This window comes from Aestuariivirga sp. (assembly GCF_020252395.1).
Lineage (GTDB): Bacteria > Pseudomonadota > Alphaproteobacteria > Rhizobiales > Aestuariivirgaceae > Aestuariivirga.
Genome location: NZ_JADCDB010000009.1, coordinates 1 through 110,674 on the forward strand (window position 1 = coordinate 1; position 110,674 = coordinate 110,674).

General features: G+C 64.0%; 112 protein-coding genes, 1 tRNA gene and 2 pseudogenes. 62 read left to right on the plus strand and 53 right to left on the minus strand.

Going from position 1 to position 110,674, the window contains the following annotated elements; translation table 11 throughout:
• Window positions 1–279: 279 nt before the first annotated feature.
• Complete coding sequence (gene hemB / locus IOC82_RS05995; protein ID WP_290545275.1) at window positions 280–1,290, plus strand: porphobilinogen synthase; 1,011 nt, start codon at window positions 280–282, stop codon at window positions 1,288–1,290.
• 239 nt (window positions 1,291–1,529) lie between these two features.
• Window positions 1,530–1,853, plus strand: a complete 324-nt coding sequence (locus IOC82_RS06000) for a hypothetical protein (RefSeq protein ID WP_290545276.1) — start codon at window positions 1,530–1,532, stop codon at window positions 1,851–1,853.
• A gap of 24 nt (window positions 1,854–1,877) precedes the next feature.
• Here IOC82_RS06000 and IOC82_RS06005 read toward each other — a convergent pair whose 3' ends face one another.
• Both IOC82_RS06005 and IOC82_RS06010 read right to left on the minus strand, forming a co-directional pair.
• Window positions 1,878–2,819: a helix-turn-helix transcriptional regulator gene (locus IOC82_RS06005; RefSeq protein WP_290545277.1), complete on the minus strand. Its 942-nt coding sequence runs from the start codon at window positions 2,817–2,819 to the stop codon at window positions 1,878–1,880.
• Window positions 2,820–3,052: 233 nt separating this feature from the next.
• The gene (locus tag IOC82_RS06010) at window positions 3,053–3,934 is read right to left on the minus strand and encodes an NAD(P)-dependent oxidoreductase (RefSeq protein ID WP_290545278.1); all 882 of its coding nucleotides are present in this window, start codon (window positions 3,932–3,934) and stop codon (window positions 3,053–3,055) included.
• A gap of 147 nt (window positions 3,935–4,081) precedes the next feature.
• Between IOC82_RS06010 and IOC82_RS06015 the strand changes: the two genes are divergently transcribed.
• From IOC82_RS06015 to IOC82_RS06025, 3 genes are all read left to right on the plus strand, one after another.
• A complete protein-coding gene (locus tag IOC82_RS06015; protein ID WP_290545279.1) occupies window positions 4,082–4,825 on the plus strand; it encodes an arginyltransferase in 744 nt (247 codons plus the stop codon).
• A 77-nt stretch (window positions 4,826–4,902) separates the two neighbouring features.
• Window positions 4,903–5,832: a DMT family transporter gene (locus tag IOC82_RS06020; protein ID WP_290545280.1), complete on the plus strand. Its 930-nt coding sequence runs from the start codon at window positions 4,903–4,905 to the stop codon at window positions 5,830–5,832.
• Between the two features lie 174 nt (window positions 5,833–6,006).
• A complete protein-coding gene (locus IOC82_RS06025) occupies window positions 6,007–6,777 on the plus strand; it encodes a hypothetical protein (RefSeq protein WP_290545281.1) in 771 nt (256 codons plus the stop codon).
• Here the strand turns inward: IOC82_RS06025 and IOC82_RS06030 are convergent.
• Window positions 6,740–7,504 carry a hypothetical protein gene (locus IOC82_RS06030; RefSeq protein ID WP_290545282.1) on the minus strand — a complete coding sequence of 255 codons (765 nt, stop codon included), beginning with the start codon at window positions 7,502–7,504 and terminating at the stop codon, window positions 6,740–6,742. The genes IOC82_RS06025 and IOC82_RS06030 overlap by 38 nt on opposite strands.
• Before the next feature lie 457 nt (window positions 7,505–7,961).
• On the opposite strand from IOC82_RS06030, the gene IOC82_RS06035 reads away from it, so the two are divergent.
• Entirely contained in the window at window positions 7,962–8,612 is a 651-nt protein-coding gene (locus tag IOC82_RS06035; RefSeq protein ID WP_290545283.1) for a hypothetical protein, read from the plus strand.
• A 53-nt stretch (window positions 8,613–8,665) separates the two neighbouring features.
• Here IOC82_RS06035 and IOC82_RS06040 read toward each other — a convergent pair.
• Window positions 8,666–8,750 (minus strand) — tRNA-Leu (locus tag IOC82_RS06040).
• A 191-nt stretch (window positions 8,751–8,941) separates the two neighbouring features.
• On the opposite strand from IOC82_RS06040, the gene IOC82_RS06045 reads away from it, so the two are divergent.
• Together IOC82_RS06045 and IOC82_RS06050 are read left to right on the plus strand one after the other, a co-directional pair.
• Window positions 8,942–9,586 (plus strand): transglutaminase-like cysteine peptidase, encoded by a 645-nt coding sequence (locus tag IOC82_RS06045; protein WP_290545284.1) that lies wholly within the window; start codon window positions 8,942–8,944, stop codon window positions 9,584–9,586.
• A gap of 236 nt (window positions 9,587–9,822) precedes the next feature.
• The gene (locus IOC82_RS06050; RefSeq protein WP_290545285.1) at window positions 9,823–10,575 is read left to right on the plus strand and encodes a FadR/GntR family transcriptional regulator; all 753 of its coding nucleotides are present in this window, start codon (window positions 9,823–9,825) and stop codon (window positions 10,573–10,575) included.
• On the opposite strand, the gene IOC82_RS06055 is transcribed toward IOC82_RS06050, so the two are convergent.
• The 3 genes from IOC82_RS06055 to cysE are packed head-to-tail and all read right to left on the minus strand — an operon-like array spanning window position 10,572 to window position 12,181.
• Entirely contained in the window at window positions 10,572–11,099 is a 528-nt protein-coding gene (locus tag IOC82_RS06055) for a gamma carbonic anhydrase family protein (RefSeq protein ID WP_290545286.1), read from the minus strand. The genes IOC82_RS06050 and IOC82_RS06055 overlap by 4 nt on opposite strands.
• A 2-nt stretch (window positions 11,100–11,101) precedes the next feature.
• Complete coding sequence (locus tag IOC82_RS06060) at window positions 11,102–11,314, minus strand: DUF3126 family protein (RefSeq protein ID WP_290545287.1); 213 nt, start codon at window positions 11,312–11,314, stop codon at window positions 11,102–11,104.
• A 39-nt stretch (window positions 11,315–11,353) separates the two neighbouring features.
• A complete protein-coding gene (gene cysE / locus IOC82_RS06065) occupies window positions 11,354–12,181 on the minus strand; it encodes a serine O-acetyltransferase (protein WP_290545288.1) in 828 nt (275 codons plus the stop codon).
• 103 nt (window positions 12,182–12,284) lie between these two features.
• Between cysE and IOC82_RS06070 the strand changes: the two genes are divergently transcribed.
• Together IOC82_RS06070 and mgtA are read left to right on the plus strand one after the other, a co-directional pair.
• Window positions 12,285–13,082: an enoyl-CoA hydratase gene (locus tag IOC82_RS06070; RefSeq protein ID WP_290545289.1), complete on the plus strand. Its 798-nt coding sequence runs from the start codon at window positions 12,285–12,287 to the stop codon at window positions 13,080–13,082.
• Between the two features lie 108 nt (window positions 13,083–13,190).
• The gene (mgtA, locus tag IOC82_RS06075; RefSeq protein ID WP_290545290.1) at window positions 13,191–15,758 is read left to right on the plus strand and encodes a magnesium-translocating P-type ATPase; all 2,568 of its coding nucleotides are present in this window, start codon (window positions 13,191–13,193) and stop codon (window positions 15,756–15,758) included.
• Here mgtA and IOC82_RS06080 read toward each other — a convergent pair.
• Entirely contained in the window at window positions 15,755–16,498 is a 744-nt protein-coding gene (locus IOC82_RS06080; protein ID WP_290545291.1) for an alpha/beta hydrolase, read from the minus strand. The two genes, mgtA and IOC82_RS06080, sit on opposite strands and share 4 nt — an antisense overlap.
• Window positions 16,499–16,550: 52 nt before the next feature.
• Between IOC82_RS06080 and IOC82_RS06085 the strand changes: the two genes are divergently transcribed.
• From IOC82_RS06085 to IOC82_RS06100, 4 genes are read left to right on the plus strand one after another with little or no spacing between them, the layout of a single operon-like run.
• Window positions 16,551–16,796 carry a zinc-finger domain-containing protein gene (locus IOC82_RS06085; protein ID WP_290545427.1) on the plus strand — a complete coding sequence of 82 codons (246 nt, stop codon included), beginning with the start codon at window positions 16,551–16,553 and terminating at the stop codon, window positions 16,794–16,796.
• A gap of 52 nt (window positions 16,797–16,848) precedes the next feature.
• Complete coding sequence (locus IOC82_RS06090) at window positions 16,849–17,274, plus strand: GNAT family N-acetyltransferase (RefSeq protein ID WP_290545292.1); 426 nt, start codon at window positions 16,849–16,851, stop codon at window positions 17,272–17,274.
• The gene (locus IOC82_RS06095; protein WP_290545293.1) at window positions 17,274–18,479 is read left to right on the plus strand and encodes a winged helix-turn-helix domain-containing protein; all 1,206 of its coding nucleotides are present in this window, start codon (window positions 17,274–17,276) and stop codon (window positions 18,477–18,479) included. Before IOC82_RS06090 ends, IOC82_RS06095 begins: the two co-directional genes overlap by 1 nt.
• Before the next feature lie 45 nt (window positions 18,480–18,524).
• Entirely contained in the window at window positions 18,525–19,043 is a 519-nt protein-coding gene (locus IOC82_RS06100) for a CIA30 family protein (RefSeq protein WP_290545294.1), read from the plus strand.
• Window positions 19,044–19,123: 80 nt separating this feature from the next.
• Here IOC82_RS06100 and IOC82_RS06105 read toward each other — a convergent pair whose 3' ends face one another.
• From IOC82_RS06105 to IOC82_RS06120, 4 genes are all read right to left on the minus strand, one after another.
• Complete coding sequence (locus IOC82_RS06105) at window positions 19,124–20,524, minus strand: aminotransferase (protein WP_290545295.1); 1,401 nt, start codon at window positions 20,522–20,524, stop codon at window positions 19,124–19,126.
• A gap of 222 nt (window positions 20,525–20,746) precedes the next feature.
• Window positions 20,747–22,036: an aminotransferase class III-fold pyridoxal phosphate-dependent enzyme gene (locus IOC82_RS06110; protein ID WP_290545296.1), complete on the minus strand. Its 1,290-nt coding sequence runs from the start codon at window positions 22,034–22,036 to the stop codon at window positions 20,747–20,749.
• A complete protein-coding gene (gpt, locus tag IOC82_RS06115) occupies window positions 22,036–22,548 on the minus strand; it encodes a xanthine phosphoribosyltransferase (RefSeq protein WP_290545297.1) in 513 nt (170 codons plus the stop codon). The genes IOC82_RS06110 and gpt overlap by 1 nt, the downstream gene beginning before the upstream one ends.
• Before the next feature lie 47 nt (window positions 22,549–22,595).
• The gene (locus tag IOC82_RS06120; RefSeq protein ID WP_290545298.1) at window positions 22,596–23,357 is read right to left on the minus strand and encodes a competence/damage-inducible protein A; all 762 of its coding nucleotides are present in this window, start codon (window positions 23,355–23,357) and stop codon (window positions 22,596–22,598) included.
• Window positions 23,358–23,553: 196 nt separating this feature from the next.
• On the opposite strand from IOC82_RS06120, the gene map reads away from it, so the two are divergent.
• On the plus strand, window positions 23,554–24,372 hold the full coding sequence (gene map, locus IOC82_RS06125; RefSeq protein WP_290545299.1) for a type I methionyl aminopeptidase: 819 nt from the start codon (window positions 23,554–23,556) through the stop codon (window positions 24,370–24,372).
• 5 nt (window positions 24,373–24,377) lie between these two features.
• Complete coding sequence (gene radC, locus IOC82_RS06130) at window positions 24,378–25,082, plus strand: DNA repair protein RadC (protein ID WP_290545300.1); 705 nt, start codon at window positions 24,378–24,380, stop codon at window positions 25,080–25,082.
• On the opposite strand, the gene IOC82_RS06135 is transcribed toward radC, so the two are convergent.
• The 8 genes from IOC82_RS06135 to IOC82_RS06170 form a co-directional block, all read right to left on the minus strand.
• On the minus strand, window positions 25,060–26,700 hold the full coding sequence (locus IOC82_RS06135; protein ID WP_290545301.1) for a molybdopterin-binding/glycosyltransferase family 2 protein: 1,641 nt from the start codon (window positions 26,698–26,700) through the stop codon (window positions 25,060–25,062). The genes radC and IOC82_RS06135 overlap by 23 nt on opposite strands.
• The gene (locus tag IOC82_RS06140; protein ID WP_290545302.1) at window positions 26,701–27,369 is read right to left on the minus strand and encodes an XdhC family protein; all 669 of its coding nucleotides are present in this window, start codon (window positions 27,367–27,369) and stop codon (window positions 26,701–26,703) included.
• Entirely contained in the window at window positions 27,366–27,689 is a 324-nt protein-coding gene (locus IOC82_RS06145) for an XdhC family protein (RefSeq protein ID WP_290545303.1), read from the minus strand. Before IOC82_RS06145 ends, IOC82_RS06140 begins: the two co-directional genes overlap by 4 nt.
• 48 nt (window positions 27,690–27,737) lie before the next feature.
• A complete protein-coding gene (locus IOC82_RS06150; protein WP_290545304.1) occupies window positions 27,738–28,988 on the minus strand; it encodes a VWA domain-containing protein in 1,251 nt (416 codons plus the stop codon).
• A 5-nt stretch (window positions 28,989–28,993) separates the two neighbouring features.
• On the minus strand, window positions 28,994–29,914 hold the full coding sequence (locus tag IOC82_RS06155; protein WP_290545305.1) for a MoxR family ATPase: 921 nt from the start codon (window positions 29,912–29,914) through the stop codon (window positions 28,994–28,996).
• Between the two features lie 108 nt (window positions 29,915–30,022).
• On the minus strand, window positions 30,023–30,811 hold the full coding sequence (locus IOC82_RS06160; protein ID WP_290545306.1) for a xanthine dehydrogenase family protein subunit M: 789 nt from the start codon (window positions 30,809–30,811) through the stop codon (window positions 30,023–30,025).
• 18 nt (window positions 30,812–30,829) lie between these two features.
• Complete coding sequence (locus IOC82_RS06165; RefSeq protein WP_290545307.1) at window positions 30,830–33,196, minus strand: xanthine dehydrogenase family protein molybdopterin-binding subunit; 2,367 nt, start codon at window positions 33,194–33,196, stop codon at window positions 30,830–30,832.
• Between the two features lie 19 nt (window positions 33,197–33,215).
• A complete protein-coding gene (locus tag IOC82_RS06170) occupies window positions 33,216–33,680 on the minus strand; it encodes a (2Fe-2S)-binding protein (RefSeq protein WP_290545308.1) in 465 nt (154 codons plus the stop codon).
• Window positions 33,681–33,934: 254 nt separating this feature from the next.
• Here IOC82_RS06170 and IOC82_RS06175 point away from each other — a divergent pair, with 254 nt between their 5' ends.
• Together IOC82_RS06175 and IOC82_RS06180 are read left to right on the plus strand one after the other, a co-directional pair.
• Window positions 33,935–34,360: a DUF4864 domain-containing protein gene (locus IOC82_RS06175; RefSeq protein WP_290545309.1), complete on the plus strand. Its 426-nt coding sequence runs from the start codon at window positions 33,935–33,937 to the stop codon at window positions 34,358–34,360.
• Between the two features lie 146 nt (window positions 34,361–34,506).
• A complete protein-coding gene (locus IOC82_RS06180) occupies window positions 34,507–35,088 on the plus strand; it encodes a DUF2585 domain-containing protein (RefSeq protein ID WP_290545310.1) in 582 nt (193 codons plus the stop codon).
• A gap of 87 nt (window positions 35,089–35,175) precedes the next feature.
• Here the strand turns inward: IOC82_RS06180 and IOC82_RS06185 are convergent, their stop codons facing one another.
• On the minus strand, window positions 35,176–36,111 hold the full coding sequence (locus IOC82_RS06185) for a GlxA family transcriptional regulator (RefSeq protein WP_290545311.1): 936 nt from the start codon (window positions 36,109–36,111) through the stop codon (window positions 35,176–35,178).
• A 134-nt stretch (window positions 36,112–36,245) separates the two neighbouring features.
• Between IOC82_RS06185 and IOC82_RS06190 the strand changes: the two genes are divergently transcribed.
• The 7 genes and pseudogenes from IOC82_RS06190 to IOC82_RS06220 all read left to right on the plus strand — a co-directional run bounded on the left by IOC82_RS06190 (window position 36,246) and on the right by IOC82_RS06220 (window position 43,187).
• Complete coding sequence (locus IOC82_RS06190; protein ID WP_290545312.1) at window positions 36,246–37,136, plus strand: 3-keto-5-aminohexanoate cleavage protein; 891 nt, start codon at window positions 36,246–36,248, stop codon at window positions 37,134–37,136.
• 61 nt (window positions 37,137–37,197) lie between these two features.
• Window positions 37,198–37,767: pseudogene (locus IOC82_RS06195) on the plus strand (3-hydroxyacyl-CoA dehydrogenase NAD-binding domain-containing protein); the annotation flags it as partial.
• Between the two features lie 21 nt (window positions 37,768–37,788).
• Entirely contained in the window at window positions 37,789–38,223 is a 435-nt protein-coding gene (locus IOC82_RS06200; RefSeq protein ID WP_290545428.1) for a 3-hydroxyacyl-CoA dehydrogenase family protein, read from the plus strand.
• 26 nt (window positions 38,224–38,249) lie between these two features.
• Window positions 38,250–39,020, plus strand: coding sequence for an SDR family oxidoreductase (locus tag IOC82_RS06205; protein WP_290545313.1), 771 nt, complete (start codon window positions 38,250–38,252; stop codon window positions 39,018–39,020).
• Between the two features lie 10 nt (window positions 39,021–39,030).
• Window positions 39,031–40,194, plus strand: a complete 1,164-nt coding sequence (locus tag IOC82_RS06210; RefSeq protein WP_290545314.1) for an acyl-CoA dehydrogenase family protein — start codon at window positions 39,031–39,033, stop codon at window positions 40,192–40,194.
• 159 nt (window positions 40,195–40,353) lie between these two features.
• Window positions 40,354–42,390 carry an acetate--CoA ligase family protein gene (locus IOC82_RS06215; RefSeq protein ID WP_290545315.1) on the plus strand — a complete coding sequence of 679 codons (2,037 nt, stop codon included), beginning with the start codon at window positions 40,354–40,356 and terminating at the stop codon, window positions 42,388–42,390.
• Window positions 42,387–43,187, plus strand: a complete 801-nt coding sequence (locus IOC82_RS06220) for a carnitinyl-CoA dehydratase (RefSeq protein WP_290545316.1) — start codon at window positions 42,387–42,389, stop codon at window positions 43,185–43,187. The genes IOC82_RS06215 and IOC82_RS06220 overlap by 4 nt, the downstream gene beginning before the upstream one ends.
• A 154-nt stretch (window positions 43,188–43,341) precedes the next feature.
• Here IOC82_RS06220 and IOC82_RS06225 read toward each other — a convergent pair whose 3' ends face one another.
• The 3 genes from IOC82_RS06225 to IOC82_RS06235 form a co-directional block, all read right to left on the minus strand.
• Window positions 43,342–44,133, minus strand: coding sequence for an oxidoreductase (locus IOC82_RS06225; RefSeq protein ID WP_290545317.1), 792 nt, complete (start codon window positions 44,131–44,133; stop codon window positions 43,342–43,344).
• 92 nt (window positions 44,134–44,225) lie between these two features.
• A complete protein-coding gene (locus IOC82_RS06230) occupies window positions 44,226–44,573 on the minus strand; it encodes a hypothetical protein (RefSeq protein WP_290545318.1) in 348 nt (115 codons plus the stop codon).
• A gap of 84 nt (window positions 44,574–44,657) precedes the next feature.
• Window positions 44,658–45,197, minus strand: coding sequence for an SRPBCC family protein (locus IOC82_RS06235; protein ID WP_290545319.1), 540 nt, complete (start codon window positions 45,195–45,197; stop codon window positions 44,658–44,660).
• 96 nt (window positions 45,198–45,293) lie between these two features.
• Between IOC82_RS06235 and IOC82_RS06240 the strand changes: the two genes are divergently transcribed.
• Window positions 45,294–46,601 carry an FAD-binding oxidoreductase gene (locus tag IOC82_RS06240; RefSeq protein ID WP_290545320.1) on the plus strand — a complete coding sequence of 436 codons (1,308 nt, stop codon included), beginning with the start codon at window positions 45,294–45,296 and terminating at the stop codon, window positions 46,599–46,601.
• 88 nt (window positions 46,602–46,689) lie between these two features.
• Here IOC82_RS06240 and IOC82_RS06245 read toward each other — a convergent pair whose 3' ends face one another.
• Window positions 46,690–47,046 (minus strand): hypothetical protein, encoded by a 357-nt coding sequence (locus tag IOC82_RS06245; protein ID WP_290545321.1) that lies wholly within the window; start codon window positions 47,044–47,046, stop codon window positions 46,690–46,692.
• Window positions 47,047–47,104: 58 nt separating this feature from the next.
• Here IOC82_RS06245 and IOC82_RS06250 point away from each other — a divergent pair, with 58 nt between their 5' ends.
• Window positions 47,105–48,316, plus strand: coding sequence for a pyridoxal phosphate-dependent aminotransferase (locus IOC82_RS06250; RefSeq protein ID WP_290545322.1), 1,212 nt, complete (start codon window positions 47,105–47,107; stop codon window positions 48,314–48,316).
• A 97-nt stretch (window positions 48,317–48,413) separates the two neighbouring features.
• Here IOC82_RS06250 and IOC82_RS06255 read toward each other — a convergent pair whose 3' ends face one another.
• From IOC82_RS06255 to IOC82_RS06270, 4 genes are all read right to left on the minus strand, one after another.
• Entirely contained in the window at window positions 48,414–49,394 is a 981-nt protein-coding gene (locus IOC82_RS06255) for an IS110 family transposase (protein WP_290545323.1), read from the minus strand.
• 259 nt (window positions 49,395–49,653) lie between these two features.
• Window positions 49,654–52,824 (minus strand): efflux RND transporter permease subunit, encoded by a 3,171-nt coding sequence (locus IOC82_RS06260; RefSeq protein ID WP_290545324.1) that lies wholly within the window; start codon window positions 52,822–52,824, stop codon window positions 49,654–49,656.
• Between the two features lie 10 nt (window positions 52,825–52,834).
• Window positions 52,835–53,980: an efflux RND transporter periplasmic adaptor subunit gene (locus IOC82_RS06265; protein WP_290545325.1), complete on the minus strand. Its 1,146-nt coding sequence runs from the start codon at window positions 53,978–53,980 to the stop codon at window positions 52,835–52,837.
• Window positions 53,981–54,000: 20 nt separating this feature from the next.
• Window positions 54,001–54,537, minus strand: coding sequence for a PadR family transcriptional regulator (locus IOC82_RS06270; protein ID WP_290545326.1), 537 nt, complete (start codon window positions 54,535–54,537; stop codon window positions 54,001–54,003).
• A 201-nt stretch (window positions 54,538–54,738) separates the two neighbouring features.
• On the opposite strand from IOC82_RS06270, the gene IOC82_RS06275 reads away from it, so the two are divergent.
• The 11 genes from IOC82_RS06275 (at window position 54,739) to purB (ending at window position 65,766) form a co-directional block, all read left to right on the plus strand.
• Window positions 54,739–55,674 (plus strand): branched-chain amino acid ABC transporter permease LivH, encoded by a 936-nt coding sequence (locus IOC82_RS06275; RefSeq protein ID WP_290545327.1) that lies wholly within the window; start codon window positions 54,739–54,741, stop codon window positions 55,672–55,674.
• Between the two features lie 2 nt (window positions 55,675–55,676).
• A complete protein-coding gene (livM, locus tag IOC82_RS06280; protein WP_290545328.1) occupies window positions 55,677–57,071 on the plus strand; it encodes a high-affinity branched-chain amino acid ABC transporter permease LivM in 1,395 nt (464 codons plus the stop codon).
• A 1-nt stretch (window position 57,072) separates the two neighbouring features.
• Window positions 57,073–57,945 carry an ABC transporter ATP-binding protein gene (locus tag IOC82_RS06285; protein ID WP_290545329.1) on the plus strand — a complete coding sequence of 291 codons (873 nt, stop codon included), beginning with the start codon at window positions 57,073–57,075 and terminating at the stop codon, window positions 57,943–57,945.
• The gene (locus IOC82_RS06290) at window positions 57,942–58,664 is read left to right on the plus strand and encodes an ABC transporter ATP-binding protein (protein WP_290545330.1); all 723 of its coding nucleotides are present in this window, start codon (window positions 57,942–57,944) and stop codon (window positions 58,662–58,664) included. The genes IOC82_RS06285 and IOC82_RS06290 overlap by 4 nt, the downstream gene beginning before the upstream one ends.
• A gap of 3 nt (window positions 58,665–58,667) precedes the next feature.
• Complete coding sequence (locus IOC82_RS06295) at window positions 58,668–59,009, plus strand: DUF6867 family protein (protein WP_290545331.1); 342 nt, start codon at window positions 58,668–58,670, stop codon at window positions 59,007–59,009.
• 132 nt (window positions 59,010–59,141) lie between these two features.
• Window positions 59,142–60,257, plus strand: a complete 1,116-nt coding sequence (locus IOC82_RS06300) for a branched-chain amino acid ABC transporter substrate-binding protein (protein WP_290545332.1) — start codon at window positions 59,142–59,144, stop codon at window positions 60,255–60,257.
• Between the two features lie 131 nt (window positions 60,258–60,388).
• The gene (locus IOC82_RS06305; RefSeq protein ID WP_290545333.1) at window positions 60,389–61,531 is read left to right on the plus strand and encodes a branched-chain amino acid ABC transporter substrate-binding protein; all 1,143 of its coding nucleotides are present in this window, start codon (window positions 60,389–60,391) and stop codon (window positions 61,529–61,531) included.
• A 12-nt stretch (window positions 61,532–61,543) separates the two neighbouring features.
• On the plus strand, window positions 61,544–61,783 hold the full coding sequence (locus IOC82_RS06310) for an Lrp/AsnC ligand binding domain-containing protein (RefSeq protein WP_290545334.1): 240 nt from the start codon (window positions 61,544–61,546) through the stop codon (window positions 61,781–61,783).
• A gap of 45 nt (window positions 61,784–61,828) precedes the next feature.
• A complete protein-coding gene (locus IOC82_RS06315) occupies window positions 61,829–63,451 on the plus strand; it encodes an AAA family ATPase (RefSeq protein ID WP_290545335.1) in 1,623 nt (540 codons plus the stop codon).
• Window positions 63,445–64,224, plus strand: a complete 780-nt coding sequence (locus IOC82_RS06320; protein WP_290545336.1) for a DUF2259 domain-containing protein — start codon at window positions 63,445–63,447, stop codon at window positions 64,222–64,224. Before IOC82_RS06315 ends, IOC82_RS06320 begins: the two co-directional genes overlap by 7 nt.
• 234 nt (window positions 64,225–64,458) lie before the next feature.
• A complete protein-coding gene (gene purB, locus IOC82_RS06325) occupies window positions 64,459–65,766 on the plus strand; it encodes an adenylosuccinate lyase (RefSeq protein WP_290545337.1) in 1,308 nt (435 codons plus the stop codon).
• 55 nt (window positions 65,767–65,821) lie between these two features.
• On the opposite strand, the pseudogene IOC82_RS17145 reads toward purB, so the two are convergent.
• Window positions 65,822–66,217: pseudogene (locus tag IOC82_RS17145) on the minus strand (L,D-transpeptidase); the annotation flags it as partial.
• Between the two features lie 179 nt (window positions 66,218–66,396).
• Here IOC82_RS17145 and IOC82_RS06330 point away from each other — a divergent pair.
• The 3 genes from IOC82_RS06330 to IOC82_RS06340 are packed head-to-tail and all read left to right on the plus strand — an operon-like array spanning window position 66,397 to window position 69,425.
• Window positions 66,397–67,410, plus strand: a complete 1,014-nt coding sequence (locus IOC82_RS06330) for a hypothetical protein (RefSeq protein ID WP_290545338.1) — start codon at window positions 66,397–66,399, stop codon at window positions 67,408–67,410.
• 42 nt (window positions 67,411–67,452) lie between these two features.
• Complete coding sequence (locus IOC82_RS06335) at window positions 67,453–68,148, plus strand: response regulator transcription factor (protein ID WP_290545339.1); 696 nt, start codon at window positions 67,453–67,455, stop codon at window positions 68,146–68,148.
• The gene (locus IOC82_RS06340; protein ID WP_290545340.1) at window positions 68,145–69,425 is read left to right on the plus strand and encodes a HAMP domain-containing sensor histidine kinase; all 1,281 of its coding nucleotides are present in this window, start codon (window positions 68,145–68,147) and stop codon (window positions 69,423–69,425) included. The genes IOC82_RS06335 and IOC82_RS06340 overlap by 4 nt, the downstream gene beginning before the upstream one ends.
• Before the next feature lie 14 nt (window positions 69,426–69,439).
• On the opposite strand, the gene IOC82_RS06345 is transcribed toward IOC82_RS06340, so the two are convergent.
• Together IOC82_RS06345 and IOC82_RS06350 are read right to left on the minus strand one after the other, a co-directional pair.
• A complete protein-coding gene (locus tag IOC82_RS06345) occupies window positions 69,440–70,684 on the minus strand; it encodes a hypothetical protein (protein WP_290545341.1) in 1,245 nt (414 codons plus the stop codon).
• A 147-nt stretch (window positions 70,685–70,831) separates the two neighbouring features.
• Complete coding sequence (locus tag IOC82_RS06350) at window positions 70,832–73,270, minus strand: DUF4238 domain-containing protein (RefSeq protein WP_290545342.1); 2,439 nt, start codon at window positions 73,268–73,270, stop codon at window positions 70,832–70,834.
• Window positions 73,271–73,380: 110 nt separating this feature from the next.
• Here IOC82_RS06350 and IOC82_RS06355 point away from each other — a divergent pair, with 110 nt between their 5' ends.
• Entirely contained in the window at window positions 73,381–73,710 is a 330-nt protein-coding gene (locus IOC82_RS06355) for a hypothetical protein (RefSeq protein ID WP_290545343.1), read from the plus strand.
• Here IOC82_RS06355 and IOC82_RS06360 read toward each other — a convergent pair.
• Both IOC82_RS06360 and IOC82_RS06365 read right to left on the minus strand, forming a co-directional pair.
• Complete coding sequence (locus tag IOC82_RS06360) at window positions 73,707–74,480, minus strand: aldolase/citrate lyase family protein (RefSeq protein WP_290545344.1); 774 nt, start codon at window positions 74,478–74,480, stop codon at window positions 73,707–73,709. The genes IOC82_RS06355 and IOC82_RS06360 overlap by 4 nt on opposite strands.
• Window positions 74,481–74,804, minus strand: coding sequence for a DUF1476 domain-containing protein (locus IOC82_RS06365; protein ID WP_290545345.1), 324 nt, complete (start codon window positions 74,802–74,804; stop codon window positions 74,481–74,483). It lies immediately after the preceding gene.
• 230 nt (window positions 74,805–75,034) lie between these two features.
• Between IOC82_RS06365 and purC the strand changes: the two genes are divergently transcribed.
• From purC to grxD, 6 genes are all read left to right on the plus strand, one after another.
• Window positions 75,035–75,814: a phosphoribosylaminoimidazolesuccinocarboxamide synthase gene (purC, locus tag IOC82_RS06370; protein WP_290545346.1), complete on the plus strand. Its 780-nt coding sequence runs from the start codon at window positions 75,035–75,037 to the stop codon at window positions 75,812–75,814.
• The gene (gene purS, locus IOC82_RS06375; RefSeq protein ID WP_290545429.1) at window positions 75,811–76,053 is read left to right on the plus strand and encodes a phosphoribosylformylglycinamidine synthase subunit PurS; all 243 of its coding nucleotides are present in this window, start codon (window positions 75,811–75,813) and stop codon (window positions 76,051–76,053) included. The genes purC and purS overlap by 4 nt, the downstream gene beginning before the upstream one ends.
• 1 nt (window position 76,054) lies before the next feature.
• A complete protein-coding gene (gene purQ / locus IOC82_RS06380) occupies window positions 76,055–76,717 on the plus strand; it encodes a phosphoribosylformylglycinamidine synthase subunit PurQ (RefSeq protein ID WP_290545347.1) in 663 nt (220 codons plus the stop codon).
• A 140-nt stretch (window positions 76,718–76,857) separates the two neighbouring features.
• Entirely contained in the window at window positions 76,858–79,050 is a 2,193-nt protein-coding gene (gene purL, locus IOC82_RS06385) for a phosphoribosylformylglycinamidine synthase subunit PurL (RefSeq protein ID WP_290545348.1), read from the plus strand.
• 12 nt (window positions 79,051–79,062) lie between these two features.
• Window positions 79,063–79,299, plus strand: a complete 237-nt coding sequence (locus IOC82_RS06390; protein ID WP_290545349.1) for a BolA family protein — start codon at window positions 79,063–79,065, stop codon at window positions 79,297–79,299.
• A gap of 3 nt (window positions 79,300–79,302) precedes the next feature.
• Window positions 79,303–79,623 (plus strand): Grx4 family monothiol glutaredoxin, encoded by a 321-nt coding sequence (grxD, locus tag IOC82_RS06395; RefSeq protein WP_290545350.1) that lies wholly within the window; start codon window positions 79,303–79,305, stop codon window positions 79,621–79,623.
• A 39-nt stretch (window positions 79,624–79,662) separates the two neighbouring features.
• Here grxD and IOC82_RS06400 read toward each other — a convergent pair whose 3' ends face one another.
• The 3 genes from IOC82_RS06400 to folK all read right to left on the minus strand — a co-directional run bounded on the left by IOC82_RS06400 (window position 79,663) and on the right by folK (window position 82,439).
• The gene (locus IOC82_RS06400; protein ID WP_290545351.1) at window positions 79,663–80,328 is read right to left on the minus strand and encodes a glutathione S-transferase family protein; all 666 of its coding nucleotides are present in this window, start codon (window positions 80,326–80,328) and stop codon (window positions 79,663–79,665) included.
• Window positions 80,329–80,430: 102 nt separating this feature from the next.
• Entirely contained in the window at window positions 80,431–81,840 is a 1,410-nt protein-coding gene (locus tag IOC82_RS06405; RefSeq protein WP_290545352.1) for a peptidoglycan DD-metalloendopeptidase family protein, read from the minus strand.
• A 113-nt stretch (window positions 81,841–81,953) separates the two neighbouring features.
• Window positions 81,954–82,439, minus strand: a complete 486-nt coding sequence (gene folK / locus IOC82_RS06410; RefSeq protein WP_290545353.1) for a 2-amino-4-hydroxy-6-hydroxymethyldihydropteridine diphosphokinase — start codon at window positions 82,437–82,439, stop codon at window positions 81,954–81,956.
• 76 nt (window positions 82,440–82,515) lie between these two features.
• On the opposite strand from folK, the gene IOC82_RS06415 reads away from it, so the two are divergent.
• Both IOC82_RS06415 and IOC82_RS06420 read left to right on the plus strand, forming a co-directional pair.
• A complete protein-coding gene (locus IOC82_RS06415; RefSeq protein ID WP_290545354.1) occupies window positions 82,516–83,112 on the plus strand; it encodes an NYN domain-containing protein in 597 nt (198 codons plus the stop codon).
• On the plus strand, window positions 83,099–83,752 hold the full coding sequence (locus tag IOC82_RS06420) for a uracil-DNA glycosylase (RefSeq protein ID WP_290545355.1): 654 nt from the start codon (window positions 83,099–83,101) through the stop codon (window positions 83,750–83,752). The genes IOC82_RS06415 and IOC82_RS06420 overlap by 14 nt, the downstream gene beginning before the upstream one ends.
• Window positions 83,753–83,901: 149 nt before the next feature.
• Here IOC82_RS06420 and IOC82_RS06425 read toward each other — a convergent pair whose 3' ends face one another.
• From IOC82_RS06425 to dapA, 3 genes are read right to left on the minus strand one after another with little or no spacing between them, the layout of a single operon-like run.
• Complete coding sequence (locus IOC82_RS06425) at window positions 83,902–84,369, minus strand: redoxin domain-containing protein (protein ID WP_290545356.1); 468 nt, start codon at window positions 84,367–84,369, stop codon at window positions 83,902–83,904.
• Window positions 84,370–84,413: 44 nt separating this feature from the next.
• Window positions 84,414–84,911, minus strand: coding sequence for an SsrA-binding protein SmpB (gene smpB, locus IOC82_RS06430; protein WP_290545357.1), 498 nt, complete (start codon window positions 84,909–84,911; stop codon window positions 84,414–84,416).
• Between the two features lies 1 nt (window position 84,912).
• Complete coding sequence (gene dapA, locus IOC82_RS06435; protein WP_290545358.1) at window positions 84,913–85,839, minus strand: 4-hydroxy-tetrahydrodipicolinate synthase; 927 nt, start codon at window positions 85,837–85,839, stop codon at window positions 84,913–84,915.
• A gap of 170 nt (window positions 85,840–86,009) precedes the next feature.
• Here dapA and IOC82_RS06440 point away from each other — a divergent pair, with 170 nt between their 5' ends.
• Complete coding sequence (locus tag IOC82_RS06440; protein WP_290545359.1) at window positions 86,010–88,160, plus strand: lytic transglycosylase domain-containing protein; 2,151 nt, start codon at window positions 86,010–86,012, stop codon at window positions 88,158–88,160.
• Between the two features lie 3 nt (window positions 88,161–88,163).
• Window positions 88,164–89,039 carry an alpha/beta hydrolase gene (locus IOC82_RS06445; RefSeq protein WP_290545360.1) on the plus strand — a complete coding sequence of 292 codons (876 nt, stop codon included), beginning with the start codon at window positions 88,164–88,166 and terminating at the stop codon, window positions 89,037–89,039.
• A 58-nt stretch (window positions 89,040–89,097) separates the two neighbouring features.
• Here IOC82_RS06445 and IOC82_RS06450 read toward each other — a convergent pair whose 3' ends face one another.
• From IOC82_RS06450 to IOC82_RS06460, 3 genes are read right to left on the minus strand one after another with little or no spacing between them, the layout of a single operon-like run.
• Window positions 89,098–89,223, minus strand: coding sequence for a hypothetical protein (locus IOC82_RS06450; RefSeq protein ID WP_290545361.1), 126 nt, complete (start codon window positions 89,221–89,223; stop codon window positions 89,098–89,100).
• The gene (locus IOC82_RS06455) at window positions 89,220–89,390 is read right to left on the minus strand and encodes a hypothetical protein (RefSeq protein ID WP_290545362.1); all 171 of its coding nucleotides are present in this window, start codon (window positions 89,388–89,390) and stop codon (window positions 89,220–89,222) included. Before IOC82_RS06455 ends, IOC82_RS06450 begins: the two co-directional genes overlap by 4 nt.
• Window positions 89,387–89,692 (minus strand): BON domain-containing protein, encoded by a 306-nt coding sequence (locus IOC82_RS06460; protein ID WP_290545363.1) that lies wholly within the window; start codon window positions 89,690–89,692, stop codon window positions 89,387–89,389. The genes IOC82_RS06455 and IOC82_RS06460 overlap by 4 nt, the downstream gene beginning before the upstream one ends.
• 315 nt (window positions 89,693–90,007) lie before the next feature.
• On the opposite strand from IOC82_RS06460, the gene IOC82_RS06465 reads away from it, so the two are divergent.
• Both IOC82_RS06465 and IOC82_RS06470 read left to right on the plus strand, forming a co-directional pair.
• Window positions 90,008–91,498, plus strand: a complete 1,491-nt coding sequence (locus tag IOC82_RS06465; protein WP_290545364.1) for a hypothetical protein — start codon at window positions 90,008–90,010, stop codon at window positions 91,496–91,498.
• 165 nt (window positions 91,499–91,663) lie between these two features.
• Entirely contained in the window at window positions 91,664–92,512 is an 849-nt protein-coding gene (locus tag IOC82_RS06470; protein WP_290545365.1) for a serine protease, read from the plus strand.
• Here IOC82_RS06470 and IOC82_RS06475 read toward each other — a convergent pair.
• The gene (locus IOC82_RS06475) at window positions 92,509–94,050 is read right to left on the minus strand and encodes a sulfotransferase (RefSeq protein ID WP_290545366.1); all 1,542 of its coding nucleotides are present in this window, start codon (window positions 94,048–94,050) and stop codon (window positions 92,509–92,511) included. The genes IOC82_RS06470 and IOC82_RS06475 overlap by 4 nt on opposite strands.
• Before the next feature lie 20 nt (window positions 94,051–94,070).
• Complete coding sequence (locus tag IOC82_RS06480; protein ID WP_290545367.1) at window positions 94,071–95,042, minus strand: quinone oxidoreductase; 972 nt, start codon at window positions 95,040–95,042, stop codon at window positions 94,071–94,073.
• A 70-nt stretch (window positions 95,043–95,112) separates the two neighbouring features.
• On the opposite strand from IOC82_RS06480, the gene IOC82_RS06485 reads away from it, so the two are divergent.
• On the plus strand, window positions 95,113–96,276 hold the full coding sequence (locus IOC82_RS06485) for an aminotransferase (RefSeq protein WP_290545368.1): 1,164 nt from the start codon (window positions 95,113–95,115) through the stop codon (window positions 96,274–96,276).
• Between the two features lie 242 nt (window positions 96,277–96,518).
• On the opposite strand, the gene IOC82_RS06490 is transcribed toward IOC82_RS06485, so the two are convergent.
• Window positions 96,519–97,622, minus strand: a complete 1,104-nt coding sequence (locus IOC82_RS06490; RefSeq protein WP_290545369.1) for a DUF2279 domain-containing protein — start codon at window positions 97,620–97,622, stop codon at window positions 96,519–96,521.
• Window positions 97,623–98,005: 383 nt separating this feature from the next.
• Between IOC82_RS06490 and IOC82_RS06495 the strand changes: the two genes are divergently transcribed.
• The 3 genes from IOC82_RS06495 to IOC82_RS06505 all read left to right on the plus strand — a co-directional run bounded on the left by IOC82_RS06495 (window position 98,006) and on the right by IOC82_RS06505 (window position 101,406).
• Window positions 98,006–98,368, plus strand: coding sequence for a PilZ domain-containing protein (locus IOC82_RS06495; protein WP_290545370.1), 363 nt, complete (start codon window positions 98,006–98,008; stop codon window positions 98,366–98,368).
• Between the two features lie 40 nt (window positions 98,369–98,408).
• The gene (locus IOC82_RS06500) at window positions 98,409–100,280 is read left to right on the plus strand and encodes a methyl-accepting chemotaxis protein (protein ID WP_290545371.1); all 1,872 of its coding nucleotides are present in this window, start codon (window positions 98,409–98,411) and stop codon (window positions 100,278–100,280) included.
• A gap of 73 nt (window positions 100,281–100,353) precedes the next feature.
• Window positions 100,354–101,406: a Gfo/Idh/MocA family oxidoreductase gene (locus IOC82_RS06505; protein ID WP_290545372.1), complete on the plus strand. Its 1,053-nt coding sequence runs from the start codon at window positions 100,354–100,356 to the stop codon at window positions 101,404–101,406.
• Between the two features lie 48 nt (window positions 101,407–101,454).
• Here IOC82_RS06505 and IOC82_RS06510 read toward each other — a convergent pair whose 3' ends face one another.
• The 5 genes from IOC82_RS06510 to IOC82_RS06530 form a co-directional block, all read right to left on the minus strand.
• Window positions 101,455–102,240 carry a DUF3108 domain-containing protein gene (locus IOC82_RS06510; protein ID WP_290545373.1) on the minus strand — a complete coding sequence of 262 codons (786 nt, stop codon included), beginning with the start codon at window positions 102,238–102,240 and terminating at the stop codon, window positions 101,455–101,457.
• Between the two features lie 126 nt (window positions 102,241–102,366).
• Entirely contained in the window at window positions 102,367–103,170 is an 804-nt protein-coding gene (locus IOC82_RS06515; protein WP_290545374.1) for a 3-methyl-2-oxobutanoate hydroxymethyltransferase, read from the minus strand.
• Window positions 103,171–103,203: 33 nt separating this feature from the next.
• Window positions 103,204–103,974 (minus strand): ATP-binding cassette domain-containing protein, encoded by a 771-nt coding sequence (locus IOC82_RS06520; RefSeq protein WP_290545375.1) that lies wholly within the window; start codon window positions 103,972–103,974, stop codon window positions 103,204–103,206.
• Window positions 103,975–103,977: 3 nt separating this feature from the next.
• Complete coding sequence (locus IOC82_RS06525; RefSeq protein WP_290545376.1) at window positions 103,978–105,054, minus strand: ABC transporter permease; 1,077 nt, start codon at window positions 105,052–105,054, stop codon at window positions 103,978–103,980.
• A 126-nt stretch (window positions 105,055–105,180) separates the two neighbouring features.
• Window positions 105,181–106,128 carry a sugar ABC transporter substrate-binding protein gene (locus IOC82_RS06530; RefSeq protein ID WP_290545377.1) on the minus strand — a complete coding sequence of 316 codons (948 nt, stop codon included), beginning with the start codon at window positions 106,126–106,128 and terminating at the stop codon, window positions 105,181–105,183.
• A gap of 635 nt (window positions 106,129–106,763) precedes the next feature.
• On the opposite strand from IOC82_RS06530, the gene IOC82_RS06535 reads away from it, so the two are divergent.
• The 4 genes from IOC82_RS06535 (at window position 106,764) to IOC82_RS06550 (ending at window position 109,027) form a co-directional block, all read left to right on the plus strand.
• Window positions 106,764–107,834: a fatty acid desaturase family protein gene (locus tag IOC82_RS06535; RefSeq protein WP_290545378.1), complete on the plus strand. Its 1,071-nt coding sequence runs from the start codon at window positions 106,764–106,766 to the stop codon at window positions 107,832–107,834.
• 15 nt (window positions 107,835–107,849) lie between these two features.
• Complete coding sequence (locus IOC82_RS06540) at window positions 107,850–108,164, plus strand: MocE family 2Fe-2S type ferredoxin (RefSeq protein ID WP_290545379.1); 315 nt, start codon at window positions 107,850–107,852, stop codon at window positions 108,162–108,164.
• A gap of 372 nt (window positions 108,165–108,536) precedes the next feature.
• Window positions 108,537–108,746, plus strand: coding sequence for a cold-shock protein (locus IOC82_RS06545; protein ID WP_111199114.1), 210 nt, complete (start codon window positions 108,537–108,539; stop codon window positions 108,744–108,746).
• 11 nt (window positions 108,747–108,757) lie between these two features.
• Window positions 108,758–109,027, plus strand: coding sequence for a hypothetical protein (locus IOC82_RS06550; RefSeq protein WP_290545380.1), 270 nt, complete (start codon window positions 108,758–108,760; stop codon window positions 109,025–109,027).
• A gap of 83 nt (window positions 109,028–109,110) precedes the next feature.
• Here IOC82_RS06550 and IOC82_RS06555 read toward each other — a convergent pair whose 3' ends face one another.
• Both IOC82_RS06555 and IOC82_RS06560 read right to left on the minus strand, forming a co-directional pair.
• Complete coding sequence (locus IOC82_RS06555; protein ID WP_290545430.1) at window positions 109,111–109,431, minus strand: YnfA family protein; 321 nt, start codon at window positions 109,429–109,431, stop codon at window positions 109,111–109,113.
• A gap of 50 nt (window positions 109,432–109,481) precedes the next feature.
• On the minus strand, window positions 109,482–110,459 hold the full coding sequence (locus IOC82_RS06560; RefSeq protein ID WP_290545381.1) for an alkaline phosphatase family protein: 978 nt from the start codon (window positions 110,457–110,459) through the stop codon (window positions 109,482–109,484).
• Window positions 110,460–110,674 lie beyond the last annotated feature (215 nt).

Genomic DNA, 110,674 nt, shown 5'->3' on the forward strand with positions numbered 1-110,674 from the left:
GGCCAAAAACGCTCATGAACTTCATCATTCGCACAACCCTTCGGGCTTCCGTCCGGCTCATGCTGACCCCCAAAAAAGGGCCAGCCTACCGGACAGATCGTGTGCTACTTAAACCGGTCATATCGTGTGCTACCGACACAGACCACACGGCGCCCTTGCGGGCCTAACCCCAAAGCAGTATCCTGAAAAGAACCGCGAATAGAAAACCTCCCCTTCTCATTTCCCGTGATCCCAGACAGCCGGTTGCGCGGGCGCGCGCACTGTTGTTAATGATCGGGGATGACACACCGCCCGCATACCGCCTCGTCCGCTTTTCCTGCCCTCCGCATGCGCCGCAACCGCCGCACCGCCTGGTCGCGGGCACTGGTGCGCGAGAACACGCTCACCGCGCATGACTTGATCTGGCCCGTCTTCGTGATCGAGGGCGAAAACCGCACCGAGGACGTCTCCTCGATGCCGGGGGTTACCCGCTATTCGGTGGATCTGATCGTCGACAAGGTGAAGGAAGCGGCCGGCCTCGGCATCCCGGCCATTGCGTTGTTTCCCAACACTGCGCGCGAGCGCCGCACAGAGGATGCCCGCGAGGCCTTCAACGCGGACAATATTGTCTGCCGCGCCGTGCGGGCGATCCGCAAGGCGGTGCCGGGGATCGGCATCATGTGCGACGTGGCGCTCGACCCCTATACCAGCCACGGCCATGACGGGCTGATGGAGGGCGACCACATCCTCAACGACGCGACCCTTGAGGCGCTGGTGAAGCAGGCTGTGGTGCAGGCGGAATCGGGCTGCGACATCATCGCTCCCTCGGACATGATGGACGGCCGCATCGGCCGCATCCGCGCGGCCCTTGAGACACAGGGCCACGAGCATGTGCAGATCATGGCCTACAGCGCCAAATATGCGAGTGGCTTCTATGGCCCGTTCCGCGATGCGGTGGGCTCGTCCGGCACGCTGAAAGGCGACAAGCGCACCTACCAGATGGATCCCGCCAACACCGACGAGGCGATCCGCGAGGTGGCCCTCGACATCGCCGAGGGCGCGGACATGGTGATGGTGAAGCCCGGCATGCCCTATCTCGACATCGTGCGGCGCGTGAAGGAGCACTTCATGATGCCAACCTTCGCCTATCAGGTGTCGGGCGAATACGCGATGATCATGGCCGCCTGCAACAATGGCTGGCTCGACCCGGGGAAGGTGATCCCCGAAGCGCTGATGAGTTTCAAGCGCGCCGGCGCCGACGGCATTCTCACCTATTTTGCCCTCGAGGTGGCGAAGGGTCTGAAGGGCTGAGGACGGCCTCACCGCCAGTCACGCCAACAGGCGGCTCGAGCGGGGCGTCAGTATTCGCAGTTGCGCACAAGATTGCGCATATCTGCGCAATACATAGATGCGCTACTTAGCGAAATGCGCTCATTAGAGAATTTACAACAAGCTGATATTGAAGGACTTTCTGCGTAATCTCGTGAGCGTTTCCCTAACGGAACGTGTACGCGTGACAGAGACGTCTACAATGAATGGGAGAACGACCTATGGTTGCATTTGATAGTGAAACGACAAGGAACGGCGATCACCGAATCCTCGACGCTGAGGCAACGCGCGAAGAGTTGGATCATCTTCTGGAGCGGGGCTTCAATCCGGAGGCTTTGAGGCGGGAACCGCTGCATCCCATCGAGACTGCGAGGTTCATTGCCGAACAAGCCAGAAAGCTTCGCCTTGCCGCTCTCAGGTCAGGAAGCCACCGGCTCATCTGGATGATCGAGAACCTCTACTACGAGGCCTACAGCGTCGGTTGCGCCTCGGAACATTCGGCTTACTCAAAAAAGATGGCGGACAGTCCGCGAGGCCGCAGATAGTTAAGGAGGATCACGCAATCTGGACTAACGAATATCGCGGCCCCAAGTTTTCGATGCAGGCCTCGAGTCTGCCAACAGGTCGTCCACCGACCATGAATGGATGTGGCCCATCCCGCCGTTGCGGGACGGATCCATAATCAGGGCCACGAGGGAATCGAGCGTTGGGTCAGAGAGGCTGATGGAACCAATCGCCCTCAGATGTTCACGCCAACGCTTGCTCTTTCCCAAGAACTGCAGCGCGCACGTCGTGGCGATGTGCTTTTGACCGTTTCTGGTCAGCGAAAGTCCGGCAAAATACTTGCCGTCCAGTATCGACATTGTCTGCAGGGTAAGAAAGCTCAGTTGCCTCGGCGGAAGCCGGTTGACGCCGACGAAATAGACCTCGGGACCGTTGGTCAAGACGATTCCGGTGTGCTTACCGCGGAAGTTCAGATGTCTTCCGCCATCATTCATGGTGAAATACGTGCGCCTGCTGAAATACATCGTGCCGGCCCTCTCCTGTATGGAGACAAGAGATCGCTGGAGCGCCGTCGACGACTGGTGCAGCGGAAAGTAGCAGTAGTATAATCCGGTCGGAAGGACACCGACAGCTGTGCCTACGCTTCCGCCGCTGATGGCCTTCAGCCTTTCGCTCGCGAAGGCAGACAGCATATCTGTGCTGCCGATATACTCAGTATCCGAAAAGCGGGGAAGCGACTGCCGGGGCGAACCTCCCGCCGAAGCGGAACTCGACATCAGCTCCTCTTCGCTGACCCCGAGAACCTCACAAATCTTGCGAAGCGAGCGGGCGCTCGGGAGCATTTTGCCGGACAGGTATTTCCCGAATTGCTGACGGTTGATCCCCGTGTCTCTGCAAACCGACGATATGGAGGGAAAGCGGTTGCAGTGCTTCCTCAATTCCTTGGCAAACAACTCAGAACCCATGACATACTCACCACAACGAGTTGCATTTTTCATATATTTCATGTGTTAACACTTCTTCGCAATGCAACGTTTGATCCTTAATGGATGGCGAGATCGTTAATAATTTCCCATTGTCCAGGGGTGTCCTTAATTGATTATTTGCCAATGCAATGCTTTGCAGCCGGCTCTGACGTCAAAGTTTGGTTAATCGGGGGTAACCGTCGCGTGGTTTGAGACAGACCGGTTCGTTGACCATGGAGACCCTGGCCGTTACGCGCGCCAGACGGTCCGCCGGCTCAGCGGGTGCGATCCAGGTTCTGGAACCGTGCAATCAGGCTCGAGGTGTCCCATCTGCCGCCGCCCAGCCTCTGTACTTCGGCGTAGAACTGGTCGACGAGGGCGGTGACGGGAAGCGGCGCACCGTTGCGGCGGGACTCGGCAAGGCAGATGCCAAGGTCCTTGCGCATCCAGTCGGCGGCGAAGCCGAAGTCGAACTTGCCGGCGATCATGGTCTTGTGACGGTTTTCCATCTGCCAGGAGCCTGCCGCACCCTTGGAGACCACCTCGATCACCTCCTCCATCGGCAGGCCTGCCTTCATGCCGAAGTTGATCGCCTCTGCAAGGCCCTGGACGAGACCTGCGATGGCGATCTGGTTCACCATCTTGGCGAGTTGGCCCGAGCCCGGGGGGCCCAGCAGCTTGCACATACGCGAGAAATGCCCGATCAGCGGCTTTGCCCTTGCATAATCTTCCGGGTCGCCGCCGCACATCACGGTGAGCACGCCATTCTCCGCGCCGGCCTGGCCTCCCGAGACGGGCGCATCTACGAAGCCCAAACCCCGGGCCTTGGCGGCGCCATGAAGCTCGCGCGCAACCAGGGCGGAGGCAGTCGTGTGATCGACGAAAACCGCGCCTCTCTTCATCGTGAGGAAGGCGCCCTCGGGGCCGGCCGTCACCTGGCGAAGGTCGTCGTCGTTGCCGACGCAGGCGAAGACCACGTCGGCGTCCTGTGCCGCCGCCGCGGGCGTGGCTGCGGCGGGACCCCTGAAGGCGTCCGACCATCTTCCGGCTTTGGACGCGGTCCGGTTATAGACGGTGACCTCCAGCCCGCCGCGTGTGACGAGATGCCCCGCCATCGGATAGCCCATCACGCCAAGACCGATCCACGCCACGCGCATTTCGCACCTCTCCCTCGCTGTTGCCAGCTTCGTAGGCCATCGCCCGATGGGAATCAACGCACGAGCCCCGCGTGAGTCTTGCATGGCAGGCTGCGCGTGGCATTATACGGCAATAGTCGGTTGACGCATGCACCGGAGCAGGCTGACGTGAGCATCGAGCGGCGGAATTTCCCGCAGTTCTTCATTACCGCACCCTCGCCCTGCCCCTACCTCACGGGACGGGTGGAGCGGAAGGTTTTCACCCATCTTGTGGGCCATGACGCGCGCAGCCTCAACACGCAACTGAGCCAGGGTGGCTTCCGCCGCAGCCAGAACATCGCCTACCGCCCGGCCTGCGACGGTTGCGCGGCCTGCGTTTCGGTGCGCGTGCCGGTCAACACCTTCGAACTGACACGCGGTTTCCGCCGGGCGCTGAAAAGCAACGCGGACGTCACCGCGGCGGTCGTGAAAAGCCACGCGACATCCGAGCATTTCGCCCTGTTTCGCGGCTATATCGACAGCCGCCACAGCGATGGCGGCATGGCAGACATGACGGTGCTCGATTTTTCGGCCATGGTGGATGACAATTTCGTCGACAGCCGCCTTGTGGAATACCGCGTGCGCGATGCGCTCGATCCCGCAGGCCGTCTGGTGGGAGCGGTGCTCATCGACATTCTCGGCGACGGCATATCGATGATCTATAGCTTCTACGATCCAGGAGAGGCGGCCCGCAGCCTCGGCACATTCATGATCCTCGACAACATCGCCCGGGTGCGCCGCTTGGGGCTGCCCTATCTCTATCTCGGCTACTGGGTGCGCGGTTCGCGCAAGATGGATTACAAGGCGCGATTCCTGCCGCAGGAAAGGCTCACAGCGGAAGGCTGGACGCTGCACCGCAGCGAAAACGTCTAGCCATTTGGATGTTATTGACCTTACGTTAGAATTAAGTTTGAGTGGCGAGGTTCTTAGCGTCTAGCCTGAGAGCCTGTATGTCTATTGATTCGCTGTCATCTGGCCGCCAGACCGGCGCCGCGTTCGTCCTCACCGCTCTGGGCGGCCTGCTGTTCACTTTCGACCTTCCCCTTCTTCGCCTGTCCATGGCGGATCAGTGGACCATGGTGTTTGTGCGCGGGCTGCTGTTGTTCGCCACCCTGTCTCTCGGCTGGGCCGTGGCGCGGTGGATGGGAGACCGTACGCCATATCTTGCCGGCGCCGCGGGCATTGCGGTGGCCTGCGCCAGTACGCTCGGCAACATCTCTTACATTGGCGCCGTGGTGCATGCACCTGCCGCAAATGTCGTGTTCCTCATCGCGCTTACGCCCGTCATTGCAGCGTCGCTGTCGCATGTGGTGCTCGGCGAAAAGGTGCATGCCTACACCTGGGCGGCCACCCTGCTGGCGCTTTGCGGCGCGGCGCTGATCGCCTCGCAAGGCATAGAAAGCGGCCACTGGGTTGGCGATGGACTGGCCATGATATCGGCCTTCTGCTCGGCGGCGATTCTCACCATCATCCGCGCCACCGGAGGCAGGGTGGCCACCAGCCTGGCGCTCGGCAGCCTGGCCTCCTCAATGATTGCCCTCGCCTGTTTTGACATCGCCCCATCCACCCTGTTGGGGGCCGGCGCCTTCGGCGTGCCCACGCTCGTCTGGCTGGGTCTCAACGGCCTCGTCGTAATGCCGCTGGCGACCGTCCTGCTGGCGCGCGGGCCGAGGATGTTGCCTTCGGCCGATGTCAGCATGTTCTTCATGCTGGAAACAATTCTCACCCCCATCTGGACCTGGCTGCTGTTCGCCGAAATCCCCTCTCCGCGCGTCATGCTCGGGGGTCTGCTGCTCGTCGCGACGCTTATGGTCCACAGCTGGTGGCGCTTCGCCGTTTCGATGCGGCAGACAGTGCGCCCGCCGGCGGATGGTCAATGAATGTGCCGCTCTTCCTGCAAACGTTTAGAATTGAGATACGATATGCACCATATAATTGAGTTGACGCTGCGTATGGTTTGGTTGATCATTCTTGAAGTCTGACCTGCAAAGCTGTCCCAGGCAGCCAATCCCAGTCCACCGGGCCGTTCGTTTTGACATGTCGAGGTAACTTGTATGTATGCGTTGAATGTGGGCCTTCAGGGCGTTCAGCCCCTCGGCGCTGAAACCGGACTGGCAGATCCGCTGCGCACCGTGACGGCGATTTACACTCTGCTTGAGGCCGGGGCGGAACAGGGCCTCAGCTTCCACATCTCCTCCGACTTTGCCGCTCTGGCGCGCGAGCGCCGCCGCCTGCGCAATTCCGAAATCTCGCCGCTGTTCGACCCGTCCGCCTGCCGCAGCCTCTCCGAGCGTGGCTTCTGGATGTCGCTGGCCGACCGGGACGGGAATACGGTGGGCCTGCAGGCCTTCCGCCTCGACGACGCCGACCCGAACCTCGCCGAATGGGTTCTGGGCTGGATGATGGGACTTTATGCCCGCCGCCGGGAAATGATTGTGCCGCGCGCCGTCATGCCGCCGGAACATTCGCTGACGCACCTGATCCGCGGGCGCATCGCATATCACGGCGAATTGTGGATCGACAAGCACTGCAAGGCGGGCTTTCCAGTTTTCCCGCGCATCGGCATGCTGCTTGCGATGGTGAAGTGGCAGCCGGAAGCCATCTGGGCGCTCACCGGCCAGTCCATGGCGACCCGCGGCCACATGGTGCGCATGGGTTATGGCCACCTCGAACAGAGCTTCTTGACCTGGGAATGGGAACCCGATGGCGCCGAGCAGGCCGAGTGGATCGGCATGGCGCTGCGCCGCCACCTCGAGTTCTCGATCGCCGAACTTTCCTCCGGCGCTTCTACAGAGGCGAAATATCAACCTCTGCAAGCTCCGTAACGACGCGCACTCCCTTTTTGTTGCGTCCCTGGACGAGCGGCAGCACCACGCGCTGGTAGGGAACCCAGACGACATCTCCCCTGGCTGAGGCCATGGCCGCATAGATGTGGTCGTAATGCGGTTCGCCCGTGCGGGTGACCTTTGGATAGGCTTGGCTCACAGCCTCGTCGTAGGAGTGCCCGATCAGGCAGGGGTAGGACACTGGGTTCAGACCCCAAAGCTTGGCAATGGTCGACTGCGGCCCGACGCGCGCCACGCGGTAACGCTGCGACGAAGGATCATAGGCGCAGTCGATCGACACATCCTCGCTCGCGGCATTGTCGCGGATCGCCTTCTGCAGCAGCGGCGGCGTCCGGCATCCGCAGCCCGCCGCCTTGTGAATATAAACCGTTTTCGAGAGATGAACGTCGCTCTTGTGGATCAGGTGGTGGATGCGGCCGGCGGCTGACCACGGCTGCTCGTGACGTTCGTTGAACCAGCCGGCGGAATAGTATTGCAACTGGTAGGGCCCGAAAGCGCCCTGCAGCCATTCGGCCGCAAAATAGAGCGAGGCCCAGTTGCGCGAAAACATGCTCCAGCGGATCGACGTGCCCTGCTCGCTCCCGGTCATTTTCACGAATCCGGTACGCTGCAGAAGGTCGCGTTCGTCGATAACCGGGTCACCTTCCGCCTGCGGCGGCGGGGGCACGATGCGCCCATCCAGCACCCAATGAACGCACGTCGCCATGGCCTCGCCCCGCAGTCCTCACCTAATTTGACGTGTGGACAATACAACATAAGAGCTTAACTCAACCTTAGCGCGCGCAAGCGCTTGCAACCCCAGCCGAGGGTGATCCAAGGTTTGGGAGCGGTGCAAGAGGCCGAAAACTCCAGCCTCAGGCGATCCAGGGAATGGGGGCAGAGCAGCCGAAAACCGCAGCGGCGGCCCGCCATGGCGCCGCCATGGCCTCCGGCACACGCGGTTCCAACCCGTTCTTTCCGTCCATGCTACACTTCCATTTATGCGACCGGTAGCGCAGCAGACTGTCCTAGGAAACCGTGCCCCGGCCCAGACGCTGCACCCGTCATCTTCTTTGCTTTGCCAAGATGTGGCGGCGGCCGACAGATTTTCTCCTTATCGGGACCATGCTGGAGCCGCTTTTCTGCTGTTCCCTTCTCTGCAATCGAGCAAGGAGCTGGAGCCGATGAAACTGGTGGAGATTGTGATGCTCATGGGGGCTCATTGCGTGAGCCCGGTCGAGCACGGCGCAATGATGACGGAAGCCGCCAAGGTACAGTGCGCCGTGATGATCGAGAAGGACGCCGACCGCGGCACGCTCGTGGTGACGCCGCCGGATGCGGCGAGCGTGCCGCAGGTGGCGGCCGCCATGGCGCGCATCGGCGCGGCCACCGCCGGTCCGCAGAGCAGCGGCAGCACCAAGATCGTTCCGGCCTCGGCGCCAGCTGGCGCGCCGGCAAGCGAAATCAAGCTGCCGCCACCGAAAGCGCCGCCTGCCGAAGCACCCCCGGCGGCGATCACGGCGCCAGCCGCAGGGACCGGCGCAGCAGCGGAGCTTCCGGCCCCAGTGCCGAACGGAGCAACATCGCCGCCCTCTGCCACGAAGGCCGCGCCGATGCTGGACTCCAAGGTGGCCACACTTGTACCGCCGCCGCCGAAGCGCCCGGCCGTGACGGCGGCAGGCACGCCGAAGCGGAAAGTGCAGCCCGCCGCTGCCCAGCAGCCGGTTCAGTGCAAGAGCGGCACCCTTCTCAGATGGACCCGAACGGCTGACGGAAAGAGACTATACCGCTGCGTGAAACCCGGCCGCGACAGCGCGCTGAACCAAATCTACTGACCGCCGCAATGTGGGGCGGACAGCCTTCGGCTATCGAGTCTGACGGGGGACGATGGTGCGGCCAAGAGGACTCGAACCTCCACGGTGTTACCCGCTAGCACCTCAAGCTAGTGCGTCTACCAATTCCGCCATGGCCGCACGCCACATCGTCGATGACGCGCTGTCTAACAGCGCAGTCTCCATTAATCAACCCCCTTCGGGACGCCTGCGAACAGCCCGTCGTGGTGAATGTTTTACTACCGCAGCACGCTGCATTTGCCCGCCCGTCTGAACGCGATCTCAAAGGCTTGCCGTCTAGTCTCTGCGGCATGAGCAGAGCGATGGGGAGCATGATGAGGAGGATTACCGGAGCCGCGGCGGCTGTCCTGCTGTTGGCCCTCGCGGCGCCAGCCGGTGCGGCCACCGGCAGCGCCGCAACGCGCGGCGAGAGGGCCCCCGGCGCAACACCGACCTTTGGCCGCACCCTGCCGCCCGTGGGCTTCGTGCGCTTCTGCGGCCGCAGGCCCGAGGCCTGCGCGGCACGCCCGGCGGGTGCCGTGCGCCCCGTGCTCACCGCCCGGCAGTGGGAACTGGTGACCCGGATCAACGATTACGTGAATGCCGACGTCACGCCGGCCAGCGACGAAGATGTCTATGGCGAAGCCGAGCGCTGGGACTATCCCCTCCGGCGCGGAGACTGCGAGGACTATGCCCTATTGAAGCAGCGCTATCTTGAGGCGCTGGGCCTGCCACGCTCGGCCCTGCTGCTGACAGTGGTGCTCGACGACAAGCAGGAGGGTCACGCCGTCCTCACCCTCGCCACCTCCGAAGGCGATTTCATCCTCGATAACCGGCGCGATGGCGTCCGGCGCTGGTCGGACAGCGACTATACCTTCCTGAAGCGCCAGTCGCAGGCCGACCCGCGCGAATGGATGGCGCTGGCGCCAGACCCGCCGATGCGCGGCGGCACGGTGGCGGTGCGCGCCGCCCGCTAGAACATACATCGAATACGCGCCCGGTCGCCGTCCCCACCCATTCCCAGACCGGGACCGCGGGAGCCGGCACAGCCCCACCCTGTGCCGGCTCCACCCATTTCCGGCCTGCCCAGCCAGCGGAGTTGCGCGGCGCGGCGCCCGCATCGCCGGGCCGGCGGCAGGCCCTTCCGCGCCATTGCCAAGCCGCAGCGCCGCCGCTAAATTTGTAGGACAAAAGCCGGAGGGGACGGGTTGCAATGGGTCACACGGGCCAGCGCCGGAGGAAGCCCGCCCGGGGGCCGCAGCGCAAGCCGGGAAGCCGGGTCCACTCCGAACTGGCGGCCGGCATCGGCCGGCGCATCCTCGACGGCACCTATCAGCCGGGGTCGCTGCTGCCGAATGAGGCCGAATGGGGCGAGATCTTCGGCGCTTCGCGCACCGCGGTGCGCGAAGCGATCAAGACGCTCAACGGCAAGGGGCTGCTCGTGTCGCGGCCCAAGATCGGCTCGCGCGTCGAACCGCGCGAGCGCTGGAACCTGCTCGACCGCGACGTGATGGCCTGGCACCGCGCGGCGCTGGACGAGCGCACCTTCCTGCTTTCGCTGCAGGAAATCCGCCGCATTCTCGAACCCGGCGCGGCCGTGCTGGCCGCGCAGCGCCGTTCGCCGCAGCAGCTCGCCGCGCTGGAGAAGGCGCTGGCGGACATGCAGTCCGCCGTAGCCCGCTCCGAAGCCATGGTGGCGGCCGACGTGCGCTTCCACCTCGCCCTCCTCGCCGCCGCCAACAACGAGCTGCTGGCGCCCTTCGGCATCGTCATCGAGCAGGCGCTGGCCAGCATGTTCGCCTATACGACAAGCCATGCAGTGCACCCCGAGCAGATGCTGCCGCTCCACGCGCGGGTGGTGAAGGCCATTGCCGCCCGCGCTCCCGAGGCCGCCCGGAAGGCGATGACGGAGTTGCTCGACGATACGGATGAGACGCTGGGGGCGGCGGCCGGAGCACAGGCCTAAGTGGCCTTGAGCCCCTTCGCGAAACGCTGCCAGTTCTTGACATAAGTCTCCGCTGAGCGCCTGAGCCTGGCGATAGCGTCCTCGTTGAGTTCGCCGGCGATCTTGCCGGGCTGGCCCATCACAAGCGAATTGTCGGGAATCGCCTTGCCCTCGGTGATCAGCGCGTTGGCGCCGATGAGGCAGTTGTTTCCGATCTTCGCGCGGTTGAGGATGACGGCGCCCATGCCGATCAGCGTGTTGTCGCCAATAAGGCAGCCGTGGAGTATGGCCTTGTGGCCGATGGTACAGTTGCGGCCCACGGTGAGCGGCAGGCCCGGGTCGGTGTGCATCACCGCGCCATCCTGCACGTTGGAATTCTCGCCGATGGTAATGAGCTCATTGTCGCCGCGGATCACCGCGCCGAACCACACCGAAGCGAAGCGCCCCAATTTCACTTTGCCAACGACGGCGGCTGACGGCGCGATCCAGCAGGCGCCCTCTTCCGGCAGCTCGGGCAAAACGCCTTCGAGCGCATAGACCGTCACGATCAGTCCTCGAGGTCGAAGTCTAGAATGGCCATGGAGAAGTTGTAGGAGAGCTCGCCATCCTCATCGTCGCGGAAGATGACGCCCACGAACTCCTCGCCGATATAGACTTCCGCCGAGTCGTCCTTCTGCGGGCGCTTCCTGACGCTGATTGCTGGAAGTTCGAACTTGGCGCGCAGGAACTTCGTCAGCTTGGCGATTTCATCGGGTTTCAAGGGCGGCCTCTCAACAAGGGGACTGCCGCCCGATTAGCCCTATTCCGGCTGTGCCGCAACCTGCTCCACATTATGGTCCATGGCGCGGGCGGGCTCGGTGCAACCGGCATAGCCCACCACCTTGGCGGGCACCCCCGCCACCGTGGTATTGGCCGGCACGTCATGCAGCACCACCGAGCAGGCAGCGACGCGCGAGCAATGCCCGATCTCGATATTGCCGAGGATCTTGGCGCCGGCCCCCACAAGGACGCCATGGCGGATCTTGGGGTGGCGGTCGCCCGCCTCCTTGCCGGTGCCGCCCAGCGTGACCCCCTGCATGATCGAGACATTGTCCTCAATGACGCAGGTTTCGCCGATGACGATGTCATGGCCGTGGTCGACCATGATGCCCTTGCCGATGCGCGCGGCCGGGTGGATATCGATGGACGTCAGCACCGACAGGCGGCTCTGCAGGTAATAGGCGAAGTCCTTGCGGCCGAGGTTCCACAGCGCATGCGCCATGCGGTGCGTCTGAATGGCCTGGCAGCCCTTGAAGTAGAGCAGCGGATCGATATAGCGGTGGCAGGCCGGGTCACGGTCGAAAGTGGCGATAATGTCGGCGCGCGCGGCGTGGCCAATTTCCGGCTGGGCGTCGATGGCGTTGCGGAAGGCGTGGACGATGAGGTCCGCGCCGATGTCGGCATTTCCGAGGCGCTGCGCGAGCCGGTGCGCCAGCGCCTCCTCGAAACTGTCATGATTGAGCACGAGCGAGAAGATGAAGCCGCCCAGTGCCGGTTCCTTGCGGGCGATCTCCTCGGCCTCGTCACGGATGCGGCTCCAGACGGGGTCGAGCTTCCCGACGGACTGGGTCTTGGCGGCCTGACGCATCGTTGCAACTCCTCGACTGGGCGGAGACTATACCGCAGCACATGGGATATGGGTATCCCTTCAGCGCATTGTGAAGGTGTCAGCTTGGGCCTAGGCTCAGATTATGACTCCGCTCCCCTCCCCCAGCCCGCTCGTTCAGTCTTTCATTTACGGTTCAACGGGTTGGATCGTGCTCAACCGCGCCGAACGGCGCAATTCCCTCAATGCCGAGATGTGGGCGGCGATCCCGCCATTGATGAAATTGCTTGATGAGCACGCTGATGTGCGGTCGATCGTCATCCGCGGTGCGGGGGCGGAGGCCTTCGCCTCGGGCGCCGATATCTCCGAGTTCGGCGAGGCCCGCAATGATGCCGCGGCGGCGGCCCGCTACGAGCAGCTCAACGGCGAGGCCTTCGCGGCGATCCGCGGCGCGTCGAAGCCGGTGATCGCGCGCATTCAGGGCTACTGCATCGGCGGCGGCCTGGCGATTGCGCTTGCCTGCGACCTGCGCGTGGCTGATGGCTCCGCCGTCTTCGGGCTGCCGCCCGCCCGGCTCGGCCTCGCCTATCCGCTGGATGGGTTGCGCGACCTCGCCGCCGCCATCGGGCCATCGGCCGCCAAGGAGATGATCTACACCGCCCGCCGCCTGACGGCGCAGGACGCGCTGCGCATCGGTCTGATCGGCCGCGTGGCGCAGGACATCGATGCCGAAATCGAGGCTCTGTGCGCCGAAATCGCCGAAGGCGCGCCCCTGACCATCACCCACGCCAAGCGGGCCCTCGACCACGTCACGGGCCGCCCCGGCCACGGGGACGAAGCCGAGATCGCCCGGCTCAGCCAGCGCTGCTTCGACAGCGCGGATTACATCGAGGGCCGGAAGGCCTTTGCCGAAAAACGCAAGCCGAGGTTCCTGGGCGCGTGAGTCGGCAGCCTGCCGGGCCATGCGCCGCGGCAGCATATTCGACATAATGTTGGAAGAAGCTGCCGCTGACCCGGAATTGAAAGGCCAAGCCACCGGCGTGGACTGCAAATGAACGACGGCCCCACCATCATCCAGCAGTCCTCTCTGCCCGCCGCAGCGCTGCTGGAGCAGCTGCGGAGCTCGCCGGAGGGTCTCAGTGCGGCGGAAGCCGCCGGACGGCTCACCAGTTGCGGCCCCAACCGCATTGCCCAGCAAGCGCAATCCGGGGTTCTGCAGGAACTCTATGGGCGGCTGAAGAACCCGCTCAACGGCCTGCTGCTGGTGCTGGCTGGCGTGTCCTGGGCGACTGGCGACCTGCGCGCCGCCATCCTCATATTCGCCATGGTCGTGCTGAGCGTCGGGCTCGCTTTCCTGCAGGAGCACCGGTCCGGCAAGGCAGCGGAAAAGCTGCGCGCCATGGTGCGCACCCGCGCGACGGTGCTGCGCCGTGGCAGCGGCTGGACGGAGGCCGGCATCGAAGACCTCGTTCCGGGCGACATCGTGAAGCTGGCGGCAGGCGACCTGATCCCCGCCGACCTGCGCATCCTCAGCGCCAAAACATTGCATGTGAACCAGTCGGCGCTGACGGGCGAATCCCTGCCCGTCGACAAGTCCGACGCCGTGCCGGACGGCGCCACGCAGGAACCCCTGGCGCTCTCCAACATCTGTTTCATGGGCTCGAGCGTGATCAGCGGGGCTGCCACCGGCGTGGTTCTGCGCACCGGACGGAACACCCTCTTTGGCGGCATTGCCGGCCGGATCGCCGCGAACCCGCCGCAGCAGACAAGCTTCGACCGCGGCATCGCGGGCTTCACCGGCCTGATGATCGCATTCATCGTGGCGATGGCGCCGCTGGTCTTCCTCATCAACGGCCTCACCAAGGGGAATTGGCTGGAGGCCATGCTGTTTGCGCTCGCCGTGGCGGTAGGCCTGACGCCCGAGATGCTGCCCATGATCGTGACCGTGAACCTCGCCAAGGGCGCCCTCGCCATGGCGGGCAAGCGCGCCATCGTGAAGCGGCTCAGCTCAATCCAGAACTTCGGGGCCATGGATGTGCTGTGCACGGACAAGACCGGCACGCTCACCCAGAACAAGGTGATCCTGCAATACCACCTCGACTTCGAGGGCGAGGAAAGCGACCGCGTGCTCGAATACGCCTATCTCAACAGTTACCACCAGTCGGGCCTGCGGAACCTGATGGACGAGGCGATCCTCTCGCATGCGCGCAAGCCCGAGCACGTGGGCCACATCGCGGCCTTCAGCAAGGTTGACGAAATCCCCTTCGACTTCGAGCGGCGGCGCATGTCGGTGGTGCTGCGCACGCCGGAAGGCGGGCTGCTGATGATCACCAAGGGTGCGGTCGAGGAGGTGCTCGCGGCCTGCACCAACTACAGGATCGGCGAGGAGACCGGCACGCTCGACCCGCACCACCTCGAAGATGCCCAGCGCGAGATGGCAAAGCTCAACAGCGAGGGCTTCCGCGTGCTGGCCATCGCCTTCAAGGAGCTTGCGAGCCCGCTGCCCGTCTATGACGAATCGACCGAAACCGGCCTCACGCTGCTGGGCTATGCCGCCTTCCTTGACCCGCCGAAGGACACCGCGCGCGACGCCATCGCGCAGCTCCGGGCCGCGGGCGTCGCCGTCAAGATCCTCACCGGCGACAATGACCTCGTCACCCGTGCGGTGTGCAAGCAGGTGGGGGTCGATGCCGATGACATCCTGCTGGGGCGCGACATTGCGGCGTTGTCTCCGGAAGCGCTCGGCGCGGCGGCGGAGAAATGCGCGGTCTTCGCCAAGCTGGCGCCCGAGCAGAAATCCGCCGTCATTGACGCCCTGCGTGGCCGCGGGCATGTGGTGGGTTTCCTCGGCGACGGCATCAACGACGGCCCGGCGCTGAAGGCGGCGGACGTCGGCATCTCGGTTGACACCGCCGTCGACATCGCGAAGGAGTCGGCCGACATCATCCTTCTGGAAAAAAGTCTCACTGTGCTTTGCGACGGCGCCATCGAGGGCCGCAAGGTGTTCGGCAACATCGTCAAGTACATCAAGATGGGCGCGAGCTCCAATTTCGGCAACATGTTCAGCGTTCTGGGCGCCAGCCTGTTCCTGCCCTTCCTGCCCATGCTGCCGATCCAGGTGCTGACCAACAACCTGCTCTACGACCTTTCGCAGACCGCCATCCCGACTGACAATGTCGATGCCGAATACCTGACGGCGCCGCGGCGCTGGGACCTGAGCAACCTCACGCGATTCGTGCTGACGATCGGACCGATCAGCTCGATCTTCGACTACGTCACCTTTTTCGTGATGCTCCACGTGTTCAACGCCTGGACAGAGCCCGGCCTGTTCCAGGCTGGCTGGTTCGTCGAGTCCATCGTCACCCAGACGCTGATCATCCACATCATCCGCACGGCGCGCATTCCGTTCTTTGAAAGCCGGGCCAGCAACCGGCTGATCCTCGCCACGCTTGCCACCACCTGCATCGGCGCGATCATTCCCTACACGCCGCTCGGCCGCACGCTCGGCTTCCAGCCGCTGCCTGCCCTCTACTGGCCGATCCTGCTGGCCATGGGACTGGGCTACGCGGTGCTGACCCATATCGTGAAGACGTGGTTCATCCGGCGCTATGGCGTCTAGGCGAGGAAGGCCAGAACCGCGTCCTTGTAGCCGCGGTCGCCCACCGCATTCATGTGGTTGCGGTTGGGAAGCACCACGCCCCTCGCACCCGGGATGGCCTTGACGAGCGTCTCGACATCGCCCGCCACATCGTCCTTTTCGCCCGCCACCACCAGCACCGGCACGCGGATTGTTGCAAGCTCCTCCACCGTGATCTTCTCGCGCGAGGAGCGGATGCAGGCGGCGAGGGCCTTGAGATCGCTCTTCGTCTGTTCGGCGAAGATGCGGAAGGCCCTGGCGCCGATGTCGGAAACATCATTGCGCGACGGTGCTTCCAGCGCCTTGGCAATCGCCTCCGCCCCGCCGACGCCGGTGATCATGCGCGACGCCAGCCCGGCGAAGACGGCGCGTCGCACGCGATTGGGGTGCGCGATGGTGAGGAAGGCCGAGACGCGGGCCCCCATCGAATAGCCCATCACGTCGGCCTCAGCGATGCCCAGATGGTCGAGAAGGCGGCGCGCGTCCTCCGCCATCTCTGCGGCGGGATAGCGGGCGCTGTCGTAGAGCTTCTCGCTTGCCCCGTGGCCGCGGTGGTCGAAACTGACGACGCGGCGGCCGGCCTCGGTGAGCGTCCGAACCCAGGAGGTGTCCCACCAGTTGACGCGGGCGTTCGATGCAAAGCCGTGGATCAGCAGGATGGGCGGGCCTTCGCCAGCCTCCTGGTAGGCGATCTCCACGCCGCCCGAATTGAATTTGTGCATGCCCGCGAGAATATGCTACTTGGCCCTCAAGACAAGCATTTCGAGGATCATGATGGCCGCGGGCGCGACACCCCATTTCCAGAACCAGCAGGGCCTCGCCGTCATCGAGATCGGCGCGAAGGAATTCATGTGCATCGGTGCACTCCCGCCGTTCGACCACCCGCACGTCTTCATCGACATGGGAGGGGACTCGGAGGCGATCTGCCCCTATTGCTCGACCCTCTATAGGTTCAACGCGATACTGGGCCAGACTGAGTCGGTTCCCCCCAACGCTCACTGGAACGACCAGGCTGCGTGAGCGGCTGACCATCCGCAATTACCGCGACGGCGACGAAGCGGCCGTCCTTGCCGTGCTGCGTGACCTGCAGGCGCATGAGTTCCGGATCTACGACCGCACCCGCCCGCCGGAAACGATGGGCCCCTGGTACATCGACAGGCTGAAACAAACCACCGGCGAAGGCCGTGGCCATATTCTCGTGGCCGAGGGTGACACCGGCATTCTCGGCTACGCCTCAATGCTGACCAGGGTTTCGGCGGAGGATGAGAGAGACGAGATTCCCTATACCTATGCCTATGTCGACGACCTGGGCGTGCTGGCCTCCGCCCGCAGCCGCGGCGTGGGCGCCGCCCTGCTCGACGCCTGCGAGGCGATCGCGCGCGAGGCGGAGCAGCGCTGGATCAGGCTCGGCGTGCTGGCCGGCAATGAGCGCGCCCGCAGCTTCTATGCGCGCCAGGGCTATGGCGAGGTCCTGCTGACGCTAGAAAAGAGGCTCTGATGGCGGAGAGCCTGTCGCTCGCCCAGGCCCGCCGCGTGGCTCTGGCGGCGCAAGGCTTCTCCTTCCCCGACCGGACGAAGAAGGTGACCTGGGCTCACATGGCCCCGATGATCCGGCGGCTGAACCTGCTCCAGATCGACAGCGTCAACGTCGTCACCCGCTCGCATTACCTGCCGCTCTATTCCCGCCTTGGCGCCTATGCCCAGGCGACCTTGGACGAGCGCGCCTTCGGCCGGAAGAAGCGCGCCCTGTTCGAATGCTGGGCGCATGAGGCGAGCCTTCTGCCGCTGGAGCTTCACCCCCTCACGCGCTGGCGCATGGCCAGGGCCCGGGCGGGCCAAGGCACCTACAAGGCGATGGACCAGTTCGGACGCGACGAGCGCGGCTATCTCCGTGCGGTGCTCGACTTCGTCACCCGCAAGGGCCCCACCGTCGCGAGCGAGGTGCCGGGCGGCGGCAAGGCCGAGGGCGGCTGGTGGGGCTGGTCAAAGGGCAAGCTGGCGCTTGAGACGCTGTTCGACCAGGGCCTCGTCACCACCGCGACGCGCGATGGCTTCGAGCGGCTTTATGACATCCCCGAGCGGGTGATACCGGCGGAGGTGCTGGCGCTGCCCACACCGTCCGAGGCCAATGCGATCCGCCAGCTTCTGGACCTTTCTGGCCAGGCGCTGGGGGTGGCGAGCGAGATCGACCTCCGCGACTATTTCCGCCTGCCCATTGCGGAAACCAAGCGGGCCATCGCCGAGCTGGTTGAAGAGGGCGTGCTGCTCCCCGTTAAGGTGGAGGGCTGGAAGCCTCAGGCCTACCTGCACCGCGATGCTGGGCTTCCCCGCAAGGCCGGCGGAACAGCGTTGCTCTCGCCCTTCGACCCCATTGTGTGGGAGCGCTCACGGGCTGAGCGCCTCTTCAACTTTCACTACAGGATCGAGATTTATACCCCTGCCCCACAACGGAAATTCGGCTACTACGTTCTGCCCCTTCTGCATCATGACAGGATCATGGGCCGCGTCTGCCTCAAGGCCGACCGGCAAGCCGGCGTTCTGCGCGCCAATGCCAGCCACCATGAAGCCGATGCCAACCCGGCAGAGACGGCGAAAGCTCTGGCGGGGGAACTGCAACTGATGGCAGGCTGGCTGGGGCTTGGGGATGTCGCGGCAGGCCCCTCCGGCAATCTCGCCCGCGCACTGCGGAACGCGCTTCGATAAGAAGCAGGTCAGGCGTAAGACATCATCTCCCTGATGGATGATTTGATGACCACTGCGCCCGGCACCATCGACGATCTGACACGACACTTTCCGGAGACGACCGCCGGAACGCAGTGGCAGATGTTGTCTGACGCGGTCATGGGCGGCGTATCGGCGGGGCGCATGTCGCGCACCGTCCTTGCGGGGCGTCCTGCCATCCGGATGGAGGGCGACGTCAGCCTCGAGAACAATGGCGGCTTCATCCAGATCGCGGTCGATCTGGCGCCAAACGGCGCCACCTTCAACGCAGCAGGGTTCTCAGGCATTGCCATCGACGTTCTGGGCAACGATGAGGATTATGGTTTGCACCTCAGAACTTCGGAGCTGTCCCGCCCCTGGCAATCCTACCGGTCGAGCTTCATTGCCAAGCCTGTGTGGCAGGAGATCAAATTCCCGTTCTCCAGCTTCGCGCCTCACCGTACCGAGATACCGCTGAACGTGCACTTGCTGCGCAGGCTCGGCATCGTGGCGATTGGCCGAATCTTCTCGGCCGATGTCGCGATTGGCGGCATCCGCCTCTATTGAACGAAAGAAGCCGGGGCCTTGCGGCCGCCGGCTGTCTGTTCTCAGTCCCGGGCGGTCCTCTCGGTCCGCCCGGACTATCCTCAGATGACGCCTTCGGCCTTCAACTCGGCCGTGACCTTGACGATGGCCCGCTTCAGCGTGCCGGCCACGAAATCCGCCTGCTCCTTCGTGATGGTGAGCGGCGGCGACAGCACGTCGAGGTGACCGATGGGCCGCACCAGCAAGCCGTCGGCCTCGCAGGCGTTGGAAATGCGCTTCGAGATGTTGCAACTGTCGGGCAGCCGCTCGCGCGTCTTCTTGTCCCGCACGTACTCGACGCACATCATCAGCCTGCGGCCGCGCACGTCACCCACGATGTCGAAGCCGCGCAGCTCGCCCAGCCGCTCCTCGAGATAGTCGCCCACCCGCGCGGCATTGCCGCAGAGGTCTTCGCGCTCGATGATCTCGATGTTCTTCAAGGCCACCGCGCAGGCCACCGGATGGCCCGCGTAGGTGTAGCCATGGGTGAACCACACATCCGGGTCCGCGGCCGAAATCACCTCATGCACCTTGTCGGAATAGATCACCGCGGAGAGCGGGATATAACCCGAGGTGAGACCCTTGGCGGTGAGGATCATGTCCGGCACGATGCCGAACTCGGCTTCCGACGCGAAGAAATGGCCGAGCCGCCCGAAGGCCGTGACGATCTCGTCCGCGATGAACAGGATGCCGTGCCTGGTGCAGAGATCGCGCATGCGCGGCAGGTAGTTCGGCGGTGGCAGGGTGACGCCGCCCGAGGCCTGGGCGGGCTCCGCGATGAAGCAGGCGATGTTCTCCGCTCCCAGCTCCGCGATCTTGGCTTCAAACTCGCTGACGAGGTGATCGCTGAAAGCCTCGAGGCTCATGCCGTCGGGCCGGCGATAGGGATAGGGGGCCGAAAGATGGTGCACGAGGTCGGGCACATATTTGAAATGCTCCGACTGGTCGCCGTCGCGCAGGCCCACCGTCATGCCGAGATAGGTCGAGCCGTGATAGGAATTCTTGCGCGAGATGACATAGCGGCGCGTGCCCTGCCCGCGGCGCGACTGATAGAAATGGGCGAGCCGGATGGCGGTGTCGACCGCGCAAGAGCCCGACGTGGCATAGGCCACGTGATTGAGGTCACCGGGCGCGAGTTCCGCGAGCTTGGCGGCAAGCCGCGAAGCGGGCGCATTGGTGACGTCGACGAAGGTCGTCGTGTAGCAAAGCTGCAGGGCCTGCTCGGCCATGGCCTCGGCGATTTCCTTGCGGCCGTAGCCGGCATTGACGCACCACATGCCGCCAATGCCATCGAAATAGCGCCGCCCGTTGGCGTCCGTGACATAGCAGCCGTCGCCCTCCACGAGGACGAGCGAGCCTTCCTTCTTGAAACTGTCGAAATGCGTATAGGGGTGCAGGACATGGTCATGGTCCTGTTGCCAGAGTTCCTGGGCGTTGAAGCGGTTGCCAGCCTGATGCAGCAAGATGGGCTCTCCTTATCCAAGTTGAATGGCTATTCAGTATCACAGATCGGGGGATGTTGCCAGAGACGGAAAATCACCCGGCGTGTGACAATAAATTACTTGTCGCGGGCCGCTTTCTCCCGCTCATCATCGCCGGGCGCGTCCCGGCGATCCTTCTTGCGGACGCAAAGAAGTTGCCCGGGACGGAGCCCGGGCATGATGAACTCGGGAGTGAGCGAGCCCTTAAACCAGCAATTCCCGCCGGCGGTTCACGTAATCCTCAACCGCCCCCACGACGCGGCCGCAGTCAGCGTCCGTCACCATCAACGACAGGGCCATGAAGCCGCGCTCGGCCATGTAGATGCCCTGGTCGAGGAGGTCGAGGAACAGGAGCTGGCGGAGGCGCTTGTCGGTGTGCTCGATGTCATGCGGCGAGTTGATTGTGCTCGCAGTGGGGTGGATGACGATCATCGAGCCCTGCCCCATGGCCTTCATCTTCACCTGGTAGCGCATGAAGAGGTCGTTGAGCGCCTCCCGCAGCCGGTCGCCGCGGGCATTGAGCTCGTCGCAGGCGGCGGGCGTGTAAATCTCCGTCATCGCCACATGGCCCACATTCATGGTGAGCGTGTTGTTGTTGAAAGTGCCGGCATGCGGCAGCGCCGTGGGGCTCGCCGGGTCGAACAGCGCCATGATGTCCGCCCGGCCGCCGAACGCGCCGAAGCTCATGCCGCCGCCCACATATTTGCCCAGCGTCTTCAGGTCCGGCTCGATGCCGAGCTTGGCCGAAAGGCCGCCGGGGTGCAGCCGCGAGGTCATCACCTCGTCGAAGATCAGAACGATGCCGCGCTTCTGCGTTTCCTCGCGCAGCATGGCGAGGAAGTCATGGCTGGCCGAAATGCCGCCACCGCCGCCGAGCATGGGTTCGAGGATCACCGCGGCGAGGTCGTCGGCGTTCTCGATGATGCGCTCCCGCGTAATCTCGACGTCATTGTATTCGCCCATAACGCAGTCGAAGGGCGCATTCACCGGCGAGGCGCCGTGGCTGAAATAGAGCGTGCCGCCGTGATAGCCGCCATCCATCGGCATGATCTTGCTTCGCCCTGTGAAGCAGCGCGCCGCCGAGAGCGCCATCATGTTAGCCTCGGTGCCGGAATTGGTGAAGCGCACGAGGTCCATGTTGAAGCGCTTGGTCACCACCTCGGCGAGTTTCACCTCGCCCTCGTGGTGCGCGCCATAGTTCAGGCCCTTGTCGAGGGCCGCACGCGCGGCCTCGAGAATGCGCGGGTGCGAATGGCCGTAGATGCCGGCGGAATATTCGCCGAGGAGGTCGAGATAGCTGTGGCCGTCGATGTCGGTGATGGTGGAGCCCGAAGCCGTCTCCACCCGCAGCGGGAAGGGAGCGGTGAACAATACGGTACGCGTGTTGCCGCCCGGCATGACATGCGCTGCGCGCTCATGCAACGCGCGGGTCTTGGGGCGCTTCGCAGCGAACTGCGCCTTGGCGTGGTCCAGCGTGGCCTCGACGTCAGCCATCACGCCGTTGCCTTGTCGCCGATGGGCGGCGCGAAGGTGAGGTGCATGTCCCACGGCAAGTAAATCCACGTGTCCTGTGAGACCTCGGTGATGAAAGTGTCGACCAGCGGCCGGCCTGCGGGCTTGGCATAGACGGTGGCGAAATGCGCCTGGGGCAGCATCTCGCGCACCACGCGCGCCGTGGCGCCGGTGTCGACGAGATCGTCGACGATCAGCACGCCCTTGCCGCCATCCTTGCCCGCGATTGACTCCGAAATGGGTTTGAGGACCTGGATCTCGCCCTGCTTGTCATATTCATAAGAGGCAACACAGACCGACTCGATCACCCGGATGCCGAGTTCGCGCGCCACCACCGCGGCGGGCACAAGCCCGCCGCGCGTCACCGCCACCACGGCATGGAAGGGCCCCGCCGCGGAGAGCCGCCAGGCGAGTGCGCGCGCATCGCGGTGGAACTGGTCCCACGACACCGGGAAACTCTTCTGCCACTTCTCGTCCATTGGCCCTGCCCTCATTCGTCCTGTCCCGGTTTATGCCCCTCGCGGGAGGGCAGCGCAACGCCTCACGCCCAACCGCGCGCCTTGCCTTCCGCTGTCAGCGCCTGGGCCATGCGGCAGACTGCCTGATAGGCCTCCTCCAGCGCTTGGCCATCGCGCGAGCGCAGCACCAGGTTGGTGGCGAAACCATCAGGCGCCTGGAACGGGTAGGAGCCGATCACCACGCCTGGATAGAGCCGCTGGATCTGGCCCAGAGGCTGCGCCGCATCGCCCTCGCCGCCGCGGAACTCGACATTGCGCGACTGCATGGGAATGCCGCGGGTGAGCCGCTTGGCCACATCCTCCATCATCGCGTTCATGATCTTAGGCACGCCCGCCATCACGAAAACATTGCCCATCTGGAAGCCCGGCGCCCTGGAGACCGGATTATCGATCAGCAAGGCCCCCTTCGGGATGCGCGCCATGCGCATGCGCGCCTCGTTGGGCTCGCGGCCCGTTTCCTTGAAATAGGAAAGCAGAATCTCCACCGCCTGTGGATCATGATCGATTTCGACGCCGAAGGCCTTGGCAACGGCATCCCCCGTAATGTCGTCATGGGTGGGGCCGATGCCGCCGGTGGTGAAGACATAGCTGTAGCGGTGGCGCAGCGCATTGAGCGCCGCCACGATCTCCTCCTCCACATCCGGCACGAGGCGGGCCTCTTTCAGGTCGATGCCCAGGGCCGTCATGTAATCGGCGATGAAGCCCAGGTTCTTGTCCTTGGTGCGGCCGGAGAGGATTTCATCGCCGATCAGCAGGACGGCGGCGGTGGGTTGTGCGCTGGTCATTCGAAGCCCCTGTTCAACCCTTGCAGTGCCAGCCGGAGGCCCAGCCTGTCAATGCGGCAGGCTCCGCCCTTGCGTGGGGCCTCCAAGCCCATTATCTGCACGCCACGCGGCGGAAAGCGGCTGTTGTGGCGGCCCCCCGATCCTGTAAACTCGCCGCACTTGACCTTTATGCCCGCTTGGGCCGGATTTATTGCGAATGACCTACGCCGCAGACGAAGCCCCCTCCCGCTCGACCCGCATCGAGCTCCATGGCCCCGCCGATTTCGAAGCCATGCGCAAGGCCGGGCAGCTGACGGCCGGGGCCCTCGACCTGCTGGTGCCGCTGGTGAAGCCTGGCGTCACGACGGATGAGCTCGACCGGGTGATCGTGGAGTTCGCCAGGGACCACAAAGCCATCCCCGCCCCCTATAATTACCGCGGTTATCCAAAGTCGATCTGCACCTCGGTCAACCACGTGGTCTGCCACGGTATCCCCAATGACAAGCCGCTGCGCGAGGGCGACATCGTCAACATCGATGTGACGCTCATCGTCGACGGCTGGCATGGCGACAGCTCGCGCATGTATATGGTGGGCGAGGTGAACCGCAAGGCCGAGCGCCTTGTCGAGGTCACCTATGAGAGCCTGATGCGCGGCATCGCCATGGTGAAGCCCGGGGCGCATCTGGGCGACGTCGGCTATGCCATCCAGAGCTATGCCGAGGCCGAGCGCTGCTCGGTGGTGCGCGACTTCTGCGGCCATGGCCTGGGCCGCACCTTCCACGACCACCCCAACGTGCTGCATTACGGCCGCATGGGCGAAGGCGTCGAACTCAAGCCCGGCATGTTCTTCACCATCGAGCCGATGATCAATCTGGGCAGACCGCACGTGAAGATCCTTGGCGATGGCTGGACGGCGGTGACGCGGGACCGTTCGCTCTCCGCCCAGTTCGAGCACACGGTGGCCGTGACCGAGACGGGGGTGGAAATCTTCACCCTCTCGCCCAAGGGCTTCGACCACCCGCCTTACAAGGTCTGAGCCCCGTGTCCGGCTTCGAGGACGCCGGCAACAAGCCGCCGCCTCACTTCCTGGGGCATCGAGAGCGGCTGAAGGAACGCTTCCGCGAATCAGGTCCCGATGCCCTGCCCGATTACGAGCTGCTCGAGATGGTGCTGTTCCGCGCCATCAAGCGCGGCGATACGAAGCCCATCGCGAAGCAGCTCCTGGCCCGCTTCGGCACCTTCGCCGAGGTGTTGAGCGCCGAGCCCAAGCGGCTGATGGAGGTGCGCGGCGTGGGCGAGGCTGTCGCCACCGAGATCAAGATTGTGCACGCCGCCGCCGTGCGGCTGTTGCGCGGCCAGGTGCTGAACCGCCCGGTGCTCAACACCTGGAACGCCATCCTCGACTATCTGCGCGCCGCCATGGCCTTCAGCGACAACGAGCAGTTCCGCATCCTATTTCTCGACAAGAAGAACCAGCTGGTGGCGGATGAAGTGCAGCAGGAGGGCACGGTGGACCACACGCCGGTCTACACCCGCGAGGTGATCAAACGCGCGCTGGAACTTGCCGCCTCGGCCATCGTGCTCGTCCACAACCACCCCTCGGGCGATCCCTCGCCGTCACTGGCGGATATCGAGATGACGAAGAAGATCGTCGATGCCGGGCAGCGTCTGGGGCTCGTGGTGCACGACCACGTGATCGTGGGGCGGAAGGGGCACTTCAGCTTCAGGTCGAACGGGTTGATCTAGCGGCGCCGGCCCTCATCCGGCCGCGAAGTGCCGCCAGCGCCTCCGGCGTGTCGGCATCCAGCAGCACCGCCCCATCCGGCATCTCGACATCGACGATCTCGTCACTCAGCTGATCAAACAGCACGCGGGCGCCCCTGTCGCCGGTCATGCCCTTCAGCGTCTCGAAGTGCTGCCGGCCCCACAGCACCGGGTTGCCGCGCTCGCCCCTGAATGCCGGCACGCAGATCGAGCGGTGTTCCGCCGGGCTGTAGGCTGCAATCAGCCGCCGCACCGCCTCGGGGCCGACCAGCGGCATGTCGCCGAGTGCTATGACTGCCGCATCCGTATCCGGCGGCAATGCCTCCATGCCGGCGCGAAGCGAGGTGGACATGCCCTGGGCGAAGTGCCGATTGTGTACGAGCGTTACCGGAAGGCCTTCCAAAGCCTTGGCCACCTCCGCCGCATCCCGGCCCGTGACGACCACCGTCACATCCGCCGCCTGCCGCATCGCCGCGACGGTGCGGCGGATCATCGGCTGGCCTTGCAAGTCAGCGAGCAGCTTGTTCGACGCCATGCGGGAGGATTGCCCGGCGGCCAGCACCACGGCGGCAACGCGCGGGGCGCGCTGGGGTTTCGGCTTGCCTTCGCGAGGGCTGGGGCGCGTCGGGATTTCGGCCAGCAGCCCCCCTGCCCCCATGTCCATGATGTCCTCAGGCGTCACCTTCACACCCGCCATGACGCGAGCCAGAACCCAGTCGAAGCCGTTGAGCTTGGGGGAGCGCGCGCAGGAGGGAACGCCGATCACCGGCACATCGCCCAGCGCGCCGAGCATCATCAGGTTTCCGGGGTCCACCGGCATGCCGAGGTGCAGCACCTGGCCTCCGGCCTTGGTCACAGCAACCGGGATCACGTCGCCGCGGTCGGTGATGGCGGAGGCGCCGAAGACCAGGATAGGGTCGCAAGCCATGGCCTGCATCCCGGCAATCGCGGCGGTGACAGGGGCGATCTCATGCGCCACCACGCGCACCGCGGCCAGCGTGCCGCACAGAGCGCCGATGCGCTCGCGCATCGCGTCCTCGGACTTGGAAATGATCGCGGGCTTGGTCTGCGGCAGCCGGGTGATGACGAGGCCCGCCCGCTTGTCGCGGAAGGCGGCGACGCGGACGAGTGGCTCCGTGCCGATGACGGCCAGCGCCTTGTCCAGCACATCGCGCGGCACGGCGAAGGGGATGACCTTGACGGTCGCCACCATCTCGCGTTCCTCGACGATGGCGAAGGGCTGCACGGTGGCCAGCGTCAGGCTCTCATGCAGTCGGTTCAGCGCGCGCACGCGGTCCACATCGACGAGGGCGAGGCCGTGGCAGGCGGCATGGAGATTGGCGCGGCCGGTGAAGGGGGCCTGCGCCTTTGTGCCCTCCGCGCCGATACGCTGGGCCACGGCGGCAGCGGCCTCGTCCTCCGGCACGTCCTCCGTGCCGAGCTTCGCAGCGAAGACATGGCCGACGCCGGAGGCCTTTAGGATGGCGATGTCATCCGCCGTCAGCGTGCGGCCCTTCTTGAACATGCCGCCGTCATGCTTCACCGAATGGGCGAGGATGGCGCCCTCGGCCTCTGACAGCGGCAGTTCGCCGAATTGCATTCAAGCACCCAGCCTGAGGCACCGGGTGACCTCACCCATGATCGACACGGCGATCTCCGGCGCACCCTTGGCGCTGATGTTGAGTCCGATGGGGCCATGGATGCGCGCGATCTGCGCATCGCTGAAACCCGCTTCTTTCAGCCGCTGCGCGCGCGAGGCTTGCGTCTTCTTGGAGCCCAAGGCGCCGATGTAGAAGACATCCGACTTCAAGGCCGCGTTCAGCGCGGGATCGTCGATCTTCGGATCATGGGTGAGCGCGACGAGCGCCGTGCGCGGGTCAAGGCCGATCTGCGGGATCACCTCGTCCGGCCATTCGGCATGAAGCGAAATGCCGGGGAAGCGCGCGCCGGTGGCAAAGGCCCCGCGCGGGTCGATGACCGTCACGTCGTAACCCAGCTGTTGCGCGATGGGGATGACGCTTTGCGCGATGTGGACCGCCCCGATGATGACGAGGCGCAGCGGCGGATTGTGGATGTTGATGAACTGGCCATCATGGCTCCCTGACTGGTCGAAGCGGAAGGCCTCGTCGAGCTTCGCCGCCAGCGGATCGGACGCCGCCGCACTGCGCGGCACGATGCGCTGCTCGCCCGTGTCGAGATGGGTGATCAGCGCCACCGCCTGCCGGTTGGCGCGTGCGGCGAGCAGCTGGTCGAGAAGGTGGCGCTTCACGTGATGGGCTCCACGTAGACGCCAATGCGGCCGCCGCAGGCGAGGCCCACTTTCCAGGCGGTCTCGTCAGCGACACCGAACTGCAGCAGCTTGGGCTTGCCCGTTGCGATGATGTCAATCGCCTCCGTCACCACCGCGCCCTCGACGCAGCCGCCCGAGACGGAGCCGATGAAATTGCCTTCCGCATCGATGACCAACTGGCTGCCGATGGGCTGGGGTGCCGAGCCCCAGGTCTCGACGACGGTGGCAAGCGCCACCTTGCGGCCCTGGCGAAGCCAGCCGGACGCCTGTTCAAGGATGGTGTGATCGGATGCGGCCATGAGTGTGGTTCCTTGAATTCGTCTGCCTTCGCCGGGTTCAAACCTTTATCACTGCACCGCCCGCAGCCATTTCCGGGGATCATGCTCCGGCCCCGTTGCCCCGGCAAGGGCGGCGGCAAGATCGCGCAAGCTGTCCAGCGAGTGCACCGGGCGGAACTCATCGACATAGGGCATCATCGCGCGCACGCCGCCGGCCAGCGCCTGGAAGCCGTCGTAGCGCAGGAGCGGGTTAAGCCAGGTGATGCGCTTGGACTGGCGGCGCAGGCGCTGCATTTCATGTTCGAGCGTGCCCACGTCCTCGCGGTCGAGGCCATCGGTCATGATCAGCACGTGTGCTCCTTGCGTCAGCACGCGGCGGGCCCAGTGGTAATTGAACTCCTTCAGCGTGGTGCCGATGCGCGTGCCGCCGGACCAGTCCTTCACCGCGCCCGAGACCTTGGCCATCGCCTCGTCGATGTCGCGCCGCTTCAGTTCGCGCGTGACGTTGGTAAGCCTGGTGCCGAACAGGAAGACATGCACCCGGTCACGGTCATTGCTGAGCGCGTGCAGGAAATGGAGGAACATGCGCGAATAATTGGAGCATGAGCCCGAAATATCGCAAAGCACGACGAGCGGCGGCTCGTGCCACTGCTTCTCCCGGCGCGCGAGATCGATGAAATGGCCCCCTGCCCGCATCGAAGCTTTGAGGGTGCGGCGCATGTCGATGGACGGGCCGCCCGGCGCGCGCTGCCAGCGGCGCGTCATGATCTCAATGCGGTGCATGCGCAGCCTTGCGATGGCCTCCCTCGCCTGCGCCTGCTCGGCCACCGTCATCTGCTCGAAGTCCTTGCGGCGGAGATATTCATCGGCCGAGGCTGTAAAGGTGGCGTCGACCTCCAGTTCGTCCTTCTTCTGGCGCGGCTGACTCTGGGTCTGCTTCTGGTCGAACATCGCTTCGGCGAGGCGGCGGAAACCGGCCTTCTTCGCCTCCTCCGGCGTATTGCGGGCGATCTGGTGGAAGAACAGCTGCATCAGCTGCTCCAGCATCTTGGGCTTCTTCCAGAAGACATGGAAGGCCTGGTCGAAGACCTCGTTCTGGTCGCGCCGCTTCACGAAGACGGCATGCAGCGTCCAGTAGAAATCGTCCCGCGTGCGGAGCGTGCCTGACATCGCGGCATCGAGCGCGTCGATCACCGCGCCCGGCCCGGCGGGGATTCCGGCCTCGCGCAGCACGCGGGCGAAATGCATGATGTTCTCCGCCAGGCGGCCTGAAATCGGACGCTGGTTCTGGTTGGCGGGGCTGGAGAACGGGTTCTGCATGGCCCTTATGTATGCGACATGGTCCGGATTTCATCCTTGATCTGGTCGAGGATGCGCTTGGCCTCGCTGCCCTGCATGCGGCTGATGTCGTCCTGGTATTTGAGCAGCACGCCCAGCGTGTCGTTCACCATTTGAGGGTCGAGCGAGAGCGAGTCGAGCTCGTTCAGCGCCGTGACCCAGTCCAGCGTCTCGGCCACGCCCGGGGCCTTGTAGAGGCCGCCGCCGCGCAGCGACTGGACGAAGAGCACGACTTCCTTCGCCAGCGCATCCGGCGCCTTGGGGCGGCGGGCCTTGACGATTTCGAGCTCGCGCTTGGCATCGGGGTAGCCCACCCAGTGATAGAGGCAGCGCCGCTTCAGCGCGTCATGCACTTCGCGGGTGCGGTTGGAGGTAATGACGACGATGGGCGGTTCTTCCGCCTTGATGGTCCCGAGTTCGGGGATCGTCACCTGGAAATCCGACAGCACTTCGAGCAGGAAGGCCTCGAAGGCCTCATCCGTGCGGTCGAGTTCGTCGATGAGCAGCACCGGCGCCTGGCCCTTGGGTGCCTCCAGCGCCTGCAGCAGCGCGCGCTTGATGAGGAAGCGTTCGGCGAAGATGTCGTTGCCCAGCCGCTCGCGGTCGAGCTCGCCCGCCGCTTCCGCCAGCCGGATCTCGATCATCTGGGCGGAATAATTCCACTCATAGACGGCGGAGTTGATGTCGAGGCCCTCATAGCACTGAAGGCGGATCAGCTTGCGCCCCAAGGTCTCCGCCAGAACCTTGGCGATCTCGGTCTTGCCCACACCCGCCTCGCCCTCGAGGAACAGTGGCCGGCCCATCTTGAGCGACAGGAATACGACCGTCGCAAGGTCACGCCCCGCGATATAGCCGGTGGAGCGGAGCAACTTCACCGTCTCGTCGATGCTGGTGGGCAGTTTGGTCATGTGTTTCACTCTCCGGTACTTCTTCCCCCTCTCCACGAGGGGGAGGGAACCCTTCAATGAAAAAGGCCCGCGACCAATGCGCGGGCCTTTCTCACGCAATCGTCAAGCCTACTTCGCCGCGTCGACGGCGCGCTTCGCCATGACCGTGATCAAATGCGCGCGGTATTCGGCGGAGGCGTGGAGGTCGCTGTTGAGGCCCTTCGCCGGCACCGCGGCGCCGGTAAGGGAGCCCGCGGCGAAGCCCTTGCCCAGCGCGCTTTCGAGCGCCGAGGCGCGGAACACGCCCGCACCCGCACCGGTCACCGCCACGCGCGGGCCTTCGGCGGTGTCCGCCGCGAAGACGCCGACCATGGCATAGCGCGACGCCGGGTTGGGGAACTTGGCATAGCCCGCTTTCTTCGGGATCGGGAACTCGATCGCCGTGATCACCTCACCATCCTCAAGCGCGGTCGAGAACATGCCGGTGAAGAAGTCCTCCGCCTTGATCTTGCGGGCATTGGTGTGGATCGTTGCGCCGAGCCCCAGGCAGGCCGAGGGATAATCCGCTGCCGGATCATTATTGGCCACCGAACCGCCGATCGTGCCCTTATGGCGCACGTGCGGGTCGCCGATGCCGCCGGCGAGCGCGGCGAGCGCCGGGATCGCCTTCTTGACGTCGGCGCTGCTGGCCACCTCGGCGTGCGTGGTGCCCGCCTTGATGACCACAGTGGCGCCCACCGCGATGCCGCTGTTCTTCAGCGCGCCCAAGTCGATGATGTCGGAGGGCGACGCGAGGCCCTGCTTCATCGTGGGGATCAGCGTCATGCCGCCCGACATGTATTTGGCGTCGGGCTTGGCCTTGGCTGCTTTCACCGCGTCGTCAACCGAGGCGGGGCGATAGTAATTGAAGTTTTCCATGTGTCTGGTCCTCCCGCCTTATTCCGCAGCCTTCTTGAGGTGCTGCATGTACTTCCACACCACGTGCGGCGTTGCCGGCATGGGCACGTCCACCACACCCAGCGCATCCGTCACCGCATTCATCACGGCCGCCGGAGAGGCGATGGCGCCCGCCTCGCCGCAGCCCTTCATGCCGAGCGGGTTCGACGGGCACGGGGTGCAGGTGAAGCCCAGCTTGTAGGACGGCACGTCGGCCGCGCGCGGCATCTGATAGTCCATGTAGGAACCGGTCAAGAGCTGGCCCGACTCCTTGTCATAGACTGCGCCTTCGGCCAGCGCCTGGCCGATGCCCTGGGTGATGCCGCCATGCACCTGGCCTTCGACGATCATCGGGTTGATGACATTGCCGAAGTCGTCAACCGCCGTGTAGTTCACGACCGTGGTGACACCGGTGTCGCCGTCGATCTCCACTTCGGCGATGTGCACGCCGGCCGGGAAGACGAAGTTGGACGGGTCATGGAAGGCTGACTCCTTCAGGCCCGGCTCGACCTGGGCCGAGTTGAACTTGTGCGCCACATAGGCCGACAGCGCCACCTCGCCGAAGGCCATTTTCTTGTCGGTGCCCTTCACCGTGAAGGTGCCGTTCTTGAACTCGACGTCGTCGGGCGAAGACTCCATCACAGCGGCGGCGATGCGCTTCGCCTTGGCCTCGATCTTATCGAGGGCCTTGGAGATCGCCGTCATGCCCACCGCACCCGAGCGCGAGCCATAGGTGCCCATGCCGAACTGCACCTTGTCGGTGTCGCCATGAACGATCGACACATTGTTGATGTCGATGCCGAGGCGGTCCGACACGAGCTGGGCGAAAGTCGTCTCATGGCCCTGGCCGTGGCTGTGAGACCCGGTGAGGATCTCCACCGTGCCGACTGGGTTGACGCGCACCTCAGCCGACTCCCACAGGCCCACACCGGCGCCGAGCGAACCCACCGCCGCCGACGGCGCGATGCCGCAGGCTTCGATATAGGCCGAGTAGCCCAAGCCCCGGTAATTGCCCTTGGCGGCGGAGGCCGCCTTGCGGGCGGCGAAGCCCTTCACATCGGCAATCTCCAGCGCCTTGTCGAGGGTCGCTGCATAATCGCCCGCGTCATAGCACATGATGACGGGCGTCTGATGCGGGAACTGGGTCACGAAGTTCTTCCGGCGGAACTCCGCCGGGTCCATCTTCAGCTCGCGCGCCGCGGTTTCGACGATGCGCTCCACCACATAGGTGGCTTCCGGACGGCCCGCACCGCGATAGGCGTCAACCGGGGCGGTGTTGGTATAGAGCGCGTCCACCTCGGCATAGATGTTCGGGATGTTGTACTGCCCCGACAGCAGCGTGGCATAGAGATAGGTCGGCACGCAGGACGAGAAGGTGGAGAGGTACGCCCCCATCGCCGCCTTGGTGTGAACCTTGAAGCCGATGATCTTGCCATCGGCATCGGTGGCCATTTCGGCATGGGTGACGTGGTCACGGCCATGCGCGTCGGCGAGGAAGCTTTCGGTCCGCTCGGCCGTCCACTTCACCGGGCGGCCACCCACGAACCTGGAGGCCCAGACGCAGACCACCTCTTCGGCATAGATGAAGATCTTGGAGCCGAAGCCGCCGCCCACGTCAGGGGCGATGACGCGCAGCTTGTGCTCAGGCGCCAGGCCATGGAAAGCCGAGATCACCAGTCGCGCCACATGCGGATTCTGGCTGGTGGTGTAGAGCGTGTAGTGCTCCGCACCCGTGTCGTAACAGCCAATGGCCGCGCGCGGCTCCATGGCGTTGGGGATCAGCCGGTTGTTGACCAGGTCAATCTTGGTGATGTGCTTGGCCCGCTTGAAGGCGGCATCCGTCGCGGCCTCGTCGCCGATCGACCAGTTGTAGACGCGGTTGTCGGGCGCCACGTCATGGATCTGCGCCTTGTGGCCCATGGCGTCCGCCACGTCCACCACATGCGGCAGCACGCCGTAGTCGACCTCGACCGCCGCGGCGGCAGCCTTGGCCTGCTCGCGGGTCTCGGCGATGACGACGGCCACGTGGTCACCCACATAGCGCACCTTGCCGAGCGCCAGGATCGGGTGCGGGCCGGCCTTCATCGGCGAGCCGTCCTTGGAGTGGATCATCCAGCCGCAGATCAGGCCACCCAGCTTGGTGGCCGCCACGTCCTCGCCGGTGAAGATGCCCACGACGCCCGGCATGTTCCTGGCCTTGGACGTGCCGATCTTGTTGATGGTGGCATGCGCATGCGGGCTGCGCACGAAATAGGCGTAGGTCTGCTTTGGCAGGTTGATGTCGTCGGTGTAGTTGCCCTTGCCGGTGAGGAAGCGATGATCTTCCTTGCGCTTGACGCGGGCGCCGATGCCGGTTCCGTTATCCATATCTTCGGTCCTCCCAAGTTCACATGTTGGCCGCGCCGGCCTTAACGGCGGCGACGATGTTATGATAGCCGGTGCAACGGCAGATATTGCCTTCGAGTTCGTGGCGGATGGTCTCTTCGCTCAGGTTCTTGCCGAGGCGGTTCACCATGTCGATCGAAGCGATCACCATGCCGGGCGTGCAGAAGCCGCACTGCAGGCCGTGGTTGTCCTTGAAGGCCTCCTGCATCGGGTGCATCTTGCCGTCCCTGGCGAGCCCCTCGACGGTTGTCACGTCGGCCCCGTCATGGGCGGCGGCGAGTGCCGTGCAGGATTTCACGGCCTTTCCGTCCACCAGCACAACGCAGGCGCCGCACTGGCTGGTGTCGCAGCCGACATGGGTGCCGGTCAGTCCCAGTTTCTCGCGGATGAATTCGACGAGCAGTGTGCGGCCCTCGACGTCTCCGCAAACGGCCTCGCCATTCACTTTCATGGAAATTGCAGGCATATAGTTCCTCCCGATTTGGACTCCCCCGGCCCGGTTCTGTGCAGTCGCGCCGTCCTGCGCCCCTGCCCGGTGCCGTGGAATTCTCTGATTGCCGGACCGCATACTCAACCGGCAATCATGAACCGTCAAGGGTGCGGCAGGCCCTGCGGCAAAGCAAAAAGTCTGATGACTCAACGATGCTGCAGCGCACACGCCAATCCGCCGCAGCCGCTTTGGCGTAAACGACCCGAAACCAGCAGCCCACGGAGACTGCCATGCGCCTCATCATGTGCCTCCTCGCCGCCTTCCTGACCCTCGCGCTCCCCGCCCGCGCAGAGTCGCTCTCGCCCCAGGACGAGGCCGACTTCCGCGCCGTGATCGCCGACCAGATCGCCGCCTTCCAGGCCGATGACGGGGCCCGCGCCTACAGCCACGCCGCCCCGATGATCCGCCAGATCTTCCCCGACCCCGGCCGCTTCATGGCCATGGTGAAACAAGGCTACCAGCCGGTCTACCGCCCGCAGTCCTACAGTTTCGGCACAGCCGGCTTCTCCGCCTCCGGCCGCCCGATCCAGCGGGTGATGATCGTCGGCCCGGACGGGCTTAATTACGAGGCCATTTACACCATGGAACGCCAGCCAGACGGCACCTGGCAGATCAACGGCTGCGCGCTGGTCAAGGCGAAGGACGTGAGCGCGTGACGTCAGAGTCCAATCTCAGTTCTCACCTCGCACGGACTTGATCTGCGCATCCTCCTCAGCGCCACCGAAAAGACGCCCGGGTCACGCCTGGGCGAGTTGAAAACCGGGGATTTCGCCGGGAAGACGTCCTGAAGTAGGGTTGCACCATGTCTTCCTCCAGCCGCATCTCCCGCACCTCCCTATTCACCGTCGCCGCCATCATCGCGGTCACCGCCCTCACCCTCTGGCTGATGGGCCGGGTTCCCATCTGCACCTGCGGTTACGTGAAGCTGTGGGAGGGCGTGGTGAACAGCCCCGGCAATTCCCAGCACCTCGCCGACTGGTATTCGCCCTCCCACATCATTCACGGTTTCATTTTCTACGGCGTGCTCTGGCTCCTCGCCCGCCGCCTGCCCCTCGGCACCAGGCTTGCCATCGCCACACTCATCGAGGCCGCCTGGGAGATTTTCGAGAACACCCCCTTCATCATCAACCGCTACCGCGAGGCCACCATCTCGCTCGACTATTTCGGCGACAGCGTGCTCAATTCCGTCTCCGACCTCCTGATGATGGTTCTGGGCTTCTGGCTGGCCAGCCGCCTCCCCGTCTGGGCCACAGTGCTGACCGCCATCGCACTGGAGCTCTTCGTGGGATACATGATCCGCGACAACCTCACCCTCAACATCATCATGCTGGTCTGGCCCCTCGACGCCATCCGCCACTGGCAAATGGGGGCCGCCCCGCAGTGACGCCGCAGGCTGGGAAAAAATGATTCACAATGTCAATCAGCAGGAAGCACTTAAGGTTTGTGTTCCTAGCATGGATTGAGGAGAAAGTCAAGGACTATGTTCCTTATATAAGAACGCTCGCAACGGCGATCGGGCTCTCAGCGCCGAGGGTGGCCTTCCGTAGCGGGCCCGGAAACTGCGCGAGAACAGCGGCAGCGAGGAAAAGCCGCAGGCCACCGCGATCTCCCGCATGCTCATGGTGGAATAGGTGATCAGCCGTTCCGCCTTCTCCAGTCTAAGCTTGAGGTAGAAGCCCATCGGCCGCTCGCCCAGCTTTTCGGCGAAGAGCCGCTCCATCTGGCGCACCGAGATGCCTGCCATCCCTGCGAACGCGGCGGCACCGAGCGGGTCTTCGCCCTGCTCCTCCATGGCGGTGATGATGCGAAGAAGCCGCGCATCCGTGGTGCCATAGCGCGCCGCGGCCGGAAGCCTCGCTTCGCCGGGCTGCTCGGACGACCGGTAATGCACCAGCTGGTCCGCCACCAGCACGGCCAGGGGGCGGCCCAGCAGCCGGCCGATCCAGTCCAGCATCATGTCGATGGCGGCGGCTCCGCCAGCACAGGTCATGCGGTCCCGGTCCGTCACGTGGAGAGCCTGTTCGGCCTGCACCTTGGGGAAGCTCTCGCGGAAACCCGGCAGGCTCTCCCAGTGGCAGGTGGCGCGGTAGTCATCGAGAAGGCCTGCCTGTGCAAGCAGGAAAGGGCCCGTGTCGATCGCCGCCAGCAGCACGCGCTTCCGTGCCAGGGTCTTGAGAGCCGAGAGCATGGGCCGGGTGACGCCCTTCTCCGGCTCATAGCTCGCGGAGATTACCGCCATGTCCGGTTTGCCGATGTCCGCAAGTCCGCCCGAGACCGATACGGGGATCTCGTTCGAGGCCGCCACCGGCTGTCCGTCCGCCGAGACGAAGCGCCAGGAGAAGGTGTTCGCGCCTGCGAAACGGTTGGCCACGCGCAGGGGCTCCAGTGCGCCATAGAGCGCGATCATGGAAAACTTCGGGACCAGCAGAAATGCGACGTCGTAATGGGCCATGGCGGAAATAGGAAAGATTCTGGCGGGAAAAGTTAAACGCGGGATTTACCACAGGCCTAGCCTCCGCGCCACAGGATCAGGAGGATTCCATGCAGCCCAAAGTCATCATCACCTGCGCGGTCACCGGAGCGGGCGACACGGTCGGCAAGCACCCGGCCATTCCGGTGACGCCGGAGCAGATCGCCAATTCCGCCCTCGAGGCGGCGGGCGCGGGGGCCACGGTGGTCCACTGCCACGTGCGTGAGCCGTCGACCGGCAAGGGCTCGCGCAAGGTCGCGTACTACGCCGAGGTGATGGAGCGCATCCGGGCGAAGAACAGGCAGGTCATCATCAATCTCACCGCCGGCATGGGCGGCGACGTGGAGGTGGGTTCGGGTGCGAAGCCCCTCGACTTCGGCCCGGGCACGGATTGCGTCGGCCCCGAGGAGCGCCTTGTCCACGTCAAGGAGCTCCGTCCCGAAATCTGCACGCTCGACTGTGGCACGCTGAACTTCGGCGATGGCAATTCCATCGTGATCCAGACCCCCACACAGCTGCGTGAACAGGCGAAGCTCATCCGGTCCTATGGCGTGAAGCCCGAAATGGAAATCTTCGACAGCGGAAACCTGTGGTTCGCCAGGCAGCTCTGTGCCGAAGGCCTGATCGATGGCCCGCCGCTGTTCCAGCTCTGCCTCGGCATTCCCTGGGGTGCCCCCTATGACACAGAGACCATGGCCTACCAGAAAGCCCAGCTCCCCGAGGGCGCCGTCTGGGCAGCCTTCGGCATCGGCCGCAACGAATTCCCCGCCGTTGCGCAGGCCGTACTGCTGGGTGGCCACGTGCGCGTCGGCCTCGAGGACAATCTTTGGCTCGAGCGCGGGGTGCATGCCTCCAACGGCACGCTGGTCGAGAAGGCCGTGAAGATTATCGAACTCCTCGGCGCCAAGGTCGCCTCGCCCGACGAGGGCCGCGAGATCCTGAAGCTTAAGCCGAGGCAGTAAGTTACAATAAGTCCCCCTCCCCACAAGGAGGAGGGGAAAACAGAACCGGCAGGGAGAAACCCAAATGGCCAAGGCCGCCGCGAAAAAGAAGACCGGGAAATCCAAATCCCCCAAGATCAAGACGGTCGGCATCGCCGGCACCGGCCTGATCGGCGCGGGCTGGGCGGCGCGCCTCTTGTTCCGGGGCTATGACGTCATCGCCTATGACGTCTCGCCCGCCGCGGAGGAAAAGCTCAAGGCCCAGATCAAGACGGCCTGGCCCTCGCTCGAGGCGCTTCTCGGCAAGCCCAAGAAGAAGGGTAAGCTCTCCTTCACCACCGACTTGAAGGCGATGGCGGCTAAGGCCGGCTTCATCCACGAGGCGGCGCCCGAGCGCGAGGATCTGAAGATCAAGCTGTTCCGCGACATCGACGCCGTGGCGGCCCCGCACGTCATCATCGCGTCCTCCTCCTCGGGCTTCCTGCCGACCAACCTGCAGAGCCAGTGCCAGCACCCGGAGCGCGTGGTGATCGGCCACCCGTTCAATCCGGTCTACCTGCTGCCCCTCGTCGAGCTCGTGCCCGGCGAGAAGACCTCGGCCGAGGCCATGGACCGCGCGGCCCAATACTTCGAGGCCATCGGCATGCATGTGCTGCGGCTGAAGAAGGAGATCATGGGCTATATCTGCGATCGCCTGCAGGAAGCTCTGTGGCGCGAGGCGCTGCACATCCTCAACAAGGACATCGGCACGACGGCCGACATCGACGACTCGATCGTCTATTCCGCCGGCATGCGTTGGGCCTTCATGGGCTCGTTCCTGACCTATCATGTGGCCGGCGGACCGGGGGGCATGCGCGACTTCATCAAGCAGTTCGACCCGGCACTGGAGCTGGACTGGACCGACCTCAAGTTCCCGAAGTGGAACGAGGCGCTGGAAACGCGCTTGGTCGAGGGTTGCGAAGCTCAGGCCCAAGGGCGCAAGGTCTCCGAGATCGAGGCCAAGCGCAACGCCGTGCTGGTGGACATGATGAAACTGTTCAAGAAGCACAAGATCGGCTCTGGCATGGTTCTGGACCGTGAAGTGAAAGCGCGCAAGAAGAAGGCCTGAGACAGTCAGCCATCGGGAGGAACGACATGGCACAGCAACGCGTGATGATCACCGCCGCGGCGGACGGCATCGGCAAGTCGATTGCCCGCGCCTTCGCGGCGGAGGGAGCTATGGTCCACATCTGCGACGTGAACGAAATAGCCCTCGAGCAGTTCCGCCGCGAGTTCCCCGACATTGCGGCGAGCAAGGTGAACGTCAGAAACGAGGGCGAGATCCACGCGTGGTTCGATGACGCGCTGGAGGACCTTGGCGGGCTCGACGTCATGATCAACAATGCCGGCATCAAGGGGCCGACAGCCCCCGTCGAGGACATCGGGCTCGAAGGCTGGCGCGAGTGCCTGGAAATCTGCCTCGACTCCTACTTCCTCTGCGCCAGGCGTGCCGCACCGGTGATGAAGGCGCAGAAATCGGGCCTTATCCTCAACATGTCATCCAATGCCGGCCAGCACGGCTTCGGCAACAGGACACCCTATGCGGCGGCCAAATGGGGCGTCATCGGCCTCACCAAGTCGCTGGCGATCGAGCTCGGCCCCTATAACTGCCGTTCGAACGCCATCTGCCCAGGCTCGGTGAAGGGCGACCGCATCAACCGGGTGATCCAGGGCGAAGCGCAAGTGCGCGGCGTGCCCTTCGAGGTGGTGGCGAAGGAGATCGTCGGCAACCAGTCGCTCGAACGCCTGACCGAGGCGCATGAGGTGGCGGCACTCGCCGTCTTCCTCGCCTCCCCCGCCGCCTTCATGATCAACGGACAGGACATCGCCATCGACGGCCATGTCGAGACCTTCCACATCAAGTGAGAGTGACCTGATGGATTTTAATCTCACCGGCGAACAGCAGATGATCGTCAAGACGGCGCGTGACTTCGTCGAGAACGAGCTCTACCCGCATGAGGCCGAGATCGAGGAGACGGGCGTTCTCCGCCATGAGCTGCGCGACCAGGTCAAGGCCAAGGCCATCGAGGCGGGCCTCTATGCCGCCAACATGCCGGCCGAGGTGGGCGGTGCGGGCCTCGATACCCTCACTTGGGTGCTCTACGAGAAGGAACTGGGCCGCGCCAACTATGCGCTGCACTGGACCTGTGTCGCCCGCCCCTCCAACATCCTGATGGCCTGCCAGGGCGAGCAGCGCGAGAAGTACCTGTTCCCCGCCGTGCGCGGCGAGAAATCGGACTGTCTCGCCATGACCGAGCCCGGTGTCGGCTCCGACCTGCGCGGCATGAAGACCTTCGCCCGGGCGGACGGCGATGACTTCGTCATCGACGGCACGAAGCACTTCATCAGCCATGCCGACGAAGCGGGCTTCGTCATCCTCTTTGCCGCCACCGGCGAGGAGGAAACGCCGCGCGGCAGGAAGAAGCTGATCACCGCATTCCTGATCGACATTGGAACGCCGGGCTTCACCGTGCGCGCCGGCTACAAGAACGTCTCGCACCGCGGCTATAACAACTGCATCCTCGAATTCACCGATTGCCGGGTGCACAAGAGCCAGATCCTCGGCGAAATCCACAAGGGCTTCGAGGTGGCGAACGACTGGCTGGGCGCCACGCGCCTGCAGGTCGCCGCCACCTGCATCGGCCGTGCCGAGCGCGCCCTCGACCATGCCAAGCAATATGCGGTCGATCGCCAACAGTTCGGCCAGCAGATCGGCAAGTTCCAGGGCGTGTCCTTCAAGCTCGCCGACATGGCGCTGGAGCTGAAGGCGGCAGAGCTGCTGACGCTCGAAGCCGCCTGGAAGTTCGACAACAAGACCGTCACCGATATGGACATGGCCATGGCCAAGCTCAAGGCCACCGAGATGCTGGCCTTCGTGGCGGATGAGGCGATCCAGATCCACGGCGGCATGGGGCTGATGTCGGACCTGCCGCTGGAACGCATCTGGCGCGATGCGCGCGTGGAGCGGATCTGGGAAGGAACGAGCGAGATCCAGCGGCATATCATCAGCCGCGCCCTGCTCAGGCCACTGGGGGGGTGAGATGATGACGCGCACCGCACGTCCTCTCCCGCTTGCGGGAGAGGAAAGGACCCGCCGCGTGCGGCGGGGAGGTGAGGGGCCGCAAGCTCCGCACCTGCTTCCCCTCACCTACCCCGGCTGCGCCGGGGCCCCCTCCTCTCCCGCGCGCGGGAGAGGACGATGAAATCCCTCACCCGCCTCCTCAATCCCACCTCCATCGCCTTCGTCGGCGGCAATGAATGCGCCATCGCCATCAGGCGCACGCAGGAACTGGGCTTCACCGGCACGATCCATGCCGTGCACCCCAAGCGCGACGAACTCTCGGGTGTCCCGGCGCTGAAGTCGCCGGAAGACATTCCGGAAGGCGTCGATGCCGCCTTCATCGCGGTCAAGAACGAGCCCACCATCTCAGTCGTCCGTGAACTGAGCAAGAAAGGCTGCGGCGGCGCGGTCATCTATGCCGCGGGCTTCGCCGAGACGGGAAACACCGAGTTGCAGCGCAAGCTGCTGGAGGCCGCCAACGGCATGCCGCTGATGGGGCCGAATTGCTATGGCTTCGTCAACACCCTCTCCCGCGCCGCACTCTGGCCGGACGAGACGGGGCTCGAGCCGGTGGAGCGCGGCGCCGCACTCATCACCCAGTCCGGCAACATCGCATGCAACTTCACCATGATGATGCGCGGACTGCCCGTGGCCGCCGTCTTCTCCATCGGCAACCAGGTGGACGTCGGCATGCATGACATGGTGGAGACGCTCTCCGCAGATCCGCGCATTTCAGCCATTGGCCTCCATGTCGAAGGCCTGCCCGATGTCGCAGCCTTCGCGAAGGCGGCTGCCATTGCAAGGAAACGCAAGGTTCCCATCGTGGTGCTGAAGACCGGCCGTTCGGAACAGGGTGCGAAGGTGGCGATGAGCCATACCTCGTCCCTTGCCGGCGCCGACACGCTCTATGACGCGCTGTTCGAGCGCTATGGCATCGCGCGCATGAAGTCCGTGTCCGCCTTCGCCGAGACGCTGAAGTTCCTGCACAACGGCGGCCCCATCGCCGGCTCGCGGTTGGTCTCCCTCTCCTGCTCCGGCGGCGAGGCCGCACTGGTGGCGGACATGGCGCTGGAGAAGAAGGTCAGCTTCCCGCCCTTCAATGCCGGGACGAAACCGCGCGTCGCGGCAACGCTGAATGAATATGTCGCCGTCGACAATCCGCTCGACTACCACACCTTCATCTGGGGCCAGCCGGAGAAACTGACGGCCACTTTCACCGAAGTTCTCAAGGGCGGCTTCGACGTCGGCATGGTGATCCTCGACACGCCCACCCACCCCAAGATGAAGCCGGACAGCTGGGCCACCACGGCCCGCGCCATGGCGGCGGCGTCCAAGGCCACGGGTGCGCGCGCCACCGTCGTCGCGTCGCTGTCGGAAGGCATGCCGCTGTGGCTCGCCGGTGAGCTGTCGCAATCCGGTGTCGCCCCGATGATGGGCCTCGACGATGCGCTCACCGCCTTTGAGGCCGCGGCTTTCATCGGATGCAACTGGACGCGGGGCGAAGACCCGCCGGAGATGCTGCCGCCACTCGTCAAGGGGCATGACGAGCACGTGTTCAGTGAATCGGCGGCGAAGGAATTGCTGAAGAACCATGGTCTGTCCGTTCCCGAGGGCATCGTCTGTCCGGCGGAGGATGCGGTGGCCGCAGCCGAGACGCTCGGCTATCCGGTGACGCTGAAGGTTTCCTCCGCGGCAATTGCCCATAAGACGGAAGCGGGCGGCGTGGCGCTCAACCTGCGCACCGCCGATGAAGTCAGAGAAGCCGCTGCTCGCATGGCGAAGCTCGCGCCCGATGTTCTGGTCGAACGCATGGTGAGCGGCGCGGTTGCCGAACTCATCATCGGCCTCACCTCGGACCCGCAGTTCGGCACGGCACTGGTCGTCGGCGCGGGCGGCATCCTCACCGAACTCCTGAAGGACTCGGTGACGCTGATCCTGCCGACCACGCGCAGCGAGATCGAGCGCGCGCTGAAGACGCTGAAAGTGTGGACCCTGGTTGAGGGTTTCCGCGGCAAGTCGGGCGACAGCCAAGCCGTGTTCCGCGCCGTCGAGGCGGTGGCCGATTTCGCCAATGCCAACCGGGGCCTCGTCGAGGAGCTCGACGTCAACCCCCTGCTCGTTCTGAAGGACGGTGCTGTCGCCGTCGATGCCCTGATCAAGATGAGGACGCCATGACCGTCAAGGAAACAACGACCGGACCGATCCACGTCACCAAGAGCGGACGCGTGCTGGAAGTCAGGATCGAGCGCGGCAAGGCCAATGCCATCGACGCCGCGACGAGCCGCATCATGGGCGATGTCTTCGCCTCCTTCCGCGATGACCCAGAGCTGCGCGTCGCCATCCTCACCGGCACCGGCGAGAAATTCTTCTGCCCCGGCTGGGACCTCAAAGCGGCGGCCGAGGGCGAGGCGCCGGATTCGGATTATGGCGTGGGCGGTTTCGGCGGATTGCAGGAACTGCCCGGTCTCAACAAGCCCGTGATCTGCGCTGTGAACGGGCTTGCCTTCGGCGGCGGCTTCGAGATCATGATCTCGTGCGACATCATCATTGCCGCCGAGCACGCGACCTTCGCGCTCCCCGAGATCAACTCCGGCACGGTGGCCGATGCCGCCTCGATCAAGCTGCCGCGCCGCATTCCCTATGCGGTCGCCATGGAGATGCTGTTCACCGGCCGCCGCATCGACGCCAAGGAAGCCAAGCACTGGGGCCTCATCAACGAGGTGGTGCCCGCCGGCCAGCTGATGGCGCGCGCCCGCGAAATGGCCAGCCAGCTGGCCGACGGCCCGCCGCTGGTCTTCGCAGCCATCAAGGAAATCACCCGCGAGACCGCGCACCTCCCCGTGCAGCAGGCCTTCAACATGGTGACCAAGCGCAAGCTCAAGACCGTGGACGTGCTCTATTCCAGCGACGACCAGCTGGAAGGTGCGCGCGCCTTCGCCGAGAAGCGGAAACCCCAGTGGAAGGGGAAGTAGGTCCCGGCCAGAAAATGGCCCCGGCTGTGACCCCGGGGCCTTCAGGGGAGAGAGGGTTCAGCCGGCGGGCCACATGCGGCTCGGGTGGTGGTTGCGGGCCTGCGCGCTGTCCAGGGCTTCGAACACCGGGGCCTGGGCGGATCGATCTTGAGGCTCATTCCGGAGACAGTGCCGGATGCTGTTCGAACACCGCGACCGGCATCTGCTCGTAATCGATGATCGCCCCCGTCATCATCTGGGCGGAGGGCGAGACGAGATAGGCGACGAGGCCCGCGACATCATCGGGCGTGATCATGCGGCCCGCCGGCATGCGCCGGCCGATGGCCTCCGCCCAGTCCTGCGGCATGTTGTGAAAGCCCGTCTGCAGCGCATGCTCGCCGTCGGAATTCACCCAGCCCAGGTTGATGGCGAAGATGCGGATGCCGTCGCGCGCCACTGTCTGGGCGGAGGAGCGGGTGAGGATGTTGAGCGCCGCCTTCGACGCCGAATAGGTGGTGAGGTTGGGGGGCCCGCCGTGCGACAGCATGGAGGACATGTTGATGATGGTGCCGGAGCGGTTCGGGCGCATCGCCTTCACCGCCTCCTGCATCATGAACAGGGGGGCGCGGGTGTTGACGGCGAAGAGCCGGTCGAAGGCCTCGGGGCTGGTGTCGTCGAGCCCGCAGCGCTCGGTATTGCCGGCGGCATTGACGAGCACATTCAGGCCGCCGAAGGCCGAGACGGCGGCGGAGACCGCGCGGGCCGGAAGCATCACGTCCATCAGGTCGCCCGCCAGCGTCTCCACCTGGCCCAGGGCCTGCAGCCTCGAGGCCGCCTCCGCCAGTTTCGCCGCATTGCGATCCAGCAGCAGCACGCCGCCGAAGCCCAGTTCCAGAAACCGCTTCGCCGCCGCGAAGCCCATGCCCTGCGCGCCCCCCGTGACGAGCGCGAACCGTCCGTCAGACATCACGTCTCCCCGCCGACTCCGAAGGCAAGCTTAGGCGATTTGCGGGGCCGCCTCAAACTGTGGAAACCATGCCCGGCAAGCAGAGCTGAGCATCAGTAGGAAGCGGGTGTGCACCACACGCGGCCCTGCTTGTAATCGATGCGGTAAACGCGCGAGGGGCGGCCGAACTCCTTGCTGCAGAGCTGCTGTGCGCGCTCCATCATCTTCTGGCGGTCTGCGGCAGAATAATCGTCGCGGCCCTTTCTGTTGCTGCTGGTGGGTGGATTCCGCGTCTTCTTCTTGGTTACGGCGCTCTGTTTTGTCTTGTTTGGCGCGGCCGTCTGCCCGGCCTTGCACTTGCCTCCGGTCGACCGCTGGCAATTATTGGCCGCCTCGGCAGCTGACGTGGCGGAGAGCATGAAGGCAAGGAAGCCTGAGACGATAAGCGCGGAACGCAACATGGGGCACCTCTGCTGTTGACCTTCCCCCAAGCGTCATACAAGTGCGTCGGCGTTGCAACAATAAATTCTGGCGGGTTGCCCTTTTCAGCGGAGCGGCGTTTCGGCAAGAGTCTTCAGCTTGGCCAGACCCCGCTCGTATTCGGCGCCCACCGTGCGGTCGATGCCGAGCCCGGCCCAGCGGTCAACCACGCCCGGAAGCGCCGACTGGAACACCCAGGTCACCCGCGTTCCGGCGTCATCCGGAACGATGTCCATGATGGCGGTGGAGGTTCCGAAGCCGGTGTAGCCGGACGCCATGGCCACACGCACATCGGGCGTGGCCGCCGTCACCCGCAGCGTGCCGCTGCCGACCATCGGGTTGTTGGAGGACCAGCGCATCACCTGGCCCGCGCCTTCGGCGGGGCCTTCGAAGCTGAACGCCGTCTTCGGATCGGTTTCGATCCAGGGCGACCATTCCGGCCAGCGGCGCAGGTCCGCCACAATGGCGTAAACCTTCTCCGGCGGCGCCGCGATGACGGCCGAGCGCTCCACCCGCGCCTCGCCCGGCAGCATATAGGCTCCGCCATAGAAGATGACGGTGAGCGTCATGACGACGAAGACAATGACCTTGATGACGGATTTCATGGACGCCTTAGGACCACAGCCCAGCCTCCTTGGCAAGGCCGGGTTGCCGCGCGTGCGGCTTGCCACCGCACCCGTTCCCCGCGCAAACTGCCGGACATGAGCAACGCGATCTTCACCAAGGACTTCAAGCCCCGCCCCTTCTGGTGGGAGGCCCATGAGCCGAAACCCCTGCCGGAGGTGACGCTGCCGGAACGGGCCCGCGTGGTTGTCGTGGGTGCGGGCTATGCCGGGCTCAATGCGGCGCTTGAACTGAACCGCGAGGGGCTCGATTGCATCGTGCTCGACGCCAATGAACCGGGCTTCGGCGGGTCGTCACGCAATGGCGGCATGGTGTCGGGCGGCGTCAATGTCGGCAAGCGCTATATGGCCAAGGCGATGAGCGATGACGAGGCTGCGCCCTTCCTCCACGATGCGGCGGACGCCTTCGCCCACGTCGAGAACCTGATCGCGCGCGAGAAGATCGAGTGCGGCTGGCGCCGCGCGGGCTATTTCCTCGGCGCCTGGTGCAAGAGCCATTATGACGGCATGGGGCACAAGGTGGAGCTGCTGAACGAGACCGCCAGTTCGGAAGCCTATCTCGTACCGCCGGAGAAGCAGCGCGAGGAAATAGGCTCCGACTATTACCGCGGCGGCATGGTGGTGGGGCGTGCGGCGCACCTGCACCCTGCCCTGTTCTTCAAGGGCCTGCTCGATCTCTGCCAGCAGCGCAACATTCCCATCGCCTCGAAGACGCCCGCAACGAAACTGACGCAGACCGGTTCCGGCTGGCGGGTGGACACGCCGCGCGGCGCCATCGAAGCCGGTGACGTGATCATCGCCACCAATGGCTATACGGGCGGCGTGACGCCGGAGTTGAAGCGGCGCGTGGTGCCCGTCGGCTCCTACATCATCGCCACCGAGGAACTTTCTCCCGATCTGGCCAGAACCATCAGCCCGAAGAACCGCTCCTTCGCCGACACGCGGCGCGTGCTCACCTATTACCGCATGTCGCCTGACGGCAAGCGGCTGATCTTCGGTGGCCGCGCCAAGTTCGGCCACACCGATCCTGTGGAGACCGCGCCCATTCTTCATGGCTTCATGACCGACCGATTCCCGCAGCTGAAAGGAACGAAGATCACTCATGCCTGGACCGGCAACGTGGCCTTCACGCTCGACGAGATGCCGCACATGGGCACGTTCGACAACATGCATTATGCGCTGGGCTGCAACGGCTCGGGCGTGGCCATGATGAGCTATCTCGGCCACCAGACGGCGCGCAAGATCGCCGGCAAGGTGAACCGCATCTGCGCCTTCGACCGGCCGGAATTCCCGGACCACGCGCTCTATTCTGGCAACACCTGGTTCCTGCCGTGGATCGGGCGCTATTTCCGCACCCGCGACTGGATCGACCGGCGCTTCGGATGATCTTCGAGACGGCGAGGCTCATCGCCTTTGGCTTCGCGAGCATTCCGCTCCACCGCATCGCCGCTCCGCCCGGCGCGCGGGCTGAGCCTCAGCCGCACTTTGCCTGCATGCGCCATTTGCCGCCGGTATAGGCCGGGTTGGCCAGCAACTTTCCCTTCTGCCCGTCAGGGCAGGCGAAATAACCGAGCGATGAGGTGGCGACCGCCACCGCATCCTTCTGCTGCGACGGGCCCATGCCGGAGACGGCCATCTCGAACTGGTTCGGCCCTTTGGGCGAGAAGTCAAGCTTGTAGGTCCGTCCATTGTAGAAAACCGGCTCGCTGCGCGGCGCCATCACAACCTGATCCGCAGGCTTGTCGCGCGTTACGCGCACGCCGCTGTCGCCGCAAGCCGCAAGGCCAAGCGCCGTCACGAGGAGAATCAAGCCAAAGCCATGTTTCTGCATGGCCGCCTTATGCCCGCCATCCCTCGACCGGGCAAGCGCGCTGACGTATAGGGAGTGCATGACACAGTTCGATCCCTCAGCCCTGCTCGCTTCCCGTTCGAAGACCGCCGATGAGGGTGCCATCATCCGCATGTCGCAACGTGCCCGCGAGCTTCGCGGAACGGGCGTGGACGTGGTGAGCATGACGCTGGGCGAGCCCGATTTCGACACGCCCGGCAACATCCAGGCCGCCGCCACCGAGGCGATGCGCAAGGGTTTCACCCATTATTCGCCGGTGATGGGGATCCCTGAGCTGCGCACGGCGCTATCGAAGAAGCTCTGGACCGAGAACGGGCTCGACTATTCGGCGGGCGAGATCGTGCTCGCCAATGGCGCGAAGCAGGCGATCGCCAATGCCATGCTGTCGATCATCGAGCCGGGCGACGAGGCAATCATGCTCGCGCCCTTCTGGGTGTCCTACGAGATCACCGTGCGCTTCTGCGGCGGCACGCCGGTGGTGCTGCAGGCGGGGGTGGACGAAGGCTACAAGGTGCCCGCCAGCCGCATCGCCGCGGCGATCACGCCCCGGACCAAGCTCATCGTACTGAACTCGCCATCCAACCCTTCCGGGGCGGTGTGGAGCAAGCCTGAACTCGAGGAACTGGCGGAGGTGGTGCGCCAGCACCCGCAGTTGATGGTGATGTCGGACGAAATCTACGAATACATCATTTTCGACGGCGAGATGCAGTCCTTCGGTGCACTGCCCGGCATGCGAGAGCGCACGATCACGGTGAACGGCTTCTCCAAGGGCTTCGCCATGACCGGCTGGCGGCTGGGCTATGCCGCAGCGCCGGAGCCCATCGCCAAGGCCATGGCGCGCATGCAGAGCGCTATAAGCGCCGGCGCCAACCAGTTCGTGCAGCGGGCGGCGATCGCGGCACTGGAAGGCCCGCGCGACGCGGTCGAACGCATGCGCAAGGAATACCAATTGCGCCGAGACATGATGCAAGGCGGGCTCAATACCATTCCCGGCGTGAGGATGGGCAACATCCCAGCCACCTTCTATGCGTTCCCGGATGTCTCGGGCCTGCTCGGCAGGAAGGCCGGGAACCATGTTCTCGACACCACCGACGCGCTGTGCGACTGGCTGCTGGAGGCGCATGCGGTGGCCACCGTGCCCGGCTCCGCCTTCGGCGCGCCGGGCTCGATCCGCCTCTCCTTCGCCTGCAGCGAGGCGGAAATCGGCAAGGCCATGGCGCGGTTGCAGGAGGCGCTGGGGTCGCTGGCCTGAAGCGCTTTCCGAATTCCCCATGCCGGCCGTCATGCCGGCGAAAGCCAGAGTGACAATAAGAAAATGCGCTGCACCAAGAAAGCCATCTGTGTTCCGGTCAAGCGGGTTTTGGAGCGGTTGGGAGCCACATTCTGTTTTGAGCAATAAGGGTGTTTGCGAGGAGCAGAAGCTTGCGGGCGACGGCGATGAGTGCGCATTTCGGAGGTTTCTTTGCGAGCCTGAGGCGCCTATAGAAGGCCTTGAGCGTGGGATTGCAGCGGACGGCCGAAAGTGACGCGATATAGAAGCCGCGGGCGAGGCACGGCCTGCCGCCTTGCACGCGACGTTGCCCATCGCGCTTTCCGGACTGGTCTGCGATGGGAGCAAGGCCTGCGAGCATGGCAATCTCCTTGTCGCTGAGGCTGCCCAGTTCGGGGAGCTTGGCAATGGCCAGGGCTGCCGTGACCTCGCCAATGCCGGGGATGGAGCACAGGATGGCCTGCCGTGCGGCGAGTGCGGGGTCAGCCTTGATGCGCCGCTGGATTTCCGCGTCGAGGTTTTCGATCACCTTCTCGGCAGCCCTGATCCGCTTCAGGAGCTGGCGCTTGAGGAAGCGGTCGCAGGCGGCGTGTTGCTGGTTCTTGAGGCGCACCAGTTCGGCCACCGCGCCGTCACGGGCGGTGATGAGTTCTGCAATGGCGTCAATGGCTTCCGAGGGCAATGGGCGGGCAGCCGCACCCATCGTGGCGGCGAAGGCGGCAAGCACGGCGGCATCGAGCCGATCGGTCTTGGCGAGCAGGCCTGTGATCTTGGCGAACATGCGCACGCGGGCTGGATCGGTGACCATGACCGGAAGCCCTGCGGCGATGAGGCTGCGACAGAGCGCACGGTGCCACTTGCCGGTGGGCTCGAGCGCCACGCAGGCTATTTCGAGGCCGGCAATGTGCCGCTTGAGCCGGCGATGGCCCTGCGCATCATTGGGGACCCGGAACACCTGCAGGGAGGGCAGGACATGGACATCGAGCCAGTGTTTGCTGACGTCGATGCCAATGTTAGACTTCTGGCCTGACGAGACTTCGGTAGCTTCCTGACCTTGCATACGGGACGACCTCCCTGACATCTGTTGAGGACAAGCGCCGGAGAACGGGTGGGCCAGGCTTTTTTGCGGTGCTTAACACCAAGATGCCCGGCGGCCCCACCCGTCCGCGCAGGGACCGATGGCCATCGGTCCCTGCGCACCTCAATCCTGCAGCAGTTCACTGAAGAATGTCAGGCCTATCCAATATGCAAGGCCTATCCAATATGCAAGATGGCCGGGACATTCCCGTCCACTATGGGTGTTTGGAGTGGGACTTGCCCTATTCAGCCGCCTTCGGCACGGGCCGCATGTCATTGGCGGGCCGGTCCACAAGCGGGGAGAGCACGTCGGACGCGTTCTCGCGGTCGTGCATGTGGCGGCGGTCGCGCGCCACGAAGGAATAAATCGCCGGAGTGATGAACAGCGTGAACAGCGTGCCGATGGTCATGCCCGCGGCAATGACCACGCCGATGTCGAAGCGGCTCCTGGCGCCCGCGCCATTGGCAACAAGCAGAGGGGTGACGCCGATGACCATGGCGGCCGTCGTCATCAGAATGGGCCTCAAGCGTGTGGCGGCCGCTTCCTTGATGGCCGTGTCCTTGTCGTAGCCCTTGGTCTCCTGGAGCTTGTTGGCGAACTCCACCATCAGGATGCCGTGCTTGGCGATGAGGCCGATGAGCGTGACGAGTCCGATCTGCGTATAGATGTTGATCGTGCCGGAGCCTAAGTTGACCGGTGGGTTGTTCATCATCGCGCCATTGATCTCGCCAAGGATGAACAGCACGAACAAGGCGCCGAACACCGTGGCGGGAAGGCCGATGAGGATGATGAAGGGGTCGCGGAAGCTTTCGAACTGCGCGGCGAGCACCAGATAGATCAGCAGCAGCGCCACCGCGAAGGTGACGGTCAGCGTGTTGCCTTCCTTCACGAATTGGCGGCTCTCGCCCTTAAAGTCATAGGACATGCCCTGCGGCATGATCTCTTCCGCCTTTTGCTTGAGGAAGGCGATGCCCTCGCCGATGGTGCGGCCAGGGAACGGCACACCCTGCAACATGGCGGAGTTGAGCTGCTGGAAGGTGGCGAGCCCGTTGGGCTGAACCGTCTTCGAGACCTCGGTGAAGGCCGAGAGCGGCACCATCTGCCCGTCCGCCGCGCGCACACGGAAATCCAGGATCTGGCCGACCGAGGATCGCTCGGTGCGCGGCACTTGCGGGATCACCTGATAGCTGCGGCCATCCACCGTGAAACGGTTGACATTGTTACCGCCCAGCAGCGTTGCCAGCGTGGCGCCGACATCCTGCATGGTGACGCCCAGGCGGTTGGCGCGGTCCTTGTCCACCACCAGCTCCACCTGTGGCGTCTGGAAGCGCAGGTCGGCGTTGGTGAAGATGAAGAGGCCGGACTTGTTGGCCTCCGTCTTCAGCTTGTCGAGCGTATCCGCCAGCCGCGTGTAGTCTCCAGGATAGGTGAGCACGAACTCGATCGGCAAATCGCCCGCGCCGATCGGGATGGCAGACGGCGCAGTGGCGAAGATATTGACGCCCGAAACGCTCTTGAACTTCGGCTGGAGCTCGCCCAGCACAGTGAGGTCGGTGCGTGACCGTTCGTCCCACGGCTTCAGGATCAGGCCCATGAAAGACTGATGCGTGTTGGGAAAGCCGTCGATGGCGAAGAGGTTCTGACGCTCCGGCACCGCCATCATGATCCTTGTCAGGTCGTCGGTGTAGGTGGTGAGATAGTCGAGGTTGGTGTGCTCCGGCGCATTGACGAAGGCAAAGAGCACGCCCTGGTCCTCCGCCGGCGCAAGCTCGCGGCCCAGCGCATTGTAGAGCACGCCCGACAGCACGATGGTCAGCACCGCGACCCAGGCGAAGACCGAGCGCTGCTTGATGGCGCCGTCGAGACGGCGGTGGTAGAAACGCTGCAAGCCGCCGAAGACGCGCTCGACGAGCCTGCCGAACCACGACAGCTTCGCGTGCGGCTTCAGCATCTTCGACGTCATCATCGGCGAGAGTGTGAGGGCGATGACGCCCGACACGATGACAGCACCCGCCAGCGTGAAGGCGAATTCGCGGAACAGCGCGCCGGTGAGGCCGGAGGTGAAGCCGATGGGCGCATAGACCGCCGCCAGCGTGATGGTCATGGCGATGACGGGGCCGGTGATCTCGCGCGCGCCGCGGATTGCGGCATCGAAGGGTGTCATTCCCTCCTCGATGTGGCGGTGAATGTTTTCGACCACCACGATGGCGTCGTCGACGACGAGGCCGATGGCCAGCACCAGCGCGAGCAGCGTCAGGAGATTGATCGAATAGCCCAGCGCCACCAGCACCAGCGCCACGCCGATGAGCGAGAGCGGGATGGTCACCACCGGGATGATGGTCGAGCGGATGGACCCAAGGAACAGGAAGATGACGACAATGACGATCACGCTGGCTTCCAGCAGCGTCTTGCCGACTTCCCAGATCGAGGCGTTGATGAACAGCGTCGCGTCATAGGCGATATTGGCTTCGAGCCCCGACGGCAGCTGACGCTGGATCTCCGGCATGGTGTCGCGCACCGTGCTGATGACGGTGAGCGGGTTGGCGTCGGGCGTGGTCTGGATGCCCATGAACACCGCCTTGAGCCCGTCGAAGGCCGAGCGCGTATCGTAATTCTCGGGCCCCAGATCGACGGTTGCCACCTGACCGAGCCGGATCACCGTGTCGCCGCGGGTGGCGACGACGAGCTGCTCGAACTGTTCCGGCGTTTGGAGCGAAGTTTGGGCGTTGATGTTTTGCTGGGTGAAATCCGACTTCACCTCGCCCGCCGCCGTGGTGAAGTTGTTGGCGGCCAGCGCGTTGCGCACGTCGAGCGGCGTGATGCCCAGCGCCGACATCTTCTCCGGGTTCAGCCACACCCGCATTGCGAAGGTGGAGCCGCCGAGGATTTCAGCCGAAGCGACGCCATTGATCGCCTGCAGCTTCGGCTTCACCACGCGGTCGAGATAATCCGAAATCTGCGGGGCGGACATCTGCTCCGACTTGAAGCTGATATACATCAGCGCGAAGCCCGCCCCGGTGGTGCGCTTGACCACGGGGTCGTTCGCCTCCTCCGGCAGGACGCCCTTCACCTCGTTCACCTTGGAGAGAACGTCGGCCAGCGCCCGGTCGGCATTGGCGTCCAGCCGCAGCTTCAGCGTGATGGTCGAGACATTCTGCGAGGAGCGGGACTCGATGATGTCCACGCCCTCGGTGGAGGCCACCGCCTGCTGCAGCGGCGTGGTGATGAAGCCCTTGATCTGGTCGGCGTTGGCGCCTGGATAGATCGTGGTGATCTCGATCTTGGTGTCGGAGACCTCCGGGAACTGGCGGATCGGCAGCTTGAACACGGCCTGGAGGCCGGCCAGCAGGATGAGCAAGCTGACGACCGTCGCGAGGACCGGACGCTTGACGAAGATGTCGGTGAAATGCATCGCCCTGTTCCTACTGGATCGTCGCCGTGTCCTGCAGCTTCAGCGCGATCGAATTGTCGATCACCACCTTGCTGCCCTGGTCGATCTTGTTCTGGCCGGCGGTGACGACCTTGTCGCCATCCTTGATGCCGCTGACGATGGACACGCGCCCGCCGCGCACCGGGCCTGCTTTGACGAAGCGGCGCTCGACCACGAGCTCGTCCACATCCTTGCCGTCCTTGTCCTTCGCCTTGGTGGCGTTCACCACGAAGACATTGTCGCCATAGAGCGAATAGGTGACGGCGGTCTGCGGCACGGTGACCACCTTTTCGGCCGCGCCCACATCCACCAGCACATTGGCATACATGCCGGGCACCAGCTTCTTGTCCGGATTGTCGATCTCGGCCCTGACCAGGATCATGCGGTTGATGTCCGACAGCCGCGCATCGGTGGTCACGATCTTGCCGGTGAAGGTCTGGTCCGGATAGGCGTTGAGGCTGACCGTCACCTTCTGGCCGTCCTTGATGCGGGCATAGTCGGCTTCGGTTACATTGAAGTCGACGTAGATCGGGTCGATCTGCTGCAGCCAGGCGATTTTCTGGCCGGGGGCGAGATAGCTGCCCACCGCGATATCACGCAGGCCCACGCGGCCGTTCCACGGCGTGTAGATGAACTTCTGCGCAACCTCGGCGCGCCTGCGGTCCAGCGTCGCCTGCAGCACGCGCTGCTTTGTCCGGAGCGCATCCAGTTCGGTGATGGCGACAACGCCCTTGGACACCAAACCCTCGCGGCGCTGCAACTCGGTCTGGTTATTGGCGAGTTCGGCGGAAATCGAACGGATGTCCGCCTCTTCCGTGTCGGTGTCGAGCTTCACCAGAAGCTGGCCCTTCTTCACATCCTGGCCGGACTCGAAATTGATCTCGGTGACGATGCCGCCAACCTGGGGCGTGATGTCGATGCCCTGAAAAGCGGTCACGGTGCCAATGGCGGCGATCTGCGTTTGCCAGGTGTCGGTGCGCGCGGGCTCGGCCGAAACGGTCTCCGGCGGCTGCGGGGCGCCGAGGATAACGGTCGCCAGCATCTTCGGCTTGAAGTCGAAGGCATAGTAGCCGATCGCTCCGGCGAGGCCGCCGAGCAGAACGGTGACGAGGAAAAGATAAAGAATACGGCGTATCATGTGTTACTTTCCCGGATGTTCTACTCGGCTGCCCGCGGGGTGGCGAGCGGTGCAAGCTCCGCCTTCTTTTCGATGAGGACATTGACCGCGGCCGTCAGCACGGCCCGGCCATAGCTGGCGACGAAACGCGCCCCGGCATGGGGTTGCTCGGCGCATTCGCAGTGGTCGATACGGGCGAGATCGGCGCGCAGATCGGCAAGCTGCTTGTCGATCGCCGCCAGCATGATGGCGGGCGTGATATACTCCATCAGCAGCATCTGGAACAGGAATTCGGATTTGTATTTGTCGCGCCCCGGCACCACCGAAATCGAGCGCGCCAGCGCATCCGTGCCCTTGGGCGTGATGGCATAGACCTTCTTGTCCGGCTTGCCCGACTGCTCCTCGGCGCGCACCGTCACCAGCCCCTCGCCCGCCAGTTGGGTAAGTGCGGGGTAGATCGAGCCGTAGCTCGCGTCGATGAAGTGGCTGAACAGCCCTTCCTCGATCTCCTTCTTGATCTCGTAGCCCGACGCTTCCCCCGAGGACAGGACGCCGAGGCAGAGAGTCCTGACGTTCATGGCAATTCCGCTCCGATATATGCCAGCCCGATATAACGAGGCGATATATATCGGCTCGGAATAGAACGCAAGGACCCATGGCGGAACTTGGCTGTCCCGGCGCGCGGCCTCACGTGCTTGTGTTCGAAAACCGATCCATCTATGACAAACCCACGGCAGCCAAAAAAACCGGCGCCAGCAGGCAGTCATACAGGGGGGCCCATGGAGTATTTTCTCCAGCAGCTGATCAACGGCATCACGCTCGGGTCGATTTATGGCCTGATCGCCATCGGTTACACGATGGTTTATGGCATCATCGGCATGATCAACTTCGCCCATGGCGACGTCTTCATGGTGGGTTCTGTCACCGCATTCCTGGTCGTCCTCGGCCTCGGGCTCACGGGGGGCAGCGGGCTCCTGCTGATCCTTCTGGCGCTCATCCTGGTGGCGGCCATCGCCATGATCGTGGCGGCCGCCTATAACTGGACCATCGAGCGCTTGGCCTATAAGCCGCTGCGCGGGTCCTTCCGGCTCGCCCCCCTCATTTCCGCCATCGGCATGTCTATCGTGCTGCAGGAATTCGTCCGCGTGAACCAGGAAGGCCGGCCGAAGCCCATCCAGCCCATCGTCACCGGCGGCTACGAAATCATGACGCGGGTCACCGAGGCCGGTGAGTTCATCGTTCGCCTCACCAACATGCAGATCCTGATCATCGTCTCGACGCTCATCCTGATGGCGGTGTTCACGGTGCTGATCCAGAAGACGCCGCTCGGCCGCGCCCAGCGCGCCTGCGAGCAGGACCAGAAAATGGCGGCCCTCCTCGGCATTGACGTCGACCGCACGATCTCCGTCACCTTCATCATGGGCGCCGCACTTGCGGCCTTCGCCGGCCTGATGTTTTTCCTTTATTACGGCGTCACCGACTTCTTCGTGGGCTTCCTCGCCGGCATCAAGGCCTTCACCGCCGCGGTTCTGGGCGGCATCGGCTCGCTGCCGGGCGCCATGCTGGGCGGCCTCGTCATCGGGCTGATCGAAACCATGTGGTCGGCCTACTTCACCGTCGAATACAAGGATGTGGCGGCCTTCACGGTGCTGATCATCGTGCTGATCTTCATGCCGCAGGGCCTGCTCGGCAAACCGGAAGTGGAGAAGGTCTGATCATGACTGCGCAAGACGTCTCCGCGCCCAGGGCGCAGGCCTACGACTGGAGTGCCATCATAAAGGACCTGATCGGCACGGCTATCGTGTCGCTGCTGATCATGGTGCCGATGGTCGCCTACAAGTCGGTCATCACGCAATATTCGCTGGTGCTGGTGTCGCGTTGGACCGAAGTTTTCGCTGTGCTGGCGCTGATCCTCGCCACGCGTCTGGCGCTGCACCTCTTCGTGTGGAACCGGGCGCCCTCGCCCGTCACCGCGGCGGCCAAGCCCGCAGGGACTGCCAAGGCCACGCTGCCGGAGAAAATCGGGCCTTGGGTTTTCCCGGTGCTCGTCGCCTTTGCGGTGTTCCTGCCCCTTATCTTCAACTTCGAGCGCCGCCCCATCGACCTCGGCATCTATATCCTGACCTACATCATGCTGGCCTGGGGGTTGAACATCGTGGTGGGCCTCGCCGGCCTTCTCGACCTGGGCTACGTCGCCTTCTACGCGGTGGGCGCTTATGCCTATGCACTGCTTTCGACCGTCTATTTCCCCTACTGGTTCGGCGACGGCGTCGTGCCCTGGGCTTTTTATATCACGCTGCCGGTTGCCGGCCTGCTGGCCGCGCTGTGGGGGGTGATCCTCGGCTTCCCGGTGCTGCGCCTGAGGGGCGACTACCTCGCCATCGTGACGCTGGCCTTCGGCGAGATCATCCGCCTGGTGCTGATTAACTGGTTCAGCTTCACCAACGGCCCGCAGGGCATCACGGTGCCGAAGGCCACCTTCTTTGGCCTGCCCTTCGCGCGGGGTGAGGGGAGCTTCTCGGACTTCTTCGGCATCGAGTTCAACCGCATCCATTACTTCGTCTTTCTTTATTACGTCATCCTGGCGCTGGCGCTGCTCACCTATTTCGTCACCAACCGTCTGCGCCGGCTGCCTATCGGGCGGGCCTGGGAGGCGCTGCGCGAGGACGAGATCGCGTGCCGCTCGCTCGGCATCAACACCACGAACACCAAGCTCACTGCCTTCGCCATCGGCGCCATGTTCGGCGGCTTCGCGGGCTGTTTCTTTGCCACCCGCCAGGGCTTCGTCAGCCCTGAAAGTTTCGTCTTCATCGAGAGTGCCATCATCCTTGCCATCGTGGTGCTGGGCGGCCTGGGTTCGCAGATCGGCATCGTCTTCGCAGCGATCGCCATCATGGGGTCCTTCGAGCTGTTCCGCGAATTGTCGGTGTTCGAGAACTATCTGCCCGAGGGCACCGACCCCGTGCACTTCCGCATGCTGGCGGTGGGCCTTGCCATGGTGCTGATGATGCGCTTCCGGCCACGGGGCTTCGTGACACGAAGGCAGCCGACCGTTTTCCTCAAGGAGCGCAAGGCCGTTTCGGGCGATCTCGTCAAGGAAGGACACGGCTGACATGGCAACCGCGACCAAGACCCCGGTGCTTTCCGTCGAGCACGTGACGATGCGTTTCGGCGGCCTCACCGCCATCTCGGATCTGTCCTTCGAAGCCTACCCCAACGAGATCACCGCGCTGATCGGCCCCAATGGCGCTGGCAAGACCACGGTGTTCAACTGCATCACCGGCTTTTACAAGCCGACCGGGGGAAAGATTGCGCTTCGCCATGCCGACGGGATGGAATTTCTGCTCGAGCGCATGGACGACTTCCGGATCTCGCAGCATGCGCGCGTGGCCCGCACCTTCCAGAACATCCGCCTGTTCTCCGGCATGACGGTGCTGGAAAATCTCATGGTCGCCCAGCACAACAAGCTGATGCTGGCGTCGGGCTACACCATTGCCGGCGTACTCGGCAGCGGCCGCTACCGCCGCGCCGAAAAGGCGGCGATCGATCTCGCCAAGTCGTGGCTTGAGAAGGTGAGGCTCATCGACCGCGCGGACGATCCGGCGGGCGACCTGCCCTATGGCGACCAGCGCCGCCTCGAAATCGCGCGCGCCATGTGCACCGAGCCACGCCTGCTCTGCCTCGACGAACCGGCGGCAGGCCTTAACCCGCGCGAGTCGGAGGAACTCAACAAGCTGCTGCGCGCCATACGTTCCGAGAATGACGTTTCGATTCTGTTGATCGAGCACGACATGAGCGTGGTGATGGGCATTTCCGACCACATCGTGGTGCTCGACTATGGCCAGAAGATCTCTGACGGCGATCCCCATCATGTGAAGACCGATCCGGCCGTCATCCGCGCCTATCTCGGCGTCGACGAGGAAGAGGAAGAAAAGGACGCGCTGGCCGCCAAGGCGGTTGCCGAAGCCCTGGGAGACCAAGCATGACCGAACCGCTTCTGAAGGTCCGGGGCGTGCAGACCTTCTACGGCAAGATCCAGGCGCTGAAGGGCATCGACATGGACGTCAATGCCGGCGAGATCGTCACCCTCATCGGTTCCAACGGCGCGGGCAAGTCCACCCTGATGATGACCATCTGCGGCACTCCGCGCGCCCGCGCGGGTTCAATCACCTTCGACGGCAAGGACATCACCAAGACGGCCGTGCACAAGATCGCCCAGCTCGGCATATCGCAGTCTCCCGAAGGCCGCCGCATCTTCCCGCGCATGACGGTGCTCGAGAACCTGCACATGGGCGCCACGGTGAACGATCCGAAGTATTTCGACGATGACCTCGCCCGGGCCTTCAAGATGTTCCCCATCCTGGAAAAGCGCCAGGGCCAGCGCGGCGGCACGCTGTCGGGCGGCGAGCAGCAGATGCTGGCCATTGCCCGCGCGCTGATGTCACGTCCGCGGCTTCTGTTGCTGGACGAGCCGTCGCTGGGCCTCGCTCCCCTCATCGTCAAGCAGATCTTCGAGGCAATCAAGGAGCTCAACCGCACCGAGGGCCTCACCGTGTTCCTGGTCGAACAGAACGCCTTCCACGCGCTGAAGCTCGCGCATCGCGGCTATGTGATGGTCAACGGCAAGATCACCATGTCAGGGACCGGCAAGGAGCTGCTGTCGAAGCCGGAAGTCCGCGCCGCCTATCTTGAGGGAGGTCACTGAACCATGTGGCTCGTTGGCGAACAAAACATCTGGATCTTCATCATCCTCACCCTGATCGGCGGCGGCGGAGCGGCCTTCCTGGCTGGCCGCGGCCTGGCGTCAAAGTGGCGTCCGGTCTGGATGCCCATCCTCGCCATGGTGCCGCTGACCATGGGCCTGCGCTTCCTGCATTTCGCGCTGTTCGGCGAAGAACTGGCTTCGCTCCAGTATTTTCTCGTCGATTTCGTAATCCTGCTCGCCTTTTGCATGCTGGGCTACCGTATGACGATTGCCAGCAAGATGGTCAGGCAATATCCGTGGCTGTATGAAACCGCCGGTCCGCTCGGCTGGAAGACCAAAGGTTAACAATCATTTACCCCCTTTCCAAGACGCCGTGTTTGCGCAAATATGGCGGCTAAGATGACGGCCCGTGGTCCGTCACTTCGCGTGGAACGCTCCACGAAAACAGAACGCCTAAATTCTATCAGGGAGACAGTAATGAAGAAATTCCTCTTGACTGGCGTCGCCATTGGCTTTGCCGCAGCCCTCAGCGCCGGCTCGGCGCTGGCTGATATCACGGTCGCCACCGTGGGCCCGATCTCGGGCCAGCTCGCCGCTCTTGGCGAGCAGTACAGCCAGGGCGCCAAGAAGGCGGTCGCCGACATCAACGCGGCGGGCGGCGTCAACGGCGAGAAGCTGGTGCTCGAGATCGGCGACGACGCCTGCGATCCCAAGCAGGCGGTGAACGTCGCCAACCAGATGGCCTCCAAGGGCGTCAAGTTCGTCGCCGGCCACCTGTGCTCGGGCTCCTCGATCCCCTCTTCGAAGGTTTACGAGGAAGAGGGCATCCTGATGATCACCCCGGCGTCCACCAACCCCAAGCTCACCGATGAGGGTGGCTGGAACGTGGCCCGCGTCTGCGGCCGCGACGACGCCCAAGGCAAGGTCGCCGGTGCCTACATCGCCAAGGCCTTCGCCGGCAAGAAGGTCGCCATCGTCGACGACAAGTCGGCCTACGGCAAGGGCCTCGCGGATGAAACCCGCAAGGCGCTGAACGCGGCTGGCCTCACCGAAGCGCTCAACGAGTCGATCAACGCCGGCGAGAAGGACTATTCCGCCCTGGTGTCGAAGCTCAAGGACGCCGGTGTCGATGCCGTCTACTTCGGCGGCTATCATCCGGAAGCCGGCCTCATCCTGAAGCAGATGGGCGAACAGGGCCTCAACGCCAAGATGTTCTCGGGCGACTCGATGAACAACGTCGAGCTCTGGACGATCGCCGGCCCCGCCGCCCAGAACATGTTCTTCACCTTCGCGCCCGAGCCCCGCAACATTCCGGAAGCCAAGGCGATCGTCGATGAGTTCAAGAAGGCCGGCTACGATCCGGAAGGCTACACCCTCTACACCTATGCCGCCTTCCAAATGTACAAGCAGGCAGCCGAGGCGGTGAAGTCGAACGACAACCAGAAGATTGCCGAGTGGCTGCGCGCCGGCAATCCGACCAAGACCGTGCTGGGCGACATCACCCTCGACAAGAAGGGCGACATCGTGAACCCGGTCTACGTCTGGTACAACTTCAAGGACGGCAACTACGCTGAAGTTCCTGACATGAAGTAACCGGCTCTTGATCCGCGTGCCCGCCGCAAGGCTGGCGCGGGTGAGAGACATGAGACCCGCGCGCCCCGGTGCGCGGGTCTTTTCTTGCGCGCTGACGGTGAAAACCCGATACTCCGGTTAACCGAAGGACCATGATGACCACAGCCCGTCTCACCCTCCTCCTGCTGCCCCTGCTGCTGAGCGCGCCTCCCGCCCTGGCCGATATCCTGATCGGCGCGGCGGCCCCGCTCTCCGGACCCTATGCAGGTTTGGGCGAGCAGCTGCGCCGCGGGGTGCAGGCGGCGGTCGAGGACCTCAACGCCACCGGCGGCATCAAGGGCGAGAAGCTCGCCGTGCAATTCGCAGATGACGGCTGCGATCCGCGCAAGGCGATCGACGCCGCCACCTCCTTCGTCTCGGCGGGCGTCAAGGCGGTGATCGGCCATTATTGCTCCGGCGCCTCAATCCCGGCCTCCAAGGTCTACCAGAAGGCCGGCATCCTCCAGATCAGCCCGGCCTCGACCAACCCCAAATTCACCGACGAGGGCGGCTGGAACGTCATCCGCCTCGTGCCGCGCGACGATGCGCAGGCCGTGGCCGCCGCGGCCCTCGTCACGGACAGGTTCGCCGGACGGAAGTTGGCGGTGGTCAGCGACCAGACGGCGGCCTTCACGGCGCTTGCCAACCGGTTCACGGCAGCCCTGCAGCAGAGGGGCGTCACCCCTGCCCTGCAGCTCAGTTTCAAGGCCGGCGCCAAGGATTTCGGCTCGCTTGCCAAACAGGTGGCGGAGTCCGGCGCGGGCGTGGTCTATCTCGCGGGCTCCTATGTCGAGGGCGGCCTCATCGCCCAGGCGCTGCGCGCTGCGGGCTCCCAGGCCCAGATCGTGTCGGGCGACAGCCTCGTCACCGAGGACTATGGCAACCAGGCGAAGGACGCCGCCAACGGCACGCTGTCCACCTTCACCTATGACGCCCGCAAGTTCCCCGCCGCCCAGGGCCTCGTCCAGCGCCTGCGTGCGGCAGACCAGAACCCGGAGGGCTTCACGCTCTATGCCTATGCCGCCGTCCAGGCGCTCGCTGCCGCGGTGGAGGCGACGGGCACGCTCGACAGCACCAGGCTTGCCGAATGGCTGCGCGGCGGCAACCGCTTCGACACGACGGTGGGCCCCGTCAGCTTCGACGCGCGGGGCGACCTTGCGAACCCCGCCATCGCGTGGTTCAAGTGGGTCGACGGCCGCTATGTCGAGGTCGATCCCAGAACCCTGCTGCCCCCCGTACTCGACACAACACCCTGACCGGAGCCTCCCATGCGTGCCTTCTTCGTCCAGATCAAATGCGAGCTCGGCAAGTCCTATGACGTGGCCACCGCCATCGCCGATGCCGAAATCGCGTCGGAAATCTATTCCACGGCAGGGGGTTGGGACCTGTTGGTGAAGTTCTACCTGAAGGAGGATGAGGACGTCGGCCAGTTCGTCTCCCACCGCATCCAGACCATTCCCGGCATCCGCGACACCTATACCCTCATCACCTTCAAGGCCTTCAAATAATCAACCCCAGCTTGACATTTTGGGCGTTGTTGGCGTGAGTAGAGCATGCCAGAAATCACTCCAATAAAGTTAGAAATTCCCTCCGTAGACCAAAATCCTGATGAGGTTCTGCTAAATCCAGGCGACGTTGTTTTCGTCATGGGAGAAAACGGAGCTGGAAAATCTAGCCTTCTTCAAAGGATATTCGCGACGCATTGGCATTCTGCCCGCCGCATTTCCGCCCATCGACAGAATTGGCTTTACTCTAACCTATCTGCCTTATCTGCAGCAGACAGAAACAATGCGGGTCAAAACATAAATCATCACGACACAACTCCACACTCCCGATGGAGAGACGATTATTCTACCCAACGACCGCAGATCACACTTTACGACCTAGTCGATGCGCAGAATGCTCGAGGTCGGGGAATCGCGGCCGCCGCAGATGCAGGAGATTTGAATGAAGTTCAGAGGTTGAGCAAGGAACGGGCACCACTAAGCACAATTAACCTGCTCATGCAGAAATCAAATCTCCCCATTGAACTGAGTATAGGCAGTAGCGGCGAAGTACTCGCATCTAAGAATGGGTCCTATCCATATAGCGTTGCTGAATTGTCAGACGGTGAAAGGAATGCAGTATTGATCTGCGCTGACGTCCTCACTGCGAAACATGGAACATTACTTCTTGTCGACGAACCAGAGAGACACCTTCACAGGTCGATCATTTCCCCTTTACTAACCGCACTGTTCAACACGCGGCCGGACTGCACTTTTGTCGTATCCACTCACGATGTCACTCTGGCTATAGACAACCCAGATTCCAGGACGCTGCTACTGCAGTCATGTCAATACGCTCCCAACGGAATTGTAGCTTGGGACTATAAGCTATTTGGCCCTGAGCACGGGATCTCAGAAGAGACAAAGAAAGCTATTCTGGGAGCGCGAAGAAGACTCCTCTTTGTAGAGGGGCGCGAGAGAAGCCTTGATCTAAGTCTGTATCGCATCCTTTTCCCTAACATGACTATAGTGCCCAAGCAGAATTGCAGGGAAGTTATCCAGTCAGTTGTGGGTCTGCGTTCGTCCAAATCGCTCCATTGGCTTGAAGTATTCGGCCTAATTGATGGAGATCAGCGTACCCCGGTCGAAATCGAGGAACTAAGGAGCAAGGGTGTCTATACACTGCCACTCTATTCGATAGAATCTGTTTATTATCATCCAAAAATCTTCGAAGGTGTCGCAGAACGAAAATGCCAGATAACTGGTGACGACAAGGAGTTAGTCGTTGAAAACGGGAAAGCAGCAGCGATCGCGTCGCTGCGAAATCACCGGACCAGATTATGTCACAAGGTGGTAAGTAGATCGATAACTCATAGGATATTCGCCTCGCTTCAAACCCAGGATGCCATAGAGAAGCGCGACGTCATCACCTTCAGAGTAGATACAGGAGAGTTATTGAAACGCGAGGAGGAGCGGTTTGACCGGTTAATTGAAGAGAAGAACCTCGATGGCCTCCTTTCGATCTATCCACTGCGAGAAACGCAGGCTCTGGGCTTGATGGCCGGAAGCTTGGGTCTTCGGCTATCAGAGTACGAGAAAGCTGTGCGTAAACTGCTGCTTGAAGATAGCCAGATTATTCAGTTTGCTAGGGGCATAGTCGAGCCATTACTCGAAGAGTTAGGTGAATGTTAAAATTCTTTCGCAATCTGTGTCGACCAAGGGTTACAAACTACTACGCTGCTCTACTTCTCGCCCTCGGTTCTGCCCGCGCGCTGGCGGCAGACGGGGCGGCCTTCAATGCCATCGGCTATTCGCCTGACAGCCGCTACTTCGCCTTCGAGCAATATGGCGTGCAGGACGGCTCGGGCTTCCCCTACTGGGATGTCTTCGTCATCGACCTCAAGTCCAACGAATGGGTCAAGGGCTCACCCTATCGCGCCCTGATCGAGAGCGAGCAGGCGAGGCCCGCCGCCGCCCGCGACCAGGCCCATGCCGCCGCCGCACCCGCCCTCCAGGAACTCGCCATCACCGAGCCCGCCGAACTGATCGCCGCCAATCCGGCGACCGAAGCCGTGCCGGAACGCGAGCGCCTGATCTTCGACCGCTGGTATGAAAGCCTCGGCGCCAGGTCTGGCCAGAAGAGCCAGCTCGGCGTCCGCTTCGAACTCTCCGTCGAGAAGATCCCTCTCTCCCGCCCGCCCAAATGCCCCGAGGGCGACGGCGAGAGTTACGGCGTCCGCGTCAGCCTCAAGGACCTGCAGACGGGAAAGAGCCGAGTGATTCACGAGGACAAGGCGATCCCCGACAGCCGCAACTGCCCCGCCGCCTATGACGTCGCCGCCGTGGTGGCCCAGACCGGCCTGCCGGTGACTGACCGGCTGGTGGCCATTATTGGCGTCTATGCCAGGGGCTTCGAGGGCCTGAACCACCGCTTCATCGCCGTGCCCTTCACCATCAGCGACTAGTTTCGTCTTCTCCCGCGTCTTCAGCGGGAGAAGAAGGGACCCGTTGCGCGAGCAACGGGGAGATGAGGGGACATCGGCAAAGACGCTGGAGCGAACTTCCCCTCACCTACCCCGACGGCGTCGGGGCCCCCTCCTCTCCCGCTGCGCGGGAGAGGACGCGACAGTCCAACTTCGCACTCGCACAAAACCTCCCGATTTGTTAAGCGGACGCCAACCGACGAGAGGCTTGCCCCGATGATCCCGCGCTACACCCGCAAAGAAATGGCCCAGATCTGGGAGCCCCAGACGCGCTTCAGGATCTGGTTCGAAATCGAGGCCTATGCCACGGAAGCGCTCGCGGAACTGGGTGTCGTGCCGAAGCTCGCTGCAGCGGTCATCTGGGAGAAGGGCAAGGACGCCGTCTTCGACGCCGCGCGGATCGACGAGATCGAGGCCGTCACCAAGCATGATGTGATCGCCTTCCTGACCCACCTGGCCGAAATCGTCGGCCCCGAGGCACGTTTCGTGCACCAGGGCATGACCTCCTCCGACGTGCTGGACACCTGCCTTAACGTGCAACTCGCCCGCGCAGCCGGCCTGCTGATCGAGGATGTGGACGGCCTTCTTGCCGCCTTGAAGCGCCGCGCTTTCGAGCACAAGAACACCGTTTGCATCGGCCGCAGCCACGGCATCCATGCCGAGCCCACCACCTTCGGCCTCAAGCTGGCCCAGGCGCATGCCGAGTTCCAGCGGGCGCGTGAGCGCCTGGTGATGGCCAGGAAGGAGATCGCCACCTGCGCCATCTCCGGAGCGGTCGGCACCTTCGCCAACATCGACCCGCGCGTCGAGGAATACGTGGCGGAAAAGATGGGCCTCACACCCGAACCGGTGTCGACCCAGATCATCCCGCGTGACCGCCATGCTATGTACTTCGCGGCGCTTGCCGTGATCGCCTCGTCGATCGAGCGGCTGGCCACCGAAATCCGCCACCTGCAGCGCACCGAGGTGCTGGAGGCGGAAGAGTATTTCTCGCCCGGCCAGAAGGGCTCCTCCGCCATGCCGCACAAGCGGAACCCGGTGCTGACGGAGAATCTCACCGGCCTCGCCCGGCTCGTGCGCTCCGCCGTCATTCCGGCACTCGAGAACGTGGCGCTGTGGCATGAGCGCGACATCTCGCATTCTTCCGTCGAGCGCGGCATCGCGCCGGACGCCACGATCCACCTCGACTTCGCGCTGAAGCGGCTGACCGGCGTCATCGGCAAGCTGCTGGTCTATCCGGAAAACATGCAGAGGAACCTCGACCGCCTGGGCGGCCTCGTCCATTCGCAGCGCGTACTGCTGGCTCTCACCCAGAAAGGCATGAGCCGCGAGGACGCCTATGCCGCCGTGCAGCGCAACGCCATGCCGGTGTGGCGCGGCGAAGGCAACTTCCTCGGCCTCCTCAGGCAGGACAAGGATGTCTCCGCCCTGCTCTCCCCCGCCGAACTCGAAAGTCTTTTCGACCTCGGCTATCACACCAAACACGTGGACACGATTTTCCGCCGCGTGTTCGGCGAAGCCTGATCAGTTCACGATGGTAATGCCGGTGGCCTTTGAGCCCGTGCTTCTGCGCCAGCGCATAGAGCTTCGCGGCACTGCGCGGATAAAGCCGCACGCAGCCATGCGATGCGGGGCGGCCTCGCTGGTTGAGGTAATAGGTGGCGTGAATGGCGTAGCCACCAAGATAGAAGATCGAATACCACACCGGCGAATTTTCGTGTTTCCGCGCGTGGTGCATCTCGTTCAACATGAACGGACGCCGGCTGACGCTTGGCGTATGGTAGCCCTCGCGCGCAGTGGACGCCTTCCAGCGGCCACGGGACCACCCATCGACGTCCACCGCCATGGTCTGGCTGGATAAATAGACTTCAATCTGAACAACCCGCACGGACTTGGCTTTGGCGGAGGCCAGGAAAAGGCCAGGCTGAACGAGCACCAGCGCCACCACGGCAAGCACGGCGGTCAATCTGCGCATGACGTCTGCCCTTTTTTCGATTCTGACGGTCCATGATGAGTTGCCGGATCCATGTTTCAATATCGAATGTTACAAGGATTGACGTCGACGGAATGGCCAGGCCCCTCCCCGGCCCCTCTTCCGCAATGTTCCGGCAATCCCGGCCCTCAACCTAACGGCGCACAAAGAGAGGGTATCAGATGAACGTAAGATCGAATGTCCGGCTGATCAGTTCCATGTCCGTGCTCTGCCTGATGCTGGCTCCGGCCCATGCGGCCGACGCAAAAACCACCGGCAAAAGCGATCTCAGCCTGGAGATCGGCAACCGCTTTTGGATTGGCCAGATGTCTTATGACTACAAACTCTTTGACAACAAAACCGGACTGATGGATTCGCGTCTCCGCTGGTCGGACGTGAATACCCTGTCGAACGAGACGACGTTCCGCGTCACCCATCAGAAAAGCGGTGTTTTTCTTAAAGGCTATGCCGGCCTGGGCGCAAATTTTGGCGGCTCGCTCGATGACGAGGATTATATCTACAATTATCCCACCCCTGATGGCCCGTTTACCGGGAAGTTCCTGGATACCTACTCGAGAGGCAGCCGCGACACTAACTTCTATGGCGTTGTCGACCTTGGGATCGCCGTGCCGCTGCCGCAACAGTGGCCACTGCATCTATCGGGCTTCGTAGGCGGGTTTGCCCAGAAACAAAGTTTGCTGAGCAAGGGGGTTCGCTGCAACGCCGACGAAGCGAATCAGATCGCGTGTCAGGCGCCGCCTGGCGCCGTGATCGTCCCCTTTGACCAAAAGTCCATCGGTTTTGAGACCACCATGTATGGCGCGCGGGCAGGCCTTGAGGCCGTGCTTGATATCAGCGATCAACTGACATGGCGGAACGAGGCAGCTTATGTCTTCGCCGGCAACTTCAAGCTGGAAGACAGCCATTATCTGCGGACCAAGGAACTCGGTCCCACGCCCAACTTCGTAGATGATGGAAACGGCCTTGACGGTTATCAGCTCGAAACGGAAATCTCTTGGGCATTCACCGGGAGCCTAAGCGTCAATGCCGGCGCAAGATACTGGCGATTGAATTCCGGAAAGGCCGATGGGGTCGCAGGGGCACAATTGCCACCGGACCAGCGGATCAGAGAAAACTATTCCCGGAGCAAAATCGATCAGTATGGCGTGATGGTTGGCCTGGCTTACAAGTTTTGAAGGAAATCCGAAGCTCTTGCGTGCTCCACCATCAGGTGTTCCATGCGTGTATTGATTGTCGAGGACGATGAGGTTCAGGGCGCCGCCATCGCGCGCCGCCTGGAGGAGGCGCGGTTCACCTGCGACTGGGTGCGCGATCTGGGCGGCGCTTCGGCGGCAATGCGGGCCTACCCTTACGAGCTGGTCGTGCTGGACCGTCAGCTTCCGGATGGCGATGGGTTGCAGCTGGTGCGGGAAGCCCAGTCGGGCAAGTCTCAGCCGCGCTTCATCATTATCAGCTCGAAAGGCGACGCCAGCATGCGTGCCCACGGGCTAAAGCTTGGCGCCGACGACTATCTTTCAAAGCCCTTCGAATTCGATGAATTGCTGGCGCGGGTGCGCGCCTTGTTGCGCCGTTCGAGGGCCGTGCAAGCGGGTGTCTTGAAGCTCGCGCAGATTGAGCTCGATCTGGCGGAGTGCCAAGTCAAATGCGGCGGGCAGCCGTTGCTGCTGCCGCGCGGGGAGTACCTGATCCTGCAGACCCTGATGCTGCGCGCCGAGCGGGTGACCACGCGGCAGGCGCTGGAAGACTCGGTCTACAATATGGAAGACGTCAGGGAATCGAACACGCTCGACGCCCAGGTCTCCCGCCTGCGCCGCAAGCTGAGGGAGCAAAACGCCGGCGTCAGCATCGTGGCGCTGCGCGGCATCGGCTATCTCCTGGCCGGGCTGCAGCATCCGGATGAGGAGTCGCCGTGAGCCGCGCCGCCACGCCTTCCCTGACTTCGGCGCTCGTGAGGCTCATGCTGCGCTGGCTGCTGGCGATCGAAATCGTCCTGATCGTGGGTGTTGTCGCGGTTATCGCGGCGGGCTTGCGGTGGGATTTTTCCAGCCCGCTGCCCGGCGCGATGGTGGCCGTGTCCGAGCTGCGGGAGCAAGCGGAGATCGCGCCAACCGGCGAAATCACGCTTCGCGACGCCACGTATCTCAACCGGCTGGAGAGCGAAAATCCCGGTTTCTGGTACCGTGTCATCGGGCCCAAGAACGAAGTCCGTTCGGGCCTCGCCGACGGCCCCGACTCGGTGCCGCCGATGAAGCTTGGCGACGATGGCAAAGTCATGCGGCTCGATGAGGCCGATAACGCGGCCACCGTCTGGTCGGGAGACGGCCGGATGCTGGTTGGCGCATCGGGCGCGGCCACCGGCTGGGCCGATGTGCTCCGCTTTTTCTGGCTCGAAACGTCCGGCTATATCGCGCTGCTGCTGCTTCTGCCCCTGCTCGGCGGCGGGCTGGTCATCCTCGCTTCGATCAAGCCGATACGCGCCAGGCTCATGGCGCTGCGCCCGCCGGAAGTTCCCGATCTCACGCATGGGCAACGGCTGCCGGCATCCGAACTCCCCACGGAGCTCGCGGGGTTCGCCCAGAACTACAACGCCGCGCTGGACTTCATCGACACCGCCATGCAGCGGCTCGAGTCCATGAGCGGCGATGTGGCGCATGAATTCAAGACCCCGCTCAACCGCATGTGGGTTGCCGCGGACAGGCTGCCGCCGGGCGCGGCGCGGGACGCCATCATATCGGAGTTGCGGACCCTGGCGGATACGCTCAGCGCGCTGCTCAATCTCGCAAAGTCAGGCCTGGAAGGGGCGCCGCGCGAGACCTTCGATCTCGCCGCGCTTGCGCGGACGATCGCGCAGGACCTGGCGCCCGCCGCATTCCGGGCGGGCCGCGACATCTCCTTCGAAGCGGAAGCGCCATGCGAGGTGCATTCCAACCCAGCCCTCGCCGGCATCGTCATCCGCAACCTGATCGAAAATGCCATCCGTCATACCAAAGCCAACGACCGGATTGCGATCAGCACGGGCGCGGGCGCAATCGCGGTGGCAGATTCAGGCAGCGGCCTGTCGCCGGCGGCCGGCAAAACAAGCCGCGGCATCGGCCTCAAACTCACCGAACGCATCGCGAACCACCTCAATGCCAAGGTGATGTTCAGCGAAACGCCAGGCGGCGGCCTTACCGTGAGCGTCCGGTTCTGATCGAAACTGGAGCCTCACCCCGGATCGTGCAGGAACTCGCGGCCAACCTTCACGCGGCGCGCGCCGTCATACCGGATGATGTCGGCGGTGGCGTAGGTTTCGGTAAGCGTCGCCGGCAGGAAGCTTCCCGTGCCCACCATGTCCAGCGGCGCGCGCGCCGCGCCCATGATCTGGCATTTCTGCGGGTCGAAGCCCGATGAGCCAACGATGGTCGCCTGGCGGTAGCCCGCCTGGTCCAGCGCCTGGCGCACGTGAATGATCGACGCCGCCGAAACGCCCTTGCCGAACAGAATGCGGCGCACCTTGTCGACCAGGATGTTGTTGGGGTCGAGCTGGAAGGCCCTACCACCCAGCACCTGTTCCACGATGTTGTATTCGCCCTGCACGCCCAGCCAGTGGCCCACGGTTTCGACCGACTTTTCGTAGTCGAGCCCTTCGGCGAAACGGCCGCCATGGGTGTCGAGCCGGACTCCGAAGCTCTTGCCTTCCCGGTCGAGCCTGGCCTCGTCATAGAACCAGCGCGCACAACGGATCGAATCCGTCACCTCCTGGCCCGTATAGTCGACAAGCGCCGTGAGGTTCCGCGCCTCCGGCAGCGTCGCCGCGAACATCCGCATGGCCATGAGCACGTCGCCGCCGGTGTAGCCCACCAGCGCGTGCGGCATCGTACCCATGCCGGCGCTTGCCCCGAAGAAGGGTGCTGTCAGATCCTGCGATGAGCCGATAAAGCCCTTCACCGCCGGGTCGGCCTTGCGGGCCGCGGCGGAGCCCACCGCCGCGCCATAGGCGGCGAGGATGTTCATCTCCGCGCCCGAGCCGTGGCGGGCATGCATGTCCATGAAGGCGGCGGACGGAATCGCCCGGCACATCTCATAGGCATTGTTGGCCGACACACAGGGAAAGCCGATCTTCTGCAGCATCAGGGTCTCGATCTCGGAGAGCTTCCGCATCGAGCCGGTGACCTCCAGCATCTTGGACTCGGAGGGCACGATGCCGCCCTCGGCACAGAAGCGCCTGATCTCCACGTCCGGCACGAAATGGCGGATCAGCCGGATCGCCGGCTCCAGCGCCGCAACCACGCGGCGGCGCATGAACACCGCGAAGGTGACGCGCGAATCGCCATTGGCGCCGACGATGCGGCTGGTGTTGGTGAAATACTTGTCCGTCTGGGCGGCAACCGGGCCGGCGCAAAGCGCAAGCGCAACGAGGCGGTCGAGAATCGCCTCGGCGCCGGGAATAAGAAGAGCGGCCTTGTCCATGCGCCGCACTGTGGCGCGGAACGCCGCGGGCGTCAAATGGGAGGGGGGACCGCCACCCCACTTTCGTTCTTGTCGACTCCCATGGTTTTGGCTGTAATCAGCGTTATGTCTGATTGGCGATATGCTGCGTGCGAAGCCGAAACTGATTCAGGATACCTTTGCATGATTCAAATTACTTTTGAAGAACAAGGCCATCGGGGCGCTGGCAAGGTGATGTTCCGAGCTGGACATTAAGAGAAGACGATTCACTGTGTTGTCCTGGATGCCACCGGCAGGCCAAAGGCACGATACCCGCGCGTCCGACAGTTGAACTCCTGCCTTCTTAATGACTGACCTCGTTGAAGAATGCACGCGCTTGAATTCCGCATTGAGACTTGCTTCGACATTTGGTTTTGCGCCCCTAGTCGAAAGCGTCGAAAGGTACTTAAAAACGTTTTGCATGACGCGGGGATAGCCTCGAAACACCCCATGCTCCACGAGCGTGCCGATTTGGTGAACATCGTACGGGAGCGCAAACTCAGCTTGGTGCATGCTGGCTCGTAGCAGGGCAAGCGGCGGTACGTCTTGAACGCCGCGCCGAGCAGCCGATATGAGCTCGCGCCACCGGAATATGCTATCGGTAACGATGCTCGAGCCGGTAGCCTGCGCGAGATACATCGTGATTTCAAAGTTTGGCGCCATCTTGAAGAACGGGAGTTGTCCTCCGCCCTTCCCGCCCTCAAGCGATCCCTCCTGCAAAACAGCAAGGGGGTCCCGTTCACGGAGCCTATCGAAGCCATCAAGGACAGCATTGATAGCCTTTTCATCCAATTCAGGAGATTGCCGGACAACTTGCTGCCGAAGCACATTGCGGGGTACCAGAAGTATGCTGCGCTTGAGCTCCTCCTTTATTATTTTCATGAAGTCCCCTTCGTCCTCTGGATCGACTTTCATCCCTTGCGTCCGAAACTTTGCCATTGCGAACATCTGATCGCGCAAATGAAAGTCGAAGTTGCATGGATCAGGAAATAGGGTGACGAGCCCTTGTTCAACGAGCGGCATGATCGCCATGAACAAGACGACTGACTTCAGGAATTCTTGCCGATATGTCCTGGGGTGCTCAAGCGGGCTGAACTGCTTGTTGACGGTCCGCGGGTGGATGAAGGGATGCTCGATCAAAAGGTCGTCGAAGTAGAGAGATAAGCCGAGCGCGCAGTTCGAAATGACCGACGGATGCAGAACCCCGGTGTAAACCGCGCGTGCCGAACCATCAGGCTTTGGAAGCATCGCCAGCAAGTTTGTCTCGCGCGGCCACAGCGCGTCATAGAGACCGTAAATCTCCTTGATCTTGTCGTCGGTGATCTCGCGACGAATAGTGACCCAATCTCGGCCTTCCGCGAGCCCGAGGATACTGGTGATGCCATTGAACAACATCAGATTGCGCTCACGGATACTGCGCTCCTCCCATGTCGGGCGAAGGGCGACTGGTTTATGCTCGCAGCAGGCTCCGAATGCGCGACCCGACCCACAACCGCAGAGATCGCGGCGGTGAGGTGGCTTCAAGGGCGGTTTTTTCTTTAAGAACTCACGTTCCTTTTCAGTCCTCCCAAACGCATCCTGATAGTATACTTCTCCGCTCTCGAAGCGGGCGTACATCTCGCCGCCGAAGTGCCAAAGTCCGTTCTTGGGCGGAAGGAACGCACTGCGCAGGTCGGCCCATGGGTCAGCTGACAATGTCTCCGGGTAGAGCCATTCCTCTTTGCCGGCGGCAATGTATCGCTTCGCTTGCGCCTTGAGCACGCGGTTGACCCGAATGACCTCATCGCTCGTCAGCTTGCGCGTGCGAATTAAAGCGTCAGTGCGCACCATCGAGTTGCGATAGTTTCCGGCGAAAGTCCGCTTCTCGAGCGGGTTGGCTGAATGGTCTTGCGCGTACTCGAGGTTCGTGAGGATGAGACAGAAATTTCGGTTCAGCGGGAAAATCGTTTGCGAGCCCTTCAACGCAATCGAGGGTTCGTTCGGATAGCCGTTGCCCTTTGCATTAGGCGGTACCGCGTAGTTGTAGACGGTTACCGGATGGTCGCTCACAATAAACTTTACGTCGGCGTCCTGCGCTGACACGATTTCTCTCACGCCTTCGGTCCAGATCGTGCAGTGCATCATTCGGATGCCCTGCATCTCGAACATCAGAGCGTTCTTTGTCAGGCGCGGATACTGTGTGCTCAACCAGTCAAGACCTTTGGGCGTTCGGATTTTTTGGATATCAAGATATTCGAAGAACATCGTAAAGTGACGGTGCCATTCGCCGGCATCGTCGCCCACAAAGGCGCGAACTGCGTGCGCACCGCGGGTGTCGATGTCACCGAAGAACTTGCGCTCAATCTCGTCATTTACGGCCGTGCCGGGGAAGGTCGAATAGAGATCCCGTTGACAGAATGCTCTAGACGCTGGCGAGACGAATTTTGATCGCTCTGCGACAACGCGACCATCTGATAGTGCATGCTGGCGTGGACTCAGATCGAGGTAAGTATAGGTATTGCGACCGGGCTCAAAGAAACCTTCCTGGTACCATTGCGGCACATAGTGATTATTGCGTGTGATTGTCATTCTGCAAGATTTTGTTGAGCCAAAATAGTAAACAGGATAGCAAGACTAGCCCAGATTGTACGGTATCACTCTGACTCGGGGCATATTAAAATCATCGATTCGGGAGACCCATGAGCCACCGCCAGCCAAGCCTGTTCGGAGACGATCAGCCGGACCTGTTCGGACCCGCCCCGGTCCAGCCGCAGGTCTACCGGGTGAAGCCGCAGCATGTGATCAACCGCTTCATCGAATTCGACGCCGAGCTGCGGGAGGCGGGCGTCTGGCCTTGGGACGCGCGGCGGCGCGAGGAAGTCCGCCGCCGCACCTGGCCCTATCTCCTGGGCAAGCTCCGCGAGATCGGCTGCGAGGCGGAGGCCGATCACTGGCAGGCCGTGATGGCCGCCCATGCGGAAAGGCTGGACGGGCTGACCCCGCCCGATGAGGAGCCTGCCGGGGCCTAATCCTGCAGCGCCTTGCGGAGCTCGGCTGCCCCCCTCTGCATCAGGTCCACCTCCACCGCCGCGGCAAGGAAGGTGAAGCCCAGTCCGAGATAAGTCCTGATGACCTCCGGACTGCCGCCGAAGGCCCCGGTCACGAGGCCGTTCGCCTTCGCGGCCGCCGCGACCCGCGCCATGGCGGCCAGCGTGTCCTTGCCGGTCTTGTCGATCCCCGCCCCACCGGACAGCGCGATCGACAGATCGGAGGGACCGACGAACAACCCGTCGAGGCCCGGCGTGGCGGCGATGGCCTCCACATTCTCCAGCGCCTCCGCCGTTTCGACCATGGCGAAGACCATGGTCATGCGGTTGCCCTCGCGCAGATATTCGGCGGGGCTCAGACCGGAGGCCTGCTGCGCTGTATAGCCGCCCCAGCTGCGGGAGCCCACCGGCGGGTATTTGGCGGCGCGCGCCAAGAGCTCGGCCTGGGCGCGGCTGTTGACCATGGGGGCGATGACGCAGGCCGCCCCCGCATCGAAGCACTGCCCCGGGGTGGCGGCATCGTTCCACAGCGAGCGCACGAGGGCCGGGCGGCCGGCGGCATTGATGGCGGCGATCATGCCCACCGCGTCGGGAAAGCCGATCATGCCGTGCTGCATGTCAAGGCAGACGCCGTCGAAGGGCAGCCGTGCCACCTGCCCCGCCAGCGCGGCGGAAGGCACCGTCATCCAGCTGAACAGAAATGGCCCGCCGGAGGCGAGCCGCGCGCGGAGATCAAAATGGGCAGCGGCCACTTAAGGGCCAGCCTTGATCTGCTCCACCGCCTTGGCCATCAGCCCGTCCATGGCGCCGCGGATATCCTGGTCGCTCAGGGCCAGACCCTTGGCCTTGAAATCGTCGCGCACCTTGCGGAACACGTCCTCGTCGCCTGCCTCGGCAAAGTCGGCCATGACGACTGACTTTGCGTAAGCCTCCGACTCGGCGCCCGAAAGGCCGAGCTTTTCCGCCGCCCATAGGCCCAAGAGCTTGTTGCGCCGCGCATTGGCCTTGAACTGAAGTTCCTCGTCGAGGGCAAACTTCTTCTCGAAGGCGTCCTTGCGGTCGTCGAAGGTGGTCATGTGGCGCTCCCGTTGGATTTCAGGGACTTGAAATAACCACTGCTCCCCGCCAAATCAACCGCCCGGAGGCCGAAAGGGCAAAGTCCGTTGTGCAGCGCACCACACTGCGTTAAGGACTTCGGACAGGATTGGGGAATTTGCTCGCCTGATCGTGAACAAAACTGGCGAAGACCGCCGTCCGGGGCTAAAGCTCTGGGGGACCCGTCAGGGATTCGATGAGGATATTTCAGATGAACAGCAGGCGCACCCGGATTTACGAGGGCAAGGCCAAGATCCTCTATGAAGGCCCGGAGCCCGGCACCATCATCGTCCACTTCAAGGATGACGCCACCGCCTTCAACGCCCAGAAAAAGGCGGTGATCGAGGGCAAGGGCGTGCTCAACCAGCGCATTTCCGAGTTCATCTTCACCCGCCTCAACGAGCTCGGCATCCCCACCCATTTCCTGCGCTCGCTCAACATGCGCGAGCAGCTCGTCCGCGAGGTCGAGATCGTGCCGCTCGAGGTCGTCGTGCGCAACGTCGCCGCCGGGTCGCTGGCCAAGCGCCTCGGCATCGAGGAAGGCACGCCGCTTCCCCGCTCCATCATCGAATTTTATTACAAGAACGACCAGCTCGGCGACCCGATGGTCTCCGAGGAGCACATCACCGCGTTCAACTGGGCCTCGCCCCAGGAAATCGACGACATGATGCACATGGCGATCCGCATCAACGACTTCCTGTCGGGCCTCTTCCTGGGGATCGGCATCAAGCTCGTCGACTTCAAGGTCGAGTTCGGCAGGCTTTACGAGAACGACATGATGCGCATCGTGCTGGCCGACGAGATCAGCCCCGATTCCTGCCGGTTGTGGGACATCAAAACCCAGGACAAGCTCGACAAGGACCGTTTCCGCCGCGACATGGGCGGCCTGGTCGAAGCCTATCAGGAAGTGGCCCGCCGCTTAGGCATCATCGCCGACGGCGAGAAGCCCGAACGCTCCAAGCCCAAGCTGGTGAAAACGGATTTGCACTGATGAGGGCGAAGATCAAGGTCACGCTCAAGACCGGCGTGCTGGACCCCCAGGGAAAAGCCATCGAGGGGGCGCTGGGGCACTTGGGCTTCGGCGGCGTGGGCGAGGTCCGCCAGGGCAAGTATTTCGAGATCGAGCTGGCCGAAACCGATCACGCCAAGGCCAGGGAGCAGGCGAAGGCCATGTGCGAGAAGCTCATCGCCAACACCGTGATCGAGAACTACGACATCGAGCTCGCTTAAGATGAAATCCGCCGTTGTCGTCTTCCCCGGCATCAACCGCGAGCGCGACATGATGCTGGCGCTCGAGAGCGTCACGGGGACCAGGCCCGTCTCCGTCTGGCATACCGAGACGGAGCTTCCCAAGGTCGACCTCGTGGTCGTGCCCGGCGGCTTCTCCTATGGCGATTATCTCCGCTGCGGGGCCATCGCCGCGCGTTCACCCATCATGCAAGACATTCGAGCCAAGGCCTTGAAGGGGCTCAAGGTTCTGGGCGTCTGCAACGGCTTCCAGATCATCACCGAGGCGGGACTCCTGCCCGGCGTGCTGGTGCGCAACAAGGACCTGCGCTTCGTCTGCCGCCGGGTGAAGCTGAAGGTCGAGAACAACCGGACCTTCTTCACCAACAGGCTGGCGAAGGGCGCGGTGGTCTCCTGCCCCGTCGCCCACGGCGAGGGCAATTACATCTGCGACCCCGACACGCTGAAGCGCCTTGAGGGCGATAACCGCGTGGTCTTCCGCTACGCCGAAAACACCAATCCGAACGGGGCCTTGAACGACATTGCTGGCATCATGAATGAAGCCGGCACCGTCATCGGCATGATGCCGCATCCGGAGAACATGATCGAACCGCTGCACGGCAAGACCGACTGCAGGCCGCTGTTCGAGAGCCTGCTGGCGGCCTAGTTCGCTGGTGTCATCTTGGCGAAAGCCGGGACCCAGCTTTCCGTCCACGCGGTTGCCGCCCAAAGCTGGACCCCGGCTTTCGCCGCGGTGACGGAAAGAGGGGAATTGAGAATGCTGAACCGAGGCCGTAGAACCCGCCCATGACGCTTCCCCACGACACCAAGATCACCCCGGACCTCGTAAAGCAGCACGGCCTGAAGCCCGATGAATATGAGCGCTTCGTGAAGCTCTTGGGGCGCGAGCCGACGCTGACCGAGCTCGGCATCTGCTCGGCCATGTGGAACGAGCATTGTTCCTACAAGTCGTCGAAGAAGTGGCTGAAGACCATGCCGACAACGGGGCGGCACGTCATCCAGGGCCCGGGCGAGAATGCGGGCGTCATCGACATCGGCGACGGCGATGCCATCGTGTTCAAGATGGAGAGCCACAACCACCCCTCCTTCATCGAGCCCTATCAGGGCGCGGCGACCGGCGTGGGCGGCATCCTGCGCGACGTCTTCACCATGGGGGCGCGGCCCATCGCGGCGATGAACGCGCTGCGCTTCGGCGAGCCCTCGCACCCGAAGACGCGCCACCTCGTCTCCGGCGTCGTCCACGGCATCGGCGGCTATGGCAATTCCTTCGGCGTGCCGACCATCGGCGGGGAGGTGAACTTCCACCCGCGCTACAATGGCAATATCCTCGTGAACGCCATGGCGGTGGGCCTCGCGCGCGCCGACTCGATCTTCTATTCCAAGGCAAAGGGCGTGGGCCTCCCCGTCGTCTATCTCGGCGCCAAGACGGGGCGTGACGGCATCCACGGCGCCACCATGGCCTCCGCCGAGTTCGACGATCACGCGGAGGAGAAGCGCCCCACCGTGCAGGTCGGCGACCCATTCACCGAGAAGTGCCTGCTCGAAGCCTGCCTCGAGCTGATGGCCTCCGGCGCCGTCATCGCCATCCAGGACATGGGTGCGGCGGGCCTCACCTCGTCTGCCGTCGAGATGGGCGCCAAGGGCGATCTCGGCATCGAGTTGGACCTCGATCGCGTGCCCTGCCGCGAGGCGGGCATGACGGCCTATGAGATGATGCTGTCCGAGAGCCAGGAGCGCATGCTGATGGTGCTCGACCCGTCGCGTGAGAAGGAGGCCGAGGCCATCTTCCGCAAATGGGGCCTCGACTTCGCCATCGTCGGCAAGACCACCGGCACGCTGCGCTTCGTGATCAAGCACAGGGGCCAGGTGATGGCCGATCTCCCCATCAAACAGATGGGCGATGAGGCCCCGGAATATGACCGCCCGTGGGTGCCGCCGAAGACCCAGCCGGTGCTGAAGGATGTGCCTGCCCCCAATGACCTGAAAGCCGCCATCCTCAAGATCGTGGGCTCGCCCGACATGTGCTCGAGGCGGTGGGTGTGGGAACAGTATGACAGCCTCATCGGCTCCAACACCGCGCAGATTCCGGGCGGCGATGCTGGCGTTGTGCGCATCAGGGGCAAGAAGGCCATCGCGGTGTCGACCGATGTCACACCCCGCTATGTCGAGGCCGATCCTTTAGAGGGGGCCAAGCAGGCCGTCGCCGAATGCTGGCGCAACCTGACGGCGGTGGGGGCCGACCCCATCGCCATCACCGACAACCTGAACTTCGGCAACCCCGAGCGGCCCGAGATCATGGGCCAGTTCGTGCATGCCATCAAAGGCCTGTCGGAAGCCTGCAATGCGCTCGCCTTCCCCATCGTCTCCGGCAATGTCTCGCTCTACAACGAGACCAACGGCCAGGCCATCCTGCCCACGCCGGCGATCGGCGGCATCGGCCTCATTGCCGACCTCGACACCATGGCGACCATCGCGTTCAAGAACGCGGACGACGCGATCCTGCTGGTGGGCTGCCATGGCAGCCACCTCGGCCAGTCGATCTATCTCCGCGAGGTGCTGGGCAAGGAAGAGGGCGCCCCGCCGCCGGTCGATTTGGGCGTCGAAAAGAAGAATGGCGATTTCGTCCGCAAGCTGATCCGCACCGGCCAGCTCACCGCCGTGCATGACGTGTCCGACGGCGGCCTCGCGCTCGCGGTGATCGAGATGGCCATGGCGTCCGGCCTGGGCGCCGCGCTCTCCGCCCTCACCCACGAACAGCTCTTCGGCGAGGACCAGGCGCGCTACGTCGTCACCACCCGCCCGAACAACGCCGCCGTGCTGCTCGCCGAGGCGGGCAAGGCCGGGGTTGCGGTGGCGCAGGTTGGAACCGTGACGTCCGAGGCGACATTGAAGATCTCCGGCGGCCCCTCTATAACTGTTGCCGAATTGCGCGCGGCGCATGACGGCTGGTTCCCGGCCTATATGGCGGGCGAGCTTTAAGGGGAATTTTCCATGGGCATGTCCGCCACCGACATCGAACGCTTCATCAAGGAGGCGCTGCCCGATGCCGCCGTCACCATCCGCGACCTCGCGGGCGACGGCGACCATTACGCCGCCAACGTTGTCTCCGCCGCCTTCAAGGGCAAATCCCGCGTGCAGCAGCACCAGATGGTCTATGCCGCCCTCAAGGGCCGCATGGGCGGCGAGCTGCATGCACTCGCACTCCAGACCAGCACCCCAGAGGATTGATCCATGACCGACATCGCCAAGGAAATCGACAACGAAGTGAAGTCCAACGACGTCGTGCTGTTCATGAAGGGCACTCCGGACATGCCGATGTGCGGCTTCTCCGGCCGCTCGGTGCAGATCCTCCAGCACCTGGGCGTGCCCTTCAAGGGCGTCAACGTGCTCGACTCGGCCGAACTGCGCCAGGGCATCAAGGACTACACCAACTGGCCCACCATTCCGCAGCTCTACGTCAAGGGCGAGTTCGTGGGCGGCTCGGACATCATGATGGAGATGTTCCAGTCGGGCGAGCTGAAACAGCTGATGGCCGACAAGGGCGTGGCGTAAGCCGCCAGGCAAGTCCCGCTCTTTCTGCTGGCGGGATGCCTAACCCGTCTCCATCTCGATCCTGTTCCAATCCGCCAAATACTTCGCACGCGGCACGGCCATCACGGCGCGGCGGAATGGGTCGCGCAACTGGAGCGCGTCAAGCCATTCATCAAGGTGGGGCGTTACGGGTCTTGCAATGTCGAACCCCGTGTAGCGCCAGAACAGAGCGCCCATCACGATGTCGGCGAAGCTGAAGTCGCGGCCTGCGAACCAGTCATGCCGGGCGATCCACTGGTCGGCAATATTCACAAGCTCCCTCGTGCGCTCGGTGGCCGCTGCAACGGCGGCGTGATCGCGCTTCTCGGGCGGGCTGCGCACCAGGTTCATCTGCAACGTGCCCACGGCAGGCCCGACATTGACCTGCGCCCATTCCATCCACTGTTCCGCCATCGCAAGGCCCTTCGGGTCCTTGGGCCGCAGCAGTCCGTCGCGGTAACGCGCCGCGAGCCAGCGGACGATGGCGTTGGACTCGAACATGGTGACATCGCCATCGCGGATCACCGGCACGAGGCCCATGGGGTTCATGGCGAGGAAATCGGCATCCTTGTTGCCGCCGAAGCTGCCGCCGGCGTTTTCGCGGGTGTAGGGCACGTCCAGCTCCTCCAGCGCCCACAGCACCTTCTGCACATTGACGGAATTGCGCCGCCCCCACACCGTGATCATGGCCATGCTCCCCTGCGAGCGGAAGAGCATGGCGCAACGCCGCGCAAAAACAAGAGGCCCGGAACTTAACGCCCGGGCCTCCAGTTCAGCTTGGGACCAAAATCAGTTCGTGGACGCGGTGTTCTGCGAGAGGAATTTCATCGGGTCCAGCGCCACCGCACCCTTGCGCACTTCGAAGTGAAGCTGCGGGCTGGAGACGGCGCCAGTCTGGCCGGCCTTGGCGATCACATCGCCGCGCTTCACCGTGTCGCCGCGCTTGACGAAGAGCTCGCTGGCGTGGGCATAGGCCGTCACATAGCCTTCCTCGTGGCGGATGAGAACGAGGTTGCCATAGCCCTTCAGCTCGTTGCCCGAATAGGCGACGACGCCATCCGCCGCGGCGCGGATCGAGGTGCCTTCCGGCACCGCGATGTTGATGCCTTCGTTCTTCAAGCCATTGGCCTTGGGGCCGAAGCCCGAGATGATCTTGCCGCGCACCGGCCAGCGCATGCCGGGGGCTCCGGCAATGGGCGCGCCTTCGGCCACCGGCTGGCCACCGGCTTCGGGCGGCGGCGTGGTGGCGGCGGCGCCCGTGCCGGGGATCGGCTCCGGCGCGGGTGCGGGAGTGCTGGCCGCCGCGGTCTTCTGGCCCGCGCCCTCCTCGCCCGTGGCGGCAGGCATGTCGCCGGAAGCCGCAGTGGCGGCCTTGGGTGCTGCGGTCTTTGCGGCAGCAACGGCCGGAGCAGCCTCGCCGCCGGCAGGAATGCGCACCTTCTGGCCCAGCACCAGCTGCGCGTTGTGCGGCAGGCCGTTGGCATCGGCGATGGCATAGGGCGACATGCCGTACTGGCGGCCAAGCGAGAACAGCGTTTCGCCAGTTGCGACCGTGTGCATCCCGCTGTTGGAGGTGGCGGCGACCGACGGGCCGGCCTTGAACGGCTTGGCGGCGGCGGCGGGAGTTCCGGGCTTCGGCGCGATTGGCGTGGCCGAGGGCTCGGCGAAGCTGGTGTTGTCCGGCGGGATGGCGTTCTGCGAGGCGACGCGCGGCGCGCCAGCGCCACCCGGCAGCTTCAGCACCTGGCCGGTGTGCACCGAGTAAGGCGCCTGGATGCCGTTCGCCGCCGCGAGCTCGGCCACCGAAAGGTCGTTGGCGCGGGCGACCGAGTAGAGCGTCATGCCGGGGCCGACCGTGACGGTGCCGCCAGTGGCAGGCGCGGCGGCCGCAACCGCGGGCGCTGCCGGCGGGCGATACTGCGGGGCCTTGTAGGACCTGGAGTAATCGTAGGTGGGCGGCTGCGACGCGGCGCCGGTGAGCGGCTTCGAGGACACGCCCATGTCCGTGGTGCCGACATTGGAAGCATTCACATTCTTCGGCACGCTGGCGGTGTAGACCGGGTCGGCGTCTGAAGGGTTCGACGCGAAACGCTCCGTGTCCGCGGAGCAGGCGGTGAGCATGACAGCGGCGGTGGCGGAAACCAGAAACTGCGGCCGGGCGAAAGAGGACCAGGCGGTAAAGCAAAGTTTGGACGACATGCCCCGAACTCCAGAACAAACTGACACATGCAAAAATGGCTTGGTTAGGTTAAGGGAGCGTTATCGCTGACGAAATCTTGTTCGTTTTGGAACAGATAGTGAACGCAGGCCGTTCAGAGCAGGCGGCCTTCGCCGTGATGATCGAGCTTTTCCAGCATCTCACTTGCGGTGAGATGCATTACGGGGTGACGCCAGCGGGGCGCGATCTCCGCGATGGGGGCCAGTACGAATATACGCTCGGCAATGCCGGGGTGCGGCAGCACCGGCGGCCGCTCCGTGCGGACAAGGCCGCGATAATCGAGAAGGTCGAGGTCCAGCGTGCGCGGGCCCCAGCGCAGTGTGCGCACGCGGCCAGCCTCGCGCTCGATCGCATGGAGCCGCGCCAGCAGGTCCTCGGGCGAAAGCGCCGTCTCCACTTCCGCAACGGCATTCACGAAATCCGGCTGGCCGGTGACGCCGAAGGGCGCCGTCACCAGGAGGCGTGACGCGCGCCGCAGCGTGACGCCGCCCTGGTCGAGATGGCGCAGCGCTTTTTCCACCGCAGCGCGCGGTGTGCCCCAGGGGCCGTCGCTATTGGCGCCGAGTGCCACGAGAATCATTTTGCTTGAGCGGGGTTGGCTGGCTGTCTAAATCGGTTACATACTCGAACACATACACGGCCAGGAGTTTTCATTCATGCATTTTTACCCGGACGAGCGCGTTGCTCTGTTCATCGATGGGTCCAACCTTTACGCCACCGCCAAGACGCTCGGCTTCGATATCGACTACAAGCGCCTGCTCGGCTACTTCCGTAAGCGCGCGCGGCTGGTCCGCGCCATCTATTACACAGCACTGCTGGACGATGCCGAGTATTCGCCGATCAAGCCGCTGATCGACTGGCTGGACTACAATGGCTACCGCGTCGTCACCAAGCCGGCAAAGGAATTCACCGACGCCATGGGCCGCCGCAAGGTGAAGGGCAACATGGACATCGAACTGGCGGTGGATGCGATGCAGCTGTGCGATCAGCTCGACCACATCGTGCTGTTTTCGGGCGATGGCGACTTCCGCTCGCTGGTCGCCGCGGTGCAGGCCAAGGGCCGCCGGGCGACGGTGGTCTCAACCCTCACCACGAGGCCGCCGATGATCGCCGACGAACTGCGCCGCCAGACGGATCAGTTCATCGACCTGGCCGACCTCAAGGACGAGATCGGCCGCGACCCGTCGGAGCGCCGCGAGCGCCCGGCGCCTGCAGCCCCGCGCGAGAGCTTCGAGGACTTTGCCGATATCTGATTCAAGGGGCGATGAGCCTGGCCGCGACTGCCCGCTCTGCCCGCGCCTCGTCCAATACCGGCACGAGCAGCGCAAGCTGCACCCGGACTGGTTCAATGCGCCGGTGCCGGCCTTCGGCGGAGATGATGCGCGGCTTCTGATCGCCGGACTTGCACCAGGCGTTGCCGGCGCGAACCGCACGGGCCGCCCCTTCACCGGCGACTATGCGGGCGAACTGCTCTATGGAACGCTCATCCATTTCGGGTTTGCCAAGGGCGTGTTCCGCGCTGACCCCAAGGACGGTCTGACGCTTTCCGGCACGATGATCGCCAATGCCGTGCGCTGCGTGCCGCCGCAGAACAAGCCGCTGCCCATCGAGATCAAGAATTGCAACGGCTTCCTCCGTGCACGGATGGATGCGCTCCCGCGGCTGAAGGCCGTCGTGGCGCTGGGCCGCATCGCGCATGACGGAGTGCTCACCGCACTCACGGCGAAGAAGTCGGCTCATCCCTTCTCGCACGGATGCGAACACCAGATCGGGGACGTGCGCCTCTTCGACAGCTATCACTGCTCGCGCTACAACACGAATACAGGCGTGCTGACGCAGAAGATGTTCAGGGCTGTGTTCGGGCGCGTGCGGGAGTATCTCGACTCGTTGTGAGAGCCCTCATCCGCCCTTTGGGCGTTTTGTCCCATTGCGTGCCGCAACGGGGGAAGGACTCGCGGCTCCATCTCCTTCTCCGGTTGGGCAAGCCAACGGGAGAAGGGAGCCGGCAGGCCGGATGAGAGCTTGCTCCCGCGAGTTGCGCCCTACATCAGCGCCGCCAGCACCTCGACGGCATCTCTCTCCGGCTCCGTCACGGGAAAGCGCACGGAGGAGACGACACCGTCATTCAGGATGAAAGTGATGCGCTGAAGATAGAGCCCGCCGCCGGTTTCGAACATGGGAAGGCCGAGGCGCGACTGGAACAGGCGGCCGTGATCCGACAGCAGCCGGTAGCTGAGCGAATTGCGCGCCACGAAGTCCTGCTGCCATTCGGCCGTCAGCATGCTGAGCCCGAACAGCTTGACGCCAAGCCGGCGAAATTCGCCATAGAGATTCGAATAGGCCAGCGCCTGCGGCGTCGAGCCGTGCGCACCCTTGATGTGGTCCCAGTTCGGCGGGTTCGGATAGCCGGGCCTGCCGGTGAAGGGATAGCAGAATATCACCGCCGGGCCCTGGATGCGCGCCGGATTGACGGGCGAACCCGAGGTGGCCTCAAGATCGACGTTCGGCATCCTGCGGCCTTGCAGATGCTGCATGAAAACCATGTCGCCCGAATTCAGCCTTTCCCGCGCATCAGACGCGCCCGCTCACGGTCCCATGAGCGTTCCTTGATCGTCTCGCGCTTGTCGTGCAGCTTCTTGCCGCGGGCCAGCGCAATGTCGACCTTCACGCGCCCTCTCGGGTTGAAGAACATCTTGAGCGGAATGATGGTCAGGTGCTCCTTCAGCACGCCGGCTGAGAGCTTGTTGATCTCGGACTTGTGGAGGAGCAGTTTCCTGGGCCGCTTGGGCTCATGGTTGAAGCGGTTGGCCTCGCGGTATTCCGGAATGTTGGAATTGATGAGCCAGAGCTCGCCCCCCTTCATCGCGGCGTAGGCCTCGGCCAGGTTGGTGTGGCCGGTGCGCAACGATTTAACCTCTGAACCTTTAAGCTCGATTCCAGCCTCGAAGGCCTGCAGGATCTCGTAGTCGAAGCGGGCGCGGCGATTGTCGGAGACGACCTTGATGCCCTCTTGCTTGCGCGACGCCTTGGCGCCGCCGCCCTTGGAACTCATCTCAGTTCAACAGTCCCGCGTGGATCATCGCCTCGCGCACCGTCTTCCTGGTCGATTCGGCCACGGGCACCATGGGAAGCCGCGCTTCGGGCGTGCAGAGACCCAGGAGACTCGCGGCATACTTCACAGGGCCGGGGCTCGTCTCCACGAACATCGCATGATGCAGCGGCATCAGCCGGTCCTGCATCTGCAGTGCTTTGGCATAGTCGCCCTTCAGCGTCGCCTCCTGGAACTCGGCGCAGAGGCGCGGCGCCACATTGGCCGTGACCGAGATGCAGCCCACGCCGCCATGGGCATTGAACCCCAGCGCCGTGCCATCCTCGCCCGAAAGCTGAATGAAATCCTTGCCCGAAGCGAGCCGCTGACGCGAGGGCCTGGTGAGGTCGGCCGACGCGTCTTTGGTGCCGATGATGTTTCTGCAGTCGTGCGACAGCCTCGCCAGCGTCTCGACCGAGATGTTGGCCACCGTTCGGCCCGGCACGTTGTAGACAATGACCGGAATATCCACCGCATCGGCAATCGCCCGGAAATGCGCGTAGAGGCCGTCCTGGGTGGGCTTGTTGTAATAGGGAACAACCACCAGGGCAGCATCGGCGCCGGCTTCCTTGGCGTGCCGCGTGTAGTCGATCGCCTCGGCGGTCGAATTCGAACCCGTGCCGGCGACGACGGGCACGCGGCCGCGCGCCTCCTCGATGCAGACCTCGATCACGCGCTTGTGTTCATCGGGGTCAAGCGTCGGGCTCTCGCCCGTGGTACCTACGGGAACAAGGCCATGAGAGCCCTGCTCGATCTGCCAATTCACGAATTTCCTGAACGCCGCCTCGTCAACCTTGCCATCCTGAATGGGGGTGATAAGCGCGGGGAAGGAACCTCTCAACTGCACGGGACTGCTCCGGAAAAGACTTGAAGGTAAGAAGTTGGAAACCATGGCGGGCTAGTTTGAGACCGGTTTCACCGCCAGCCCGCAAACGGCGCGGCACCATAGACGCATCGCCGCAGAGCGGCAAGCGCCGATGGAGCCTCCGGGCAGGCCATGCTAAGGGCACAATTGCCCCCTAGCGGCGCTTCTCGAAGATCAAGGGATTGATTGGATCGTTCATGGGTATCAGCCGCTTCCTGCGCATCAGCCTGATCGCGATTGCCGCCACCACAGCGCTGGTGGCGCCCGGATTCGTGTTGCAGTCCAGCGTGGTGCTGGCCGCCTCCGAGCCTTCCCCGGCGGCGATCGAGGCGGCGAAGCTGGCGCTCGGCGGCGACTTCGCGGCGGCGGGCGAGGCGGCGCAGCGCTCGGACGACCCCGCGGCGATCAAGCTCGTGGAGCTGATCTTCCTGCGCGACCGCCCCAATGACGCGGGCTACCAGCGCATCATCGCCTTCCTCGACACCGCGCCCAAGTGGCCGCTGTCGGAGGCCCTGCTCAAGCGCGCCGAGCGCTCGCTCTATGTCAACAACGAACCACCCGAGCTGATCCTTCAGCACTTCGCCAAGAGGAAACCCGTCACTGACGAGGGCTCGCTGGCGCTGGCGCGCGCCCTCGTCGCGACGGGCGATATGCCGGGTGCGCGCGCTCAGGTGCAGAAAGTGTGGGCAGACCCCGAAGCCACCGCCGAACTCGAAAAGCAGGTCTCCTCGGAATTCGGCGAGCTGCTGACGGCGGACGACAACAAGCGCCGCATGTGGCGCCTCGTCTATGCGCTGGAAACCAATGCGGCGATCCGCGTGTCGAAGCGCCTGCCGGCGGAGTACCAGAAGGCCGCCGCCGTGGCGCAGAAGCTGGTGCGCGGCGAGAAAGGCGCCGACAAGCTCTATGGCGGCCTCTCCTCCGGCATGCGCGGCCAGCTGGGCATGCGCTATGCGCTCGCCCGCTACTATCGCGTGAACGAAAAATACGCCAAGGCGCGCGACGTGCTGCTCACCGTGCCGGGTGACGCCGGCAAGATGGGCGACGCCGAGGCCTGGTGGGTCGAGCGCCGCATCGTGGCGCGCCGCTCGATCGGCCTCGACGATCCGAAGCCGGCGCGCAGGGCCGCTTACAAGATCGCCGCCGCCCATGGCTTCGAGAATGGCGACGGGGCGGTGGAGGGAGAGTTCCTCGCCGGCTGGATCGCGCTGCGCCACCTGAACGACCCGCAGACGGCGCTGGGCCACTTCCAGCGCCTGGGCCAGATCGCGCCGTCGCGCAGCGAGAAGGCCCGCGCGGGCTACTGGACGGGCCGCGCCCATGAGGCGATGGGCGACAAGGGCAATGCCAAGGCCGCCTACAAGGAAGCCTCGGCCTATTCCACCACCTATTACGGCCAGCTGGCGCGCGAGAAGATCGGTCTGGGCAAGGTGCCGGAGGAAATCGAGAGCGGCAAGGCCTCCAGCGCGGCGGAGGCCAAGGTCAACAAGGATGAGGTGGTTCGCGCCTTCAAGATCATGGAGCAGGCAGGCACGCAGAACGACCTTTACATGTTCCTGTGGTCCTTCGCCAACCGCTTCGATACGGCCGACGAGATGAATGCCGCCGCCTCCATCGTCTGGGATGCCGGCGGCGCCAGCATGGCCGTGCGCCTTGCCAAGGCGGCGGCACAGCAGAACGTCGACATCGACTCGTGGGGCTATCCGGTGCGGGCGCTTCCCGGCTGGAAGCGGGTGGGCAAGCCCGTCGAGAAGCCGCTGGTCTTCGCGCTGGCGCGTCAGGAGAGCGAGTTCAACCCCAACGCCGGCTCGAAGGTTGGCGCGCAGGGCCTGATGCAGATCATGCCGGGCACCGCGAAGCTCATCGCCAAGCAGCATGGCATCAAATACAACCCCTCGCAGCTGATGGACCCCGTTGTCAACGTCACGCTGGGTGCGGCCCATCTCGGCGACCTCGTCGCCGATCACGACGGCTCCTATGTGCTCACACTCGTATCCTACAACGCGGGTCCCCGCCGGTCGCGCGAGTGGATCAAGGAATATGGCGACTTCCGCGCCGGCCAGGTGGACCCCATCGACTGGGTCGAATCCATCCCCTTCCAGGAAACCCGCCAATATGTGCAGAAGGTGATGCAGAACCTGCACGTCTACCGGTCGCGCCTCGCGCCCAAGACAGTGCGGCCGATGACGGCGGACCTTATGCGCGGCGCGCGCACCGGCAGCCTCGACGCCGCCTCCACTGCTCCGTCGGCCGATGGCACAACCGGGGCCGCCGAACCGGCGGCGGGCTCGACCACGGGCGGCTGCGCCAAGGCCTCGATCGCATCGCTGATCGGCGGCTGCAACTGAGGCATGGACTACGCGGAGCACCTGGTTCCGGCCGCCGACGGCACGCAACTCTATGCGCGGGACTACGCGGCGGACCGCAAGGACCTGGCGCCCATCGTCTGCCTGCCCGGGCTCACGCGCAATTCCAGGGATTTCGAGACGATCGCGCCACGGCTGGCGGAGACGCGCCGCGTGCTGGCCTTCGACTTCCGCGGCCGCGGCCGCTCCGGCCGTGCCGATCCGGCCACCTACCGGCCGGACCAGGAAGTGGCGGACACGCTGCATGTGCTCGACTCGCTGGGCATCGATCGCTTCGCCATCATCGGCACGTCGCGCGGCGGCATTTGCGCCATGGCGATGGCGGCCCGCGCGCTGCCGCGCATGGCGGGAGTCGTCTTCAACGACATCGGGCCGAAGATCGACAAGGCCGGATTGCTCCGTATCCGGAGCTATCTCGGCGCCGATCCGCGCTTCGCCGGCTGGGACGCGGCCGTCGCCGCGCTGAAATCTTCGAACCCCGGTTTCGGCAGCTTGAGTGAGGACGAATGGCTGGCCTTCGCGCGCCGCGTCCACCGCGAGGTGAACGGCAAACCGCGCGCCGACTATGACCCGGCGCTGGCGCGGAATTTCCCCAGCGCCGCCCAAATCGAGGCCGGCCAGGTGCCTGAACTCTGGGCGCTGCTCGATGTGATGGCCGATGTGCCGTCGCTGGTGCTGCGCGGCGAACATTCGGACCTGCTAAGCCCGGCCACCGTCGCGGCCATGCACCAGCGCCACCGGCGGCTCGACTCCGCCACGGTCAGGGACCGCGGCCACGTGCCCTTCCTCGACGAGCCGGAGAGCGTTGCGGCCATAGATCGCTGGCTGAAGGCCGTGGACGGGTACGGGACAACTTCCTAGACCCGGATCATCTTGCGCGCCGGAGGCCGCGTCCCCTGCCGATCTGGGCGGGCCGCCCTCAGGCCCCCGCGCGGGGGCCCCGGCGCCAGCGGTCGCTCAGCCAGCGGGCGAAGGCGCCCAGCGGGCAGCCGGCGAGGAACACCACCGCCATCCACAGGGCGAGCTCCGCATAATAATGGATCATGATCCGCCCTCCTCCGGGTCCGGCGGCGTGTCCGGCGGCTCGCCGGCCATCCGCCAGCCCACCCAGGCGCCGAGCCACAGCGCCACCAGCATCCAGAACCAGTGAAAGCGCAGCAGGAACAGCGTTCCCGACAGGTTCAGCGCATCTTCCAGCCAGGCCGGCATCATGGCGATCTGACTCCCACATGCATGTCGACGTGGCGCACGCCCTCGGTGCCGGCCACCGCGGCGCGCGCCCGCTCCACCGCTGCCCTGTCCGGGGCCTCGCCGCGAATCTCCACGTCGCGGAAGGTCACCATCGGCTTGGCCCAGCCTTGCCCCGCATCCGCCAGCGCCGCCTGTACGCGGCGGCCGATCTCCGGCCCGAGTTTCGGCCCATCGATGACTGCCGCCGCCAGGAATGGCAGGATGGCCAGCGGCAGGTGCACCAGCCACCGCAGCGGCTTCAGATATGAGATGAGATCGCTCATTATGGTCAGGTTACGCGGTTTCTGTGGTGAGTCGCACCGCCCGGACGATTCATTCACATGAAAAGGGGTGCCTGCAATCCTTTTCATCCCGGCATCGTTGCCTGTAATAGATTTCAATATGGCATTCCACCCCCGAAACTGTGGCAAAGCAGTAACAGCCGCCAAAATTCCCGGCATAGCCCCATCGCGGTCGTTGACCCGCCGCCCGTTTGCGCAGACAACAGGCGCGTGCCCGATCAGATCGTGCATTGACCTCCGGATCCGGTTGCAGGGGATGGGGGGACGTCTCAACTCCAAGACTTGGGAGAAACAAGAATGAAGACTATGAAGATGGCGCTCATGGCTGGTGCGGCGGTTGCCGTGTCCGCCGCCGCCGCCCACGCCGACGAGCTGCAGGACCTCAAGGCGCAGGTCGAGGCTCTCAACGCCCGCGTCGCCGCGATGGAAACCGCTCCGGCGGTTCCGGCCGGCTATCAGCTGCTGGCCATTTCGAAGGGTGAAGCCCTTCAGGTGCCGGGTATGCTCGGCTCTGACCGTGACCGTGTCGTCAATGACCGCGCCACCATCATCTCCGTCATGCCTACGGCCGATGCACCGGCCGGCACCACCATCTCGTGGTCGGGCTATGTCCGTGCCGCGATCGTCTATTCCGGCGACGATGGCGACCGTACGATCAAGCGCTATGAGGACGGTGGGGACGGTTACGCGCTCCAGACCAGCAACAAGTCCTCCGCCGACAATGACGATGACTGGGACGTGAAGTCGCGCGGTCAGCTCCGCGTGGTCGCCACCACCGACACCGCTGTGGGTGAAGTGGGCGTCGAACTCAAGATGCGCGCCGACTTGAACGGCAACGGCACCTCCGACGTCTATATGAAGACGGCCTGGGGCTACTGGGCCATGACCCCGGAACTGACGCTTGGCGGCGGTTACTCGGGTTCGCTGGGCAACATCGGCTACGGCTATGATGGTGCCTGCACCTGCTACTACACGGACAACGCCGATGTGGGCTTCGATCCGGGTGACACCACCCAGATGCGCCTCAGCTATGCTTCGGGTCCGTTCGCCATGGCGATCGCCATCGAAGACGCCAGCTTGGGTAAGGATGGCACTTCGGGCAATAACCTTGGCGCGGCCGGCGAGATCAAGTACACGGGCGACAGCTTCTCGGGTGAAATCTCGGGCGTGTACCGCACCGTCAACGAAGACGACTACAACTTCTCCGGCAAGACCGGCCCTCGTGGCAATTTCGGTTTGTATTCGGTGGACACGCCCTATGCCTATAACGCCGACCTCGATTCGCTGTGGCAGATCGGCGCTGGTGTGGGCTTTAACATGGGCGACATCGCAAGCCTCTCGCTTGCGGCTGCCATGGGTCATGGCCCCTTCCAGGAGACCAACAGCAGCGGCGACATCACCGAGAGTTTCCCCATCACCAACGACTGGTGGGGTGTGTCCGGTCTGGCGACCGCCAACCTGTCTGACGCGGTCCATGCCGAGTTTGGCGCTGGCTACAAGCATCGTGAGGGTGACTCTCACGACGGCGCTACGTTCACCACGGAGGATGGCCCCGAAACGCCTTGGAAGTATAGCGGCTTCGACTATGACACCTGGGCCCTGCTCGGCGGTGTGTACTACACCCCCGTCGACCAGCTGACGATCGGCCTCGAAGGCGAGTGGTATACGACCGACATCTCCACCACCCGCACGGGCCAGGTTGACACCGAGGCCGAAGGCCTTCGTGATAAGATTGAGAGCTCCAACGACAACTGGACGATCGACCTCGTGTCCGTCTGGCGCTTCTAATCTCCACAACACGTCTAGGGGAGACGGCCTGCTTCGGCAGGCCGTTTTCCTTTTTTTCAGGACGAGTGTTGTCCTCAGCAGCCCGCCGATTTTGGGAAATGCACATCAGGGCCACTCTGCGGCCCTGTTTTGTGGTATACAGCCGATAAACCAGAGTGACGGACATTGCTTCCCCTTCGCACCCTGATTTTCCTGAGCCTTTTGGCGCTGCCGCTGGCGGCCTGCGAATCGACGTCGAATGTCGATCTCGAAAGCCGTAACTTCAATGTGCAGCAGACCTCCGTGCCGCCGGGCGAGGCGGTGGCCAGCACCGAGCAGATCACCAGCCTGGTGCGCCGCTCGGGACCAACCTACGTCACGCTGATCGTGTCGCAGCCGGCGAAGCCGGACAACGTCTCGAAAGACTCGCGCAAGGGCACGCCGGTCACCTCTGGCTCGGGCTTCGTGGCCGATGGATCAGGCTATGTGATGACGGCCGCCCATGTCGGCAAGCGCGTCGGCAACACGGTTTCCGCCAAGGCCGCCAATGGCCGCGTCTATTCGGGCGAAGTGATCGCCATCAAGCCCGACAATGACATGGCCGTCATCCGCCTCCGGAGCTTTTCCGGCAAGGCGGTGACGCCGGCCGACAACCAATGCCTCGCCAGGGGCAACATCGTTTATTCGCTCGGCCGACCCCATGCCCAGGGCGATACCGCCCGTCTCGGTGAATTCGAATCGGCAAGTTTCGGCCAGGCCGTGCATTATGCGGGCACCGACGCCAAATTCGGCTACCCGGACGCCATGGTGTTGCGGCTTTCGACCCAGAAAGGCGAATCCGGCGGTCCTTTGTTCGACGGGAATGGCGATCTCGTCGGCATGGTGGTGAGCACGCTCTATGACAATGCCGGCCAGCCCCTCAACCTCGCCCATGCCGTGCCGTCGCGCACGCTGGCGGGCTTCCTGTGCTCAACCGTGCAGTGCTCCGCCGAATGGCGCGCGGTCGCTGCCGGCAACAGCCGCTGCGGTTCCTAGCGGCTCTCCAGGATCGGCTTCAGGTGGCGCTCATAGGGTTTCCAGCGCGCCACCGAGCTTGTATTGATGCCGGAGCGCACCTGCAGGCGGCTGAAGGTGGTCACCGCGCCGGCATTGCGCTCGGGGTGGAGGCAGGCTTCCTCCATCGGCAGGCCCAGATAATCGAGCAGCGCCGCGATGGCGGGCTCAGGATCCGACACCAACCTCTCATAGGAGAGATGGAAGACCCGGCCCGGCAGCACCTCATCCCAATGCGCCATCAGGCGGCGGTATTCACGGTGATAGGCGGCATAGCCGGCCGGGTCGTAGCTGTAGGAATGCGCCGCGTTCATCTCCGTCTGCAGCGCCGAGATGAAAGTGTCGGCCGGGTGGCGCGTGCAGTTCACAAAGCGCGCCCTGGGGAACAGGATCGCGGCTTCGCCGATGAAGCGGAAGTTCAATGGCATCTTGTCCACCGCCAGCGCCTTCTCCGGCGCCACGTAGCGCATCGCGCCCTCATAGATCTCTGCTATTTCCGCCACGCCGTCGTCGCCGAGCTGTTCGAGCGAGGCCTCGATCCCGGAGAGCGGCCTGCCCTGCCCCAGCCTGGCGGCGCAATAAGTCATGGTCTCGAGTTCGCCCGCATTGCCCGCACGGCTGTGCGCCGAAATGATCTGCGCGGCGAGTGTTGTGCCTGAGCGCGGCAGGCCGACGACGAAGACCGGCTGATAGCCGCTGCGGCCATACTTTGCCGCCAGCCGTCCCAGCCTCTCCTGATCGAAAGCCGCGACGCGGGCATCGACCTCGCGGGCGAAGGCGGCGGTGACGGAAGGCGCGCGCAGCAGCCGCTTGGCCTCGGTGAAGCTGGCGAAGGCCTCGTCGTAGCGCTTGCTCTGCTGCAGCATCACGCCCCTTCTCACCATCAGGTCGCTGCGGTCGACAGGCGGGAGATCGGGCCGCGCCAGTTCCCGGCCCACCCGGCCGAACATGTCCGACTCCGCATCATGCTTGCCGATCGAGGCGAGGAGACAGAGATAACGCGCATGATGCGGCGTGGTGGCGATGAAGCGCTCGATCTGCGCGCGGGCCTCGTCCACGCGGCCGAGCGAGAGGAGGCAATCGAGCACTTCGAGGCGGATCGCGTGCTTCGCACCCTCCGGCGCGCGCTCCAGCGCCTTCGAGAAGGCCGCGAGTGCTTCCTCCATGTGGCCGATGCGGGCGAGGAAGGAGCCGCTGCGCCAGATCGCGTCGACATTGGACGGCGCCACGCTGCGCGCCTTGCCGTAAAGCGCTGCGGCCTCCGGCACGCGGCCCATGGAGAGCAGGCAAAGGCCGTAGTTGAGAATATAGTTGACGTTCTTCCCGTCCAGCGTCACGGCGCGGGCGAAATGCGGCTCCGCCTGCTCGAAGCGGCCCTGCGACTGGATGGCGATGCCCAGAATGAACTGGGCTTGGGCAGAGAGCGGATTTTCCCTTACAAGCTGACGCGCCTGTGCCTCTGCCTCGCTTATGCTGCCACGCGCCAGCAGACCGTCGATGTGGCGAAGCGCATTGCTCAAGCGCTCCGCCCGGTTCCGCGTCACGGCAGCAGAACCGTGGCGCCCGTGGTCTTGCGGCTTTCGAGATCGCGATGCGCCTTGACCGCGTCGGCAAGCGCATAGCGCTGGTTGACCGGAATCTTCACCTTGCCGCTGGCGACGGCATTGACGAGATCCTGTGCGGTCTCCTGCAGGTCGGCATCGGAGGCGGTGTAGGTCATCAGCGTGGGCCTTGTCGCGAAGAGCGAGCCCTTGGCGGAGAGCAGCAGCATGTCGAGCGGCGGCACGGGACCCGAGGCATTGCCGAAGCTGACGAACATGCCGCGGGGCGCCAAGCAGTCAAGCGAGATCATCATCGTGTCCTTGCCCACGCCGTCATAGACAACGGGTACGCCCTTGCCGCCGGTCAGCTCGCGCAGGCGCTTCACCGTATCCTCGGTCGAATAGTTGATGACGTGGTCGCAGCCATGGGCGCGGGCAATCGCCGCCTTGGCGTCAGACCCCACGGTGCCGATCACCGTGGCGCCCAGCGCCTTGGCCCACTGGCTCATGATCAGGCCCACACCGCCCGCCGCGGCATGGAGCAGGATGGTGTCGCCCGGCTTCACCACGTAAGTGGCGCGCAGCAGGTAGCGCGCCGTCATGCCCTTCAGCATCATGCCGGCTGCCGTCTCGTCCGAGATCGAAGCCGGAAGCTTCACCACCCGGCTGGCCGGCAGGTTGCGGACCTCGGCATAGGCGCCGATGGGGCCCGTGCCGTAGGCGATGCGGTCACCCACCTTGAGGCTCGTGACGCCTTCTCCCAGCTCTTCCACCACGCCCGCTGCTTCGAGCCCGATCCCTGATGGCAGCGGCACGGAATAAAGACCGGTGCGGTGATAAGTGTCGATATAGTTGAGGCCCACCGCCGTCTGACGCACACGGACCTGGCCGGGGCCGGGCTTGCCCACATCCACCTCGACGAGCTTCATCACTTCGGGCCCGCCCGTGGCCTCGATCCGGATCGCTTTCATGCTTGCACCTCCTTGCGGGGCCCGGCACATTCCGAACAGACCCCTATTTTCAAGCCCTTGGTGCCCCATCATGACCTATGCCGTCAATCCTGCCATCGCCCGCGTCGAGGCGCCGCCGATCATGGAAGCGCAAGGCTGGGTCAGGCCGGGCCTGCGCAACAGGAAGCTTTTGAACCTGTGCCAGGCGGTGCCGAGCTGGTCATGCGCAGAGGCGCTCGACGCGGAGGTGGCACGTCTCGCGCATGAGCCGGGCATCGGCCTCTATACCGACATCTTCGGCATTCCCGAACTGCGGGAGGCGATCGCTTCGCATTTCTCGGCGGACTACAGGGGCAAGGTGGCGGCGGAGAATGTCTGCGTCACCGCCGGCTGCAACCAGGCCTTTGCGGCGGCGATCATGGCGATCGCCAGGGCGGGCGACAACGTCATCCTGCCCGTGCCCTATTTCTTCAATCACACCATGTGGCTCGGCATGCTGGGCGTGGAGGCGCGTTACGTCTCCGGCATCGGCGAGCCAGATCCGGCCGAGGCCGCCAAGCAGATCGACGAGCGCACCCGCGCCATCGTGCTGTGCACGCCCAACAACCCGACGGGCGCCATCTATGCGCCGGAAACGATCAAGGCGCTGTTCGATCTCGCGCGGAGCCGCGGCATCGCGCTGGTCATCGACGAGACCTACAAGGATTTCCGCGACGGCGGCGAGCCGGCCCACGCGATCTTCGCCACCGATGGCTGGGAGGAGGCGTTCATCCATCTCTACAGCTTCTCCAAGGCCTATGCGATGACGGGCTATCGCGTCGGAGCCATCACAGCCTCGACCCGCGTGCTGGCGGAGATCGAGAAGATCATGGACTGTCTCGCCATCTGCACAACCCACATCTCGCAGCGCGCCGCGCTCTTTGCGCTTAAACAGCTTGAGGTCTGGAAGCGCGGGAAGATCGCCACGATGCATGGGCGGCTCACGGCGCTCCGCCGGGCCTTCGCGCGTGACGGGCTGAAATATGAGCTCATCAGCTCCGGAGCACTGTTTTCCTATGTGCGCCATCCCTTCGCCGACGAAACGGCGAAGCAGGTGGCGATGCGGCTAGCCGGCGAGCATGACCTGCTGTGCCTTCCCGGCTCGATGTTCGGCCCCGGCCAGGAGCGCCATCTGCGCATCGCTTTCGCCAATGCCGAGGCGGGCGACATGGAAACGCTGGTGGACAGGTTGGCGGAGAGCCAAGCCGGGAGGTGAGGCCTCCGCGCCTTTACTTCGGCCGGATCTCCTCCCTGTCCATGCGGCCTCCCGGCTGTGCGGTCATGCGGACCTTGCCATCGCCGGTTAGGATGCCGCTGCGCCGCAGGCCGTTGCCGGCGCGGCAGACCGCGCCTTCGCCTTGCCCATCGGACGCGGCGTGATGTGCAGCATCTGTCGTTTGCCTGTCTTGGCCTTGAAGCAACACCGGCGCGCACGGCTTACGGCACCGCCCCACGAGGTCAGTTGTGGTTATCGCTGGCGATGTACGTATAGGGCGGCTGCCAGTAGGTGAAGGCCGTGGTGGCGGCCAGGCCCGGCAGCGTGTCGGCGACATCCGGCGCCTGGCCGAGCAGTTCGTTGAGGTTCAGGCCGATCGCGAGATAAGGGTTGCGCGAGGGTTCGACGCCGGCGGCGCGGGTCTGGTCGGTATAACCCTCAGTAAAGTAGCCCGCCTGCAGTTCGGCGAAGCGCAGGGGCGTGTCGTCCAGCCTTTCGAAGCCGGACAGCTTCAGGGCCAGGAGGTAGCGCTGGCCGTCATAGTCGGTGGCCGGGTTCCACTCGTGGTATTCGGAGGCGCCCCAGTATTCCATCCGGTAGTCGAGCTTGTCGGCAAGGCCGGGAACGGTGTTGCGCAGGAAGGAGAAAGTGGCGCCCACGCCGTCGGCGATCAGGTCCTCGTAGGAGAAGCCGTGTTCGCCGGCGATACCGTCGAAAATCTCGATATAGGTCTGGAAGCCCATGCCGAGCAGCGCGCCGGTAACGGCCGCATTTTTCGGATCGTCCACCGAATGCGCGATACGCTGCGTGAAATACTGCGAGACGAGGTAGCCCGTATAGGCATGGCCCAGTTTATCCATGCCGCCATACTTGGTGTCCGTGCCGAACCACCCCTCGCTCTCGAAGTGATAGCCCGACGTGCCCCAGTCCCAATTCTTGATGCCGAAAACGGTGATGCCGCCATAGAGGGCAAGAATGTCCCACTTTACCGACTTCGACTGTTCCCAGAACACGTCGAAGCTGTAATCGCCATATTGCGACACGTCGATGGGCCGCAGGTTATACTCGACGCCGTTGATGAAGTCGGCAACCGGCGAATTGGTCCGTTCCGGGCGGATCGGGCCGGCAGCGGCGGACGCGGGAAGAATTTCGATGCGGCCCTGCTTGCCCAGCGCCACGATCTCGTCGCTGGTGAGCAAGGCCTCCGAGCTGAGCGGCACAAAAGGTTGGAGGGTTGCCAAATTCATCGCCGCAGCACTGCTGGCGGTGATCTCGCCCGACTCCGCAGCGCCGCATAGCACCACGGAGAGCGCGCATCCTATCGCAAGAGCTCCAGCCTTTTTCATGCAGAAAGAGTTACTAGAAACTCAATCGCCGTCCAAGACTCTTTCGCGCCAAACCCGCATATCGTGAACAAAAGGCAACGGCGGAACCTGCCGCACGCCGCTCACACCCACGGGGCGGCACCGAAAACTCAATCTTTAGCGGCGCGTTCCATCATTATATCAGTGATTTAGCCGTTGAGATGCGAATTGCGGCGGGGTCGGCAGAGGGGCATGGATGACATCGCCTGGCAGGCAGGACCAAAGGCGCATTCCGGGTGTTTTCGGGGTCGTCCGCAAGGCTTCCAGCCGCGCGAGGGCGCGATGCGGGACCCGGCCGCCGGGCGCTCAAGCTTGGGACAACGTTGCTGCCATAGCTTTCCGGCAACCCAAGCCAGGAGCCCCCTATGCCCGCCCAGCCACTGCGCGAGGTGCCGTCCGCAAGCCACCCCACGCTCGACCAGCGGCGGCGCTCAGAACGCCGCGCCTGCAGTCTCGCGGTGACGGTACGCACAGGAAGCGGGGATTATCTGGCGCAGCTCCTCGACCTCTCGGCCGACGGCGTCGGCCTGCGCATTGACACGCTCGCCTTCCTCAAACCCGGCGTGCGCCTGATCCTTATCCACCCGGAGCTGGGCGAGGTGCCCAGCGTGCTGCGGTGGTCCATGCACCCGCGCTACGGCGCGGAGCTCCAGGCCACCGGCCGTGCGCTGACGCGCATCCGCGCCCTCTATGACAGCCTGCCACCGGGGCCGGGCGAAATCATCTGACCCATCAACCCTCAACCCAGCACAGATAGCGGACCCGCGCATGAAAAAAAGTCTCTTCACCATCCAGCGACTGATGATCGCCTTCGGCTTCGTCATCGCCGCCCTCATGGCCTTCCTGGCCCTCCAGACCTATTCCTCCATCAGCGAGATCAAGATCGGCAGCCCGACCTATGACAGGATCATGAAGGCCAAGGACTTGATTGCCGACATCATGCCGCCGCCGCTCTACCCGGCGGAGCCTTTCGCCTATGCCCACATCATTGAGGGCGAACCCACGCTGTTGCCCAAGCTCGCCGCACGCCTCAATCAGATCCAGTCTGACTACAAGACCCGGCTGGAATACTGGAAGGAAAGGCTCACCGCGCTCGACATGATGAGCGATCAGGAGGCAGCGTCCTTCCTCCACGAGGTCGAAAACCGCAATGAGCGCTTCTGGACGAGCTTCCGGAATGATCTGGTTCCGGCGATCCAGCGCAACGACACCACAACGATCGACACGGTCATGCGCAACCTGAGCAACGACTTCATCGACCTCGGCGAGTTCATGAACGCCAAGTCCCAGGAAATCCTGGCCAAGGCCGCCGCCATCGAGCAGGAGAGCGTCGCGATGTCCCGCAGCGACCTCAATGTCGTCACCGGCTTCAACATCGCCATCGCCGTCATCATCATGCTGATGCTGCTCGGGGCACACCAGTTCGTGATCCGCGCCATCACCACCATCTCGGCAACCATGGCCCGTCTCGCGAGCGGTCACCTCGAGGATGAAGTGCCTTACGCCCAGCGCGGCGACGAGGTGGGCGAAATGGCGCGCGCGCTTGGCGTGTTCAAGGACCAGGCGATGCAAAACCGCCGCAATGACGAAAACTCCAGGCACATTATCACGGTGCTTGGCCAGGGCCTGGAAAATCTTGCCAAGGGAAACCTGACCTTCCGCATCGACCAGCCCTTCCCCGAAATGCTGGACAGGCTGCGCCAATACTTCAACTCCGCCGCGGACAGCCTTGCGGAAACAATCAACACGGTGAAGCGCGGGTCCTTCGGCATCAAGTCCGGCACGGAGGAAATCGCCCAGGCCTCCGACAACCTGTCGCGCCGCACGGAGAACCAGGCCGCCAATCTTGAGGAAACGGCGGCCGCCGTCGCCGAAATCACCTCGACGGTAAAGAAGACCGCCGAGGGCGCCCAGCATGCGCGCAACATGGTGACCGCCGCAAAGGAGGACGCCGACCGTTCCGGCGTCGTCGTCAAGCGCGCGGTCGAGGCCATGCAGGGGATCGAAAAGTCGTCGCAGGAAATCACCCAGATCATCGGCGTCATCGACGAGATCGCCTTCCAGACCAATCTGCTCGCCCTCAATGCCGGTGTGGAAGCCGCGCGTGCGGGTGACGCGGGCCGCGGCTTCGCGGTGGTCGCCTCCGAAGTGCGGGCGCTGGCCCAGCGCTCGGCTGAGGCGGCGAAGGAGATCAAGGGCATTCTCTCCACCTCGCGCGACCAGGTGCAGGAGGGCGTGCAGCTCGTCGCCGAGACGGGCAGCTCCTTGCGCCAGATCATCGACCGGGTGAACGAGATCAACGGCATCGTCACCGAGATCGCGCGCAGCGCCGACCAGCAGGCGACAGGCCTGCAGGAGGTCAACACTGCGGTCGACCAGATGGACCAGGTCACCCAGCAGAACGCCGCCATGGTGGAAGAGGCAACCGCCGCCACCCGCACGCTGACCCAGCAGTCGACTGAACTCGCGCAGATCGTCGCCCGCTTCACCACCGCGGCGGGCGCGATCATCGCCCATGCCGAGGATGCCGCGCGCGAGGCGCACCGTCCCGCACCGCGCGCGCCTGCCGTGCGCAAGAAGGCCGCGGCGGCGGGCGGCGCCAAGGCCGAGCCCGCCGACGGGGGCTGGGAGGAGTTCTGATCAGATTGCACGCGACAAACCGCCATGACCTCCGGTACACATCATTCGGTCATACAAGATGTGGAGAGCGGTCATGGCGGCGAAGCAACCGGTGGCGATCGGCATGATCGGGTGCGGCTTCTATGCCCAGAACCACCTTCATGCCTGGGCTGACCTGAGGCCCGAGGGCGCCCTCCTCTCCGCTGTTTGCGACCGTGACCCGGTCCGCGCCGAAGCCGCCGGAAAGCGCTTCGGCGTTCCGCATTTTACCGATATGGGCAAGATGCTCGACACGGTGAAGATCGGCCTCCTCGACATCGCCACCCGCATGGACACCCACAGGGAGCTCGCCGCCATCGCCGCGGAGCGGGGTGTTGCCGCGGTCGTTCAGAAGCCCTTTGCGCCCACTTGGGAGGAATGCGTCGCCATTGTCGAGATGGCGCGCCAGCACAATGCCTGGCTCGCGGTGCATGAGAATTTCCGCTTCGCCTCTGCCATGCGCGCGGTGAAGAAAATCCTCGACCAGGGGACGATCGGCACGCCCACCTGGGCCAGGCTCTCGTGGCGCACAGGCTTCGACGTCTACCGCGGACAGCCTTATCTTGCGGAGGAGGAGAAGCTCGTCATCCAGGACGTCGGCATCCACATCCTAGATCTCGCGCGCTATTTCCTCGGCGAGGTGGCGCATGTCTCGGCTGAGACGCAGAAGCGCAACCCCAAGATCCGGGCGGAGGACACCGCCACCATTCTGATGCGCCACACCTCCGGCGCCGTCTGCGTCGTCGAAGCCACTTACGCGGCGAAGCGCCAAAACGACGCCTTCCCCGAGACCATGCTGGAGATCGAGGGCGATGGCGGCTCCGTCATCCTCACCAAGGGCGAGAAGGTGATTGTGACGACGCAGGGCCTGTCCTTCGAGGACCAGGTCGGCGGCCCCCTGCTGCACTGGACCAGCCGCCCCTGGCATGTCTCCCAAGAAGCCGTGCTCCACACCAACCGCCACATGTTCGAGCGCTTCCGCGACGGCCTCGCCGCGGATACCTCGGGCGAGGACAATCTCAAGACCTATGCGCTGGTCGAAGCCGCCTATGAGGCGGCGCGGACGCATGCTGCGGTGAAGCCGGTGCAGTGGGTCGCGAAGGGCTGAAAACGCGGGGAGACGCCCCCGGCGCCGCGCATAGCGCGAAGGCCGGTCTCACTCCGACACGTCCCTCGCCTTGTCATCAAGCTTGGTGAGATAGCCGGTGAAGCCCAGCCCCTTCAACTTGCCCGACATCTGGACCGGCAGCCACAGCTTGCGGCCATTGCCGAGATCGGCGACGGGGGCGAAAGCCACGTCATAGCTGTCGCCGGGAACACCCTTGTCCTTGGCGCGGCCGGCAACCGGCGTCCAGCGCACGGAGCACTCCTGCACCTGGCCCTTCCATGCGGACTTACCATCCTCCAGCATGCCCATGCCCGCGCCGGTCAGCGCCAGCTCGAACACCTCGCGCCCGTCGAACACGTCATGCGTCGAAGGGCACGGGCTTTCGCCCACCGTGCCCATGCGCAGCACGGCAGTGACGGGGTCGACCACGCCCTGCGCCACTGCGGCGTCGATGCGGGCCATGCGCTCGGCATTTGACGGGGGCGGATCGTAGGTTACGGCGCCATTGTTCCACGTCAGCGTCGTCACCTTGCGCTTGTCGGACTGGTCACGCGTGATCCGGTAACTCAGCGGCTCGGGGCCGGCCGCGCCGAGCCGGGTTTCCGCAACGGCAGTTGCGCCGAACTCGGAGAAGGCCCGGCTCACCCCGGCCGCCCGGATGCGGGCCTTGGCATGGACCTGCTCGCCAGCGAGGTCGAGACTGAGCTTCACCTCAGTCACCGTCAACAGCCCGATATCGACATTGTAGCTCACCGTCACCCCGGCCGCCAGCGCCGCCGCCGGAGCGATAGCCGCCAGAGCGGCGGCAAGCAGGCCCAGAAAGACGATGCGCATGAAAGAGACTCGTTCCGTGATGTCGGCTTCCCCCTCTCATCCCCCGGCTCTATGGCGAGAGTATGATGGGGACGGGACAGTTTGCGCCATTCCTCCGGGGCATGCAGGCGGGGAGAGCCGAAGGCGCTATTTCTCCTGCATCTTCTGCGCAAAGGCCTTCATTTCAGCCTCCGGCGCCTTCACCAGATACTTTTCCGCCGGGTAGGCGCCGGTCTGCACCTCCGTCACGAAGGCCTTGAAGGCATCGATGCGCATCTGCTGGATGCGGGCATATTCCCCGGCAAGGTCGGCGTATTTCTTCGAATGGCGCGGCACATGACCGGTGTTCGTGCCCAACACATCGCAGGCGAAGAGATACTGGCAGTCGCCCCCCGCACCGCCACCCATCGACACGAGGAACAGGCTGCTGCGCTTTGCGATCTCCGCCGTCACCTCGGGCGGCACCACCTCGATCTCGACGCCGAAGGCGCCGGCCTCTTCATACTGACTGCAGCGCTCGTAGATGGCCATGGCACTCCCGGCCGTTTTGCCCACAGCCTTGAAGCCCCCTGTCCATGTGCTGAAATGCGGGATGAGGCCCACATGGCCGATGACCGGGATATTGTCATCCGCCATGCGCCGCACCGTCTGGAAGGCGGCAGCCGAATAGATGGCGTCGGCACCCGCCTCCATCATCCGGAAGGCCCAGCGCAGCGTGTCGTCGGTGGTCGCCGGGGCCGAGTAAAGCGCCTGGCCCGGAATGGCGAAGATCGACGGCGCCACCTCGCGGAAGCGCTTCTCCACCAGCATCTCCGGCGGCACCGAGCACATGTCGATGCCTGCCGATTCGGCCGCGGCCAGCTCGTCCCAGTCCGTCACCCGCATCATGGTGTACTGATGCTTGCCCTTATTGGCGCGGATATCCGCGATGGTGGGCCGCTTCCTCGTCATGTGCCGCTGTCCTCTTCCTGTGTCAGAGCGCTCTCACGCCGCGTCACTCAAATTCGGGTCCGTCTTGGCGCCGGTGATGTAGGCCACCACCTCCTCGCCCGTCGTCTCGCTCTTCTTCAGCTTCGCCGCGATGCGGCCGCGGCGGAACACCACGATGCGGTCCGCGAGGTCGAAGACCTGGCGCATGTTGTGCGAGATCAGGATCAAGGGTTCGCCATTCTGCTTGATGGTGCGGATGATGTTTTCGACCTGCGCAGTCTCGGCGACGCCAAGTGCCGCCGTCGGCTCGTCCATGATGATGAGCTTCGAGGGGAAGGTGGCGGTGCGGGCAATCGCCACGCATTGCCGCTGCCCGCCGGACATGTGGCGGATGGTGGAGGAAAGATTGGGAATCTTCACCGCCGTCTTTTCCAGCGCCTTGCGGGTTGCCTCGCGCATCCCCTTGCGGTCCAGAATCGAAAAAGGCCCGAGGTTGAACCTGATTTTCTCGCGCCCGAGGAACAGGTTCGACGGTACGTCGAGATCGTCGGCCAGTGCGAGATTCTGAAACACCGCCTCGATCCCCGCCTCGCGCGCCTCCAGCGGCGACTGGAAATTCACTTCCCGGCCGAGGAAAATGATCTTGCCGCGTGACGGGATCTCGACGCCGGTGATCTGGCGCACGAAAGTTGATTTGCCCGCGCCATTGTCGCCCATGATGGCCACATGTTCGCCCTTGCGGAGCTCGAAACTCGCCCCTTCCAGCGCCTGCACGCCGGCATAATGCTTGGTCAGGCCTTCGGTCTTGAGGACGATTTCAGACATGTGTCAGGCCCTCTGGCTGCGGCGGCGCTGCCGCCATTGATCGAGCACCACGGCGCCCACGATGATCGCCCCCTTCACCATCTCCTGATAGTAAGCATCGAGCCGCAGGAAGGTGAAGCCGGAGATGATGACGCCGAAGATCAGCGCCCCCAGCACGGTGCCGATGATCGACCCCCTGCCGCCAGCTAGCGAGATGCCGCCGATCACCGCCATGGCGATGGCGTCAAGCTCATACATCACGCCCATACCCGCCTGGGCGGTAAGGTTCTTGGAGCTCAGCACGATGGCCGCCACCGAGGCGAGGATGCCGGCAATCGCATAGACCAACACCTTGTGGTGCTCCACCTTGATGCCGGTGATGCGCGCGGCCTCCTCGTTGGAGCCGATGGCGTAGCAGTGCTTGCCGTATTTCGTGTAGGTCAGGATCAGCTGGAACAGTATGGCCAGCGCCACGAAGATGAACACCGGGTTCATGCCCTGCCCGATCGCCGCATAGCTGTCGGTGGGAAACGAGATCGGGTTGCCCTTGGACCACCAGCGCGCCAGGCCGCGCGCCGCCACCATCATGCCGAGTGTGGCGATGAAGGGCGGGATCTTCGTATAGGCGATCAGCGTGCCGTTGATCAGGCCCGCGGCGAGGCCGCAGCCGAGGCCCACCAGCACCGGCACGATCACGGGGAGGTCGAGCCAGCCTTCCGCCGCGAATATGGCCTTGGGGTTCGGGTTGCCGTTCACCAGCGCGACCTGCGCGAAGGACATGGCGATCATCGCGGTGGCGCCGACGATGGAGCCTGAGGAGAGGTCGATGCCGCCGGTGATTATCACCTGGGTGACGCCGATGGCGATGATGCCAACGATCGACACCTGCAGGATGATGATCTGCAGCCGCTGCTCGTTGAAGAAGCCGGGCACGCCCTCGCGCGTGTTGAACAGAAAGCTTTCGCCCAGGAGCAGCCGCCCGAGGATCTCGAAGGCGGCGACGATGAGCACCAGCGCCAGCAGGATGTTCAGTTCATTGGGCCAGGCCCGGCGCTTTGCATCATATTCCAGGCCGCCAATGCCCGCTTCGGGTTTCGCCAACACGTCCTCCGTCAATCACAAGGCCCAGCGCAGCCATGGGTTTCCCCTCCCCCGTGGGGAGGGAAAGTCCGCGTGGTGAGATTGAAAGCGGGGCAACACTCCTCATGCCGCCCCGCCCCGCCAGTGTCAGTTCTTCTTCAGGAACTTGTCGATGTTGGCAGGCGTCACAAGCTGGAAGGGGATGTAGACTTTCTTGTCCACCTTCTCGCCCTTGGACAGCTTGATGGCGGCATCGAGCGCGCCTGCCCCCTGGCCTGCCGCGTCCTGGAACACGGTGGCATCGAGGTCGCCCGCCTGCATGGCGGCAAGCGCGTCCTGCGTGGCGTCAACACCGCCCACCACGACATTCTTCATGTCGATATTGGCGGCCTTCATGGCCTGAATGGCGCCGATGGCCATTTCGTCGTTGTTGGCGATCACCGCGTCGAAGGGCTTGCCGGCCGAGATCCAGTTGGTCATCAGGCTCTGGGCCTGGTCACGCGACCAATTGGCGGTCTGCTCGTCGATGATGTTGAGCGTCACGGCGCATTTGCCGTTGGCGATAACATCGTGGATGTCCTTTGTGCGCTGTACGGCGGCCTGATTGGAGAGCTCGCCCATCATCACATAGACCTGGGCATTGTCCTTGCCGGCTTCCTTCAGCAGGCGGCAGACCTCGATGGTCTCAAGCGTGCCGGACTCTTCCTCGTTGGAGGCGACGAAGGCTTGGTTGTCGGGCAGCGTGTCGACATTGATCGGCTGGCGGTTCACATAGACCAGCGGGATGTTGGCGGCCTTGGCGGCGTCCGTCATCGCCTGGGTGGCGGAAGTATCGACCGGGTTGACGATGATCGCGGCAACGCCGGAGGCGGCGAAGTTCTTGATCTGGTCGAGCTGCTTGGCCACGTCGTTCTGTGCGTCCTCGACCTGCAGTTCGACGCCCTCCATGCCCTTGGCCTGCGCGATCATTCCGTTCCTCAGCACGGTGAGGAAATTGTCGTCGAACAGCGCCATCGAAACGCCGATCTTGGTGCCGGCCATGGCCGAGCTCGACATCAGAGCCGCCATCGCCAGTGCAAGGAATGTCTTCTTCATGTGTCGGGTCCTCCCTCATGGAGCGTCCGGTGGCGCCCCTGGTTGCCGGAACCCCGTCCGCCGCGGGGCAAAGTCTCATTCGAACGGGGAGGGTTGAACGGCCAAGCGGCGGTCAGCCCGCCTCGTGCGCCGGTCGGTCGGTCCTCCCATTTCTTCCCGGCGCTCTTGTGTGGCGCCTCGCCATCCCGCGGATGGAACGTTTGGAGCATTCGTTTCAAACGCTGAACAAGAATTCCATCAGCCGGGCGGCGGAGTCAAGGATGCAGGGGCATGACGGCAGAAACCTTTCATGTTCTATCCGCATCGCAGGCCAGCGCCTGGTGGACGATCAGAGACTTTCACGAACAACCAACGTGGCCGTTGCGCCGGGAATCGACCGCAACTTGAGCGGTTCGTTGCGGCGGCGGCCACCACGCGCAGCGCCGTGTCTTCGCGCCCGGGGAGGCGGTGGCAACGCTGACGCCTGCCGCCTGCGCCCGGTCCTGAATGGTGGGACGTTTAACCGCCGGAAACGGGATTATCCCATCAGGCGGAATGATGCAATCTGATGATTTTCATCATGGAACACTTGTTCCAATCGTTCGCCGAAGTTAGGTTTCTGATAGGACTCCACCGAACACGACATGGACAGCCCGATGGACAGCTCCCTGCCGACGCCCCACGACTACAGCCTCACCGGCCCTTCGAGCCGCTATGCGCTGGAACATGGCCTCGCCAATGCCGAATGGTACCGCGCCCCTATCCCGCGGGGGAAGATGAAGGAGCTGATGAAGCGCTCCGACGGCCCGGCGATCCGCGACACCATCATCTGGATCGCCGCCTTCATCGTCACGGGCGGCCTCGCCTTCCACTTCTGGCCCACGGCATGGTGTATTCCCTTCTTCCTTGCCTATGGCGTGCTCTATGGCTCGTCCACCGACTCGCGCTGGCACGAGTGTGGCCATGGCACGGCCTTCAAGACGGCCTGGATGAACGACGTGGTCTACCAGCTCGCCTGCTTCATGATCATGCGCGAACCCACCGTCTGGCGCTGGAGCCACACGCGCCACCATACCGACACCATCATCGTCGGCCGCGACCCGGAGGTGGCCGTGATGCGCCCCACCGTGGTGCTCAGGGTGATTCTGATGTTCTTCGGCGTGCCGCAGGTGTGGGGCGCCATCAAGAGCATGGTCCGCCACGCCATGGGGCGGCTGTCGCCTGACGAGGCGGACTACATTCCGGAGATGGAGCGCGCCAAGGTCTATCGCACCGCGCGCATCTGGCTCGTCATCCACCTCGCCATCATCGCCTTCTCGATTTATGTGGGATCGATCCTGCCCATGCTCTTCGTGGGGCCGCTCCCAACGATGTATGGCGCGTGGCTGCACATCGTCACCGGACTCACCCAGCATGCGGGCCTGCCGGAGAATGTGCTGGATCACCGCCTCAACTGCCGCACCGTCTACATGAACCCGGTGATGCGCTTCATCTACTGGAACATGAACTATCACATCGAACACCACATGTTCCCCATGGTGCCTTATCACCGCCTGCCTGAGCTGCATGAGGCGATGAAGCCCTATTGCCCGCCACCGTACCCCTCGACCATCGCCGCCTATGCCGAGATCATCCCGGCCATCATCCGGCAGATCCGCGAGCCCGGCTGGTCGATCGAACGCCCCATCCCGCGCGACCATCCCGCGCATGCCGTGCCTGCCGAGTAAGCGGAGATGGATAAAATGCCCAACTGGATTGCCGCCTGCAACATCGGCGACATCGAGCCTGAGGACGTGATGCGCTTCGACCATGGCGGCCGCACCTTCGCCATCTACCGTTCGCCGGACGACGAATACTACGCCACCGACGGGTTGTGCACGCATGAGAAGATTCACCTCGCTGACGGCCTCGTCATGGGCAACATCATCGAATGCCCCAAGCATAACGGCCGATTCGACTACCGCACGGGCGAGGCCAAGGGAGCGCCCGTCTGCGTGAACCTCAAGGTCTATGAGGTGAAGCGCGAAGGCGGCAAGGTGATGATCGACGTGGGCTGAGGGCGAGACCCACCAACCCCAGGAACAAGAACCTTGTCTCCGCTCCGGCGATCGAGCGGATGGCCGCTGAAGGCATCGCCATCCGCCACTTCTGTCCAACGGCTTTCCGTCAGGCTCCGGCTTCGCCGGCCTCTCGCCGGGCGCCTGGATTCATCCGGCGAATCGGCCCCATGGCAGGTCTTGCCGGGCGGCTGCCCCCGCGAAAACGGCCGGAAATATCGCCCGGCGGGAGTTGACCGGCGCACCGGGCCATGGCGGCCCCGTCGCGGCTCCCCAAGTAGCGATTGACTTTCTTGACCTAAGGCTGCTTTTATCACGCCTGCGGCGGCCGAACGTTTCGGATGCCCCCTACTATGAAAGCGAGAACATAATTTGGCTACAGGCAAGGTTAAGTGGTTCAACGAGACCAAGGGTTACGGCTTCATCGCGCCGGATGACGGCTCGAAGGACGTCTTCGTTCACATCAGCGCCGTGGAACGCGCCGGTCTGCGTTCGCTCAAGGAAAACCAGGCGGTTTCCTTCGAGCTGGTGACGGATCGCCGCTCGGGCAAGCAGTCCGCCGATCAGCTGCGCGCTCTCTGAGCCGCGGTTTGATGGCCAAGAAGGCGAAGAAGAAGGTTGCCGCGAAAGCGGCAACCCGCATCAAGAAGACCAAAAAGGCTATTGCCGTGAAATCGGTCAAGGCCAGAAAACCTGCTGCGAAGAAGGCGCCCCGCAAGGCGGCCCGCCGCAGCGCGGCCGAGGTCGCCAAGTTGCGCAAGGCGGTGATCGCCGGATTGAAGTCCGGCAAATCCGCCGAGGCAGTTGCACAGCAGCTGGGGATCTCGCGTCCGTATCTCTACCGTCTGAACAGCAGCGGTTAAGCGGCGGGGTCCGGTCCAGATCATTGGAATGACGATCTTTGCAGCGCGCCCCGGAAACGGGGCGCATTGCTGTCCGCAGGCCCTCAACCGCGTTGCGGCAGCAAGATGATGGCGCTTCCGGCGAGGCAGACGGCCATGCCGATCAGGTCCCACCGGTCTGGCCGTTGGCCTTCGGCCAGCCACAGCCACAGAATCGAACCCGCAATATAGATGCCGCCATAGGCGGCATAGGCACGCCCTGCCGCTGCGCTGGGCGCCAGCGTAAGCAGATAAGCGAAGAGGGCAAGCGAGGCCATGCCGGGCAACAGCCACCAGGCGGGCTTGTCGAGCCTTGCCCAAGCCCAGAAGGCGAAGCAGCCGGCAATCTCCCCCAGCGCCGCCGCGGCATAGATGACGTAGACCATCACTTGTTCTCTCATGCCCGTGGAGAGGATTCAATCCAGCCCCCGCAGCCTCAGGGCAGCGCGCCAGGCTGGAAAAGATCGGAGAGGTCGTTTGCGCTCTTCACGGTATCGAGCTCCGGCAAGCCGAAAATCCGGCCGATGGTCTTCACCAGCGCGCGGTGGGAATAGGCAGCCTTTCCCACATAGCCTTCCTTCACGCCCGCACCCGCTGCATAGAAAGGCAGCTTGAGGCCGCGCTTGCCCTCGTCCCACACCACGAAGACGACCGCCCGGTTGGTCTCCGCCCAGTCGATGACCGGCGGCAGGAAGCCCTTCAGAAAATCATCGCCCTGCCGCACGTCGTTGCCGCGGCAGCCTGGAGCTCCGTGCATGTCGTTGCACAGGTTGGGGGTGATGAAGACGTAGCTCGCGAGCTTGCCGGCCTTCATGTCGGCCATGAACTGCCCGAGCTCGCGCGTATGCTCGATGCAATGTGCATTGTCCTCCGCGGGCGGTGCGCCGGCAACGTCGGCGAAATAGACGAAGGGATTGTGCTTGGCCGCATAAAGTCCGGCGCTGTGCACCGGGCAGGCGCCGGTGGTCCTGGGGTCGATTCCCTGCTGGTAGGTCATCCAGCTCACCGGGGGCGTTGCCGTTTCCATCTGGGCGGTGAGATGCTCCGGGCTCTTCGTCCAGTTGGACTGGCCGGAGAAATAACGGCAGGGCTTGGCCGGATCGTTGTCGCAAGTGAAGGTGGTGTCGGCGAACTTGTTGGTGCCCGCCTCCATGGCGATGTAGTGCGGCTGGCTGTTATAGGCCGGGAGCTCGTCCGTGAAGTTCAGCGCCCGCGCGGCCTTCCTGGCCAGCTCGCCGTTGAGATAGGGCGCGTCCTTCACATTGCCGTAAATGTAGCCGTGGCTCTTGTCGCCCGCCTTCCCGCCATCGGTGTTCTCCATGGCGATGACGATGACGTGATTCGGCGCGGCGCAGGCGGGCATAGCGAGGCAAGCGAGGCAGGCGAGCGGGGCAAGAAACCGGATGATGCGCATGTCGCGTGTCGCTGTCCTCAATGAAGTGGCTGGCGACCCCGGCAGGATTCGAACCTGCGACCTAGTGCTTAGAAGTCGTCACTTCCTACCCCTCCCCAGCCCTATTGTCAACCCTAAACACTAGCTTTTTCAGTGCGTTGGCGCTATACATTCCCTAAACTGCCCTAACCTTCCCTATCCCCACGCGGTTCGGAAACGGTTCGTTGGCAGCGCAG

What these genes read in the sequence shown, in the direction of transcription:
- hemB (WP_290545275.1), top strand. Translation starts at nt 280, where the DNA reads ATGACACACCGCCCGCATACCGCCTCGTCCGCTTTTCCTGCCCTCCGC.
- IOC82_RS06000 (WP_290545276.1), top strand. Translation starts at nt 1,530, where the DNA reads ATGGTTGCATTTGATAGTGAAACGACAAGGAACGGCGATCACCGAATC.
- IOC82_RS06005 (WP_290545277.1), bottom strand. Translation starts at nt 2,819, where the DNA reads ATGAAATATATGAAAAATGCAACTCGTTGTGGTGAGTATGTCATGGGT.
- IOC82_RS06010 (WP_290545278.1), bottom strand. Translation starts at nt 3,934, where the DNA reads ATGCGCGTGGCGTGGATCGGTCTTGGCGTGATGGGCTATCCGATGGCG.
- IOC82_RS06020 (WP_290545280.1), top strand. Translation starts at nt 4,903, where the DNA reads ATGTCTATTGATTCGCTGTCATCTGGCCGCCAGACCGGCGCCGCGTTC.
- IOC82_RS06025 (WP_290545281.1), top strand. Translation starts at nt 6,007, where the DNA reads ATGTATGCGTTGAATGTGGGCCTTCAGGGCGTTCAGCCCCTCGGCGCT.
- IOC82_RS06030 (WP_290545282.1), bottom strand. Translation starts at nt 7,504, where the DNA reads ATGGCGACGTGCGTTCATTGGGTGCTGGATGGGCGCATCGTGCCCCCG.
- IOC82_RS06035 (WP_290545283.1), top strand. Translation starts at nt 7,962, where the DNA reads ATGAAACTGGTGGAGATTGTGATGCTCATGGGGGCTCATTGCGTGAGC.
- IOC82_RS06045 (WP_290545284.1), top strand. Translation starts at nt 8,942, where the DNA reads ATGATGAGGAGGATTACCGGAGCCGCGGCGGCTGTCCTGCTGTTGGCC.
- IOC82_RS06050 (WP_290545285.1), top strand. Translation starts at nt 9,823, where the DNA reads ATGGGTCACACGGGCCAGCGCCGGAGGAAGCCCGCCCGGGGGCCGCAG.
- cysE (WP_290545288.1), bottom strand. Translation starts at nt 12,181, where the DNA reads ATGCGTCAGGCCGCCAAGACCCAGTCCGTCGGGAAGCTCGACCCCGTC.
- IOC82_RS06070 (WP_290545289.1), top strand. Translation starts at nt 12,285, where the DNA reads ATGACTCCGCTCCCCTCCCCCAGCCCGCTCGTTCAGTCTTTCATTTAC.
- mgtA (WP_290545290.1), top strand. Translation starts at nt 13,191, where the DNA reads ATGAACGACGGCCCCACCATCATCCAGCAGTCCTCTCTGCCCGCCGCA.
- IOC82_RS06080 (WP_290545291.1), bottom strand. Translation starts at nt 16,498, where the DNA reads ATGCACAAATTCAATTCGGGCGGCGTGGAGATCGCCTACCAGGAGGCT.
- IOC82_RS06085 (WP_290545427.1), top strand. Translation starts at nt 16,551, where the DNA reads ATGGCCGCGGGCGCGACACCCCATTTCCAGAACCAGCAGGGCCTCGCC.
- IOC82_RS06095 (WP_290545293.1), top strand. Translation starts at nt 17,274, where the DNA reads ATGGCGGAGAGCCTGTCGCTCGCCCAGGCCCGCCGCGTGGCTCTGGCG.
- IOC82_RS06100 (WP_290545294.1), top strand. Translation starts at nt 18,525, where the DNA reads ATGACCACTGCGCCCGGCACCATCGACGATCTGACACGACACTTTCCG.
- IOC82_RS06110 (WP_290545296.1), bottom strand. Translation starts at nt 22,036, where the DNA reads ATGGCTGACGTCGAGGCCACGCTGGACCACGCCAAGGCGCAGTTCGCT.
- gpt (WP_290545297.1), bottom strand. Translation starts at nt 22,548, where the DNA reads ATGAGGGCAGGGCCAATGGACGAGAAGTGGCAGAAGAGTTTCCCGGTG.
- IOC82_RS06120 (WP_290545298.1), bottom strand. Translation starts at nt 23,357, where the DNA reads ATGACCAGCGCACAACCCACCGCCGCCGTCCTGCTGATCGGCGATGAA.
- map (WP_290545299.1), top strand. Translation starts at nt 23,554, where the DNA reads ATGACCTACGCCGCAGACGAAGCCCCCTCCCGCTCGACCCGCATCGAG.
- IOC82_RS06135 (WP_290545301.1), bottom strand. Translation starts at nt 26,700, where the DNA reads ATGCAATTCGGCGAACTGCCGCTGTCAGAGGCCGAGGGCGCCATCCTC.
- IOC82_RS06145 (WP_290545303.1), bottom strand. Translation starts at nt 27,689, where the DNA reads ATGGCCGCATCCGATCACACCATCCTTGAACAGGCGTCCGGCTGGCTT.
- IOC82_RS06150 (WP_290545304.1), bottom strand. Translation starts at nt 28,988, where the DNA reads ATGCAGAACCCGTTCTCCAGCCCCGCCAACCAGAACCAGCGTCCGATT.
- IOC82_RS06155 (WP_290545305.1), bottom strand. Translation starts at nt 29,914, where the DNA reads ATGACCAAACTGCCCACCAGCATCGACGAGACGGTGAAGTTGCTCCGC.
- IOC82_RS06160 (WP_290545306.1), bottom strand. Translation starts at nt 30,811, where the DNA reads ATGGAAAACTTCAATTACTATCGCCCCGCCTCGGTTGACGACGCGGTG.
- IOC82_RS06165 (WP_290545307.1), bottom strand. Translation starts at nt 33,196, where the DNA reads ATGGATAACGGAACCGGCATCGGCGCCCGCGTCAAGCGCAAGGAAGAT.
- IOC82_RS06170 (WP_290545308.1), bottom strand. Translation starts at nt 33,680, where the DNA reads ATGCCTGCAATTTCCATGAAAGTGAATGGCGAGGCCGTTTGCGGAGAC.
- IOC82_RS06175 (WP_290545309.1), top strand. Translation starts at nt 33,935, where the DNA reads ATGCGCCTCATCATGTGCCTCCTCGCCGCCTTCCTGACCCTCGCGCTC.
- IOC82_RS06180 (WP_290545310.1), top strand. Translation starts at nt 34,507, where the DNA reads ATGTCTTCCTCCAGCCGCATCTCCCGCACCTCCCTATTCACCGTCGCC.
- IOC82_RS06185 (WP_290545311.1), bottom strand. Translation starts at nt 36,111, where the DNA reads ATGATCGCGCTCTATGGCGCACTGGAGCCCCTGCGCGTGGCCAACCGT.
- IOC82_RS06190 (WP_290545312.1), top strand. Translation starts at nt 36,246, where the DNA reads ATGCAGCCCAAAGTCATCATCACCTGCGCGGTCACCGGAGCGGGCGAC.
- IOC82_RS06200 (WP_290545428.1), top strand. Translation starts at nt 37,789, where the DNA reads ATGGGCTATATCTGCGATCGCCTGCAGGAAGCTCTGTGGCGCGAGGCG.
- IOC82_RS06205 (WP_290545313.1), top strand. Translation starts at nt 38,250, where the DNA reads ATGGCACAGCAACGCGTGATGATCACCGCCGCGGCGGACGGCATCGGC.
- IOC82_RS06210 (WP_290545314.1), top strand. Translation starts at nt 39,031, where the DNA reads ATGGATTTTAATCTCACCGGCGAACAGCAGATGATCGTCAAGACGGCG.
- IOC82_RS06215 (WP_290545315.1), top strand. Translation starts at nt 40,354, where the DNA reads ATGAAATCCCTCACCCGCCTCCTCAATCCCACCTCCATCGCCTTCGTC.
- IOC82_RS06220 (WP_290545316.1), top strand. Translation starts at nt 42,387, where the DNA reads ATGACCGTCAAGGAAACAACGACCGGACCGATCCACGTCACCAAGAGC.
- IOC82_RS06225 (WP_290545317.1), bottom strand. Translation starts at nt 44,133, where the DNA reads ATGTCTGACGGACGGTTCGCGCTCGTCACGGGGGGCGCGCAGGGCATG.
- IOC82_RS06230 (WP_290545318.1), bottom strand. Translation starts at nt 44,573, where the DNA reads ATGTTGCGTTCCGCGCTTATCGTCTCAGGCTTCCTTGCCTTCATGCTC.
- IOC82_RS06235 (WP_290545319.1), bottom strand. Translation starts at nt 45,197, where the DNA reads ATGAAATCCGTCATCAAGGTCATTGTCTTCGTCGTCATGACGCTCACC.
- IOC82_RS06240 (WP_290545320.1), top strand. Translation starts at nt 45,294, where the DNA reads ATGAGCAACGCGATCTTCACCAAGGACTTCAAGCCCCGCCCCTTCTGG.
- IOC82_RS06245 (WP_290545321.1), bottom strand. Translation starts at nt 47,046, where the DNA reads ATGCAGAAACATGGCTTTGGCTTGATTCTCCTCGTGACGGCGCTTGGC.
- IOC82_RS06250 (WP_290545322.1), top strand. Translation starts at nt 47,105, where the DNA reads ATGACACAGTTCGATCCCTCAGCCCTGCTCGCTTCCCGTTCGAAGACC.
- IOC82_RS06255 (WP_290545323.1), bottom strand. Translation starts at nt 49,394, where the DNA reads ATGCAAGGTCAGGAAGCTACCGAAGTCTCGTCAGGCCAGAAGTCTAAC.
- IOC82_RS06260 (WP_290545324.1), bottom strand. Translation starts at nt 52,824, where the DNA reads ATGCATTTCACCGACATCTTCGTCAAGCGTCCGGTCCTCGCGACGGTC.
- IOC82_RS06265 (WP_290545325.1), bottom strand. Translation starts at nt 53,980, where the DNA reads ATGATACGCCGTATTCTTTATCTTTTCCTCGTCACCGTTCTGCTCGGC.
- IOC82_RS06270 (WP_290545326.1), bottom strand. Translation starts at nt 54,537, where the DNA reads ATGAACGTCAGGACTCTCTGCCTCGGCGTCCTGTCCTCGGGGGAAGCG.
- IOC82_RS06275 (WP_290545327.1), top strand. Translation starts at nt 54,739, where the DNA reads ATGGAGTATTTTCTCCAGCAGCTGATCAACGGCATCACGCTCGGGTCG.
- livM (WP_290545328.1), top strand. Translation starts at nt 55,677, where the DNA reads ATGACTGCGCAAGACGTCTCCGCGCCCAGGGCGCAGGCCTACGACTGG.
- IOC82_RS06285 (WP_290545329.1), top strand. Translation starts at nt 57,073, where the DNA reads ATGGCAACCGCGACCAAGACCCCGGTGCTTTCCGTCGAGCACGTGACG.
- IOC82_RS06290 (WP_290545330.1), top strand. Translation starts at nt 57,942, where the DNA reads ATGACCGAACCGCTTCTGAAGGTCCGGGGCGTGCAGACCTTCTACGGC.
- IOC82_RS06295 (WP_290545331.1), top strand. Translation starts at nt 58,668, where the DNA reads ATGTGGCTCGTTGGCGAACAAAACATCTGGATCTTCATCATCCTCACC.
- IOC82_RS06300 (WP_290545332.1), top strand. Translation starts at nt 59,142, where the DNA reads ATGAAGAAATTCCTCTTGACTGGCGTCGCCATTGGCTTTGCCGCAGCC.
- IOC82_RS06305 (WP_290545333.1), top strand. Translation starts at nt 60,389, where the DNA reads ATGATGACCACAGCCCGTCTCACCCTCCTCCTGCTGCCCCTGCTGCTG.
- IOC82_RS06310 (WP_290545334.1), top strand. Translation starts at nt 61,544, where the DNA reads ATGCGTGCCTTCTTCGTCCAGATCAAATGCGAGCTCGGCAAGTCCTAT.
- IOC82_RS06315 (WP_290545335.1), top strand. Translation starts at nt 61,829, where the DNA reads ATGCCAGAAATCACTCCAATAAAGTTAGAAATTCCCTCCGTAGACCAA.
- IOC82_RS06320 (WP_290545336.1), top strand. Translation starts at nt 63,445, where the DNA reads ATGTTAAAATTCTTTCGCAATCTGTGTCGACCAAGGGTTACAAACTAC.
- purB (WP_290545337.1), top strand. Translation starts at nt 64,459, where the DNA reads ATGATCCCGCGCTACACCCGCAAAGAAATGGCCCAGATCTGGGAGCCC.
- IOC82_RS06330 (WP_290545338.1), top strand. Translation starts at nt 66,397, where the DNA reads ATGAACGTAAGATCGAATGTCCGGCTGATCAGTTCCATGTCCGTGCTC.
- IOC82_RS06335 (WP_290545339.1), top strand. Translation starts at nt 67,453, where the DNA reads ATGCGTGTATTGATTGTCGAGGACGATGAGGTTCAGGGCGCCGCCATC.
- IOC82_RS06345 (WP_290545341.1), bottom strand. Translation starts at nt 70,684, where the DNA reads ATGGACAAGGCCGCTCTTCTTATTCCCGGCGCCGAGGCGATTCTCGAC.
- IOC82_RS06350 (WP_290545342.1), bottom strand. Translation starts at nt 73,270, where the DNA reads ATGACAATCACACGCAATAATCACTATGTGCCGCAATGGTACCAGGAA.
- IOC82_RS06355 (WP_290545343.1), top strand. Translation starts at nt 73,381, where the DNA reads ATGAGCCACCGCCAGCCAAGCCTGTTCGGAGACGATCAGCCGGACCTG.
- IOC82_RS06365 (WP_290545345.1), bottom strand. Translation starts at nt 74,804, where the DNA reads ATGACCACCTTCGACGACCGCAAGGACGCCTTCGAGAAGAAGTTTGCC.
- purC (WP_290545346.1), top strand. Translation starts at nt 75,035, where the DNA reads ATGAACAGCAGGCGCACCCGGATTTACGAGGGCAAGGCCAAGATCCTC.
- purQ (WP_290545347.1), top strand. Translation starts at nt 76,055, where the DNA reads ATGAAATCCGCCGTTGTCGTCTTCCCCGGCATCAACCGCGAGCGCGAC.
- purL (WP_290545348.1), top strand. Translation starts at nt 76,858, where the DNA reads ATGACGCTTCCCCACGACACCAAGATCACCCCGGACCTCGTAAAGCAG.
- IOC82_RS06390 (WP_290545349.1), top strand. Translation starts at nt 79,063, where the DNA reads ATGGGCATGTCCGCCACCGACATCGAACGCTTCATCAAGGAGGCGCTG.
- grxD (WP_290545350.1), top strand. Translation starts at nt 79,303, where the DNA reads ATGACCGACATCGCCAAGGAAATCGACAACGAAGTGAAGTCCAACGAC.
- IOC82_RS06400 (WP_290545351.1), bottom strand. Translation starts at nt 80,328, where the DNA reads ATGATCACGGTGTGGGGGCGGCGCAATTCCGTCAATGTGCAGAAGGTG.
- IOC82_RS06405 (WP_290545352.1), bottom strand. Translation starts at nt 81,840, where the DNA reads ATGTCGTCCAAACTTTGCTTTACCGCCTGGTCCTCTTTCGCCCGGCCG.
- folK (WP_290545353.1), bottom strand. Translation starts at nt 82,439, where the DNA reads ATGATTCTCGTGGCACTCGGCGCCAATAGCGACGGCCCCTGGGGCACA.
- IOC82_RS06415 (WP_290545354.1), top strand. Translation starts at nt 82,516, where the DNA reads ATGCATTTTTACCCGGACGAGCGCGTTGCTCTGTTCATCGATGGGTCC.
- IOC82_RS06425 (WP_290545356.1), bottom strand. Translation starts at nt 84,369, where the DNA reads ATGCCGAACGTCGATCTTGAGGCCACCTCGGGTTCGCCCGTCAATCCG.
- smpB (WP_290545357.1), bottom strand. Translation starts at nt 84,911, where the DNA reads ATGAGTTCCAAGGGCGGCGGCGCCAAGGCGTCGCGCAAGCAAGAGGGC.
- dapA (WP_290545358.1), bottom strand. Translation starts at nt 85,839, where the DNA reads ATGGTTTCCAACTTCTTACCTTCAAGTCTTTTCCGGAGCAGTCCCGTG.
- IOC82_RS06440 (WP_290545359.1), top strand. Translation starts at nt 86,010, where the DNA reads ATGGGTATCAGCCGCTTCCTGCGCATCAGCCTGATCGCGATTGCCGCC.
- IOC82_RS06445 (WP_290545360.1), top strand. Translation starts at nt 88,164, where the DNA reads ATGGACTACGCGGAGCACCTGGTTCCGGCCGCCGACGGCACGCAACTC.
- IOC82_RS06450 (WP_290545361.1), bottom strand. Translation starts at nt 89,223, where the DNA reads ATGATCCATTATTATGCGGAGCTCGCCCTGTGGATGGCGGTGGTGTTC.
- IOC82_RS06455 (WP_290545362.1), bottom strand. Translation starts at nt 89,390, where the DNA reads ATGATGCCGGCCTGGCTGGAAGATGCGCTGAACCTGTCGGGAACGCTG.
- IOC82_RS06460 (WP_290545363.1), bottom strand. Translation starts at nt 89,692, where the DNA reads ATGAGCGATCTCATCTCATATCTGAAGCCGCTGCGGTGGCTGGTGCAC.
- IOC82_RS06465 (WP_290545364.1), top strand. Translation starts at nt 90,008, where the DNA reads ATGAAGACTATGAAGATGGCGCTCATGGCTGGTGCGGCGGTTGCCGTG.
- IOC82_RS06480 (WP_290545367.1), bottom strand. Translation starts at nt 95,042, where the DNA reads ATGAAAGCGATCCGGATCGAGGCCACGGGCGGGCCCGAAGTGATGAAG.
- IOC82_RS06485 (WP_290545368.1), top strand. Translation starts at nt 95,113, where the DNA reads ATGACCTATGCCGTCAATCCTGCCATCGCCCGCGTCGAGGCGCCGCCG.
- IOC82_RS06490 (WP_290545369.1), bottom strand. Translation starts at nt 97,622, where the DNA reads ATGAAAAAGGCTGGAGCTCTTGCGATAGGATGCGCGCTCTCCGTGGTG.
- IOC82_RS06495 (WP_290545370.1), top strand. Translation starts at nt 98,006, where the DNA reads ATGCCCGCCCAGCCACTGCGCGAGGTGCCGTCCGCAAGCCACCCCACG.
- IOC82_RS06500 (WP_290545371.1), top strand. Translation starts at nt 98,409, where the DNA reads ATGAAAAAAAGTCTCTTCACCATCCAGCGACTGATGATCGCCTTCGGC.
- IOC82_RS06505 (WP_290545372.1), top strand. Translation starts at nt 100,354, where the DNA reads ATGGCGGCGAAGCAACCGGTGGCGATCGGCATGATCGGGTGCGGCTTC.
- IOC82_RS06510 (WP_290545373.1), bottom strand. Translation starts at nt 102,240, where the DNA reads ATGCGCATCGTCTTTCTGGGCCTGCTTGCCGCCGCTCTGGCGGCTATC.
- IOC82_RS06515 (WP_290545374.1), bottom strand. Translation starts at nt 103,170, where the DNA reads ATGACGAGGAAGCGGCCCACCATCGCGGATATCCGCGCCAATAAGGGC.
- IOC82_RS06520 (WP_290545375.1), bottom strand. Translation starts at nt 103,974, where the DNA reads ATGTCTGAAATCGTCCTCAAGACCGAAGGCCTGACCAAGCATTATGCC.
- IOC82_RS06530 (WP_290545377.1), bottom strand. Translation starts at nt 106,128, where the DNA reads ATGAAGAAGACATTCCTTGCACTGGCGATGGCGGCTCTGATGTCGAGC.
- IOC82_RS06535 (WP_290545378.1), top strand. Translation starts at nt 106,764, where the DNA reads ATGGACAGCTCCCTGCCGACGCCCCACGACTACAGCCTCACCGGCCCT.
- IOC82_RS06540 (WP_290545379.1), top strand. Translation starts at nt 107,850, where the DNA reads ATGCCCAACTGGATTGCCGCCTGCAACATCGGCGACATCGAGCCTGAG.
- IOC82_RS06550 (WP_290545380.1), top strand. Translation starts at nt 108,758, where the DNA reads ATGGCCAAGAAGGCGAAGAAGAAGGTTGCCGCGAAAGCGGCAACCCGC.
- IOC82_RS06555 (WP_290545430.1), bottom strand. Translation starts at nt 109,431, where the DNA reads ATGGTCTACGTCATCTATGCCGCGGCGGCGCTGGGGGAGATTGCCGGC.
- IOC82_RS06560 (WP_290545381.1), bottom strand. Translation starts at nt 110,459, where the DNA reads ATGCGCATCATCCGGTTTCTTGCCCCGCTCGCCTGCCTCGCTTGCCTC.